The organism is Enterococcus asini ATCC 700915, from assembly GCF_000407365.1.
GTDB classification, from domain to species: domain Bacteria; phylum Bacillota; class Bacilli; order Lactobacillales; family Enterococcaceae; genus Enterococcus_C; species Enterococcus_C asini.
The window spans coordinates 461,373-560,000 of sequence record NZ_ASVU01000001.1 but is presented as its reverse complement, the minus strand read 5'-3'; the positions used below and the strand labels follow the sequence as shown (position 1 = coordinate 560,000).

The 98,628-nt window shown below is 45.1% G+C and carries 82 protein-coding genes, 5 tRNA genes, 1 pseudogene, 1 riboswitch and 1 other annotated feature (1 of these 90 cut by a window edge); of the genes and pseudogenes, 61 read left to right on the top strand and 27 right to left on the bottom strand.

Translation table 11 applies throughout. The features are described 5' to 3' along the window. Window position 1 precedes the first annotated feature (1 nt). From I579_RS02705 to I579_RS02670, 8 genes are all read left to right on the top strand, one after another. A tRNA-Asp gene (locus I579_RS02705) sits at window positions 2-74 on the top strand. Window positions 75-86: 12 nt separating this feature from the next. Continuing rightward, a tRNA-Phe gene (locus I579_RS02700) sits at window positions 87-159 on the top strand. Window positions 160-172: 13 nt separating this feature from the next. Further along, window positions 173-243 (top strand) — tRNA-Gly (locus I579_RS02695). Between the two features lie 20 nt (window positions 244-263). Continuing rightward, window positions 264-337: transfer RNA gene (locus I579_RS02690), tRNA-Ile, on the top strand. Between the two features lie 18 nt (window positions 338-355). After that, window positions 356-427: transfer RNA gene (locus I579_RS02685), tRNA-Glu, on the top strand. Between the two features lie 121 nt (window positions 428-548). Beyond that, a riboswitch (SMK box riboswitch) is annotated at window positions 549-626 on the top strand. Continuing rightward, window positions 624-1,814: a methionine adenosyltransferase gene (gene metK, locus I579_RS02680; RefSeq protein WP_010752729.1), complete on the top strand. Its 1,191-nt coding sequence runs from the start codon at window positions 624-626 to the stop codon at window positions 1,812-1,814. (Overlaps the previous riboswitch by 3 nt.) An 86-nt stretch (window positions 1,815-1,900) precedes the next feature. Beyond that, window positions 1,901-3,373 (top strand): MDR family MFS transporter, encoded by a 1,473-nt coding sequence (locus I579_RS02675; RefSeq protein ID WP_010752730.1) that lies wholly within the window; start codon window positions 1,901-1,903, stop codon window positions 3,371-3,373. A 25-nt stretch (window positions 3,374-3,398) separates the two neighbouring features. Next, window positions 3,399-4,181 (top strand): alpha/beta hydrolase, encoded by a 783-nt coding sequence (locus tag I579_RS02670; protein ID WP_010752731.1) that lies wholly within the window; start codon window positions 3,399-3,401, stop codon window positions 4,179-4,181. Window positions 4,182-4,219: 38 nt separating this feature from the next. Here I579_RS02670 and mnmM read toward each other — a convergent pair whose 3' ends face one another. The 3 genes from mnmM to I579_RS02655 are packed head-to-tail and all read right to left on the bottom strand — an operon-like array spanning window position 4,220 to window position 6,418. Next, window positions 4,220-4,792: a tRNA 5-(aminomethyl)-2-thiouridylate-methyltransferase MnmM gene (mnmM, locus tag I579_RS02665; RefSeq protein WP_010752732.1), complete on the bottom strand. Its 573-nt coding sequence runs from the start codon at window positions 4,790-4,792 to the stop codon at window positions 4,220-4,222. Continuing rightward, window positions 4,770-5,741, bottom strand: a complete 972-nt coding sequence (mnmL, locus tag I579_RS02660) for a tRNA modification radical SAM protein MnmL/YtqA (RefSeq protein ID WP_010752733.1) — start codon at window positions 5,739-5,741, stop codon at window positions 4,770-4,772. The genes mnmM and mnmL overlap by 23 nt, the downstream gene beginning before the upstream one ends. Window positions 5,742-5,767: 26 nt before the next feature. Continuing rightward, a complete protein-coding gene (locus I579_RS02655) occupies window positions 5,768-6,418 on the bottom strand; it encodes a phosphatase PAP2 family protein (protein ID WP_010752734.1) in 651 nt (216 codons plus the stop codon). Window positions 6,419-6,774: 356 nt separating this feature from the next. Here I579_RS02655 and I579_RS02650 point away from each other — a divergent pair, with 356 nt between their 5' ends. Together I579_RS02650 and leuS are read left to right on the top strand one after the other, a co-directional pair. Further along, on the top strand, window positions 6,775-8,394 hold the full coding sequence (locus tag I579_RS02650) for a LysM peptidoglycan-binding domain-containing protein (RefSeq protein ID WP_010752735.1): 1,620 nt from the start codon (window positions 6,775-6,777) through the stop codon (window positions 8,392-8,394). A 118-nt stretch (window positions 8,395-8,512) separates the two neighbouring features. Continuing rightward, window positions 8,513-8,737, top strand: a binding site (T-box leader). Between the two features lie 70 nt (window positions 8,738-8,807). Beyond that, entirely contained in the window at window positions 8,808-11,222 is a 2,415-nt protein-coding gene (leuS, locus tag I579_RS02645; protein ID WP_010752736.1) for a leucine--tRNA ligase, read from the top strand. Window positions 11,223-11,285: 63 nt separating this feature from the next. Here leuS and I579_RS02640 read toward each other — a convergent pair whose 3' ends face one another. After that, window positions 11,286-12,797, bottom strand: a complete 1,512-nt coding sequence (locus I579_RS02640; protein WP_010752737.1) for a UDP-N-acetylmuramoyl-L-alanyl-D-glutamate--L-lysine ligase — start codon at window positions 12,795-12,797, stop codon at window positions 11,286-11,288. Between the two features lie 190 nt (window positions 12,798-12,987). Here I579_RS02640 and I579_RS02635 point away from each other — a divergent pair, with 190 nt between their 5' ends. The 7 genes from I579_RS02635 (at window position 12,988) to I579_RS02605 (ending at window position 20,602) form a co-directional block, all read left to right on the top strand. Beyond that, window positions 12,988-14,631, top strand: coding sequence for a putative polysaccharide biosynthesis protein (locus I579_RS02635; protein WP_010752738.1), 1,644 nt, complete (start codon window positions 12,988-12,990; stop codon window positions 14,629-14,631). Window positions 14,632-14,775: 144 nt separating this feature from the next. After that, window positions 14,776-15,846, top strand: a complete 1,071-nt coding sequence (locus I579_RS02630) for a DUF871 domain-containing protein (protein WP_010752739.1) — start codon at window positions 14,776-14,778, stop codon at window positions 15,844-15,846. Window positions 15,847-15,849: 3 nt separating this feature from the next. Beyond that, on the top strand, window positions 15,850-17,184 hold the full coding sequence (locus I579_RS02625; RefSeq protein ID WP_010752740.1) for a PTS sugar transporter subunit IIC: 1,335 nt from the start codon (window positions 15,850-15,852) through the stop codon (window positions 17,182-17,184). 23 nt (window positions 17,185-17,207) lie between these two features. Beyond that, complete coding sequence (locus I579_RS02620; protein ID WP_010752741.1) at window positions 17,208-18,149, top strand: GNAT family N-acetyltransferase; 942 nt, start codon at window positions 17,208-17,210, stop codon at window positions 18,147-18,149. Continuing rightward, window positions 18,146-18,817: a PIG-L deacetylase family protein gene (locus tag I579_RS02615; RefSeq protein WP_010752742.1), complete on the top strand. Its 672-nt coding sequence runs from the start codon at window positions 18,146-18,148 to the stop codon at window positions 18,815-18,817. Before I579_RS02620 ends, I579_RS02615 begins: the two co-directional genes overlap by 4 nt. 16 nt (window positions 18,818-18,833) lie before the next feature. Further along, window positions 18,834-19,724 (top strand): N-acetylmuramic acid 6-phosphate etherase, encoded by an 891-nt coding sequence (gene murQ / locus I579_RS02610; RefSeq protein WP_010752743.1) that lies wholly within the window; start codon window positions 18,834-18,836, stop codon window positions 19,722-19,724. A gap of 44 nt (window positions 19,725-19,768) precedes the next feature. Further along, window positions 19,769-20,602: a MurR/RpiR family transcriptional regulator gene (locus tag I579_RS02605; protein WP_010752744.1), complete on the top strand. Its 834-nt coding sequence runs from the start codon at window positions 19,769-19,771 to the stop codon at window positions 20,600-20,602. Between the two features lie 49 nt (window positions 20,603-20,651). Here the strand turns inward: I579_RS02605 and I579_RS02600 are convergent, their stop codons facing one another. Next, on the bottom strand, window positions 20,652-21,086 hold the full coding sequence (locus I579_RS02600; RefSeq protein ID WP_010752745.1) for an 8-oxo-dGTP diphosphatase: 435 nt from the start codon (window positions 21,084-21,086) through the stop codon (window positions 20,652-20,654). A 94-nt stretch (window positions 21,087-21,180) separates the two neighbouring features. Here I579_RS02600 and I579_RS02595 point away from each other — a divergent pair, with 94 nt between their 5' ends. Further along, window positions 21,181-21,900, top strand: a complete 720-nt coding sequence (locus I579_RS02595) for a pseudouridine synthase (protein ID WP_010752746.1) — start codon at window positions 21,181-21,183, stop codon at window positions 21,898-21,900. Window positions 21,901-22,051: 151 nt separating this feature from the next. After that, window positions 22,052-22,924 carry an ROK family protein gene (locus tag I579_RS02590; RefSeq protein ID WP_010752747.1) on the top strand — a complete coding sequence of 291 codons (873 nt, stop codon included), beginning with the start codon at window positions 22,052-22,054 and terminating at the stop codon, window positions 22,922-22,924. A 54-nt stretch (window positions 22,925-22,978) separates the two neighbouring features. On the opposite strand, the gene I579_RS02585 is transcribed toward I579_RS02590, so the two are convergent. After that, window positions 22,979-23,839: an RluA family pseudouridine synthase gene (locus I579_RS02585; RefSeq protein WP_010752748.1), complete on the bottom strand. Its 861-nt coding sequence runs from the start codon at window positions 23,837-23,839 to the stop codon at window positions 22,979-22,981. A gap of 250 nt (window positions 23,840-24,089) precedes the next feature. Between I579_RS02585 and I579_RS02580 the strand changes: the two genes are divergently transcribed. The 5 genes from I579_RS02580 to I579_RS02560 all read left to right on the top strand — a co-directional run bounded on the left by I579_RS02580 (window position 24,090) and on the right by I579_RS02560 (window position 31,835). Further along, window positions 24,090-26,258: a PBP1A family penicillin-binding protein gene (locus I579_RS02580; protein ID WP_010752749.1), complete on the top strand. Its 2,169-nt coding sequence runs from the start codon at window positions 24,090-24,092 to the stop codon at window positions 26,256-26,258. A 171-nt stretch (window positions 26,259-26,429) separates the two neighbouring features. Further along, complete coding sequence (locus tag I579_RS02575; protein ID WP_010752750.1) at window positions 26,430-26,777, top strand: YlbF/YmcA family competence regulator; 348 nt, start codon at window positions 26,430-26,432, stop codon at window positions 26,775-26,777. A gap of 184 nt (window positions 26,778-26,961) precedes the next feature. Beyond that, on the top strand, window positions 26,962-28,167 hold the full coding sequence (locus I579_RS02570) for a metallophosphoesterase family protein (RefSeq protein WP_010752751.1): 1,206 nt from the start codon (window positions 26,962-26,964) through the stop codon (window positions 28,165-28,167). Further along, window positions 28,164-30,854 (top strand): ATP-binding protein, encoded by a 2,691-nt coding sequence (locus I579_RS02565; RefSeq protein WP_010752752.1) that lies wholly within the window; start codon window positions 28,164-28,166, stop codon window positions 30,852-30,854. Before I579_RS02570 ends, I579_RS02565 begins: the two co-directional genes overlap by 4 nt. Window positions 30,855-30,893: 39 nt before the next feature. Then, on the top strand, window positions 30,894-31,835 hold the full coding sequence (locus I579_RS02560) for a 3'-5' exoribonuclease YhaM family protein (RefSeq protein ID WP_010752753.1): 942 nt from the start codon (window positions 30,894-30,896) through the stop codon (window positions 31,833-31,835). Between the two features lie 77 nt (window positions 31,836-31,912). On the opposite strand, the gene I579_RS02555 is transcribed toward I579_RS02560, so the two are convergent. The 3 genes from I579_RS02555 to I579_RS02545 all read right to left on the bottom strand — a co-directional run bounded on the left by I579_RS02555 (window position 31,913) and on the right by I579_RS02545 (window position 33,875). After that, complete coding sequence (locus tag I579_RS02555; protein WP_174269999.1) at window positions 31,913-32,938, bottom strand: peptidyl-prolyl cis-trans isomerase; 1,026 nt, start codon at window positions 32,936-32,938, stop codon at window positions 31,913-31,915. A 127-nt stretch (window positions 32,939-33,065) separates the two neighbouring features. After that, on the bottom strand, window positions 33,066-33,425 hold the full coding sequence (locus I579_RS02550; RefSeq protein ID WP_010752755.1) for a YtxH domain-containing protein: 360 nt from the start codon (window positions 33,423-33,425) through the stop codon (window positions 33,066-33,068). A 24-nt stretch (window positions 33,426-33,449) separates the two neighbouring features. Continuing rightward, window positions 33,450-33,875: an HIT family protein gene (locus tag I579_RS02545; RefSeq protein ID WP_034810356.1), complete on the bottom strand. Its 426-nt coding sequence runs from the start codon at window positions 33,873-33,875 to the stop codon at window positions 33,450-33,452. 167 nt (window positions 33,876-34,042) lie between these two features. On the opposite strand from I579_RS02545, the gene I579_RS02540 reads away from it, so the two are divergent. The 4 genes from I579_RS02540 (at window position 34,043) to trmB (ending at window position 37,690) form a co-directional block, all read left to right on the top strand. Then, on the top strand, window positions 34,043-34,783 hold the full coding sequence (locus tag I579_RS02540; protein WP_010752757.1) for an ABC transporter ATP-binding protein: 741 nt from the start codon (window positions 34,043-34,045) through the stop codon (window positions 34,781-34,783). Further along, window positions 34,780-35,991, top strand: a complete 1,212-nt coding sequence (locus I579_RS02535; RefSeq protein ID WP_010752758.1) for an ABC transporter permease — start codon at window positions 34,780-34,782, stop codon at window positions 35,989-35,991. Before I579_RS02540 ends, I579_RS02535 begins: the two co-directional genes overlap by 4 nt. 187 nt (window positions 35,992-36,178) lie before the next feature. Beyond that, window positions 36,179-36,958 carry a phosphotransferase family protein gene (locus I579_RS02530; RefSeq protein ID WP_010752759.1) on the top strand — a complete coding sequence of 260 codons (780 nt, stop codon included), beginning with the start codon at window positions 36,179-36,181 and terminating at the stop codon, window positions 36,956-36,958. A gap of 78 nt (window positions 36,959-37,036) precedes the next feature. Further along, entirely contained in the window at window positions 37,037-37,690 is a 654-nt protein-coding gene (gene trmB / locus I579_RS02525; protein ID WP_010752760.1) for a tRNA (guanosine(46)-N7)-methyltransferase TrmB, read from the top strand. A 68-nt stretch (window positions 37,691-37,758) separates the two neighbouring features. Here the strand turns inward: trmB and I579_RS02520 are convergent, their stop codons facing one another. Continuing rightward, window positions 37,759-39,663: a M13 family metallopeptidase gene (locus tag I579_RS02520; RefSeq protein WP_010752761.1), complete on the bottom strand. Its 1,905-nt coding sequence runs from the start codon at window positions 39,661-39,663 to the stop codon at window positions 37,759-37,761. Between the two features lie 156 nt (window positions 39,664-39,819). Here I579_RS02520 and I579_RS02515 point away from each other — a divergent pair, with 156 nt between their 5' ends. The 6 genes from I579_RS02515 (at window position 39,820) to I579_RS02490 (ending at window position 44,877) form a co-directional block, all read left to right on the top strand. Next, window positions 39,820-40,365 (top strand): hypothetical protein, encoded by a 546-nt coding sequence (locus I579_RS02515; RefSeq protein ID WP_010752762.1) that lies wholly within the window; start codon window positions 39,820-39,822, stop codon window positions 40,363-40,365. 82 nt (window positions 40,366-40,447) lie between these two features. Further along, the gene (locus I579_RS02510; protein ID WP_010752763.1) at window positions 40,448-41,419 is read left to right on the top strand and encodes a ribose-phosphate diphosphokinase; all 972 of its coding nucleotides are present in this window, start codon (window positions 40,448-40,450) and stop codon (window positions 41,417-41,419) included. A gap of 151 nt (window positions 41,420-41,570) precedes the next feature. Further along, window positions 41,571-42,443, top strand: a complete 873-nt coding sequence (locus I579_RS02505) for an AraC family transcriptional regulator (protein ID WP_010752764.1) — start codon at window positions 41,571-41,573, stop codon at window positions 42,441-42,443. Window positions 42,444-42,591: 148 nt separating this feature from the next. Continuing rightward, window positions 42,592-43,725: a cysteine desulfurase family protein gene (locus tag I579_RS02500; protein ID WP_010752765.1), complete on the top strand. Its 1,134-nt coding sequence runs from the start codon at window positions 42,592-42,594 to the stop codon at window positions 43,723-43,725. 72 nt (window positions 43,726-43,797) lie between these two features. Continuing rightward, a complete protein-coding gene (locus I579_RS02495; RefSeq protein ID WP_010752766.1) occupies window positions 43,798-44,142 on the top strand; it encodes a DUF1831 domain-containing protein in 345 nt (114 codons plus the stop codon). A 129-nt stretch (window positions 44,143-44,271) separates the two neighbouring features. After that, window positions 44,272-44,877, top strand: coding sequence for a metallophosphoesterase (locus I579_RS02490; protein ID WP_010752767.1), 606 nt, complete (start codon window positions 44,272-44,274; stop codon window positions 44,875-44,877). Window positions 44,878-44,958: 81 nt separating this feature from the next. On the opposite strand, the gene I579_RS02485 is transcribed toward I579_RS02490, so the two are convergent. The 4 genes from I579_RS02485 to serC form a co-directional block, all read right to left on the bottom strand. Continuing rightward, the gene (locus I579_RS02485) at window positions 44,959-45,336 is read right to left on the bottom strand and encodes a hypothetical protein (protein ID WP_010752768.1); all 378 of its coding nucleotides are present in this window, start codon (window positions 45,334-45,336) and stop codon (window positions 44,959-44,961) included. Window positions 45,337-45,507: 171 nt separating this feature from the next. Next, window positions 45,508-46,734 carry a DUF1015 domain-containing protein gene (locus tag I579_RS02480; RefSeq protein WP_010752769.1) on the bottom strand — a complete coding sequence of 409 codons (1,227 nt, stop codon included), beginning with the start codon at window positions 46,732-46,734 and terminating at the stop codon, window positions 45,508-45,510. Next, on the bottom strand, window positions 46,735-47,919 hold the full coding sequence (locus I579_RS02475; protein ID WP_010752770.1) for a phosphoglycerate dehydrogenase: 1,185 nt from the start codon (window positions 47,917-47,919) through the stop codon (window positions 46,735-46,737). Next, a complete protein-coding gene (serC, locus tag I579_RS02470; RefSeq protein ID WP_010752771.1) occupies window positions 47,920-49,005 on the bottom strand; it encodes a 3-phosphoserine/phosphohydroxythreonine transaminase in 1,086 nt (361 codons plus the stop codon). A 371-nt stretch (window positions 49,006-49,376) separates the two neighbouring features. Between serC and mnmA the strand changes: the two genes are divergently transcribed. Both mnmA and I579_RS02460 read left to right on the top strand, forming a co-directional pair. Next, window positions 49,377-50,498 (top strand): tRNA 2-thiouridine(34) synthase MnmA, encoded by a 1,122-nt coding sequence (gene mnmA, locus I579_RS02465; protein WP_016249768.1) that lies wholly within the window; start codon window positions 49,377-49,379, stop codon window positions 50,496-50,498. A 138-nt stretch (window positions 50,499-50,636) separates the two neighbouring features. Continuing rightward, on the top strand, window positions 50,637-50,918 hold the full coding sequence (locus I579_RS02460; protein WP_010752773.1) for a hypothetical protein: 282 nt from the start codon (window positions 50,637-50,639) through the stop codon (window positions 50,916-50,918). A gap of 53 nt (window positions 50,919-50,971) precedes the next feature. On the opposite strand, the gene I579_RS02455 is transcribed toward I579_RS02460, so the two are convergent. After that, window positions 50,972-52,216 (bottom strand): multidrug efflux MFS transporter, encoded by a 1,245-nt coding sequence (locus I579_RS02455; protein ID WP_010752774.1) that lies wholly within the window; start codon window positions 52,214-52,216, stop codon window positions 50,972-50,974. 280 nt (window positions 52,217-52,496) lie between these two features. Between I579_RS02455 and I579_RS02450 the strand changes: the two genes are divergently transcribed. Then, window positions 52,497-52,835, top strand: a complete 339-nt coding sequence (locus tag I579_RS02450; protein ID WP_010752775.1) for a DUF1033 family protein — start codon at window positions 52,497-52,499, stop codon at window positions 52,833-52,835. Window positions 52,836-52,999: 164 nt separating this feature from the next. After that, window positions 53,000-55,075, top strand: a complete 2,076-nt coding sequence (locus tag I579_RS02445) for a DNA topoisomerase 3 (protein WP_010752776.1) — start codon at window positions 53,000-53,002, stop codon at window positions 55,073-55,075. A 53-nt stretch (window positions 55,076-55,128) separates the two neighbouring features. Here the strand turns inward: I579_RS02445 and I579_RS02440 are convergent, their stop codons facing one another. Both I579_RS02440 and I579_RS02435 read right to left on the bottom strand, forming a co-directional pair. Next, a complete protein-coding gene (locus I579_RS02440) occupies window positions 55,129-57,138 on the bottom strand; it encodes a KUP/HAK/KT family potassium transporter (protein WP_010752777.1) in 2,010 nt (669 codons plus the stop codon). Window positions 57,139-57,310: 172 nt separating this feature from the next. Then, window positions 57,311-58,681, bottom strand: coding sequence for an MATE family efflux transporter (locus I579_RS02435; protein WP_010752778.1), 1,371 nt, complete (start codon window positions 58,679-58,681; stop codon window positions 57,311-57,313). A 336-nt stretch (window positions 58,682-59,017) separates the two neighbouring features. Between I579_RS02435 and I579_RS02430 the strand changes: the two genes are divergently transcribed. The 7 genes from I579_RS02430 to I579_RS02400 all read left to right on the top strand — a co-directional run bounded on the left by I579_RS02430 (window position 59,018) and on the right by I579_RS02400 (window position 68,883). Continuing rightward, window positions 59,018-59,779 carry an IclR family transcriptional regulator gene (locus I579_RS02430; protein WP_010752779.1) on the top strand — a complete coding sequence of 254 codons (762 nt, stop codon included), beginning with the start codon at window positions 59,018-59,020 and terminating at the stop codon, window positions 59,777-59,779. Window positions 59,780-59,910: 131 nt separating this feature from the next. Next, window positions 59,911-60,753, top strand: a complete 843-nt coding sequence (kduI, locus tag I579_RS02425; RefSeq protein WP_010752780.1) for a 5-dehydro-4-deoxy-D-glucuronate isomerase — start codon at window positions 59,911-59,913, stop codon at window positions 60,751-60,753. Window positions 60,754-60,776: 23 nt separating this feature from the next. Further along, on the top strand, window positions 60,777-61,580 hold the full coding sequence (locus I579_RS02420; protein WP_010752781.1) for a gluconate 5-dehydrogenase: 804 nt from the start codon (window positions 60,777-60,779) through the stop codon (window positions 61,578-61,580). Between the two features lie 79 nt (window positions 61,581-61,659). Further along, a complete protein-coding gene (locus tag I579_RS02415; protein WP_010752782.1) occupies window positions 61,660-62,310 on the top strand; it encodes a bifunctional 4-hydroxy-2-oxoglutarate aldolase/2-dehydro-3-deoxy-phosphogluconate aldolase in 651 nt (216 codons plus the stop codon). After that, window positions 62,307-63,305, top strand: coding sequence for a sugar kinase (locus tag I579_RS02410; protein WP_034810314.1), 999 nt, complete (start codon window positions 62,307-62,309; stop codon window positions 63,303-63,305). The genes I579_RS02415 and I579_RS02410 overlap by 4 nt, the downstream gene beginning before the upstream one ends. 369 nt (window positions 63,306-63,674) lie before the next feature. Then, a complete protein-coding gene (locus tag I579_RS12770) occupies window positions 63,675-64,637 on the top strand; it encodes a hypothetical protein (protein WP_010752784.1) in 963 nt (320 codons plus the stop codon). A 13-nt stretch (window positions 64,638-64,650) separates the two neighbouring features. Beyond that, a complete protein-coding gene (locus I579_RS02400; protein WP_010752785.1) occupies window positions 64,651-68,883 on the top strand; it encodes an Ig-like domain-containing protein in 4,233 nt (1,410 codons plus the stop codon). 588 nt (window positions 68,884-69,471) lie between these two features. Here the strand turns inward: I579_RS02400 and I579_RS12885 are convergent. Continuing rightward, the gene (locus I579_RS12885) at window positions 69,472-69,642 is read right to left on the bottom strand and encodes a hypothetical protein (protein ID WP_010752786.1); all 171 of its coding nucleotides are present in this window, start codon (window positions 69,640-69,642) and stop codon (window positions 69,472-69,474) included. A 305-nt stretch (window positions 69,643-69,947) separates the two neighbouring features. Between I579_RS12885 and I579_RS02395 the strand changes: the two genes are divergently transcribed. The 4 genes from I579_RS02395 (at window position 69,948) to I579_RS02380 (ending at window position 75,381) form a co-directional block, all read left to right on the top strand. Then, window positions 69,948-72,377, top strand: a complete 2,430-nt coding sequence (locus I579_RS02395) for a DNA translocase FtsK (RefSeq protein ID WP_010752787.1) — start codon at window positions 69,948-69,950, stop codon at window positions 72,375-72,377. A gap of 138 nt (window positions 72,378-72,515) precedes the next feature. Continuing rightward, window positions 72,516-73,586, top strand: coding sequence for a dual-specificity RNA methyltransferase RlmN (gene rlmN / locus I579_RS02390; RefSeq protein WP_010752788.1), 1,071 nt, complete (start codon window positions 72,516-72,518; stop codon window positions 73,584-73,586). A gap of 113 nt (window positions 73,587-73,699) precedes the next feature. Then, the gene (locus I579_RS02385; protein ID WP_010752789.1) at window positions 73,700-74,263 is read left to right on the top strand and encodes an aminoglycoside 6'-N-acetyltransferase; all 564 of its coding nucleotides are present in this window, start codon (window positions 73,700-73,702) and stop codon (window positions 74,261-74,263) included. Window positions 74,264-74,457: 194 nt separating this feature from the next. Then, window positions 74,458-75,381: an RNA-guided endonuclease InsQ/TnpB family protein gene (locus I579_RS02380; RefSeq protein ID WP_010752790.1), complete on the top strand. Its 924-nt coding sequence runs from the start codon at window positions 74,458-74,460 to the stop codon at window positions 75,379-75,381. Window positions 75,382-75,625: 244 nt separating this feature from the next. Here I579_RS02380 and I579_RS02375 read toward each other — a convergent pair whose 3' ends face one another. Together I579_RS02375 and I579_RS02370 are read right to left on the bottom strand one after the other, a co-directional pair. Further along, window positions 75,626-76,459 carry an NUDIX domain-containing protein gene (locus I579_RS02375; RefSeq protein WP_010752791.1) on the bottom strand — a complete coding sequence of 278 codons (834 nt, stop codon included), beginning with the start codon at window positions 76,457-76,459 and terminating at the stop codon, window positions 75,626-75,628. A gap of 68 nt (window positions 76,460-76,527) precedes the next feature. Further along, entirely contained in the window at window positions 76,528-76,803 is a 276-nt protein-coding gene (locus tag I579_RS02370; protein ID WP_010752792.1) for a hypothetical protein, read from the bottom strand. 311 nt (window positions 76,804-77,114) lie between these two features. Between I579_RS02370 and metG the strand changes: the two genes are divergently transcribed. Next, window positions 77,115-79,121: a methionine--tRNA ligase gene (gene metG / locus I579_RS02365; RefSeq protein ID WP_034810358.1), complete on the top strand. Its 2,007-nt coding sequence runs from the start codon at window positions 77,115-77,117 to the stop codon at window positions 79,119-79,121. A gap of 48 nt (window positions 79,122-79,169) precedes the next feature. Here metG and I579_RS02360 read toward each other — a convergent pair whose 3' ends face one another. Together I579_RS02360 and I579_RS02355 are read right to left on the bottom strand one after the other, a co-directional pair. Then, entirely contained in the window at window positions 79,170-80,918 is a 1,749-nt protein-coding gene (locus I579_RS02360; RefSeq protein ID WP_010752794.1) for an ABC transporter ATP-binding protein, read from the bottom strand. Next, window positions 80,902-82,656, bottom strand: coding sequence for an ABC transporter ATP-binding protein (locus I579_RS02355; RefSeq protein WP_010752795.1), 1,755 nt, complete (start codon window positions 82,654-82,656; stop codon window positions 80,902-80,904). Before I579_RS02355 ends, I579_RS02360 begins: the two co-directional genes overlap by 17 nt. A gap of 689 nt (window positions 82,657-83,345) precedes the next feature. Here I579_RS02355 and I579_RS02350 point away from each other — a divergent pair. Further along, a complete protein-coding gene (locus I579_RS02350) occupies window positions 83,346-86,021 on the top strand; it encodes a calcium-translocating P-type ATPase, PMCA-type (protein ID WP_010752796.1) in 2,676 nt (891 codons plus the stop codon). A gap of 108 nt (window positions 86,022-86,129) precedes the next feature. Further along, complete coding sequence (locus I579_RS02345; RefSeq protein WP_010752797.1) at window positions 86,130-86,558, top strand: hypothetical protein; 429 nt, start codon at window positions 86,130-86,132, stop codon at window positions 86,556-86,558. 428 nt (window positions 86,559-86,986) lie between these two features. Here the strand turns inward: I579_RS02345 and I579_RS12880 are convergent, their stop codons facing one another. Genes I579_RS12880 through I579_RS02335 form a run of 3 tightly spaced genes read right to left on the bottom strand, consistent with a single transcriptional unit; the run spans window position 86,987 to window position 88,555 of the window. Beyond that, entirely contained in the window at window positions 86,987-87,148 is a 162-nt protein-coding gene (locus I579_RS12880; protein ID WP_010752798.1) for a hypothetical protein, read from the bottom strand. A 17-nt stretch (window positions 87,149-87,165) separates the two neighbouring features. Beyond that, window positions 87,166-87,516 (bottom strand): hypothetical protein, encoded by a 351-nt coding sequence (locus I579_RS02340; RefSeq protein WP_010752799.1) that lies wholly within the window; start codon window positions 87,514-87,516, stop codon window positions 87,166-87,168. Between the two features lie 19 nt (window positions 87,517-87,535). Then, complete coding sequence (locus I579_RS02335) at window positions 87,536-88,555, bottom strand: lactonase family protein (RefSeq protein ID WP_010752800.1); 1,020 nt, start codon at window positions 88,553-88,555, stop codon at window positions 87,536-87,538. Window positions 88,556-88,766: 211 nt separating this feature from the next. Between I579_RS02335 and I579_RS02330 the strand changes: the two genes are divergently transcribed. Beyond that, window positions 88,767-89,135 carry a PTS glucitol/sorbitol transporter subunit IIA gene (locus I579_RS02330; protein ID WP_010752801.1) on the top strand — a complete coding sequence of 123 codons (369 nt, stop codon included), beginning with the start codon at window positions 88,767-88,769 and terminating at the stop codon, window positions 89,133-89,135. Next, window positions 89,128-90,303 (top strand): AI-2E family transporter, encoded by a 1,176-nt coding sequence (locus tag I579_RS02325; protein ID WP_010752802.1) that lies wholly within the window; start codon window positions 89,128-89,130, stop codon window positions 90,301-90,303. The genes I579_RS02330 and I579_RS02325 overlap by 8 nt, the downstream gene beginning before the upstream one ends. 75 nt (window positions 90,304-90,378) lie before the next feature. On the opposite strand, the gene I579_RS02320 is transcribed toward I579_RS02325, so the two are convergent. Next, a complete protein-coding gene (locus I579_RS02320) occupies window positions 90,379-90,681 on the bottom strand; it encodes a rhodanese-like domain-containing protein (RefSeq protein WP_010752803.1) in 303 nt (100 codons plus the stop codon). 445 nt (window positions 90,682-91,126) lie between these two features. Here I579_RS02320 and I579_RS02315 point away from each other — a divergent pair, with 445 nt between their 5' ends. Then, on the top strand, window positions 91,127-92,116 hold the full coding sequence (locus I579_RS02315; protein WP_010752804.1) for an aromatic acid exporter family protein: 990 nt from the start codon (window positions 91,127-91,129) through the stop codon (window positions 92,114-92,116). A gap of 56 nt (window positions 92,117-92,172) precedes the next feature. Here the strand turns inward: I579_RS02315 and I579_RS02310 are convergent, their stop codons facing one another. Beyond that, window positions 92,173-92,688, bottom strand: a complete 516-nt coding sequence (locus I579_RS02310) for a hypothetical protein (RefSeq protein WP_010752805.1) — start codon at window positions 92,686-92,688, stop codon at window positions 92,173-92,175. 187 nt (window positions 92,689-92,875) lie between these two features. On the opposite strand from I579_RS02310, the gene I579_RS02305 reads away from it, so the two are divergent. The 6 genes and pseudogenes from I579_RS02305 to I579_RS02280 form a co-directional block, all read left to right on the top strand. Continuing rightward, window positions 92,876-93,241 (top strand): hypothetical protein, encoded by a 366-nt coding sequence (locus tag I579_RS02305; RefSeq protein WP_010752806.1) that lies wholly within the window; start codon window positions 92,876-92,878, stop codon window positions 93,239-93,241. A 173-nt stretch (window positions 93,242-93,414) separates the two neighbouring features. Continuing rightward, complete coding sequence (locus tag I579_RS02300; protein ID WP_010752807.1) at window positions 93,415-94,233, top strand: VOC family protein; 819 nt, start codon at window positions 93,415-93,417, stop codon at window positions 94,231-94,233. Between the two features lie 57 nt (window positions 94,234-94,290). Further along, entirely contained in the window at window positions 94,291-95,316 is a 1,026-nt protein-coding gene (locus tag I579_RS02295) for a serine hydrolase domain-containing protein (RefSeq protein ID WP_010752808.1), read from the top strand. 94 nt (window positions 95,317-95,410) lie between these two features. Continuing rightward, window positions 95,411-96,363, top strand: a pseudogene (gene manA, locus I579_RS02290) (mannose-6-phosphate isomerase, class I). 322 nt (window positions 96,364-96,685) lie between these two features. Beyond that, complete coding sequence (locus tag I579_RS02285) at window positions 96,686-97,987, top strand: ABC transporter substrate-binding protein (RefSeq protein WP_010752810.1); 1,302 nt, start codon at window positions 96,686-96,688, stop codon at window positions 97,985-97,987. Between the two features lie 138 nt (window positions 97,988-98,125). After that, window positions 98,126-98,628 carry the 5' portion of a carbohydrate ABC transporter permease gene (locus I579_RS02280; protein WP_010752811.1) on the top strand. The gene runs 361 nt beyond the window's last position, so only the first 503 of its 864 coding nucleotides appear in the window; the start codon lies at window positions 98,126-98,128; the stop codon falls past the right edge of the window.

Genomic DNA, 98,628 nt, shown 5'->3' with positions numbered 1-98,628 from the left:
TGGTCCCGTAGTGTAGTGGTTATCACGCCTGCCTGTCACGCAGGAGATCGCGGGTTCGAGTCCCGTCGGGACCGTTGTGTTATTTTGGCTCGGTAGCTCAGTTGGTAGAGCAATGGATTGAAGCTCCATGTGTCGGCAGTTCGATTCTGTCCCGCGCCATTGCATTCGCTTTGCGGGTGTAGTTTAGTGGTAAAACCACAGCCTTCCAAGCTGTTGTCGCGAGTTCGATTCTCGTCACCCGCTTTGTTTCAAATTTTTATTATGGGCCTATAGCTCAGCTGGTTAGAGCGCACGCCTGATAAGCGTGAGGTCGATGGTTCGAGTCCATTTAGGCCCATTCCTATATTATCAATTTGGTCCGTTGGTCAAGTGGTTAAGACACCGCCCTTTCACGGCGGTAACACGGGTTCGAATCCCGTACGGATCATGAGGTACTCAAATGAGTACCTTATTTTTTTTGCTTGTATGACTCTTTTAATTTTATTGAAATTTTCATTGAATCATTAACTGGAAAGCGAGCAACTTTTGACAAAATCTGTTATACTGTCAATCGTTGCAAGTTCCCGATAGGATTCGTTATTCGAAGATGCCTTGTAACCGAAAATATTTAGGGGGAAACTATTATGACAGAGAGACATTTATTTACTTCGGAATCTGTTTCCGAGGGCCATCCAGATAAGGTGGCAGATCAAATTAGCGATGCGATTTTAGATGCATTGTTGGAAAAGGATCCTTATGCTCGGGTTGCCTGCGAAACTTCCGTGACCACTGGCCTGGTTTTGGTTTTTGGGGAAGTCTCCACGAACGCATACGTGGATATTCAAAAAATCGTCCGCAAAACCATCAACGACATCGGCTATACGCGCGCCAAATTTGGCTTTGACGGGGATACGGTGGCGGTCTTAGTAGCAATTGATGAGCAATCACCAGATATCGCACAAGGGGTGGATGTAGCCCTGGAAGCACGAGAAGTGAAAAAAGATCCATTAGACGAAATTGGTGCCGGGGACCAAGGATTAATGTTTGGTTTTGCCTGTGATGAAACACCGGAATTGATGCCATTGCCAATTTCTTTGTCCCATCGCTTGGTTCGTCGTTTGGCTGAGTTGCGTAAGGAGAAAGTTTTGCCTTACTTACGGCCGGATGCTAAGTCTCAAGTGACGGTGGAATATGACGACCAAGATCAACCTGTGCGGGTGGATACAGTGGTTATCAGTACCCAGCATGATGATCAAGTGGACAACGAAACGATTCACCGGGACGTTTTGGAGCAAGTCATCAAGGCGGTCATTCCTAGTGAGCTGTTAGATGAAGAAACAAAATACTATATCAATCCTACAGGTCGTTTTGTAATCGGTGGTCCTCAAGGGGACGCAGGCTTAACGGGTCGGAAAATCATCGTGGATACTTATGGCGGCTATGCTCGTCATGGAGGGGGCGCATTCTCCGGGAAGGATGCGACGAAAGTGGACCGTTCTGCAAGCTATGCCGCACGCTACATTGCGAAGAACATCGTGGCAGCAGACTTGGCGAAAAAAGTCGAGGTGCAATTAGCCTATGCCATTGGCGTGGCGCAGCCGGTTTCGATTGCGGTGAATACATTTGGCACGGGGAAAGTCAGTGATGAAGCATTGATTGCCGCCGTGCGGAAGAACTTTGATCTACGTCCAGCGGGAATCATCGAGATGCTGGATTTACGCCGTCCGATTTACAAACAAACGGCAGCATATGGACATTTTGGTCGTACAGATATCGACTTGCCTTGGGAACGCACGGATAAAGCTGCGGACCTACTAGCAAGTGTGAAGGATTAAAAAGGCGATCTCTATTTTTCAGCGAGGGAACTTGCTGGGGGTAGGGATCTCTTTTTTTGGAAGAAAATCAGGAGAGGAAGAAGCACGTGAAAAAAGAAACAAATGTAAAATTGGTTACGGTGGCGGTCTTTGTAGCAACCTTTATGACCGCTATTGAGGGGACGATTGTCACCACGGCGATGCCGACGATTGTCGGTTCGCTGCATGGTATTGAAATTATGAACTGGGTTTTTTCGATTTATTTATTGACGAATGCCATGTTGACCCCGATTTACGGGAAGTTGGCGGATACCATTGGCCGCAAACCGGTCTTTATCTTCGGTACGCTGTTGTTTGTCATAGGATCAGCCCTGTGTGGAATGTCCAACAGTATGGAAACCTTAATCGTGGCTCGGGCCATTCAAGGGATGGGAGCCGGGGCAATGATGCCAGTGGCTTTGACGATTATTGGGGACTTGTACAGCATGGAAAAGCGGGCCAAAGTCCTAGGCTTTAACAGTACAGCCTGGGGGATTGCCAGTGTGGTGGGTCCTTTAGCCGGGGGCTTAATCGTAGATACGATTGGCTGGCACTGGATCTTCTTTATCAATGTACCAATCGGCGCGATTTTGATTGCCATGATTTGGCGCTACTTGGTAGAACCAAAGCGGGAAAAAACAGGGAAACCAATGGACTTGAAAGGTTCTTTAACCTTAGCGGCGACCCTCTTGGCTTTATTGTTGGCCTTCCAATTTTTAGGGGATCAAGGCTTCAGTATGCCGGTAATTTTATTGATTGTTGTATCTGTTTTCGGTCTGGCTTATTTCATCTTCGTGGAAAAACGGGCACAAGATCCGGTCATCGCATTGAATCTGTTTCACAGCCGGCTCTTTGTCGTAGTCAATCTAGTAGCGGCTTTGGCTAGTGGCTTTTTAATGGCGGTGGACGTCTACATTCCCATGTGGATGCAAGGGGTCTTAGGCTTACCTGCGGGTATCGGAGGCTTGGTTTTAGCGCCTTTGTCAATCTTATGGATGGTGGGTTCTTTTATCGCTGGTCGCTGGCTGGTTCAAAAAAGTGTGAAAGAAGTCCTAATCGTCTTCTTAGCCGTTATCCTGATTGGCGGGGCGGGGCTGTTCTTGATTCCGATTTCCGCTAGCTGGTTGTGGTTCTTTTTGATTTCGTCTGTTTTAGGCGTGGGCCTCGGGGGAACCATCGTGGTTTGTACCGTGACTGCTCAAAGCAGTGTTGGCCACGATCAACTAGGGGTGGCGACTTCCTTTAATACGTTGGCCCGGACGATTGGCCAAACCATCATGGTGTCCGTTTTCGGAATCATAATGAACAGCATCACCGCTAACGCTTTGCAAAAAGGTAGCCTCACCAAGGATCCGGACATTATGAACAAACTGGTCAATCCCCAAACTGCCAAACTTTTACCGGAAAAACTCTTGGCACCGTTGCGGGAAATCCTCTTCAGTGGCTTACACGGGGTCTTCGGCGTGGCGCTGCTCTTAGTAGCTATCGCTTTAGTTATGACCTTACTCATTTCGAAAAAGTCTGCTACAATTAAGGAATGAGAGTAAGAGAGGGAGATGAACCAACGTGGCTTTTTTGCAAGTGAACTGTTTTTCCAATACTTTAGATATGCAGGTGATGCTCAATGTCATCTTGCCCCAACAAACCCATAAAAAGGTAGGGACGGACTCGGTAGGTCAGACAAGTGATGTGCCGGTCTTGTACTTGCTCCACGGCATGGGGGGCAATCACAGCGTGTGGGAGCGTCGGACGTCCATCGAGCGCTATGTGGACGACTACGGCTTGGCGGTAATCATGCCTGCCACGGATCACGGCTGGTACACGGACACTACCTATGACATGAACTACTGGACTTACATTGCCGAGGAATTACCCGAATTGTGTCGGGAACTCTTCCCCCAATTGACGAAAAAGCGCGAACGGACTTTTGTAGCCGGCTTGTCCATGGGAGGCTATGGCGCGGTGAAGTTGGGCTTGCGGAAGCCGGAAAACTTCTCCCGGGTAGCGAGTCTGTCGGGGGCATTGTGCTTTACTGAGGATCCGGCGCCTTTATTAGCAATTCGCAGTCGCGCGTATTGGGAAGGAATCTTCGGGCCCTTGGAAAAATTAGGGACTTCCATGGAAAACCCCTTGCATCTATTGAGCCAAGTGGATCCAAAAAGCGCACCGGAATTTTTCATTTGCTGTGGCACGGAAGATGACTTGTTGCCGGTGAATCACTACTTCGTGCATAAAGCCCAAGAAAAAGGCTTTGCTGTGACTTATGAAGAAGGCCCGGGCATTCACAATTGGGACTTTTGGGACGCTTGGTTGCCACGAGTTTTGGAATGGCTCCCTTTGGACAAATAAATTTGAAAGCAAATAGAAAAAATCGCCAAGAGCAAGGATTAAAACTTGCTCTTGGCGATTTTTTCGATACAAAACAACAATGGTGGCTGATTTTGTTGATTGACGAATTGGTAGTTCAGTACGCTGTATTCTTTTTGGGGTAAGGCTTGGCAAAAGGCGCGAACTTCGTCTAATTCGGATTGGCCCCCGGGATGGCCGTAATAGCAGACGATCACGATCCGCCCGCGATAAGCCAAGCGGTCCAATAAAATTTCTAAGGCGGCAATCGTCGTCTCCGGCAGTGTAATCATGGCCTTGTCACTTTGAGGGAGATACCCTAGGTTGAAAATTGCACCTTTGATTTTTTGCTCCGGTAAGTGGCGATCCAATTCTTCATGGCCACAGTGTAAGAGGGTCACCCGGGGGAGCAGATTGGCCTCTGTTAGGCGCTGGCGGGTGTTAGCTAGGGCTTGTTCTTGCAAGTCACAGGCGTAAACCTGACCGCTTCTTCCGACTAATTGGGCCAAGAACAAGGTATCGTGGCCGTTCCCCATGGTGGCGTCCACCGCGATTTCTCCCGGTTGGATGACTTCTTTCAATAGTTGGTGACTAAAGGCTAGCGCATTTTGCATGGCCTACGCCTCCTTTGCGTAAGTCGAATTTTCCTTGGTAGGAATCCCGACGCAAGAGCTCTTCATCAATGGCGTTTAGGACTTCCCATTTTTTCAAGCTCCATTTGGGTCCGACTAAAGAATCCCAAGGGGCATCTCCTGTCAGGCGATGGATGATGATTTCTTGGGGAATCATTTCCAATTGATCACAGATCACGTCCACATAGTCTTTGCGGCTCATGAGCTGCAAGCGACCTTCGTGATAATCCCGCAGCATCTTCGTATTGCGCATGAGGTGCAAAAGGTGTAGTTTGATTCCTTGAATGTCCGAGTCTAAAATGACCCGGCGAACATTTTCCCGCATCATTTCCAAGCTTTCCCCTGGTAGGCCATTGATCAAATGGGTGCAGACTTGAATCTTGTGTTTACGCAAATTGGCCACCGCATCCAGATAGGTCTGGTAATCATGAGCCCGGTTGATCAATTCCCCGGTAGCTTCAAAGGTGGACTGTAAACCTAATTCCACCCAGAGATACAGGCGCTCGTTTAACTGGGCTAAATAGTCCACCACTTCAGGAGGCAGGCAGTCAGGGCGCGTGCCTACGGAAAGTCCTACGACGCCCGGAAGGTTGACCACTTGCTCAAAGCGTTCCTTGATGACTTCCACCGGGGCGTGAGTATTGGTAAAGTTTTGGAAGTAGACGATGTATTGTTCCACTCCCGGCCATTTTTGGTGCATCATGTGGATTTCTTTTTGGAATTGCACGGGCAAAGGTTCACTAGGGGCAACAATCATGTCCCCGGAACCAGAGACGCTACAAAAGGTGCAGCCGCCTTTTGCCACCGTGCCGTCACGATTGGGACAGTCGAAGCCGGCATCCACGGGGACCTTGAAAATTTTACCTCCAAAGGTTTCCCGGTAGGCTTGATTCAATGAGTAATAGCGTTTATTTTCTGCAAAAACAGTCATGGTGTTCCTTCTTTCTCCTGTTGCCATTAGCGTTGTTTTCCTTGGAAGCGCCAGATGAAGCGCCGTTCGTCGTAGTAAGGATAAGTAAAGCACAGCCAGCTGAGACTCAATAAAAATCCTGCTAGAATATCACTGGGAAAATGCACCCCTAAGTAAATCCGGCTGCAACCGATTAGTAAAATTAAGAGGCCCAAAAGAATTTGTAGCGCCAGGCGCCAATACTTGGATTTTACGATGCCTGGTAAGATAAAGATCAATGTGCCGAAGACCACCATACTCGTAGCGGAATGACCACTGGGAAAGCTGTAACTAGTCTCGGTGACCAAGTGTTCCAAAGTCGGACGTTGACGGTAAATCGCGTGTTTAATCAAAGGATTCACAATCCCGGCGACGATGACAAAGCCTGCCGAAAGCCAGATGCCTTCCAAATAGCGCTTCGTTAACAATAAAAGCGCCACTAGAAAAATCGTCAAAGCGATAATCATGGAAGGATTTCCTAGCTTGGTCACCGTGAGATAAAACGGGTGCCAATCAGGATAAGGCCCCCGAACTAGATTGGTCAGCTGGGTGTCGAAACCTTGCAGCCATTGGGGGTAAAATTTCACCACATAAGTGAGAAAAACGAAGACCAGCAAGAAGCAACTGCCGGCGAATTGGTAGTAGAGTTTATTTTTCATAATATCCTTTCCTCAAGGTCTTTTGCGATCATTTTAAACCAGTTGTCATTATAACATTTTCCTTTAGGGGAGGACACTTTTCGGAAATATAATAATAAAATCACAAGGTTGTGTTATCCATAGCTGTTCTGTAACAGTCTTGTAAAAAATAAAATATTATTTTAAACATAACAAAAGGTTGTTAATTCAACGTTTTACTTAAATGAAAATAGAATCAGGTGTTGTTTTTAAACGCAAGGGGACATAAATTACAATAGATTAACAAATTTATGGTAAATCCAAATATTATTTCTCATAATTCACCTTTCAAGGTATAATTATTCTAGGTTATCGTTTTTTTAATGAGGAGGATGGAAATGGAGAATGAAATGCGGTTGGTATCACGAAAAGAACGCCGGCGACTGGCAGAACAACAGCGACGCAAAGTGCAGGTGAGAAGGGGAGCAGCCCTCCTCAGCACGACATTGACTGCTTGCTCCTTGGTTACCCCTATGGCACCAGCGACGATTCAGGCTGAAGCGGCTACGGAAACCAGAGCAGCAACGAATACCAGTGCCTTTATTGCAGAAATTGCAAGTCATGCCCAACCAGTAGCGGCGGCCAATGACTTATATGCTTCGGTAATGATCGCCCAAGCGGTGGTGGAAAGTGCGTGGGGCACGAGTTCGTTATCGAAAGCGCCTTATTATAATTTATTTGGGATTAAAGGGAGCTATCAAGGGAACTCTGTTTCCATGAATACCCAAGAATACTTAAACGGAAAATGGGTCACAATGAATGAACCATTCCGGGATTACCCGTCTTATCAGCAGTCATTTGAAGACAATGCCTATGTCTTGCGCAATGTCTACATGGGTGGGCAATACTACTATCGGGGAGCGTGGAAGAGCAATTGTTCTTCTTATCGGGACGCTACGGCTTGGTTGACCGGACGTTACGCCACAGCGCCGCACTATGCGGCGGCATTGAACAATGTGATTGCCACGTATAATTTGACTCGCTATGATACGCCAGCTAGCGGCAGTGCCGGTGGGGGCGCCACAGCAGGCGGTTCTAATTCAAGTTCCAATTCCAATTCCAATTCCAATAGCAGTAACACTGGGAGCAGCAGTGCTACCGGAACGACTAGTCAGACTTACACGGTGAAATCCGGTGATTCCGTTTGGTTGATTGCCAATAAATACGGCATCTCCATGAACCAATTGATCCAATGGAATAATATCAAAAATAATTTTATTTATCCGGGACAAAAATTAATCGTCGGGAAAGCGGCAGCGGGCTCGAATAACACGAACAGCGACAACACCGGGTCTAGCAGTGCCAACAATTCTAGCAGTAGCTCTAGTAGCAACACCGGTTCTAACACGAGTACTACTAGTTCTTATTACACGGTGAAATCCGGTGATTCCGTCTGGTTGATTGCCAATAAATATGGCATCTCCATGAACCAGCTGATTCAATGGAACGGTATCAAGAACAACTTGATTCATCCAGGGCAAAAACTAGTCGTAGGTAAAAACGGCTCTAGCAGCACAAGTAACAATACGAGCAGCAATACCGGCTCAAGCAGTAGTGCCGGTACTAGCAACAACACCAGCGCCAATACGAATAACAACACGGGTACTGCCAGCAAATACTACACGGTAAAATCCGGTGATTCCGTGTGGTTAGTCGCCCATAACAATGGCATCACCATGAATCAATTGATTCAATGGAACAATATCAAAAATAACTTCATTTACCCAGGCCAAAAACTCTTGGTTAGCAAAACTGGGAACACGACGAATACTAACCAGTCGAATGGAGCAACTAACAATACAAACAACTCTAGTAGCACTAAGACTTATAAAGCGGTCAGTGGAGACTCTTTATGGGGCATCGCTCAAAAGTACAATATGTCCGTGAATCAATTGAAACAATTGAACAATTTGACTTCGGATATGATTTATATCGGTCAAACGTTGAAAGTGAAATAAGTTGAAAAGTCACCTTAATAGGGTGGCTTTTTTTAGTAAGATAGCGTCTGTTTTGTCGGGGATGTTAAGTATCATTTGAAACTTAACAGCATTTCTGTTAGACTAGCAATCAAATGATAGTTGCACGTTGGATAAGGAATAGTAGAAAGCCGACTCCTTTTAGAGAGCGCATGGTTGCTGAAAATGCGTAGGAAGCCTTTTGAACTCGCCTTAAAGTGCTATCTTTTGCGAACTTCTAGAGTTTTCTAGTCAGTAGCAAGATACGGTGACGGCCGATATCTCGTGTGAGGTTGACTTTTTGTCGACAAAGATAGGTGGTACCACGTAGATTCACGTCCTATGAGAGCAGTTGCTTTCATAGGACGTTTTTTTATTGCATCACCAGCTGTTAATCAATCAAAGGAGGAAGTACTGTGAATTATGATCACAAAAAAATTGAGAAAAAATGGCAAAAATTCTGGGCGGCGAACAATACTTTCGTGACCCATGAAGACCAAGACAAACCGAAATTCTATGCTTTGGATATGTTCCCTTATCCATCTGGGCAAGGCCTACACGTAGGCCATCCTGAGGGCTATACTGCGACGGATATCTTGTCTCGTATGAAACGGGCTCAAGGCTACAATGTCTTGCATCCAATGGGGTGGGATGCTTTTGGCTTGCCAGCGGAACAATACGCTTTGGATACAGGAAATGACCCAGCAGAATTCACCGAAAAAAATATCCAAACTTTTAAACGGCAAATCAATTCCTTGGGCTTTAGTTACGACTGGAACCGGGAAATCAACACCACAGATCCTGAATACTACAAATGGACCCAATGGATTTTCACAAAATTGTATGAAAAAGGCTTGGCCTATGAAGCAGAAGTGGCAGTTAACTGGGTGCCAGAACTAGGCACGGTAATCGCTAATGAAGAAGTGATTGACGGGAAAAGCGAACGGGGTGGCTACGATGTTATCCGCAAACCTATGCGCCAATGGATGCTGAAAATCACTGCCTATGCGGATCGTTTGTTGGAAGACTTGGATTTGGTAGAATGGCCTGATAGCATCAAGGAAATGCAACGAAACTGGATCGGCCGCTCGGTAGGGGCTAATGTGACTTTTAAAGTTGCCAACAGCGAAGAAAGCTTCACCGTCTTTACCACGCGCCCAGATACTTTGTTTGGCGCAACTTATGCGGTCTTGGCACCGGAATTGGACTTGGTAAACAAGATCACCACACCGGAACAAGAAGCTGCGGTAGCGGAATATGTGGCAGAAGCGGCGAAAAAATCCGAATTGAACCGCACCGACTTGGCCAAAGAAAAAACTGGGGTCTTCACTGGTGCTTACGCCATTAACCCAGTAAACGGCAAAGAAATTCCGATTTGGATTGCGGACTATGTACTAGCTAGCTATGGTACTGGTGCGATTATGGCGGTACCGGCCCATGACGAGCGGGACTACGAATTTGCCAAAACGTTTGATTTGGAAATCATTCCGGTGCTAGACGGCGGGGATGTGGCCGTGGCAGCTTACACAGAAGACGGCCCTCACGTGAACTCCGAATTCTTGGATGGCTTGAACAAAGAAGACGCTATGGATAAAATCATCGCGTGGTTGGAAGAAAAAGGCGTCGGTAAGAAGGAAGTCAGCTACCGTTTGCGGGACTGGCTCTTCTCTCGTCAACGTTACTGGGGAGAACCGATTCCGATCATTCATTGGGAAGACGGCACTACGACTACGGTACCGGAAGCAGAACTACCATTGCGCTTGCCAGTTACCAAAGACATCAAACCAAGTGGCACTGGGGAATCCCCATTGGCTAATATTGAAGATTGGGTGAACGTCGTCGATCCGGTCACCGGTAAAAAAGGTCGCCGTGAAACCAACACCATGCCACAATGGGCAGGGAGTTCTTGGTATTTCTTGCGCTATATCGATCCTCATAACAATAAGGAATTGGCCAACTATGAAAAACTGGAACGCTGGTTGCCGGTAGACATCTACATTGGTGGGGCAGAACACGCAGTACTGCACTTGTTGTACGCGCGCTTCTGGCACAAATTCCTCTACGATCTAGGGGTAGTACCAACGAAAGAACCATTCCAAAAACTCTTTAACCAAGGGATGATCCTTGGGGGCAACAACGAAAAAATGTCGAAATCTCGGGGCAATGTAGTCAACCCTGACGACGTGGTGGAACGCTACGGTGCGGATACACTACGCTTGTATGAAATGTTCATGGGACCTTTGGATGCTTCGATTGCTTGGAGTGAAAATGGTCTAGAAGGTAGCCGGAAATTCTTGGATCGGATTTGGCGTTTGATCGTGGACGAAGATGGCAAGATGCGGGATCGCATTACCAACTTTAACGACGGCAAACTGACGAAGGTCTACAACCAAACCGTGAAAAAAGTTACGGAAGACTACGAACACCTACACTTCAATACGGCGATTAGCCAATTGATGGTCTTCATCAATGAAGCCTACAAAGTGGATGCTTTGCCTTATCTTTATGTGGAAGGCTTTGTACAACTTTTGGCACCAATTGCACCACACTTTGCCGAAGAACTGTGGTCGATCCTCGGTAATGAAGGAGGTATCAGCTACGTGCCATGGCCAGTCTTTGACGAATCTGCCCTAGTGGAAGACGAAGTAGAAATCGTCATCCAAGTCAACGGCAAGGTTAAAGCCAAAGTCATGGTTGCCGCAGCCGCTACCAAAGAAGAAATGGAAGAACTAGCCAAAGGACACGAACAAGTCGCTGGCCTTTTGGCAGATAAGACTATTCGTAAAGTCATCGTTGTACCAGGAAAATTGGTCAACATCGTGGCGAATTAAGCGTTCATCAGAAAAATCCCCCTGCACTGAAAATCCAGTGCAGGGGGATTTGTTTGTTTTGAATTAGTTTTGTTCGTCAATCCATTCTTTGGCGATGGTGTAGTCTCCTTCATAGAAGACATCGACGCCTTGGACTTTTTGTTGGGGGTCGAGGCCTTTGCCGGCGATGATGACCACGTCGTCTGGTTGGCTCATGGTCAGCGCTTGACGGATGGCTTGGCGCCGGTCCATTTCAAAATGCAAAAGCACTTCTGGATTGGTGATGGCTGCGGCGATTTCATCGGCAATGTCTTTTGGATCTTCAAAGGCCGGATCATCTGCTGTTAAAATGGCGATGTCAGCTAGTTCAGAGAGGACTTGACCGAAATCTTGGCGTCGGCTAAGGGCTTTGTTACCCGGACTGCCTAAGACGACTAATACCCGACCTTGGCTTTGCTTCTTGGCAAATTCCAATAAGAGTTTCAAGCTAATGTAGTTGTGGGCGTAGTCGATATACACGGTAGCGCCAAGGGGCGTCTGTAAGAGCACCATGCGCCCAGGCACTAGCACTTCGCTTAAAGCCCGGTAGGCATCTTCTGTAGTGGCACCTAAGAGAACCGCGGCAATAATCGCCGCCGTAGCATTGTCTTGGTTAAAGTCCCCGGCTAATTTAATCCGGTAGTTCCCGGTGATTTTCAAAGGATCGACCCGGTTTTCCACATAAAATTCATTTTGATTTTTGGCATTGGTAGTCACCCGGTAGTCTCCAGCATTGCGTCCGTATGTGTAAGTCGGAGTGCCTAGGCGTTCGCAAGTTTCTGCTACCAAGTCAAAGTAGTCCATATCTGCATCTAAAATCATCACTTTTGAATGAGCCAAAAGCTGACGTTTGCAGTAAAAGTAATCGTCAAAAGTCGGATGCTCGATGGGGCTAATATGATCCGGCGAGATATTCAAAAAGATTCCCACATCGTATTGTAAACCGTAGACCCGCTGTGTTTTATACGCTTGGGAAGAGACTTCCATGACTAAATGGGTCATGCCGTTCGCCACAGCTTCTGCCATCATTTGATACAAATCTAAAGATTCCGGCGTGGTCAAGTGGGACTTGAAGAAGCTTTTGCCATCCAAAGTGGTATTCATGGTGGACAAAAGAGCAGTCTTGCCCCCAGTGGCTTCTTGTAAGATGCCATGGGTGAAGTAAGCTGCGGTAGTCTTGCCCTTTGTCCCGGTGAAAGCCACGATTTTTAGCTTTTCTTGAGGATAGCGGTAAAAGGCCATGCTGATAACAGCCATAGCTTTGCGAATGTCCGTGGTAATCAAGGCACAGGCAGCATCGGTTTCGTAAGGCTGATCCGCCAAGTAGACTTGCAAACCTTGAGCTAGAGCCCCTTGCAAGTACTCTTCCTTAAAGTTCAAACCTTTGCAGAAAAAGAGTGTCTCGCTATCGGTCTGCCGGGAGTCATAGGACAATTTGCTAAAGCTCAGCTGAGGCAGTTTAGCCCGCTCCATATGCCAACCGGCGGGCGTGATAAATTCTTTCAAAAGACCGGCTTCTGTTAAGAGGTCGTATACCATTTCTAGGGTTAATGACACGTAAATTCCCTCGTTTCCTGGAAAAATTCTTTTTCCATTATAGCATAAGTGACCTATCAGAGACAGATTGGCGAAGTTTGCCCTAAGAAAAGGCAGTGAAGTTGTTAAAAGTTTTGAAAAACGGTTGTTCCTACTAAATTTTCTAGTAAAATAGGAACTATGTCTATCAATGAGAATGGGAGTAAACTACATGGCTGAAAATAAGCATCCCCAACAGGCTTTGACGAATGAGGAACGCATGGCGCGAGGGTCCACTTGGCTGACCATCGGCAATATCGGTTCCCGCCTTTTAGGCGCCATCTACGTCATGCCTTGGTTTTACTGGATGGGCACTCAAGCCTATCAAGCAAATGCCTTGTTCAATATGGGCTATAATTTCTATGCCCTATTTTTAATGATTTCCACCGCCGGGATTCCCGCGGCGATTGGCAAGCAGACCGCCCATTATAATTCTTTAAATGAATATGGCGTCAGTCGCAAGCTCTTTAAAAATGCTTTAGTGGTCATGGCGATTTTCGGGGCCGTGATGAGTGGCATCATGTATCTATCCTCCCCGTGGTTAGCCGAGATATCCGGTGGGGGAGCTGAGTTGGTACCGGTCATTCGCTCTTTAAGTGTAGCGGTGCTCGTGATTCCTTGTATGAGTGTTATTCGGGGCTTTTTCCAAGGGCAAAGCGACATGATGCCCTATGCGATTTCCCAAATCGTGGAACAAGTCGCCCGAGTGTTTTATCTATTATTAGCCACCTTTATCATCATGAAGATGGGCAGTGGCAACTATGAAGAAGCCGTGGTGCAATCCACTTTCGCCGCCTTTATCGGAGCGGTCGCAAGTATTGCGGTCTTGCTGTACTACATGCAAAAAAATCGTGCCCGCACCCAGGCGTTAATCGAAATGAGTGCCAATCGGGTGAAATTAGACACCCGGGAACTCGTGGTGGAAACCATTCGTGAAGCGATTCCTTTCATTATCATCGGGACCGGTATTACCATCTTTAAACTGGTGGATCAGGTGACCTTTGTCCGCTTTATGCAAGGCTTTACCACTTATTCCTCTGCTCAATTACAAAAGCTCTTTTCAATCTTTAGTGCCAATCCAGATAAATTAACCATGGTGGTCATCGGTCTGGCTACATCCATTGCCTTAACCGGTTTGCCTTTAATTACCGAGGCGAAGACATTGAACCGCCAAAGAGACTTGGCCAAGTTGATTTCCAATAACTTGCAGCTCTTTGCCTTTGTCATGTTCCCAGCAACATTTGGTTTAATTATTTTAGCCTATCCTTTGAATACTTTGTTTTACGCTCCAAGCAATCTGGGCAGTCGCGTGTTAGTGGTAGCTTGCGTCAGCGGCTTATTCCTTGGCTTGTACACCATGACTTCAAGCATGCTCCAGGGGATGTATGAAAACGGCTCGGCCATTTTGTTTTTCTTAATTGGTTTCTTGGTGAAGCTGGTGACCCAGTATCCTTTGATTCGGGTCTTTGAAGTCTACGGACCATTGCTTTCTACTATGATTGGTTTCGGCGCCACGGTGGCATTGAATCTCTGGAAACTCCACAAAGTCTCCCGTTTCAACAAGTCCTTTACCTTCCGCCGAATCATCTTGATTTTTATCATCAGTTTGATTATGGTCGTCTTAGCCTTTGTTACCCGGGCATTCTTAGGCTTGTTCTTCTCTGCAGAAGGGAAGATTGGTTCCTTTGTTATCATTATGGGGACTGCCTTAATAGGGGGCGCAAGTTACGTCTACCTGTCCTTGAAAGTCGGCTTGGCTGACAAACTACTAGGCTCTACCGCGACGAAGATTCGCCGGAAATTGAAGATTAAGTAAGGTAAAATTCCTGTCCAATGGGCGGGAGTTTTTTTAATTCGAAAAGGAACAATATTTCTTTTTAATATTTTTATTTATAAATATATTGAAATAATATTTCTTTCGTTGTATGATAACCATGCGAAAGGAAAGAGAGATGATATAATGTTTGGTTTTTCAATCTATTTAAATCAACCGCTTACAAATTCGAAGCAAGTCTATATTGAACAAATGGCGGCGCAAGGATTTCAAGGAATTTTTACTTCTCTACAAATTCCAGAGGAAAATAGCAATGAGTATAAAACTTATTTAACCTCCCTTGGATCAGTTGCTCAAGCGAATCATTTGGATTTAATGGTCGATATTTCTTTGGAATCATTGTCAAAAGCAGGTTTTTCTTTAACTAATCTGGAACAAGTGAAGGCTGTGGGAGTAACCGGATTACGAATTGACGGCGGGATTGACAATCAAAAAATTGCCGAACTTTCCCAAACGATTCGGGTGGGATTAAATGCAAGCACTATCACAGAAGAAGATGTACGTGAATTACAGAACTATCAAGCAGATTTTAACAAAATCGAAGCGTGGCATAACTATTATCCGCGTCCAGAGACGGGAATTTCTGCGGAGTTCTTTAGTCAAAAAAATGCATGGCTGAAACAATTGGGATTGAAAACTGTTGCCTTTGTTCCAGGGGATGAAAACTTACGTCAGCCGCTTTTCGAAGGGCTGCCAACTTTGGAAGACCATCGAAGAGTTACACCTTTAGCAGGTGCCTTAGATCTTTTTCAAATGCAAACTGATAGCGTATACATTGGAGATGAAGGGCTCAGTCAAAGGGCTCGGGAACAATTTCTAATGTATCAAGAGGAGCAAAAAATTCTACTTTTTGCAGAAGAAGTTCAATCTGGTTATGAGCAATGGGTGATACGCAGTCATGTGAATCGTAAAGATGTAGCTCGTGATGTTTTTCGTTCTGAACAAGCTAGATTGTGGGGAATTAAACACATCAAGGCAGAAAATTGCGTGAAACGAGTGAGAGGTTCGATTACTATGGATAATCAAAATTATGGCCGGTATCTAGGCGAACTGCAAATTGCCAAACGTGATTTGGCCGCAGATAAAAAGGTCAATGTTATCGGCAAGATTTGCCATGACGATCTCCCGTTGCTACAACATTTGAATTCGGCTCAAGAAATTGAGATTCGAAAAAATAAAAAAAGAATTGAGGAATGAAAGATGGAAAACTCAGCTGGAATTTTGACCAAAATCACCGACTTTATTGAAAACAAAGTTTCTCCTCCTTTGGTTCGTTTGTCCAAGATGAAATATTTAGAGTCGTTGCAAATGACATTTATGACTCTAATGCCCTATATGATTATTGGTGCGACGGCGACACTGATTAATAATCTTCCTGGATTATTCACTTCAGATGGTGGGTTTAATTTGCCACAAGTTGCTGACTTTTTAACGAAAATCATTACCCCAGTTCAGCCAATCTTATTGCAATTAGTTTTTGTCACAATTAATATATTGGCATTATTAGTAGCGATTTTGAATGGCTACAATTTAGGAAAAATCAATTCTCAAAAAGTTCCCAAAGTAACTCCTTTGGTGACTAGTGTGCTTTCTGGTGTTTCTCTTTTATGCTTTATCGATTTTGCAAAATTGAGTGAGAATTTTGATTGGCCAAACTATATTTTAGGCTCTCCAAGTCTGTTTGCAGGGATTATCATCAGTATTTTATCAGTGGAACTATATACCTTCTTGGTAAAAAAAGACATTACAATCAAGATGCCAAATGGCGTACCACCAATGATTGCAGCAGCTTTTACTAGTATCGTTCCGGTTACCTTAGTCGTGATTGTTTTTGCTATTTTTGGTCAAGGATTCGAAAATTTTGATTTCTTAACAATCTTCAACAAGCTCTTCTCTTATTTAGTAGTTGGTGGGAGCAGTTGGGTTACTCAGTTCTTTGCCTTTTTATTGGATCGGCTTTTATGGTTTGTCGGATTGCATGGGTCAAATATCGTTAGCAGCGTGATGAGCCCAATCTGGACAACTCAGATTACTGATAACATTGCAGCTTTTAGTGCCCACAAAGACATTCCTTACATGTTTACAGAACAATGGATTAATAACTACGTTCGGGTAAGTCTATTCCCAGTGGCACTATTGTGTACCTTATCTAAAGTGAAACGCTTCAATGTCTTAGGAAAACTATCATTGCCAGGAACAATTTTTAATATTGCGGAACCTGTGATGTACGGTCTACCAGTAGTTTTGAATCCAATTATGTTTGTTCCGTGGGTAATTGGTTTTGCTTGCACGTTCTTATTGAATGTTGGTTTGGCTTTCCTAGGGTTGACCCCTCCAATGGTTGCTATGACTGTTTGGACAATGCCCGCTCCTTTAGCCGCTTTTATTGGTTCCGGGTTTAAGGTAAGCTCTTTGATCATCAGTTTGTTAAACTTTGTTTTGATTTTCTTTATCTTCTATCCATTCTTTAAAGTTTATGAAAAACAAGAATTGGAAAAAGAAAAACTAATGGAAGCAGAACAAGCAGTAGAATAAGTTAAGTATAGGAGGAATTTCTAATGAATATTACGTATCAAGAGTTTTCAATTGATCGGTTGGAGGAAATCCTTCAACTGTGGAATCAAGAATTAGTCTATGATCGTATTTCGAAAGAACGCTTTTTCGAGCAAATTCTTTACGATGAAAATTTCAATAGCCAGTTGTTCAAACTGGCTATTGCCGATAATCAAGTGGTTGGTTTTGTTTATGGAATCAAGCGTCAAGTTCCTTATCTAACGCGAGGACTAGAACCAACTCGAGGATGGATTTTACAAGTTGCGGTGGCACAATCCTGGAAAAGACAAGGAATTGCCAAAGCATTGGTTAGCCAAGTAGAGGAAGATCTTCAAACAGCAGGAGCAACTGAGATTACCTTGTGTGCCTTCAGTCCAAATTACTTTGCTCCAGGTATTGACCTTCGCTATACGGAAGGCCTAGCCTTTTTCAAAGCACTAGGGTATCTGGATAAAGGGGATGCTGTTAGTATGGGGGCTGTTTTAACTAATCATGAAGTAGACGTAGAGTCTATTTTAGCAGAAAAACGAAAACAAGGAATTCGGATTATGCCATATGAAGACCGTTATTATGCAAAAATCTTAGAATTTGCTGAAGCGGAATTTGGTGGTGGATGGCATCGTAATCTTTTGTTAGCAATGCAAGCAGGGGAAGCTAGTGAAACAATTTTCTTAGCAGTAGACGAAGATGATCAAGTAATTGGGTTCACGATGCGTAAGATTGATGGAAACGATACTCGATTTGGCCCAATTGGTGTTAGCTCGAAAATCCGTTCTAAAGGATTGGGGAGTGCACTGTTAGAAGTTATGCTCGATGATTTGATTAAACGTGGAATTTACTACACTTTCTTCCTATGGACTCACGGGAAAACGATTGATTTTTACCGGAAACATGGGTTTGAAATTTACCGTACGTATGAATTGTCTAGAAAGGAATTAAAAAAATGAAAAAACGAGTTGTAAGTATTGGCGGACACTCCTTAGATGCTGAATTAATGGGGGGACCATTGCTGATTCAATATGCGGAACAAGGGGTTCATTGTACCTTTATGCACGTCACAACAGGACGTCTTGAAGATCCGAATGCAACAGAAGCAGAAAAAGCTGCGTATTTGGAACAATTGCGTGCGGAAAATGAAGCAGTTGCAGCGGAAATGGGATGTGATTTTTATTCCTTTGGCTACAGTTCAGCTACTTTGCCTAGCGAAGGGGAATTCATCCAGATGTTAAAAGATTACTTCGTAAAGGAGAAGGTTGACCTAGTGGTAACCCATGCGCGAGGTACGTTACATCCACGACATTATTACACCTATGAAACAGTGACTCAGGCTGTCCGTCAATTACGCTTAGAAGGTGTGGACATTGATCTGCTTTACGGAGAAAACTGTGAAGATTTAGCTGGATTTACTCCTAACAAATATCTGGAGGTATCTCAAAAGCAAGTTAATAAATGGTTCACTGCCTTGAGCAACTATGCAATCTTCAATGGGAAGGTTAATTCCATGCCATATCGGGATTACTATACGACCATGGGGAAAATCAGAGCAGTAGAGGTTGATTCAAAAGAATTTGTCAAAGCCTTTATGATTGCTCCCATGATTGACAATACCCTATAGAAAATGAGGGAAAACAATGAGAATTGAGAATCTGGATACCGAAAAAAGAAATCCAAATAGCTTACAGATTGACCGAGTTTCTACAGCGGAAATGTTGAGGATCATCAATCAAGAGGATCAAACAATCGCACAGCAAGTCGGTGAAAAATTAGAGCTGATTGCTGAAGCGGTGGATCAAGGCTCTGCACGTTATAAGAAAGGTGGCAGGCTGATCTATATCGGTGCCGGTACAAGTGGACGGCTGGGGTTACTTGATGCAGTAGAGCTAGTTCCGACTTACGGTATCTCTCCGGATCGCGCGATTGGATTGATTGCTGGTGGAAATCAAGCCTTTGTCCGAGCCGTAGAAGGGGCGGAAGATAGTAAAGAGCTGGCAGTTGAAGACTTGAAAGCAATCAGCTTGAGCAAGGAGGATGTTGTTATTGGTCTGGCAGCTAGCGGTCGCACACCATACGTAATCGGTGGCTTAGAATATGCCAATGACATCGGGGCTTTGACTATTGCTATTTCTTGCAATCCACAGAGTCAAATTGGCCAAATTGCTATAATTCCCATCGATGTACCAGTAGGCCCAGAGGTTGTTACTGGATCAACTCGAATGAAGGCTGGTACTGCTCAAAAAATGATTCTGAATATGATCTCTACTGGAATCATGATTAAGCTAGGATATGTCTATCAAAATTTGATGATCAATGTTCAGACTACCAATGAAAAATTGGTTGACCGAGGAATTCGAATTATTTGCGAAGCTACCGGAAGTTCTCGTCAAAAAGCTGCGGAAACGATGAAATTGACAAATAATGAAGTGAATACAGCAATCGTAATGATTGAAAAAAAACTAGACGTAGATCAAGCTAGAACGCTGATTAAAGACAATGAGGGCGCTTTAGCTAAAATTATAGACTGAGAAATTAAGAGTGTGGTAGGATGATTTATGGGAGATGAAAAACGATGAATGTCTTACTGCAGATCCAACAAAATATCCAATCTTATACAGCAGGAGAACAGAAGATTGCTAACTATATTATCGAAAATCCAGAAAAATTATTGCCGATGAGTGTCCACGAATTGGCAGGTAGACTGGATGTTAGTTCGGCTACTCTAGTACGCTTCTCGAAAATGTTAGGATTGAAAGGATTTACCGAATTAAAGCAACGAGTTTCTGCGGCATTGACAACAATTTCTAGTACAGAATCCTTGAAAGAAGTTGAAAAAGGTGATTCCGTAGAGGATATTAAGAAAAAAGTTTCCCTTCGTATGAATCATATGGTGGAACAAGTGAATAAAGTATTAGCTAATGAACAGGTGGAGCAAGCTGCTCAACTGATCCGTAATGCAGAGAATGTCTTTACTTTTGGGTTGGGTGCTTCCTCACTAGCGGCGCAAGACATCTCACAGAAATTTAGCCGTATCGGAAAGCATTGTTTAGTCAATACTGATATTACTTTAATGGCCACCTCAATGACGCTTCTAAAAGAGAGTGCTTGTTTAATTGCTATTTCTAATTCTGGTGAAACAGCAGAAGTTGTGAAGTTAAGCAGTTTAGCGGAATCGTTAGGGATACCTGTTATTGGTATTACGGGACAGTTGAAGTCAAAAGTTGCTGCCAAAGCACAAGTTGTCTTGATGCCTTCTTCCGGAGAATCAATTCCTATGCGAACTGCTGCCACTATGTCACTGATGGCTCAGCTGTATGTGGTAGATATCTTATTTTATAACTATGTAGCCAATAATTTTGAAGACAGTATGTCTGGTATTCAACAAACTAAAAATATTGAAATCTAAACTAGCACCACTGCTAGGAATCCCCAACCAGTGGTGCTAGTTTTTTTAGTCACGCTTTATCCTGATAAAAAGTCCGTTCACGACTGTTTCCTAAGAAAATCGGTAGCAGATTCCCTAAGGTGCCGGCTAATTTTTCTGGGGTTAATTCTGTTTTGGGTATCCAAAACTGAGCATCCCCTCGGTCACTCTTGGTGGCGGCTTCACTGTTCACCCGGGCGTAGTAAAGACCCGCTAATTCTCGGTCGCCGTTTTGGTCGTTACGCCATTCTGCCACACCCATAAAAGTCGGTTGAATACTCAAACCACACTCTTCTTTGACTTCTCGAATGACGGAGGCGGTTAATGACTCGTCTTTTTCCACATGACCCCCGGGAAAGGTCCAGCCTGGCCAGTCGGGTTTTTGCCGGTCTTGTACGAGAATCGCTCCTTGTTCATTTTCAATCATACATAGCGTGGTTAATTCCACGAAAAAGCCTTTTGCCATTTGCATCGCTCCTTTGTTTTCGCTTTATTGTCTCCCAAGTGATTATCCGGGTCAATCCTTCGTGCTATAATCGGAAGAAAATAGGAGGGAAACCATGCGTTTAGATAAATTTTTAGCGGATATGCAGTTGGGAAGTCGCAAAGAGGTCAAAGTTTTAATCAAAAAGGGCTTGATTCAAGTAGATGGCCAAGTGGTGCGTATAGATAAAACTCAAATCGATGAAACCAAAGCACAAGTAACCTTCGATGGGGAAGTGATTGCCTATCAGAAGTATTTTTATTATATGTTGAACAAACCAGCTGGCGTGATTTCCGCCACAGTGGACAATTACGAGGAAACAGTGGTGGACTTATTGGCGGATGAGGATTTCCGCGAGGATTTGTTTCCGGTAGGGCGCTTGGACAAGGATACGGAGGGCTTTTTGCTACTGAGTAACGATGGGGCTTTGGCACACCGGATTTTATCGCCAAAACACCACGTGGAAAAGGAATACTACGCGCAGGTGAAGGGGCTGTTAACTGAAGACGATGTGACAGCTTTTGGGCAAGGTTTGGTTATCGATGGCGGGGAAGAGACTTTACCGGCTCAGTTGACCATTGTAGCAGTGGATGAAGCAGCCGGCACTTCGGAAATGCGTTTGATTTTACATGAAGGCAAGTTTCATCAGGTCAAGCGTATGGTCCAGGCGGTGGGCAAAGAAGTGACGTATTTGCAGCGTATTCGTATGGGGCAAGTGCCTTTGGACCCAGAGCTTGCCCTGGGAGCTTACCGTCCTTTGACCGCAGCTGAGGTCAAAGCTTTAGAACGAGGCTAAATCTTCTTAAAAAGACGTTTTTTCCCATGATTTTGCGACTTTTCCACGAAAAAAGGCGAGCAACTTTTTCGCTAGTCTGGTAAACTGGATAAGAGTAAAAGTATATCCTTATTTTCGTGTTTGAGAAAGCATTTCGTGAAGGAGGAAAAAAATGAAGTATTACGGTGGCATCGAGGCTGGGGGCACGAAGTTTGTTTGTGCAGTCAGCGATGAAAACTTTGAGATTGTGGCAGAGACGAGTATTCCGACCACAACCCCAGAGGAAACATTGGAGCATGTCTTTGCTTTTTTTGATCAATATGAATTAGTAGCCATGGGCGTGGGTTCCTTTGGGCCGATTGGCATCGACCCGACCAAGGATACGTACGGCTATGTCTTGGCCACTCCGAAAAAAGGTTGGGCGCAATATGATTTCTTGGGCAATTTGAAAGAGCACTATCCGGGCTTGCCTTTTGCTTGGACCACTGATGTCAATGCGGCGGCCTATGGGGAAATCAAGCAAGGCGCGGCTCAAGGGAAAAATAGCTGCGTCTACTTAACCGTGGGAACCGGAATTGGTGGCGGCGTAGTCGTTAATGGCGAGATTTTCTCGGGTATCAGCCATCCGGAAATGGGCCATATTCATGTGAAGCGCCATCCTGACGATACATTTGTTGGGACTTGTCCTTATCACAATGACTGTTTGGAAGGCTTGGCAGCAGGGCCATCCCTGGAAGGACGTACTGGAATCAAAGGGCAAGATTTGCCGGAAAATCATCCGATTTGGGATATTCAAGCGTACTACATTGCACAAGCCTTGATGAGTTACACGCTGATTTTAGCGCCGGAAATCATTATCTTAGGCGGTGGCGTCATGAATCAAGATCATTTATTGTTGAAGATTCGTCAGCAGTTTGTGGATCAAATGAATGGCTATATGGAAACACCAGAAGCTAGCGAGTACATTGTCCGCTGGGGCTTGCCAAATAAGAGCGGCATCACCGGCTGTTTGTTACTAGCAGCGGATGCGGCAGCAAAAGTATAAGAAAAAAACACTTGGAGCGTGGCAATGAATACTGCCCGTTTCCAAGTGTTTTTCTTACCATAACCCCGGTAATGCTTCAATAATAAGCGTCTCATCAGTAAAAGGATGACGCAAGCGCATTTGATCGGCATGAAGCATTAAGCGCGGTGTCTTTTTGGCTTGGGGGTTGTACAAAGGATCGCCTAAAATCGGATGCCCAATGGCTGCTAGGTGCACACGAATCTGGTGGGTGCGGCCAGTTTCCAAGCGACAGTAGATGCGGCTTTCTTTAGCAGTGTGGCTTACGACTTCTACATGAGTCACTGCATATTGGCCCCGGGCTTCATCGATGATGCGTTTTTTGCGATCATGGCGAGAGCGACCGATCTTTTTCGTAATGGTCTGATTGTGGGACAAATTTCCCGTCACGACCGCTTGATAGCGGCGCGCAATTTGCTTTTCTTCCAACAGGCGTCCTAAAAGGGGTAAAATCAAAGGACTTTTAGCAAAGAGCAGTGCGCCACTGGTAGCGGTATCCAGCCGATGTACTACATAAGGACGTTGCCCTTGAGGCGCTAAGTAAGCAGCTAGATGGTTGGCCATCGTAGCGGTCTCCTCCGGCTCATTCGGATGGGTTTTGATGCCAGCGGGTTTATTGACCACGATGAGCTGCTCGTCTTCATAGAGTGCGGCAACTTGACGAGGATCACCTAAAGCGAGGGTTTGATAAGGGTAGTCTGTTTCTTGTAAGGTGAAGGTTAGCTTGTCACCGGCTTTGACGGTTTGCTGAAAAGTCGCCGGCATATGATTGACCGTCACGCCTTTTTGCATGCGTATGAGATGGCGCATCTTTTTGGGTAAGAGCCATTGTTCCGTTAAAAGTTCTTGCAAAGTGACGGGGGCTTGGGTTTTAGGTAAAGTAATCTGGTATTCCATGGGAAGCTCCTTTTCCGGATTGTGCCGCTTATTCCTCTTGATTATAACGAATCCTTAAAAAAGCGCAATTCTAGGGAAGCTAAAGGAAAAATTAAGAAAAACCTTACAAAAAAACGGCCTTTCAATGCTAGAATAGCAATCATAAGTGCCTAATCGAGGGAATCTCGGTCCTAGGTCTAATGTGAGGGTGAGTTTGGCGTGCTACACTAAAGCGCGAAGCTTATCACCAGATGTTGGAAAGGAGACAGCGATGGATTTTCAAAAGTTTTGGGCCAAGACCAAAGAAGTGATTCAAAATGGTTGGCAATGGTTGAAACCGTATCTTAGCCGTTTTCACAAAGCGCGAAAACGCATTTGGAAAAAATATCATGTGAATAAAATTTTGCTGTTGCTCTCATTGGTGGCGATTTTAGTTACCTCTAGCTATTTATTTTATCTTTCGAAGCAAGTCAATGTGAGCCAACTGGAAAAAGAATTAAAGAGTAGTACGGTTGTTTATGATGAAGCCGATGAGGAGTCCGGCAAGCTCTTGCCGCAAAAAGGAACCTACGTGGCCATTGACCAGATTTCTCCTTTAATCAAGGATGGGCTGGTAGCCACCGAGGATCGAAACTTTTACGAGCACCACGGTTTTGATATTAAAGGGATTGCCCGAGCGGCGGTGCGGATGGTGATCAATCGGGATACTTCCGGTGGTGGGGGCTCCACGATTACCCAGCAGCTGGCCAAAAATGCTTATTTGACCTTGGACCAGACCTTTACCAGAAAAGCCAAGGAGTTATTCTTAGCCATTGAAATCGAGAAAAAGTACTCGAAAGATGAGATTTTGGAGATGTATCTGAACAACTCGTACTTCGGTAACGGGGTTTGGGGAGTGCAAGATGCGGCTTTGAAATACTTCGGCGTCAATGCCAATGAAGTGGATCTCGGGGAGGCGGCGACCCTTATTGGGATGCTGAAAGGGCCGAATCTCTACAACCCGATTGACAATGTGGAGTTGGCCAACAAGCGACGTAACACGGTGCTCAGCGTTATGGCGGAAACCGGGGTCATCACCAAAGATCAAAAAGCACAGACGAGTGCCACCAATATTGGCGACTTTGTGTACGATGGCTACAGTCAATCCGACCAAGGCTACAAGTACCCGTTCTTCTATGATGCGGTAATTGACGAAGCCGTAGACGAATATGGGCTCAGTGAAGCGGATGTTTTGAACAAAGGCTATAAGATTTACACGACGTTGAATCAAGAGATGCAGGCCCAACTGGAAAGTACCTACCAGCAAAATGCGGTCTTCCCAGAAAATGCAGCGGACGGCACCATGCCCCAGTCTGCATCGGTAGTGTTAAATCCGAATACCGGTGGAGTCAGTGCTTTAGTCGGTCGTCGCGGGGAGCACGTTTTCCGGGGCTTTAACTTCGCTACTCAGATGAAACGTTCTCCTGGTTCGACGATTAAACCCATCAGCGTTTACACACCGGCGCTAGAATCCGGCTACAAACCAGACAGTATCTTAAAAGACCAAGCCTTAGACTTTTATGATGTGAAAAACTACAGTGGAACGTATTCCGAATCCGGGGAAGTGCCCATGTATCAAGCGGTGGCTTGGAGTCTTAATGCTCCAGCGGTTTGGTTGCTCCATGAAATCGGTATGGACAAAGGTTACAACAAAGCCAAAGAATTTGGCTTGTCCCTGACGGAAAAAGACAAATACTGGGGCGGTGTGGCCCTAGGTGGTTTGGAAAAAGGGGAGTCCCCCTTGACCATGGCGGCGGCTTACAGCGTCTTTGCCAATGGCGGAACCTACTATCAACCTCACTTAATCCGCAAAATTGTGGATGCTAACGGAGCGGTCATTGTGGACAATACCAAAGTCAAAGGCAAACGAATCATCTCGGAAGAAACGGCCAATGAAATGACCAGTATGCTTTTAGGAACCTTCTCCAACGGTACGGCACAAGGGGCCAATCCTGGCTATGTCATGGCCGGCAAAACCGGGACCACAGAAACCAATTTCGATGCCAGCAAGGTCAATGACCAATGGATCGTAGGCTACACGCCAAATGTGGTTATCTCTTCTTGGCTAGGGTTTGAAAAGACCAGTGAGAGCCATTACTTGGAAGGTTCGGCAGGGCAAGTCGTCGGCAGAGTCTTCCGCAATGCGGCGGCCAACGTTATGCCTTACGTGAAATCCAGTCAGTTCCCAGTAGTGGATGCCTACCAAACAGAAGGTCAAGTCATGACCAATGAAGAATTCGAGGAACAACAGTCTTCTTCTGAACAGGATTCCCAGTGGCAAAAACAAGTGGATGATTTCACCGACAAAGCCAAGGACAGCCTGTCTGAATTCGGCAACAAAGTGAAAGATGCTACCAAAGATATTTTCAATAGTATTTGGGGCAAGATTCAAGGCGAATAAGACTTCAAAAATCCCGGTCAGGCTTACTTCCTTGACCGGGATTTTTCAGGCGGTAGGGTCTGTCTTGTTTAAAGAAGGATGCTTAAGCAAAGAAAACAGTTGGTTTTGTTCTTTCATTCCCACTAAATCGTGATACAATAAGATTATCATGAAAAAAAGTGAGGGAACACAATGGCAAACATTTACGATACAGCGAACCAATTAGAAAAAGAAATTCGGGAATCTCAACAATTCATCGATTTACATGCTGCATTTGAGCAATTGAAAAAAGACGAAAAGGCTTATGAGCTTTTCAAAGAATTTCAAACGCTGCAACACAGCTTGCACCAAAAAATGATGGCCGGCGAAGAAATGTCCGAAGAAGATGCGAAAGCGGCTCAAGAAATGGCGACAAAAGTTCAACACGAAGAAGCCATTGGCCAATTGATGCAAAAAGAACAAGCTTTCAGTACAGTTTTAGATGATTTGAACCGGATCATCACTACTCCAATCCGGGAATTGTACAATCCGGAAGCGTAAGCAGTCCAAGAAATAACGACGCTTGATTTGTTTTTCAAATCGAGCGTTTTTTTTTTGTAAAAAAAGCGAACAAATTTTCGTATTTCAGTGACGAAAGACTGGTAGAATGGTAAAATAAAGCAGACAAAAGATCCGCAAAGGCAATTGCTAGCCTTTATGGATTCACAGGAAATGAGGGGAGTACATGTTACGTTTTATCCATGGGGCGGATTTGCATTTTGACCGTAGCTTTGAAGGGCTGACAGGACTTGCCCCGGCGGCGAGTCAACGCTTGTCCCAGATCAATCAAGAGGTGTTGGCAAATATCGTGGAGGTGGCCTGTGAGCGTAAGGTCGACTTTGTTCTGTTGGCCGGAGATACCTTTCACCAATCGCGCCCCTCTTTAAAAGCGCAAGGAGAGCTATTGGCGGCATTTCATCGTTTGGCAAAAGCAGAGATTCCCGTCTATCTGATCTTTGGCAATCATGATTACTACGATGCCCAGCGTTATTGGTTTGACTTTCCGGACAATGTTCACTTGTTTACCAGTTCGACGGTGACAAGCTTTTCTGGAGCGGGTCAGTCTGGGGAAACCTACGAAATCACCGGCTTTAGTTACCAAGAGCGCTTTGAGTCAAAGAATAAACTAAAGGAATTTCCTTCTCGAGGCAGTGCCGTGTACCAGATTGGGATGTACCACGGGGATCCTGGTGGCAGTCAGTACGCGCCTTTTTCTTTGGGCGAAATGCGCGAAAAAGGGTACGACTACTGGGCTTTAGGGCATATTCATGTGCCAACTATTTTAAGTGAACAACCCCCGATTCTCTATCCCGGCGCTCCCCAAGGACATACTCGCAAGGAAACCGAGGCGGGTTTTGTCACGTATGTGGAGCTTACGCCCGGGAGTTGCCATAAAGAAGCCCTTCCTGTAGCTAGTTGGCTGTGGCAAAAGATCAGACTCGATGTCGGCCACTGTCGCAATCAAAAGGAGCTATTGGCCTTTTTGGAAGCAGAGTTGACGCGTTTAGTCATAGAGCGACCGGCATTTTTACAAGTTATTTTGGATCAGGTCACTGGGGACAATCAAACGATGAATGCCTTAGCAAATGGGGAAGTGCAAGAGTATTTGAATCAAGCCTTGTGGCAACAACAGCCCCCTCGGCAAATTGCCAAGTTGCAACAAGCCCAGAGACTGACTGAAAAAAATCGTCTGCCGCTACCTAAAAATCAGGTAAAACGGATTTTACACTTGTATCAAGATCCGGAAATCTTCGGGGATTTGCTGAAAGAGTTGGCGCTGCATCCTGTGGCGGGAAATTTACTAAGCAAAGACGAGCAGTATCAGGCCACGGTCTTGGCAGCAGCTGAGCAGTTATTAGCGACAGATTTTTTATTGGAGGATGAAGAATGAAGCTGATTCGCGCGGAAATCACCGGCTTTGGGAAATACCGACAGCAAGTCATCTCCTTTGAAGCCCAGAATCAATTGCTTTTTGGTCCGAATGAAATCGGCAAATCCACCTTGTATCAATTTATCCAGTGCATGCTTTTCGGCTTTCCTCCCCGCCGCACGCGGCAAAAGGACTATACGCCAAAAGACGGCACGGCCTTTGGGGGCAAGCTGTGGTTGGATTTTCCCGGTGTGGGGGAAGTCTACCTAGAGCGCTATAAGCAAGTAGACCGGGGAAGGGTCAAAGTTCGCTTAGGTGAGCAAGTGGGTGGAGAAAAGCTGTGGAAGGATTTATTGCAGGGCTTAACCCCGGCACTTTTTAGTGAAGTGTTCACCTTCCAGCAAGAGCAGCTCTCTCAGTTGGACCACTTGCAGGAAGAGGAATTGCAACAAGTCTTGCTTTCACTGGGTATCACCGGGAGCCGCCAATTAATGGAGCAAGGGCAACAGTATCAAAAAGAAAACCAAAAGAACTTTCGCCCCAAAGGTCAACGTCTACCTTTGAATGAAGGCTTAGGACAGTGGCAGACGTTGCAGCATCGTATTCAAGAAAAAGAAGCTGCGGAAGATCGGGTTCAGGAGCTTTTAGCCAATCGCCAAACGTCTCGGGAACAGCTCGTTACCCGGCGGAAAGAACAACGGGAGTTAAAAGCTGCTTTAAGCCAAGCCAAAGAGCAAGAGCTCCACTGGCAGCAGTATGAAGAATGGCAGACTTTAAAGAGCTTAAAACAAAGCGAACTCGCTTTAACTCCTGAACAAGTTCAAGCTTTAGAAGGCGTTTATCAGCAATATCAAGGGCTAACGGCGCAATTAAAACAAATTGAAGAGGACTATTATCAAGCTAAAGAAGCGGAAACCGTCACCCCGCAATACGAGTTTTATTTGCAACACGAAGGGGTCATCAAATCCTTATTAAAACAACAAGTCAAAGGGGTGCGTTTAACCGATGAATTTCAACGGAGTATGGCTCGCCAAGATCAGCTCCTAGGAGAAATTAACGACTTGGAGACACAATACGGCTGGCAGTTGCCTTCTGTTGAAACGGTCTCTTTGAAAGAGTTGGATGACCTTAGCCAAAAATTGGGTCAAATCCAAGATCAGCTTCAAGAAAATCAACTACAACAAAAATGGTTATCCACGGAAGTGACAGCAGGTGAGGCAGCGCAAGCATCGTCGGCAGGTGCTAGCAATGAAGATGAAGCTTCGGATAAGACTAGCTTTAATCGACAAAAGCCTTCGCTGACATTGATTTCTTTGGCATTGGCGGCGGTGTTCTTATTGTTAGGCATCTTTGTCTTGCCACAGTTTAAGGCAATACTTGGAATTGCCGCAATCGCCTGTGGCATTGGCGGTGCGTTGTGGGAGTACCATCAGCGCCAACAAATTGCCTTGAAACAAGGCGCTATGGCTAAGCGCGGACCAGTGGCGACTCCCAGAAATTCACAGGAACAATTGGACCGATTGCAAGAGCAAGCAGAGCAGCTACGTGTAAGGCAAGACCAATTTGCCGAAAGTCTTCATCAAGCGTTAGGTGGGCGTAAAATTGCCGCCTGGTCTGATTTTCCCGATTATCAAAGTGATTATCATCGGTATTACCAAAGTCTACTGGATTTGGATCAAGTAACGGCAGACTTACAGACCCAAGACGAAGCCTATGGGGCGCTTTTACAGGAATTTGATTTCTTGAGTAACTGGTTGCCACTACAGGAGTTAGACTTAGTGGGACGTTTTGAGACATTGCAACAATTTGATCAAAAACTGACTCGACAAAAACAACTTCAGGGTCAGCAAAAGACGACACTTTTGGCAGATCAACGAAAAGAAATGCTGACGAAAATCAATCAACTAGCAGAAAACAGTCAAGACTTATTGCAACAGACTGGGGTGAATTCTTTAGCGGAAGTCCCAGGAAGAATTCAACAAGCCCAAGGGCAAGCTAAGCAAATGCAGCGTTTAGAGGAATTAACCAAAATCTTGACGCCTTTATATCCTGAACCAGTAGCTGCCGGTAGTCTAGGCGTAAAAATCGCCCGGTTGCAAGGTCAACTAAACGAGCTAGAAACAACGGAAACTACTTTGTTGGAACAAACCCAGCGACAAGACTTAGAACTAGAAGCTTTATCAAAGGATGGGACCTTAGATGAATTGCGCCAAGAACAAGCGGATTTAGAAGAAGTTTTGGGCCAGCAGTTAATCGATTGGGGAGCCAGAAAAGTTGCCGGTGCCGCCTTACAAGATTTAGCCACGGACCTTTCGGAACAACAGTTGCCACAGCTTTTGCAACAGGCGGGTCACTACTTGCAGATTTTAACCAATGGCAAGTATCGTACCCTTTACTTTGAAGAAGGGCAGTTGGTCTTGCAAGGAGCGCAAGAGATGGCGATTCAAGAGCTCTCCACCGGGACCAAAGATCAGCTGATCATGGCGTTACGCTTTGGTTATCTGCACTTGCAAAAGAAAAATTTGTGTCCGGTGATAATCGATGACGGTTGGTTGAACTACGACAGTCAAAGAAAGCATCAATTAGCGCAGTTATTAGCCGATTTTGGCCAAAAATACCAGGTCATTTGTTTGTCTTCTGACCGAGAAATGGTAAGCTATTATCAAGACTTCAAACAACCGGTGCAGTCCTTGGCAAGCATTGTTTAAAGGAACAGGTTGAGAAGCGTTAGCAAGGAGGAAGTAGCTATGACAAAAATTCGTGAGTTAGTCCTAGATCAGGAATTTACCGGGTTTTACTTAATAAAAAATGCCGATGTTCGTTTGGCGAAAAACGGAAAAAAATTCATTGCTTTCACGTTCCAAGATACCAGTGGTACCATTGATGGGAAATTTTGGGATGCATCAGAAGAAGAAATTCAACGCTTTGCGGCGGGAAAAGTCGTGGCGTTACAAGGAAAACGAGAAGTTTACAATGGCAATCCCCAAGTGAAGATCATGCATTTACGTCTGACGAAAATCGATGAACCTGGGGAACCTACGTTGTACATGGAACGGGCGCCACTGAAAAAAGAAGCCATGGAAGAAGAAATCAACAAAACCCTTTTTGAAATCACCAATCCCAATTGGAACCGAATCGTGCGCTTTCTATTAAACAAGTATCAAAAAGAGTTCTTTGATTTTCCAGCGGCGAAGCGCAATCACCATGCCTTTGCTAGTGGCTTGGCTTACCACACCGTTTCCATGTTGCGTTTAGGGAAGGCGATCGTGGCCGAATACCCGGAACTAAACAGCTCCTTGTTGTATGCAGGCATCATCTTGCACGACTTGGGCAAGGTTTTGGAATTATCCGGTCCCATGTCCACAGAGTACACCTTGGCTGGCAATCTCGTAGGCCACCTTGTTTTAGTGGACGAGGAAATCGTCAAGGCGTGCATCGCTTTGAAATTCGACGAAAACAAAGAAGATATCGTAGTCTTACGGCACATGGTCTTGTCCCACCACGGCTTATTGGAGTATGGGTCACCAGTGCGGCCTCGGATTATGGAAGCGGAAATTTTGCATCAGATTGACAATTTGGATGCTTCCATGCAGATGATGCTAACCTCCATCCGTCAGACCACTCCGGGAGAATACAGTGACCGAATCTTCGGCATGGACAATCGTTCTTTCTACGTACCAAAGGAATAGGAATTTTCAGTAGTACCGTTAAAAAAGTCAGAAAAAGACGCCACCGAGATGATCTCGGTGGCGTCTTTTGTTTGTGTTTATTTAGAAGATTCGGTTGTAGATTCTTCTGTGCTTGCAGCGGTGGAGCTTTCTTCTGCACTTTCTTTTGTGGAGCTAGCTTTTGTATCAGATTCGGATTCGGCAGTTGAGCTTTCTTTTGCTGCATCGATGTAAGTAGACAAGACATCAGCAAAGGTATCGTCGGTAATCTTCACGTTGGCTTTCTTCAATTCTTCCCCGATTACTTTGTTTTGGAAAGCAGAGTCAGAAGTGTAAGTAGCAGTGGCGATTTCTTTTAGTTCGTCTTTGTATTTATCCATGTCGTTACCTTTACCGGTGTTTTTCACCATTTTGATAACGTAGTAAGTAGTAGAACCGTAAGTGGCATCTACATCGGAAATCACGTCAGAAACTTCGCCGTCTTTCAAGTCAAAGGCAGCTGTTTTAACCGTGCTGGAGAAAGTATCAGAAGTAGAATCAAATTTCGCAGTACCGCCATCTTCTTTGTAAGTAGTGTCGGTATTTTTGTCGTCTTCTTTGGCAATCTTGGCAAAGTCGGCGCCATCTTTTTCCACAGCTTCTTTCAATGCTTTTGCATCGTCTTCCGTGGCAGCGGTCATAACTTGAACTTCGACTTCAGGGTGGAAGCTTTCCCAAGCGGTTTTCAAGTCTTCGTCAGTCAAATCAACATGAGCTTCCATGCCTTTATTGAAGGCTAATTGTTGTTTGATCAATGCTTTGTAGGTCTTTTCAGTTAAATTGCTGCTGGAAAGGGCGGTTTCGAATTGATCCCCTAATTGTTTCTTCGTGTCGTTGAATTGTTTGTTGACTTCTTTGTCGGTGACCTTGTCGCCATAAGCATCTTCAAAGACTTTGTAAATGATCATTTCTTGCACGGCTTGAGCACTAGTATCGTCATTTTTTACATGGTTGTAAAAATCTTCTACGGTAATGGTAGCACCTTTCATGCTGGCAATTTTATCGCTTGAGCCGGTTGAACAAGCTGCAAGAGTCAAGGCAGTCAGCCCGGTTAGTGCGGCGATTAAAAGTTTTTTCTTCATAATGGTTTATGCACTCCTGTAATTCGAATTTTTCACATGGTTAATCATACCACATCCAGATTTCAAAAAAAAAGGGAAACCGCGATGTTTCGAATAAAATTCACAGTTTCGTCCAGTTTCCCAACTTTTCTTAATCTTTTGTTGAACGATTCGTTGTTTCAGGAATGTCCAGATGCTCTTGTAAAACCTCGGCTTGTTTTTTAATCCGGTTGATCCGGGGCTCTGCTTGAAATTGAAATGCTTCAATATCTTTTTTCAAAGAGTCTTGCAAATCCGGTACTAATTGAGTCACCAGAGATTGAGTCCGTTTCAAAGATGCGGAGAAATTTTCGATGCTTTGATTTAGGTCTTCTTGCGTCGCTGCTGCTTCTTCTAGATTTTGTTGGAGCTTGCGGCGGGTGTCATTGCCACTTTGAGGAGCTAGTAGCAAGCCGGCACTTCCACCGACCACGGAACCAAAGACCAAGCCTTTGAGAAAATCCTTTATCATAACAATGCCTCCTTTAAAAATGGCTTAAGCCAAAGTGTCGGTAATTTTTTTTGCAATGGCAGTCATTTCACTCTCCGTAAGCTCATCTTGGTGATTGCCAAAGTGAATGGAGAAGTCGTCTTCTTTGGAATAGCGAGGAATCAAGTGAATATGACTATGGAAAACAGACTGGTAAGCCAGTTCTTTGTTGTTGTTTAGAATATTCATCCCTTGGCAGTCAGGAAAAGCTTTTTCAATGGCCCGGGCGATTTTAGGAATGCGACTAAAGACCTCTTTGGCCAAGTCTTCATCGTATTCAAAAATGTCGGTCACGTGTTTTTTCGGAACCACTAAGGTGTGGCCTGGCGTCACTTGGGAAAGATCCAAAAAGGCATAGACGGCCTCGTCTTCGTACACTTTATAGCTAGGAATTTCTTGGTTGATAATTTTACAAAAAATACAATCGGTCAATGAAATCGCCCACTTTCTACTCATTTCTTCTACTTTATCATATTTTGTGCTTTTCTTAAATCAAGTCCCTTCACGGTTTATCAGGAAAAGTAAGGCAAGTAAGCCCGGTTCTCATTGCCGGAACTCTCGTGGTATAATGGGGCCATTGAATAGTTGGAGGACAAATCATGACCCTAGTAGTAGAACATCTCTCCGGTGGCTATGGCCAAGTGCCGGTGTTAAAAGATTTAAATTTCCGAGTGCAAGCAGGCGAACTGGTAGGCTTAATCGGCTTAAACGGCGCCGGTAAGAGTACCACCATTAAAGAAATTATCGGCTTATTGCAACCGCAAACCGGTAGCGTGAAATTAAACGGTATAACTTTAGCTATGGATGCGGCGGCTTACCGCAAGCAAATCGGCTATATCCCAGAGACGCCGGTCTTGTATGAAGAGTTGACCTTAAAAGAACACATTGAAATCACCGCCATGGCCTATGATATTCCCTTGGATGTTGCCATGAAACGGGCGGAAAAACTCTTAAAAACCTTCCGTTTAAGCAATAAATTGGAATGGTTTCCGGCGAATTTTTCCAAAGGGATGAAGCAAAAGGTGATGGTGCTTTGTGCCTTTTTAATCGAACCGTCTTTGTACATCATCGACGAGCCTTTTTTGGGGTTGGATCCATTGGCGATTCACGCCTTATTGGAATTAATGAATCAAATGAAGGAAAGTGGCGCTTCGATTTTAATGTCCACCCATATTCTGGCCACGGCAGAAAAGTATTGTGATCGTTTTATCTTGCTTCATGAAGGCAAGATTCGGGCCCAAGGAACCTTGGCGGATTTGCAAGCAGAGTTTGATTTACAAGGGGCTTCTTTGGACGAGATTTACTTAACCTTGACCGCCGAAGCAGGTGACGAGGTATGAAAGAACTCTTTGCCACACGTTTGAAGCAACACCAAAAGCAGATGATGCGCTACTTGCGTTACGTGTTCAATGATCACTTCGTCTTGGCTTGCACTTTTTTACTAGGTGGGGTGGGGCTTTATTACTCTGATTTCGTAAAGACGTTACCGGCAAACTTTTTGCCTGGGAAAGTGGTCATTTTAATCGTTTTAGTCGGCTTGCTCCATGTGGGGACGTTTGTCAGTCTCACAAAGCCTGCCGATCAAGTTTTTTTGCTGCCTAAAGAAGTTCAGATGCAGGACTTTTTAAACCGAGCCTTTAGGTATTCACTTTGGTTTCCTTTTGCCGTACTAGTCCTAGGGGCGGGCTTTTTGATGCCTTTGTACGTGGTGAGTACTCAGCAGAGTTATTGGGCATTCTTTCCGTTAGTCCTTTTATTATGGAGTTTAAAAGTCGCATTCTTGTATTTACGTCGTTATCAATTGGTGCAAAATCCTTGGCTTGCTTCTCGGTGCTATCCTTTGTGGTTGGTGACTAGTGGGGCGATGTTAGCAGTGGCCTTGTGGTTTTCACCTTGGTTGGGTTTAATTGGAAGCGTCTTGCTGGCCTTAGTCTATCGAGAGTTGCTTTTAAAACGAGTCAAACAACCTTTGGCTTGGGACAAGATGATTGCCACGGAAAATCGCCGGTTGCAACGGATTTATCGCTTTATCAATCTGTTTACGGATGTGCCACAAATTGCCACTTCGGTGAAACGTCGGAAGTATCTTGATGGTATTTTGGCTTTGATTCCCAAAGAACAGGGCCACAGTTATTTGTATCTATTCAGTCATCGCTTATTGCGAGGCTCTGATTTTGGGGGACTCTATGCACGTTTGTTGGTGTTAGGTTCACTGCTGTTATATTTCGTGGCGGAACGTTGGTTTAGTATCGGCTTGGGCTGTTTGTTCTTGTATTTAATCGGGTTTCAATTAGCCCCTTTGTACAATCAATTTCAATACATGGTCATGACGCAGCTTTATCCTTTGCCAGAAAAGCAAAAAGCGCGGGCCTTGCAACAATTAATAGTAGGTTTGCTGTTATTTGCCGGGCTCGTATTCACCTTGGTGAGCTGCTTTGTTTACCCTGATTGGGTGGAACGGGCTTGGTTATTAGGGAGTTTTAGTTTGTTTAGTCTGATTTTTGGCTACTTGTACTTGCCCCGCCGCTTGAAAAAAATGCAAGGCTAGTTTACGGGCTTGAAAGCGGTAGAAACCTAAAATGGAACATACACTCGCTTGACGCGGTCTACTTCGGAGGCTAGAATAGGGGTACTTTGTAAATTCCCGGGTCGGTCGTTTTGCTGCTCATTTTTTACTGACAGAAACAACTCCCGGCTTTTACCCATGGACAAATTTTTGGAAAGGACGGTTGGCGATGGATTTTCAATTGGGTCAAGATTGGCAATTGAGCCCCTTAAAAGGGGATACCGGTAAAGCCTATGTCGGTTTGAAGAACAACGCCAAGGTATTTGTCAAACGCAATACTACGCCCATGCTCGCCGCCCTTGCCAAAGAAGGCATCACTCCTAAACTAGTCTGGACCAAGCGCACGGGTAATGGAGACACCTTTTCTGCTCAGGAATGGCTGGAGGGTCAATTGATTTCCCCAGAAGAAATCGGCATGCGCAACGACGTGGTAGACGTCTTGTACCAACTGCACCATTCGAAGACCTTGATTCAGATGTTAGAAAAAATCGGGGGCGAAACCGTCACCCCGAAAGAGATGTTGCAGCAATACCAAGCGGCACTGCCTCAACCGGTGGAAACCAATCAGTTTTTAGGTTTGGTTTTCCGCTATTTAAAAGACAACGTGCCCAAGTTTGTGGAAGCCGACAAGGCCGTGGTTCACGGGGATGTCAATTACCGGAATTGGCTAGTTTGCCGTCACTACTTATACTTGGTAGACTGGGACTCCATCATGTTTTCCGATCCTTGTGTGGATTTAGGTACTTTCTTAGGGCATTATCGTCCGAAATCTGCCTGGAAAAACTGGCTGTTAAGCTACGGCATGATGCCTAGCCAAGAAAACTTGGACAAAGTATACTGGTACGCTCTGTTTTCTTTGCTCCAAGAAGTGAAGAAATACTATCATCGGGGAGAATACACTCGGATGAATGAAGTGATTTTACAGTTGAAGCGCGTATTCAGCGAATAGAGGCTGAAAGTTTGGACAGGGGTCCGAACTTTCGACCTCCTTTTTTACGACAAAAATGCAGATACAAAGGAGAAAAACATGCGAGTAAGAAAACGCAAAGGTGCCGAAGAATTATTGGCAGCTCATGGAGATATCGTAGTAGCAGATCCTACTGAGTGGCAAGGGCGCTGGCAGGAACGCTTCGGCAACAATCACCCGATTCACATTGAAATCGGAATGGGAAAAGGCAGCTTTCTCACAGGGATGGCCGCAGCGCATCCGGAAATCAATTACATCGGAGTGGAGATGCAAGTCAGTGTAGTTTCCCATGCTTTGGATAAAGTCTTGGAGCAAAACTTGACCAATGTGCAACTGCTTCATGTGGACGGCTCGGCTTTAACCGAGTATTTTGCCGAAAGTGAAGTCGATCAGATCTATCTGAACTTTTCCGATCCTTGGCCAAAGAAACGCCACGAAAAACGCCGCTTGACCTCAAAAAACTTTCTTGCTGTGGATGAGGCGATTTTAAAGCCCGCGGGAGAGATTCATTTTAAGACCGATAACCAAGGCCTTTTTGAGTATTCCTTAGCCAGCTTTTCCCAATACGGCATGACGTTGAAGCAAGTCTGGTTGGATTTACACCACAGTGATTTTGCAGGCAATATCATGACGGAATACGAAGCAAAATTCTCCGCTAAAGGACAACCGATTTACCGAGTGGAAGCCCAGTTTGCGGACAAAGAAAAGAAATAAATGAAAAGGCCCCCTGATTTGGTTGGAAGAAACCAAATCAGGGGGCTTTTTTTGTGACTAATGCAGACTTACCAGATGTGCACCCGTTTTTCGGGAGCCAAGTACATACCGTCTTGCTCGTTGATGTCATAGGTAGTGTAAAAGTCGTCGATATTTTGCAATTGGATATTGCCCCTAAGTTTTGCCGGAGCGTGGACATCGATGGCTAGGAGGAGTTGTTCGTATTGCGGCCGTGCTTTGCTGCGCCAGATTTTGGCCCAGTTGGTAAAGAAGTCTTCCAAGGAAACTTGGTCTTCTTTTTTCGCCGCGGCTAAGGCACAGCTCAGTCCCCCGGCATCGGCGATATTTTCGGAGACGGTTAAGGTCCCATTGACTTTACCCCCAGCGTAAGGCAAGCCGTCAAACTCGGCAATCATCGCTTGGGACAGTTTTTCGAACTGGGCTAAATCCGCTTCGGTCCACCAGTTGTTCATGTTCCCGAATTCGTCAAATTTCGCCCCGTTGTTGTCAAAGGCGTGGGAGATTTCATGGGCGATTACCGCACCGATTCCGCCGTAGTTGGCGCTTTTTGATTGTTCTAAGCTGTAAAAGGGTGCCTGCAAAATCGCTGCCGGAAAGACGATGACATTCAAGAAAGGATGGTAATAGGCGTTTACGGTGGCGGCACTCATTTCCCATTCTTCTCGATCTTTGGCCTGACCGTATTTGCTAAAACGATCTTCCCGTACAATCCGGGCAAAACGCCGGGCGTTGCCCACTAACGTTCCCCCTTCAGACTTAGGCTTCGTGTGGAACCGATCATAAAAAGCTGGAATTTTTTCCGGATAACCTACGTGAATGCCCAAGGTTCCCAATTTGACAATGGCTTTTTGGCAAGTGGCTTCTGAAAGCCAGGTGTTGTGCTCCAAGCGTTCTTGGTAGATGGCAATCATCTCTTTAACCATATGTTCCACGTCGGCTTTGGCTTTGGGGCCAAAGTACTTGCGACCATAGTATTCCCCAACCACTTGGCTGAAGCGACCGTTGGCCAAGTAAAAAGCAGCCTTATCTTGCGGTTTCGGTGCGGTGGCGCCGGAAAGTTGGCGGCTGTAAGTCCCACCGAGCACTCGGAGTTCCTCTGAAAGATAGCCGGTGAAGGCCAACGCTACTTGAATCAATAACCAGCTCTTCATCAATGGAAAATTCGTGGGATTGGCGATTTCATCTAAGGCGGTGAAGTAATCCGGTTCCGTCACGATGATTTTCTCTGGTTCTTGCCCGATTAAGCCTAGCGTGAGACTACGTAAATCAAAGAATTGGGAATAGTTGGTAAACTCGTCAAAAGTCCGAGGATTGTAGTTTTTACTGTAATCGGCATTTTCCTCGGAACTGCGCACGTGAGGGACGATGAGCCGGTCAAAGGCGAGGGCCTCTGACACAATCGTTGCGGCTTGTTCTTTGGAGTAATCCAGTTTTTCTAAGACGGCGCGGGTCATGGTCCCAAAGGCATCCAAGAGTTGTGGACCTTGGGCATTGTCCTCGTCATAGTAAGTCTTATCCGGTAAAATCGTGCCAGCAGGACCGGCGAAAAATGTATTGAAGCGGGTGTTTTTCATGTCTTGATCCACATCCACGTCAAAAGGGAGCGGCAGACCTTCCAAGACCCAGTCCACCAATTGCCGGTTCAAATCTTCCAGGTTTTCCAAAGCGGTGACCCGCTCCAAAAGCGGACGTAAGGGAGCAGCTCCTAAGCGGTCGCGGCTTTCATAATCCTTGGCTAAGTCATAGTACGCCACGGCGTCTTGGAGGCGACCAGGGGGAATCGTTTCCGGATGCTGGCTGAAGTCTTCAAATTCTTTCATCAGTAGCCGGTCGATTTCGTCTACTAAGTCTTGGAAGCCACCGGTGGCCGGTTTGTCTTCTGGAATCTCGGCGGTTTCCAGCCAGGCACCGTTAACGTATTCGTAAAAATCATCTTTTAAGAGACTGGACATAGGAGCACCTCTTTCTTGTATTTTCCTTATTATCGCCTAGTGGCTGGATTTCTTCAAAGAAAATGAAACAGCTACCCCTGATACGAAATCGCCGCTCTCCTCTTTTGCGAGGGAATCGGGTATACTGAAAACAAAACAATGCAAGGAGGAGCGTCTATGGTGTATCCTTTAAATGAATGGGTAGGGATTGAAGAGGAGCGATTTCGGCCCTATCGCAATTGGCGCACCACCAGTGGCTATCTCTGTGGCACCAATGCGTGTGCCGTGCTCTTGGCGTACTATCAAGATTACCTCGATGAAACGATCGTACCGCAATTTTTGCGGCGGCAGAAAAGTAGCAACGGCAAAACTTTAATGGCCTTTTTGCGGATACTGATTCAGCCGGTGGATTTGCCGACTCTGGCTCCTCAAGTCAGCCATGGCCTCAGCCGCTATTTTTCCCATTTCGACTTGCCTTATCGGGGACGCTCGACTTTAGTAGGGGGCTGGTACCGGGCCACAAAGCGCATCCAAGCTGGCAAACCTGTGGTCGTCGGACTGATGAAAGCAAAAGGCTCCACCTATGGCAATCACTGGGTTACTGCTTATGCCTTTATGGAAACGACTGCTGGCAAGCGCTACTTGAAAGTCCACGACAACTGGGGCAAGTACAATCAAGTCATCCCTGCAGAGTGGCTGAATGGCACGGTGAGCTTGCCGTAAATCCTACCTCTTTGTCCAAATTAGGCAAAGTTTGTGGTATAATTGAGAAAATTTGTGAACAAATTGGAGGAAACGAAATAAAATGGCCGTTAATTACGCAGAAAAGCCTTTGAAGATCTTCAGCTTGAACGGGAACCGTCCTTTGGCAGAAAAAATTGCTGCCGTCTTTGGCACCAAGCTAGGGGACTGCGCCATTAAGCAGTTCAGCGATGGTGAGATTTCCATCAGTATTGAAGAAAGTGTCCGGGGAGTTCACGTGTATTTGATTCAAGCGACGAATCAGCCTGTTAATGACTACTACATGGAACTGTTGATCATGATTGATGCGTTGAAACGAGCAAGTGCTAAGACGATTAATGTAGTCTTGCCTTATTATGCTTATGCCCGGCAAGACCGCACGGCTAAGCCTCACGAACCGATTACCGCCAAACTAATCGCCAATATGTTGCAAGAAGCGGGGGCTACCCGGGTCTTGACCCTAGACTTACACACGGTGCAAGTCCAAGGCTTCTTCGATATTCCTGTGGACAATTTGTTCACCATGCCGTTATTTGCCAAGTATTACCGGGAATTGGGAATGGTTGGAGATGATTACGTAGTGGTATCACCGAAAAACTCTGGGGTGCAACGGGCCCGTAGCCTAGGTGAGTACTTGAACACCACTTTGGCCATTGTGGACCAAGAAGAAAGCGATCCAAACGGTGGCTACGTCATCGGGGATGTGGCTGGTAAGACCTGTATCATGGTGGATGATATTTTAAACACCGGCAATACCTTGGTGAAAGCGGCCCGTTTCCTTAAAGATGCCGGAGCGAAGGAAGTCTACGCCTGTGCTTCTCACGCGTTACTCTCTCCACCGGCGAAAGACTTGATCGAAAAATCCGATATCGTTTCCTTGTGTGTGACGGATTCTTGTTTGACCACGCCGGATCGCCAGCCGGACAATATGGTGTACATCACTTGTGCGGAACTTATGGGGGCTGCGGTAAAAGTCATTCATGAAAACAAACCGATGAGTCCTTTGTTTAAATTAGAGGAAAAATGCTTTAAGTAAGCATGATTAATAAATAAAAACAAGGTTGGGCCAAAGGGTTCCAACCTTGTTTTTATTTACCACTGACAAACAACTGATGAAACTTGTCTGGAAATGGTCAAGTGTCATTTTGGCAGATGAACTAAACTAAAGTCATGAGAGGAGTGGTAAGATGTTAAAGGAATTAAACCGTGTGATTGAATTACTAGAAGAGCAGCTGCTTGAAGAAGTGGATATCTCTCTTTTAGCTCGGGAAAGCGGGGTATCTGAGTATCATTTGAAGCGCACTTTTCGTTTTTTAGCGGGCGTTTCTATTCCTGAATATGTGAAATATCGCCGCTTGGCCTTGGCAAATGAAGCACTAGTCAAAGGAAAATCCGTTACCAGCGTAGCTTTTACTTATGGCTTTCAAAGTGTGGAAGGTTTCTCCCGGGCTTTTAAATCTTGGGCCAATTTCTCCCCCAGTGAAGCGAAGCAAAGTGGGCGTCAAAAATCGTATCCTCCTCTCAAATTTTTAATTGATGTCAAAGGAGGCATTTCAATGGAATTTCGAATCGAAAAAAAACCAGCCTTTCAATTAGTCGGGGTGACCAAACGCGTACCGATTCAGTTTGAAGGGGTCAATCAGGAAATCATGGCTTTAGCTCAGTCCATCACGGCAGAACAGCGAGCTCATATGCATGAACTAGGGGACTTATATCCTAAGCAAGTGGTAAATGCATCTTATGATTTTTCAGAAGGCCGTCTGGCGGAACAAGGAGAGCTGACCCAGCTCATCGGCTTTGTTACTTCACAGGAAAATCCCTATGATGATTTGGAAACAGTGGGGGTAGCAGCGCATACTTGGGTGGTATTTCCTAGTCAAGGAGCCTATCCTCAGAGTCTGCAAGAAACTTGGGCGAATGCTTTTGCCCAGTGGCTACCTAGCTCTGATTACCAACTAGTAGACGCTCCGGAGATTTCTTTCACAAAGTTTGAAGAAGACTTAAGCAACGTTTACAGTGAACTGTGGTTGGCTGTGGAACCTAAATCTACTTTAAAATAACTAGCGAAGGCCCTTCATTTTTAGAAGGGTCCTTTTTGTGTAAGAGCGTCCCTTGTCTCAATGGGCAATCTTTTGCCAAGGTATATGCTCCGTGCTAAAATGACAGGAAAGGAGTTTTGCTCCTGGTAAGAGAAGGGAAGTAAGAGATATGGAAGGGTATTTTGATCACGCGGCTACGACACCGTTGCATCCAGAAGCACTGGCGGAGATGAATCGCCTGGCCGAGACCACCTTTGGCAATCCGTCGAGCATTCATGGCTATGGTCGTAAGGCGGCCATGGAGCTGGAGTTGGCCCGGGATGTGCTTGCGACCAGCCTCGGGGTGAAAAGCCACGAAATCATCTTTACCAGTGGTGGCACGGAAGGGGACAATACTGCCTTAATTGGGGTTGCCATGAGTCGCAAAGACCTTGGGCGCCACATTATCACCACCGCTATTGAACATCCCGCGGTGCTAGAACCCATGCATTATCTCGAATCTCAAGGCTTTGAGGTGACGTATTTACCGGTGAATGAACAAGGTCAGATTTCCTTAAGTGATTTAGAAGCGGCCTCGCGCAAAGATACGATTTTGGTTTCCGTGATGTACGCCAATAACGAAACCGGCAATCTTTTGCCCATTGCGGAGATTGGGGCATTATTGAAAGAGCATCAGGCGGTTTTCCACACGGATGCTGTACAGGCCTATGGGAAGGTGACGATTTCCCCCAAAGAGCTGGGTATCGATCTTCTAAGTGCTTCGGCCCATAAGTTCAATGGACCTAAAGGCGTGGGTTTCTTGTATAAGAGTGACCAAGTTTCTTTGCCCGCTTATCTTAGAGGGGGCGAGCAGGAAGAAAAACGCCGAGCAGGTACGGAAAATCTACCAGGAATCGGGGGCATGGCCAAAGCGGCCAGCTTGTTAACTGCGGATGCAATGGTGGAAAATGGCAATCGCTACCGTCATTTTGCTAAGCTTTTGACTGAGGCTTTAGATGCGGCTGGCGTCAATTGGCAACTAAATGGGGATCCTGTAAACAAGCTACCTCACGTGTTGAACTTGCGTTTTCCCGGCGTTTCCAATGATTTGCTGTTGATGAAGCTCGACTTGAAGCAATTGGCGATTTCCACCGGCTCTGCTTGTACCGCGGGAAATGTGGAACCGTCCCACGTTCTAGAGGCTATGTATGGCAGTAAGAGTCCGGTCACCAAAGAGTCCATTCGGGTCAGCTTTGGCTTTGGCAATACGGCGGAGCAAGTCCAGTTTTTGGCGGATTCCTTGATCGCCATCTTGCAGAAATAAGCGGGATTTAGGCTAGTCAAAGCAAGAGCCAACTTATATAATAAAAGTATCGACGACAAATGAGGTGGAATTATGGCATTCGAAACGCAAGCAACGGTATTAGGTAGCACTCAGGCCTACGCGATCGCACCAACGGCAAAGCGCTATACTTTACGAGACAATGGCTTTGTGGAAACCAATGGGGGCAATTTTCAATTGATTCGCCCTTTGGAAGCAACCCCCCAAAGCAAAGAAGGATTTAAGTTGAAAATCACGGTCTCCAAAGACGTGAAAACTTTGAAGATGTCGATTACGACGAATAACGGGCTAAAAGCGGTCAATATTTTTAAAGACGAGGCCCACAAAATGCTTCAAGACAAATTTTACTTTCTTATGGACGGCTTTATCAGTCGTGGTTTGTTAGTAAAAGTCGACTAAACCAAACGCTTCCTTTGCAGGAGGCGTTTTTGTTTTGGTTTAAAGAAGGATGATTTGTTTCTTATCTGGCAGTGCTTTATACTTAAGGAGAAGTAGTCGTCCGTCTTGATGGCAAAGGAGGTCTCCCTGATGAAATTTTTTACTGCAGATACGCATTATTTTCATGCTGATCTTTTAGGGGACAATGACTTTGCTCCCCGACCGTTTCGCACGGTGACGGAGATGAATGAAGTGATGGTGACCAATTGGAACCGCGTCGTAAAAGACAATGACGTGGTGTACAATTTAGGGGATATCGCCATGCATCCCAAATACGAGGCGGGTTATCCTGAGATTTTGGCACTATTGACCCGTTTAAATGGTCAGATTCACTTTGTCAAAGGCAATCACGACAGCCGGGCTTTTTTCAAATATCTGGCTGCCCATGATCCGGGGCACAGCAAAGGGAAGAAGTTTTTCTTTCACGATGTGGGCGTGATCATCAAATTTGATCACCACCAGTATTACTTGACCCACTATCCGGTGCTTTTAGGAATCACTAAAAATATCCGCAATATTCACGGGCATATCCATTACTCCAGCATTCCCATTAAAGAAAATCTCAATGTGGGCGTGGATGCCCCGGAGTTGAGTTACTTACCAGAGAAACAACCTTTTGGCATGCCAATTTCGGAAAATCAGATTGGCATCATTGCCGCAGCCAAGGCTGCCGAGTTGGCGAAATTACGTCATTGATTGTAAGTGGAACGCAAAAAAAGACAGCTCTTCTTATCTGTAAGAAGGGCTGTCTTTTTGCTGTTTATCTGAGTGTAAAAGTCAGTGTTGCTTAAAGAACTGTTTTTGATCCAAGACTCTTAAGAGGATGGAAATCACCGCAAAAAGGAGTGAAAGCACCACGTCTTCTACTGAAATCTCGTGAAATCGCAGAATCGGCATAAATAGTAAGGGAACGGCGTACAAAAAGCGCCGCTCATTCTTGCGCAAGTTGCCCTGAAATAAAGAACTGAAAAAAGAAAGGGTGAGGATGCCTTGCTTATTCAAGTAACGCCAAAAAAAGAAGATGCCTAAAGTGACAAGCACCAAGGGAATTCTGACGACGGGCAAATAAAAGAACTGGTGCAACAGACAACTGTCTAGGAATAAGAGTCCGTAGAGCAGTATCAAAGCCCACTTTTGTTGTTTTTCCGTAGTCATAAGGAGCCTCCTTTGCTTTTATTCGATAAAGCGTTTTCTAATCTCTTCTATGATACTACAAGGGCCATTTTTTTTCGAAGAATTCTTTTACGATACAGGCATAGTTTATAAAACTGGCAGCAAACAGCAAAACCTTCTGTCCAGTAGGTGATACTAGACAGAAGGTTTTGCTTAGCGAGTTTCTAAATCGTGTAAGAACAAACCACTTAAAAGCTTTGGTTCAAACCAAGTGGACTTCGGTGGCATGATTTCTCCAGCATCTGCCACGGCTAATAAGTCTTCCATTTGAGTAGGATACATGGAAAAGGCTAAACGCCACTGGCCACTATCCACCAAACGCTCCAACTCTTCCGGTCCCCGAATGCCCCCGATAAAGTCGATGCGCTTGTCCGTGCGAATATCCATAATGCCAAAAATCTTCTCAAAGACTTGTTTTTGCAAGATGGAGACATCTAAGCGCCCCACGGCATCCGTGGGAATCACAGCTTCTTTAATGGTCAAAGTGTACCATTTACTATCCAGATACAGTTGAATCTGACCTTGGGCTACCGATTTTTTTACACCGGAGACTGCCACATCAAAGGCTTGCTCCAATTGTGAAAAGAAATCTTGCGGCAAATCGACATTCAAAACGCGGTTGTATTCCCAAATCGCTAACTGGCTTTCCGGGAAGATGATGGACAAGAAGTAGTCACTTTCACTACTTTGCTCGCTGTTTGCCCGCTTTTCCAGGCCGACTTTCACCGCAGACTCCGTACGATGATGACCGTCTGCGATATAAAGGGCAGGCACTTCGTCAAAGGCCGCTGTTAAGTCTGCGATAATCGCTGAATCGTCAATTACCCACACTCGGTGTTGGACCTCGTGATAGCTGGTAAAATCATAGACCGGTGTCTGTTGAGTTTGCCACTGGCTAATGAGACATTGGATGTGTTCTTCATCCCGGTAACTTAAGAAAATCGGACTGGTATTGGCATCACAGGCTTGAATGTGCTTAATCCGATCCACTTCTTTTTCTGGCCGGGTAAATTCGTGCTTTTTGATCTTGCCGGAAGTGTAGTCATCGATGGAGGTAGTAGCTACTAGACCGGTTTGACTGCGACCATTCATGGTTAATTCATAGAGATACAATAAGGGCTGCTGTTCTTTGATGAGCCATCCCTTTGCCAAAAAGTCCTGAAAGTTCTCTGCGGCTTTTTGGTAGACTTGGGGATCGTAAGGCGACAGGTCGTGGGGCAGATCGATTTCCGCCTTGTCAATATAAAAGAAACTATAGGGATTGTCCGCGGCTAACGCTTGGGCTTCAGTGGAATTCACCACATCATAGGGGAGACACGCCACTTGGGCCGCCAGCTCAGTAGCAGGGCGAATCCCAGGAAAAGGGCGAACTTGGACCATTTAGCAGGCCCCCGTTTCGTTTTTAATCACGCGCACTCGGATGATTTCCGGATTGGCTGTGAGTTTTTCTGCCACGGCGGCGACTTTGGCCTCATCATCTTCGTTAATATCTACCAAAGTATAAGCGTAGTCATCTCGTCCTCGGTTGACCATGTTTTCAATATTAATGCCTTCTTCCGCCACAGCAGAAGAAATCTGTCCTAACATATTCGGTACATTTTTATTGATAATGGTGATGCGGTAAGGGCTGTTAAAGGCCATTTCCACGGTAGGAAAGTTGACAGAGCGTTTAATCACACCAGTTTCCAAGAAGCGTTTCAAAGTGCGGGCCGCCATTTTGGCACAGTTGACCTCGGCTTCATCCGTAGAAGCTCCTAGGTGAGGCAAGACGAGGATCTTATCGTGATGCAAGAGTTTTTCATCCGCAAAGTCCGTCGTATAACCGGCTAATTCCGTGGCTTCTAAGGCAGTTAGCACCGCATCGTCGTCCACGATGCCCCCACGAGCAAAGTTGAAGAGTTTTGCGGTTGGTTTCATTTTGGCGATTTCACCAGCACCAATCATACCTTTTGTCTTGTCCGTCAAAGGCACGTGAACCGTGATGAAGTCACAAGTCGTCAGGACTTCATTGAGGTCTTGGGCCCGTTGCACACGGCGAGAAATCGTCCAAGCGGTATCCACGGAGACGAAGGGATCAAAGCCCATGACTTCCATGCCGAGACGGTAGGCGTCATTGGCCACCATGGCGCCAATCGCCCCTAAACCGATGACCCCAAGTTTTTTACCTTCTAATTCATGACCGGCAAACTGGGCCTTTTGGGCTTCGGCTTGGGCTTCCACGTCCTCACCGGTTAATCCTTGCACCCACTGAGCTCCTTGTAAAATTGGCCGCACGGAAAGCAAAAGACTGGCTAAAACCAATTCTTTCACCGCATTGGCATTAGCACCAGGGGTATTGAAGACCACGATGCCTTTTTCTGTACACTCTGCCACGGGGATGTTATTCGTACCCGCTCCGGCCCGAGCCACAGCTAAGACACTTTCCGGAAAGGCATAATCATGGAGCTTTTGGCTACGTAAAATAATGCCATCCGGTGTCTCTCTTTCGTTGATGGTGTAGTTGTCTTTGTCAAATCGGGACATGCCTTCTGGAGCGATGGCATTAAAAGTTTTAATATTGAACATTTAGACCCCTCCATTTTCTTTTTCGAATGCTTCCATAAAGGCAATCAAATCCAGCACCCCTTGTTTCGGAAAGGCATTGTACAAGCTCGCCCGCATGCCGCCTACAGAACGGTGACCTTTTAAGTTTTGGAAGCCGGCTGCTAACGCTTCGGTATTGAATTTCTTGTCTAACTCTGGGCTTCCGGTGATAAAAGGAATGTTGGTAATAGAGCGGCTGTCTATGGCTACAGGGCTAGAAAAGAGTGCTGATTTTTCAATTGCTGCATAGAGCAATCCTGCTTTTTCGCGGTCCGCTTTTAAGATACCGGGCACGCCTCCTTGGTCTTGAAGCCATTCAAAGACCAATTTCGCCATGTAAATCGCAAAGGTCGGTGGCGTATTGTAAAGGGAATTGTTATCTGCTTGCAATTGATAGTCCAGCATTGGTTCGGCCACAGGGCACAGGCCAAGCAAATCTTCCCGGATGATGACCACGGTTAAGCCAGCGGGCCCGATATTTTTTTGTGCGCCGGCGTAAATGATGCCAAAGTCGGCCACATGATAGTCATTGGCTAAAATATTGGAAGACATATCGGCCACGATTGGCACCTTGCCAGCTTTCGGAATGGCTGCAAAGGTAGTACCCATAATGGTGTTATTAGTCGTGATGTGTAAGTAAGCCGCATCTTGGTCAATCATTGCTTCGGTGATTTCAGGAATATAAGTGAAGTTGTCCTCCGCAGAAGAAGCGATGACTTCCACTTCTACGTTGTCTAAAGCCTTTGCTGCGGCAATTGCTTTTTTCGACCACATCCCTGTGTTAACGTAGAGGGCTTTTTTACCTTGGGCCAAGTTTAGCGGCACCATGGAAAACTGCAAGCTCGCACCACCTTGTAAGAACAAGACTTTGTAATTGTCCGGGATTTGCATTAGTTCCCGCAATAAGCGCTCAGCATCTTGGATAATTGCTTCAAATAAGGAGGAACGATGACTCAACTCCATCACGGACATGCCACTACCTTGATAATCTAAAAATTCGGATTGTGCCTTCTCCAAGACTGGTTTGGGCAACACAGCTGGTCCGGCAGAAAAATTGTAAATTGTCATTACATTCGCTCCTTTTCCTCGTATCATTTTTTAGAATTTTCTCAAATTAATGAGTTATTGCTTAGTGTAACAGAAGTTGTTCGGAGTTGAAAGAAAATTGTGAAATTTTATACAGATTATTCCGAATTATTCGGCAATTTCTTGTAATCTTATTAGATATATTGGTTCATTATACAAAAATACGGTAAAAAACGAAGAATCCATTAGATGAAGTTTCCCGGAGTGCTTCAAACGAATTGGAAAAAACAAAGAAACTTTTATTTTTAATGGGGAAAGTGTGAAAAATCGGCTCGCCTGTTGTATAATTGCTCTTACTGATCGCGACCTTCAAATCGATTGATTAGAATCTATAATGAAATGATGGTGAAAACATGACAGACAACAGCAAGACACGAGTTGTCGTGGGCATGAGCGGCGGGGTAGACTCGTCGGTAACAGCGCTGCTACTTAAGGAACAAGGATATGACGTTATCGGAATTTTTATGAAAAATTGGGACGATACCGATGAAAATGGCGTCTGCACTGCCACAGAAGACTACAAAGACGTGGCCAAAGTCGCTTCCCAAATCGGCATTCCTTATTATTCCGTGAATTTTGAGAAAGAATACTGGGATCGGGTTTTTGAATACTTCTTGGCCGAATACCGGGCAGGACGGACACCAAATCCGGATGTAATGTGCAACAAAGAAATCAAATTCAAAGCCTTTTTGGACTATGCTATGGATCTCGGGGCAGAGTATGTGGCTACTGGCCACTATGCGCAAGTCACTCGGGATGCAGACGGTACGGTGCATATGCTTCGAGGCGTGGACAATAACAAAGATCAAACCTATTTCTTGAGTCAATTGTCTCAAGAACAACTACAAAAGACCATGTTTCCTCTAGGAGGCATGGAAAAAGCTGAAGTCCGAGCGATTGCAGAACGGGCAGGACTAGCCACGGCCAAGAAGAAAGACTCTACTGGGGTTTGCTTCATTGGCGAAAAGAATTTCAAACAATTCTTAGGCCAGTACTTACCAGCGCAACCAGGCAAAATGGTCACACTAGACGGCGAAGTCAAAGGGGACCACGATGGTTTGATGTACTACACCATTGGACAGCGGCAAGGTTTAGGGATTGGCGGCGGTGGCGCCAGCCAAGATCCTTGGTTTGTGGTCGGCAAAGACTTGACCACCAATACGTTGTACGTGGGCCAAGGCTTCCATCATCCGGCTCTTTATGCGGATTCGTTAGATGCCAGTGAAATCCACTTCACCACTGAAGAAGATCAACCGCAAGAATTTACTTGCACTGCTAAGTTCCGTTACCGTCAGCAAGATGTACCGGTAACCGTTCGTTTACTAGAAGGCAATCGGGCGCAAGTCATTTTTGACGAACCAGTTCGGGCCATTACCCCGGGGCAAGCGGTAGTTTTCTACGATGGTATGGAATGCTTAGGTGGGGGCTTGATCGATCACGCCTACCAAAAAACAAAAGAACTACAATACGTTTAATGCTGAGTAGTGTCAAGGCCAGTCCTTGACACTACTTTTTTGATGGAATAAGAAAACAAAATTTACAAAAATATAAAGCGCTATCAAGAAAAAGGTGGTACACTATTTATGTAGAAAAGAGTTAAAGGAGGCTAGGGGATGCGGTTAAAGGAGTATCTAAGTCATGAGGAGCTACAAATTTTAGACGAAGAGTTGTTTTGTGTCAGTTATCATGCAATTTTGCAAGGCAAGTGGCCTTACTTAGACGAAGGACAAATCCGTAAATGGCGCCTGCTTAATCCCGCAGATCGGCAACAAGCCGCGATTGCTTGGGCTGATGATTACCTAGCCGATTTGCCGGAGTGGACCTTAAGTACGTACTTTGCTCGTTATGGTAGTCAGTATCTGCCAAAAGCCCGGGCCAAACGCATTCATTCATAAGAAAAAAACGGAAAAGCTGGGCTGATTCCCGGCTTTTCCGTTTTTTTGGATGGTTATTGTTTTTCGGTTTTGATTTCGGCGGTGTTTTTCCGGACGAGTAAGAAATTGGCTAAAACCAGTAATGAGGTGGAGAGGAAGACGGCACGATACCCGAAAAAGCTCGAGACAGAGGAGCCAATCATGGGGCCGAAGACATTTCCTGTCGCTTGGAACGATTGATTGTAGCTAAAGATTCGGCCAGCCGCATGATGAGGAGAATACTTGGTAATCAATGCATTAACCGCAGGGAGGAGGCAGGCATCGGATACGCCGATAAAAAAGCGCAAAATACCTAGCTGCCAGACATGGGTGACAAAGGCCATGGGAATATAGACAAAGATAGCCAAAAGTAAGCCCACTGCCAAAATCCGTTCGCTACCGATTCGATCCCCTAAGCGACCCATGCGTGGAGCGGCGATTAAGGTGGCCACTCCGGGAAGGGAAGCGATGATGCCGCTGATCAAAGTGACATTTCCCTGACCGTGGAGCAGTTCACGAATGTATAAACTGATGATTGGGCTGATGGAATTATTGGAAGCTTGGATGATCATGGTGGTGATAAACATGCCAATCACCAAGTGTGGGTATTCCAACTCTTTCAAAATCTTACTGGCCGGCTGTAAGTCGGTTTTTTTGATAGGGGTGAATTCTTCATGAACAAAAATCAAGCTTAAAAGGAACACTAGAAACAGGATGCTCCCGGTGATGAAGAAGGTTAAACGATAGCCAAAAGCGCTGGCGATAATGCCTCCCACCAATGGTCCTAAAAGTTGCCCCGTAACCGACCCCGTAGCCAGAGTACCCAAGACTTGACCACTGCGTTCTTTCGGGGTGCCCGTGGCGACTAGGGCGGTGGCGTTACTGATATAGCCGGAAAAGACCCCTTGCAAAAGACGCAAGCCCACTAGTTGGTAGACATTGGTCACCAGACCCATGGAGGCTAAAACGATGGCCATCCCCAGTGAAGCTCGCAGCAACATGATTTTCCGACCTTTTTGATCGGCTAACCGGCCCCACCAAGGAGAGATAATGGTGGTGACTAGAAAGGTAGCGGAAAAGGCCAACCCACTCCAAAGGTTCAAAGCATGGGGGGAGAAGTCGCCTAACGTGTCGATGTATAAGGACATGAAAGGCATGACGAGGCTAAAACCCATCCCGGCCATAAACGTGCCAAACCAGAGAACCAGCAGATTCTTTTCCCAAGTTTTCCGGGGACGAGTCAGGTTTTCTTTAAGACGTTGAAAGAAAAGTACAAGCAAAATAAAAACTCCTTTATGTAATGGGCGAAAGGTGTGCTTTCACAGTTAGAAAGCACAAGAAAAAAACTGCTTTCCTATGATAGTACAGGATTTTGTTTCCTGCAAGATGTCAGTATCATAACAGCTATTCTTTAAATTCTTGCAAATGTGAAGATAAAAAAACGGACATTTTCTAATAAGTGTGGTATTTTGATACAGAAATCTTGTCAGACCCGTAAAGACCGGGTACGATAGAAAGTGAAAAGAAGAGGGAGTCGGCAAAATGTATTAAGTTGTAATCATGCACGGGGACAATGAGCCCTGGTGGTTTTTTGAAGACTGGCGCAAAGATATCTGTTGTGAAAAGCAGTTTGACCAAGAAGCAGCGGCCATCGCCTTTTACCAAGAGGAATGGACCCGTTTGATGCAAGAATACCCCGAACGTTCCGCTAAACCGAACTACTTGGCTGCCTTTTGGCGGGAAGAAGACGAGCGGTGGTGCGAAGAATGCGACGATTACTTGCAGCAATATACCGGATTGGCCTTACTAAAGGACTATCAACCGGTGAAAGAAGTCAGCGATTCGGCCTATTATCAAGAACTCCACGGTCAAGCCAAATGCCGTGTTTGTAATCGCTAAAAACATGTTACAAATGTGTAAAAAAGACGAAGGATGAGAGCCAGCGCTTTGCTTTAGTAGTGGCAGCTCACATCCTTGGTCTTTTCTTGTCTTGTGCAAGATGATATGCTAGGACTATTGGATTGGCAAAGTGTGCCAGTGAGAGAGTGTAAGAAGGAGCAATTATGGGAAAAAAATTAATCGTAACGGAAAAGCCTAGTGTGGCAAAAGACTATGCAAAAATTCTCGGTGCCAAAGCCCAAGGAAAAGACTTTTTTGAAAGTGAGCGGTACTTGATCACTTGGGCCTATGGGCATCTTTTAACTTTGAAATTACCAGAAGACTTGAAACCGGAGTGGAAGACCTGGCAGATGGAAACACTGCCTATGATTCCTAAAGAAATCGGCATTAAGCCCTTGCCGAAGACTCACCGGCAGTTAAAAGTGATTGGCAATCTAGCAAAACGCAAAGACGTCGATGGGGCGATTATCGCCACGGATGCTGGTCGAGAAGGGGAAGCAGTGGGCCGCTACATCTTCGAATGGCTGCGTTTTGCTAAACCATTGGAACGTCTGTGGATTTCCTCCCAGACGGAAAAGGCGGTGAAAGCCGGTTTTGCTCAATTGAAGCCTGCTAAAAACTACGAAAATCTTTATCAATCTGCTGTAGCTAGAGGGAAGTCAGACTGGCTAGTGGGTTTAAATGTCACCCGGGCACTCACCGTGAAATACGAGGACAGTTTAAGCGCCGGCCGAGTTCAAACACCTACCTTAAACTTAGTAGCCCAAGCTCAAGAAAAGATGGAAAAGTTTATTCCTACGACCTATTACTCTGTGGCGCTAGTTTATGGCAATGCCAAGGGACGCTTGCAAAGCAAAAATCCGCAACGCTTTAAAGAGCGTCAGGAAGCAGAAGACTTCATTGCTGCCTTACAAGGGAAAATCGGTCAAGTCACGAAAGTCGAACAAAAGACGAAGAGCCAAAATGCGCCCTTGCCTTATGATTTGACGGAGTTGCAACAAGTGGCCAATAGTCTGTATCAGTATTCTGCGAAAAAGACCTTGAATCTCGTCCAAAGCTTGTATGAAACCCACAAAATCGTCAGCTATCCTCGGACGGACTCCAAGTATTTGCCTCAAGATTTGGCTAGCACCATGAAAGAACGCCTGCAAGCTTTGGCGGGCTATGACGAGCGGGCTAAGAAATATTTGGCCCAAGGAGCACAGGTGAAACAAAAAGCGGTCTTTAACGATAAAAAGGTTACCGACCACTATGCGTTGATCCCCACGGAGGAACGCCCGCGCTCTGAGAAGCTTTCCACCGATGAAAGTCGGATTTACCATTTGATTTTGGAACGCTTTTTAGGCTTGTTTGCCGAGGCATATCAAACGGCAAAAACCACGGCAGAAGTCCAAATCGGATCAGAAACTTTTGTCTTTACCCAAGAAGAGGTCTTAGCTGCTGGTTGGAAAAAGGATGCTACGATGGCGAAAAATCCGCTAGATTGGCAAGAAATCAAGAGCCTTAAAGGAGATTTTGCCATTACGAAAGAGCTCACCAGTGCACCGCGGTTGTTAAGCGAAGGAACCTTACTGGCCCAAATGGAAAAATACAATTTGGGAACTCCAGCGACGCGGGCAGAAATCATTGAAAAACTGTTGAAATCAGAACTAATGGAACGTCGGGGAAATGGATTAGCAGTGACGCCCAAGGGCAAACAGCTCTTAAGTTTGGTCAATCCTTCCTTGGCTTCTCCAGAACTAACCGCCAAGTGGGAACAAAGTCTGGAAGCCATCGCCCAAGGAAAAGAAGATCCTAAGAAGTTTCTAAAAGAGATTGAAGACGCCACTCGTAAACTGGTGGCGGAGATCAAAGAGTCCAAGGAAACCTATAAAGACTTCTCCTTGACGACGAAAGTCTGCCCAGAATGCGGTAGTCAACTGAAAGAACGCAACACCCGAGACGGAAAAATCTATCTATGCAGCAATAGCGAGTGCAACTATCGCCGCAGAAAAGAACCAAAAGTCTCCAACCATCGTTGTCCCCAGTGTCATAAGAAAATGGAAATCATCGACGGCAAAAACGGTGCTTTCTTCAAGTGTAAATTCTGCGGCATTACGGAGAAAATCCCGGATAAACAAGAACGGAAAAAGAAACTCAGCAAACAGGAAGAACGCCGTCTGCTGAAGAAGTATTCCCAAGAAGAAGAGCTGGAAAGCCCACTGGCAGCTGCCTTAAAAGCCGCTATGAAAGAACAGTGATTGCAATAGAAAAGCCAGGAAAGTTCTCATTTGAGAATTTCCCTGGCTTTTTGTTAGTTTTCAGTCCGTTCTTGTAAACGGGTTTTCCGGGGCTCACCGATAATCAGTGGCACATTTTCGTACAAGACATCGCTGTACTCCAGGCCAAACCAGTTTTCAGGAGACATGGTCATCTTCTTAATGGCTAGTTTTAGTTGCATGATTTGGCGTTCCCATTTGCCAATTACCGTGTTGTTGGAAAGAATTTTGCGAATCAGGATAAATTGGAAATCTCCTACATTGCGGCCTTTACTAATGGTGTATTTCTGTGGTTGCAATGGCAAGCGACCTTGTTTCATCATGTCATGGATAATCTGGCGAATATAGACATTGACCTCTTGGCCTACGCGGAAGCCCAGATAAAGTTTGACCTTCATGATGTAGTCCGTACCCATCATGTCCACGGAGTATTCTTGAGTGTATGGCTCGTCGGTCACGGTGACGTTGACAAACCAGTAGACTTCCGCCCGTTTTGGCCGTTTATCCAAGATGGAATACAGCGCCGCTTTTTCAATATGGTCCCCATCAATTCGCGGTACTAAGAAGACCACATTGGTTTGATACATGGGTAAGTGCTCGTCGTGGCGCAATTCGTTTAATTGAGGCAAGTAATCCTTTAAGTCCACGTCGTCTGAGGCCCGTTCTTCGATTAGATTGCCCCATTCCCAAACAAGCATCACACCGAGAATTACTAAAGCAATCAGAACCGCCACAAAGCCCCCGTGGAAGAATTTCACCGCACTGGAAATGAAGAAAATCGTTTCAATCGCACCGAAGAACAGCGTGATTAGTAAGGAAATGATTAGCCTATGGCCACTTTGTCGCAAGAAGAAGAACAGCAAGAAGGTGGTCATTAGCATGGTCACTGTGATGGACAGTCCGTAAGCCGCCTCCATATGAGAAGAGGTCCGGAACGTAATCACGATTAAGGAACAAGCCAACCATAGTAAGAGATTGACCAAAGGAATATACATCTGACCAATCGTTTTCCCGGGATAAGTGATTTTCATCCGAGGTAATAGTTTTAATTTAATGGCTTCTGAGACCAAGGTAAAGGAACCGGAAATCAATGCTTGGGAAGCAATTACCGCGGCAATCGTCGCAAAGCCCACCCCTAGAACCATCCAACCATCAGGCATCATGCGGAAGAAAGGATTTAACTCTTCAATGCTTTGGTAGCTTGGATCTTGATAAACCTTCGTCAACCAAGCGGCCTGACCTAAATAGTTGAGCATCAAGCAAATTTTTACATACGGCCAACTGATATAGATGTTTTTCTTACCCACGTGGCCCATGTCCGAGTACAGCGCTTCTGCCCCGGTAGTCGCTAGGAAGATATTGCCTAAAATAAAAATTCCCAAATGATTGTCAGGACTTAAGAGCAATTTCACCGCATAGTAAGGATTGAAAGCCCGAATTACACTCAAATCTTGGCTGAAATTCATAATGCCTACAAGACCTAAGAAGGTAAACCACAGGAACATCACCGGCCCAAAGGCTTTCCCCACTAAATCCGTGCCGAAGCGCTGCATGGAAAAGAGCACCAATAAAATCACTAAGGTAATGCCGACGATGATGTTTTGTTCCATGCCGAAGCGCTGGAAGAATTCCGGGATGCCCCGTAAGCCTTCAATGGCGGTGGTGACGGTCACGGCCGGGGTCAAGACCCCGTCGGCTAATAGCGCCGCCCCACCAATCATTGCGGGAATAATCAAAAATTTTCCTTGTTTGCGGACCAAGGTGTAAAGGGAGAAAATCCCGCCTTCACCGTGGTTGTCTGCTTTTAAGGCGATGACCACGTATTTAATCGTCGTTAAAATCGTCAAGGTCCAAAAAATTAGGGAAACAGCGCCTAAAATATAGTCGGGATTGATTGTTTTCAATCCACCATTTTCCCCTACGATTGCTTTCATTACATACAACGGACTCGTTCCGATATCGCCGTAAACGACACCCATTGCCACCAACAAACCACCAAAAGAAATTTTGTGGATGGGCTGGTGTTTTGCCCGTACATCTCTCATGGTTTTCCTCCAAAGGTTCAAACACTCGATCTGTGACATTTCACTTGGACGATCGAGTAGGCAAGCAGGCTAAAAAATAGGCCATTTTGCTACCCATCACTCTACTCAGATTCGCCAAAATAGTCAATAAATAAACGACAGAATCCCGAAAATCGGCACACTGTCGTTTATCTTAGATCAATTCATTTTCATACCACTTAGTTCCCCGGAATCGCAGATAGAAAATCGAGCCGCGAATGGCCCATTCCGATGCCGTAACTCCGAATATTCCTAAGAGGCCAAAGCCTAAGTGAATCCCCAGGAAATACCCCATGCCCACCCGGTACAACCACATGGAGAGCATGGAGACCACGGTGGTGAACTTCGCATCTCCGGCCGCTCGTAATGCTGCCGGCAAGATGAAGCTAAAGGACCAGAAAAGAAAGTGGGTGACGTAATAGACTAAAAAGATTTGGAAAATCAACGGAATCACCGCTTCCGGTGGATTAAAGAGCTTCATTCCCACATTAAAGAAAGGCAACAACAGAGAATCCACTATCAAAAAGGTCACAGCGCCCAATACCAAGAAGGATTTCGTCAGCTTTCGAGCATCTTTGATATTCTTGCGGCCGATACACTGTCCGGCAATCGGTACTAAAGAAGTGCTCAAAGCAGAAGGGATGATTTCTGACAGTTGGACCCAACTTTGGGCGATGGCATTGGCGGCGATATTTTGTGTTCCCAAGGAGACGATCAAAATCTGCATGATGATCTTGCCCCCGTTAAATGCCAAAGACTCTGTGGCAAAAGGAACCGCCACGCGAATAATGTGGCGGATTTTTTTGAAATCCGGCCGACGGAAGTATTCCCGGCGAATCTTTAACAATTGACTGTTGGCGTAGAGGGTATACAAGGCAAAGAACAACGCAATAAAGCGGGAGATATTCAAAGAATAGGTTAGTCCTAAGACCCCTAAATTCAAACGACTAACAAAAATGATATTACACAAAATGTAAATGGAATTCATTAAAAGGGAGAGCTTTAAGGAGGCTTTAGTGCGGCCAATTCCCCGAAGACTGCCGTTTGTACCTTCCACAACGGCTTGCATGGGATAGCTCAGTAAAAGCCCAGTCATGTAAACTTGAGCATTTTTCATAACGGCGGGCTCCGCATCCCCAAACAAAAGGTTCAAGACGGGATCTCGTAAAATCAAAAAGGTAATCGTAATGGCTAAGGCCATGAGGACGCAGCCAAAAATCGTGGAAGCGGACATGATGCCCATTTCTTTGAGCTTCTTGCGGCCATAGTATTGGGAGATGACCACGGTGCCCCCTAGACCCACGGCGGCAAAGACTTGAACCATGAAGAAGTGCAAGGAACCTACCATATTTACGGCACTGACGGCTTCCGTACCTGAAGAAGAAATCATGGCGGTGTTGATAAAGTTGAAACTCACGAGGAAGAACTGATCGATAATCACGGGGATGACCAATGCGACGATGAAGGAAAAGGAAATGTCCTCACCGGAAAACCAACCTTTGAACTTAGCGGCAAAACTTGCCATGGGAGCAACCTACTTTCATCATTTTTACGTGACGCTTGTTAACGTGTGCACATTTAACTTCAGTGTATCACATTCCTAAGAAAAGTCACCTGTTCTTTGAAAAGGCTCACAAAGTAAAGGTTGGCAATCTCTGAGACTCTTGAAAAAGTGTGTGGCGCTTTTTTTCCATATAAGGAATTGAGCGGGAAAAGCGGGCGCCTAGACGCTAGAAATTTCCGATTTGGCAGAAAAAACAGAAAATAAGAGTTGGAAAATCCTTGAGAAAGGGGTGATTTGCTCTTTTCATTTGTAGCAATCTCGAGTATAATTTCTCATATAGAAAAAGAGGTGTATTATATGGAAAAACAAAAACCCTATGGCACCGTTCTGATAAAGGCTTCGTACATACTGGATTACTTGGCGGGGATGCCTAATTCATCATTACAAGCCATTGCCAAAGGTACACAGCTAACGTCTTCTACGGCTTTAAAGATTTTGGATACACTGATTCTGATCGGATATGTGGAAAAGAATGTAGACAAGACCTATCGCTTGGGTTCGCGATTAATCCGTTATGCGAATCACGACTTAGAACAAAATGCTTTAGTGGAGACGACGCGTCCGTATTTGGAACTGCTGAACGAAGAAGTGGATGAGACGATTCACTTAGGCATCTTGGCTACGGATGAGATTCTTTATTTGAATAAAATCGAGCCTAAAGGACAAACAATCCTAATGTCTTCAAAAATCGGCATCACCCGGCCGTTGTACGCTTCGGCTATGGGCAAAGCAGTCTTAGCGGAGTTTTCCCCAGAGGAATACGCGAGTTATTTAGAAAAGACACAGCTCTTACCGTATACCGCTCATACGATTACCAACTCCCTGAAATTAGCCGACGAGATTCAACAAGTTCAAAAAAGCCAAGTGGCCTTCGATGATGAAGAAATGGAAAAAGATATTTTCTGTGTGGGAGCTACTTTAATGGCGAATCAGGAAATCCAAGGAGCGTTCAGTGTTAGCTTGCCTAAGTACCGTTTGACGCCGGAATTTCGGGATAAAGTCATTCGCCTTGTCTTGGAAACAAAAGCCCAGATTGAAATGCAATTACAGCAGAAATAAATTCCCCAGGATTTCTTGGGAAAGTAATTGCCTTTTTTTTAAATCCATGTATAATGAGGTTGTAATTTCCAATAAGAAAAAATAAATTTCTTATTTGGAAACATTAAGTTAAAAAGAAGGAGTCGTGAAAAATGCAAAACATGGAAACTCGTTACACTCATAGTCCATTAGACATCCGTCATTATTCTACTGAAGAATTGCGTCGGGAATTTTTGGTGGAAAAAGTCTTCGTTCCTGGTGAAATCAGTTTGACTTACACTCACAACGATCGCATGATCTTTGGTGGGGTAACACCAACGGAAGAACCTTTGGAAATCAAACTTTCTTCAGAACTTGGTGTGGATTACTTCTTGGAACGCCGTGAATTGGGTGTAATCAACATTGGTGGCCCTGGTTTCATCGAAATCGATGGCGAAAAAGAACCAATGAAAAAACAAGACGGTTACTATATCGGGAAAGAAACCAAACATGTTGTGTTCTCTTCTGAAGATATTGCGAACCCTGCTAAATTCTACATTAGCTCTGTTCCGGCTCACAAAAAATATCCAAACGTGAAGATTTCCATCGACCAAGTAAAACCAATGGAAACTGGCGAAGGCGTTACTTTGAATGAACGGAAAATTTACCAATACATTCATCCAAATGTTTGCGAAAGCTGCCAATTGCAAATGGGTTACACCATTTTGGAACCAGGCTCTGCTTGGAACACTATGCCTTGTCATACTCACGAACGTCGCATGGAAGCATATGTTTACTTCGACTATGCAACACCAGACACTCGCGTCTTCCACATGATGGGCAAACCAGACGAAACCAAACACTTGGTAGTAGACGAAGGACAAGCAGTCATCTCTCCAAGCTGGTCAATCCACTCTGGTATTGGTACTTCTAACTATTCCTTCATCTGGGCAATGTGTGGCGAAAACATCACTTATACAGATATGGACATGGTTCCAATGGACGAATTAAAATAATCAAAAGAAAAGAGGAAAAAAATATGGACTTTTCAATGGATATGTTCCGTTTAGACGGAAAAGTTGCCTTGATTACTGGTGCATCTTACGGAATCGGTTTTGAAATCGCAAAATCATTAGCAGCAGCAGGCGCAACGATCGTCTTCAACGATATTAAACAAGAATTCGTCGATAAAGGTTTGACGAACTACAAAGAAGCTGGCATCGAAGCACACGGTTACGTGGCTGACGTTACCGACGAAAAAGCGATTGAAGAATTAGTTGCAACAATCGAAAAAGAAGTGGGCGTAATCGACATTTTGGTCAACAACGCAGGGATCATCAAACGGATTCCAATGCTTGACATGTCTGCTGAAGACTTCCGTCAAGTAATCGACGTTGACTTGAACGCACCATTCATCGTATCAAAAGCTGTTTTACCAGGCATGATCAAAAAAGGTCATGGGAAAATCATCAACATCTGTTCTATGATGAGTGAACTGGGCCGGGAAACCGTTGCTGGGTACGCTGCAGCTAAGGGCGGCTTGAAAATGTTGACGAAGAATATCTGTTCCGAATTCGGTGAAGCAAACATCCAATGTAATGGGATTGGACCTGGCTACATCGCCACTCCACAAACTGCACCATTGCGTGAATTGCAAGCAGATGGCTCTCGTCATCCATTCGATCAATTTATCGTATCTAAAACTCCTGCTGGCCGTTGGGGCGAACCCGTTGACTTGGCTGGTCCAGCTGTTTTCCTAGCTTCTGATGCTTCTGACTTTGTTAACGGACACATCTTGTACGTTGATGGCGGTATCTTGGCTTATATCGGTAAACAACCTTAAAACTTTTAGCGGGTCGCTTTTGACCCGCTTCTTTTGCTTTCCTGATATACTGTACTTATTTTAGAGGAGTGATTTTTTTATGAAACGTGTCGATATTTTAAACAAATTAGCAAATGCTGGGGTAATTCCTGTTGTTCGTGGGAACTCCAAAGAACAAGGCCTGAAATCATGTGAAGCACTTTTGGCCGGTGGTATGAAAGGTTTGGAAATTACGTTCACTTTACCAAAAGCCGATGAAGTCATTGCCGAAATCGTAGCAAACAATGAAGACCCTGACGTAGTTGTCGGTGCCGGAACTGTTTTAGATGCAATTACTGCCCGCATGGCGATTATGGCCGGTGCAGAATTTATCGTGAGCCCAACTTTCGATCAAGAAACTGCGGAAATCTGTAACTTGTACCAAATTCCTTACTTGCCAGGTTGTATGACCATTACCGAAATCAAGAACGCTATGAAAGCCGGCGTGGATATCGTGAAATTGTTCCCAGGATCTGCTTATGGCTCTTCCATCATTGGCGCTTTCAAAGCTCCTCTTCCACATGTGAACATCATGCCAACAGGTGGCGTAAGCTTGGAAAACATGAAAGACTGGTTCAAAGCTGGCGTAGTAACTGTAGGCGTTGGTGGCAACTTGATGAAACCTGCTGAAACTGGTGACTACGCTGGTGTCACTGCGGCAGCAAAAGAATACATGGCAGAATTTGCCCGGATTAAGGCAGGCCAAGTATGAAAAAAGTCGTCACATTAGGAGAAATTATGCTTCGTCTTTCCACGACGGATGCGTCACGGATGGCAGAAAATTCACTGTTTGCGGCCCATTACGGTGGGGGGGAAGCCAATGTGGCGATCTCTTTGGCAAATTACGGGCACCCGGTGTCCTTTGCCAGCTTAGTTCCGGAGAATCCTCTGGGACAAGCAGTGAAACAACATTTACAAAAATACGGCGTGGACTGTAGCTTGTTGAAAATGGGTGGGGAGCGCCTAGGGACTTATTATTTGGAAACCGGCATTGGTTTACGTTCTTCCAATGTAGTTTACGATCGTAAGTACTCTAGCTTTGCTTCAACTTCTGAACTGCCTTGGGATTTTCAAGAGCTTTTGGCAGATACGGAAGTCTTGATGCTTTCTGGAATCACCGCGGCTTTATCGGCTGATTGGCGTCAGTGGACATTGGATTTAGCAAAAGCGGCCAAAGAACAAGGAGTCAAAGTGGGCTTGGATATCAACTATCGAGGCAAACTTTGGTCCGTGGAAGAATGTGGTGCTTTTGTGCGGGAAGTAGCGGGTTATGTGGACTATCTGTCGGCAGCGCGTTTGGATGCTTTGAACTTTTTCAAAGTACCGGAAAAAGCCGATGGAGATTTGGGGTACTATTACCAAGAGATTCAAGCTCGCTATCCGAATATCCAACTCTTTTATGCTACCAGTCGAGAAGTGATCAATGCCAACCACAACCGTCTGAAAGGTCACTTGTACCAAAATGGTGAGCTGTACACATCTGGTGAATACGATATTGCCTATATCGTGGATCGAGTGGGTGGCGGTGATGCCTATACCGGCGGCGTACTTCACGGGATTTTAAGTGGCTTTGAGCCGCAAAAAACGGTGGAATTTGCTACCTTGGCTTCCGCTATGAAGCACACGGTGGCAGGGGATCACAATCAGTTCTCCGCTGAGGACATTGAAGAATTGCTACGCAGTGGTGTGAAAGAAATTAAACGCTAGAAATAAGGAACCTCGGACGTTGTGCCGAGGTTTTTTTGTGTTCCGAAATATAGTTTTTGTTTTTTTATAGTTGCTTTTGTTGTTGGAAAGTTTTTCATTGAGAAAAAGCTAAAAACTGTCTTTCAAAAAAACAGTAACAAATACGTATAGAATTGCTTTTTGAAAGGTTTGACTAGACATATTAATATCAAAATAATGATAACGCTTACTTATATAAGTGAGAGGAAAATAAAAAAACGCTAATTTCAGTAAAAAGCAATAGAATTTTACTTTTATTAGTAAAAAAGCGCTTTCTTTAATTGGGGTTCTGGTCTATAATGGCACCTGTAATGGTGTTTTTTTTATTGGAAATAGCGAGAGGAGACGGGGATGAAACGTAAATTTTTAGCTATTCCGGCTATTTTTTTAGTAATTATTTTGCTGGTTTTTTTTGTTAAGCCAAAGGAATTGGCTGCCGTTAACGGAGAGGAAGTCACCTTGGCAGAGCTAACGGCTTATGGGGACGAATATGCCAATCAGGTGGCTAGTCAATTTGCCGACAAATACCACATCAATTCCTATGGGCAACATTTTTGGGAGGAAAGCTATCAAGGCGAACAACCTATCGACGCCTTATACGAGGAAGCCGTTGGAGCATTGGTGCGGCATCGAGTGGTCAATGAGACTGCCGTATCCTTAAAAGTAACAGAGGAGAAGTCCTTTCAAGAGGAACAAAAAGCGTGGGAAAATGCCAAGACGAATCTCTCTTTGGGACAATACTTGGCTACCCAAGACGAGCAACTAGCCAATAAAATCAAAGAAGCTTGGTTGAAAGCAACGCCGACTAGTGAAAAGCAGTTGGCTCAGGCTTTTGAGTCTTTAGAAGACAAGTATAAAGAGACGGATTATGCCGTTTCTGCAATCGAAATTCCGGGGTATTCCGGGGAATTAGCGACGTTACAAAAAATTGCCCAGCAGATTCCTGCTCAGCTTAGTTTGACTGAATGTGAAAGTTGGTGGCAACAACAATTGCCTCAGCAGCTGGTTTCAGCACTGACGTTAAAAAGTGCCGAATTCCAAAAAGACGATGTCTACAGTCAGAGCTTGGGAAGCTTTTTAAGTAAAGAAGAACCAGGAACAGTGGTGGTTGGGGATCAGCAGCAATTTTTTTATATAGTGAAAGTGGAGGGAGGACAGCTATTAACCGTTGAGGAGGCGCCAAAGCTTGCCGAAAATCAGTATATCAACGAACTTTATGAACAACGAATTGCTAAAGGGGTGAAGCAGGCGAAAGTAGCATTACCCGAAAAAATCGAAGAATCATTTCGTACCAGTTATCAAAACAAAAATTGATAAGGAGTAGAAAATGAAAACGAAATCATTAGTGAAGGTATCACGACTCTTTTTTGCCATATTGGTCGTTATGGCACAATTCACCTTTCCAGTCATGCCCGTGCATGGGGAAGAGGTGGCACAGGAAAGTCACTTTCAATCAGTAGGGCTAGCCACTACCGGTAAGACGTATTTTGTTGACGGGGAAAAAGGGAATGACCAAGCGGATGGCTTGTCGCCAACCAATGCTTGGAAAAATTTGGAACGGGTCAATGAGACCACCTTTCAACCAGGGGATCACATTCTCTTAAATGCCCAAAGCACATGGAACAATCAACGTTTGTATCCTAAAGGTAGCGGGGAAGCAGGCAATGCCATTACCATTGACATCTATGATTTAGATGAACAAGGCAACCCGGTTTTTGAAACAAATCGTCGTCCGGTCATTAACGCCGGCGGGACCTACAGTTTGGGTACTTTCAAACGCTCGATTTCCGGTGGGGTTCAATTGGTGAATCAAGAGTATTGGGAAATCTCTAACTTAGAAGTGACCAATACACCGGATTTGGCTGATAAAGAAGCTTATAAAAAGCCAGGGGATGCCCAACGAGCTGGAATTTTGATTTTAGGTTATGAACAAGAACGGGTTTTCAACAGCATTAAAGTTCGCAACAACTATGTTCATGATGTGCAAAGCGAGTATTATTTGAACTTTAGCGGGAGCCAAGAAACTCGCCGCTCAAAATGTGTCGGCGGAATCATCGTATTGGGAAACTGGTCCGATGAAAATGGGACCATTGTTTTACCTGAAGGGGAACACCGCTCGACAACTGGGTTCAATGATGTCTTAATTGAAAATAACGTGGTTCAAAGAGTCGGCTTGGAAGGAATCCGAACCAAAGCCGATGCGGATACTTCTCGAGGCAATTCCTTCTATAAGACATTTTCTAATATTACGATTCGCAATAATTATTTAGAAGACATTGCTGGAGACGGTATCGTCTTGTCTGAAATCGCTAGTGGCGGTGTTGTAGAGGGGAACGTAGCGGTGCGAGCTTGTAACGCAGACTACGGAACACAAAACTATGCCGGTGTGTGGGCGATGTCTGTGGATGACGGTGTTTTCCAATACAATGAAGTGTACGGGATTCAATACGGTTACAACGATGCCGAAGCCTATGATATCGATATGCAGTGTAATCGAGTGGTTTATCAGTACAACTATTCCCACCACAATACCGGGGGCTTTTTGTTGCTGATGTCAGACCAACGAAATTCCATTGTGCGTTATAACATTTCGGCCAATGATGGTGCCGGCAACCGGGGGACTGGGGTCGATAACCCTGGTGGCGCTGGGGGTTACACTTATAAAGAGCAAAGTATCTTCCACTATTGGGTGAAAAATGATGGGGCAAGCATGCCTTTGATTCAAAACAATACGTTCTACGTGGGAGACGGCATCTCTACTTCACTATTCGGTGAAGGAAATAGCTCTGACAATAGCGGTACAATTGCTCATTTCCAAAACAATATCCTATACAAAGAAGGAGCCGGTTCTCTGAAATTCTTGGCGAACTATCCTTCCAACGGTAGCGATCCAGTGGAACGAAAAATGAGTGATACACCAGAAAAATTCATTAAAAACAATATTATTTGGCCAAAAGAAATTGCATCTGAAAAGAGCGGTGCGACCGTTGAAAAATTGGAAAGCGCCAATAATATCTTTGCGGATCCAAAACTAGCAATCAGTGGCAATGAAGAATTAGCGGCTCAATTGGCAGAACAAGAATTTACCCAATTGGCAACCAATGGGGATGTGGCGGCCTTTACTAGTAAGGAACGCTTGCGCAAACGGGCGGCATTCTTTACCTTGCAAGCAGATTCACCGGCTTGTGGCAAAGGGTTGTCCGCTAATAATACAGCCACCGAGGACTTCTTTGGGAACTCATTGGCCAATAAAGTTTTGGATATTGGAGCGCAACAAGCTTCGAATGTGGAAAAATTGACCAAGTATGATGATGTTTCCTTGGACGTGGAAAGTGCAACAGGGGTCTACCCAAGCTTGCCTGCTAGCCTTAATCTACAATACAAAGAGCTAGTTAACGGAGAAGTAGTTGCTGAAGGAGCAAAGGATTTCGCCATTGAATGGGATCAAATCCCGCAAGACGCAGTCAATCAAGCAGGTACGGTTGAAGTGCGTGGCCAAGCAGTTGGTCTAGCGGATGGGGACATCAAGATTCAAGCGAATGTAACTTTCTCTGGAGACTTAGGGGAAGGGAGCACCACCGAAATCCACCCGGCTGGTCAAACAGCCTTTGTCCAAATGAGCAATGGAGATACGGCTTATTCCGCAATTGCGGGTACTGTCGGTAGTGTAAGTAGTGGCGACAGCTACAAATATCCATACGGCGTGAACTATGCAAATAACTATGTCTTAAAATTGAAGAATGCGTCACCAGGATATAATCGCCGTATTTATGTGGAAGTGGATACGAAAGATTTAAAACTGACTCCTGATTTGAAACATGCGGATCTGCAGTTAAGCGTTATGCGTTACGATGCGTGGAATGGAGCGGGTAGCAGCAAACAAGATCAACTGAACAATACCCAATTCCAAATGGATGTCTATGCAGTGGATTCTGATTGGACTACGGATAAAGTGACGTGGAACAATGGTCCGGGAAATGCTTCCGTACCAAATGATGACTTTATTGCCCGGAACTCTTATACCAACTCAGAAATCATCAGCAACCACAATGTTGTGAATGTGGATATCAGCAGCTATGTGCGTAAGTTATCGGAAAAAGGAGAAGTACCGGAAAAAATCAGCTTCTTGCTAGCGATTACCGATAGCAAGTTGCCAGGGTACAATCCTGATAATGCCGGTTTTGATGCTTTTTCAAAAGAGGGAGCAAAACAAGCCTATGCAGATTATCAAGCAGGCAAGTTAAAACTTCCGGAAAATCATCCGGCAATGGCAGAAGATACATTGGCGCCGAAAATTGTCTTGTCCAATGTTTATGAAACGGGACATGAAGCCATTGAAATCGAAACACCAGCAGGAGTGGCACCAATATTACCAGAAAGTACGAAGATTCAATACTCCAATGGCACAAGTAAAACCGTAGCGATTAATTGGCCGACAATTAAAGAAGAATTGTATCAAGAAGAAGGAGAATTTGATGTACGAGGGCAAGCGGTTGGCGTAGCAATGCCGATTACGGCTCATGTAAAAGTTACTACTGAAAAAATTGCATCCTTCAAAGAATTACCTGAATTGGATCGACTTATGGGAACTTCTCGGGGAGAATTAGACATGCCAACGGAAGTTACCGCCGTTTTGGAAAGTGGTGAAGAGGTTGTCTTCCAAGTGATTTCTTGGGATGATGATGTTAGCAACTACTCCCCTTCAAGCCCGCCAGGAGAATATAGTTTCCCAGCAGGTCTTGAAGAAAAAGCCGACATTTCTAATCCAAAAGATCTGAAAGTTTTCCAAACGGTCCATACCCATCCAATCCCTGAAGAAATCGTCATCGCTGACGAGCAAACGCCACTAGAACCAGGCACAACTCATGAAATTCCGGTGGAAATCAAAGGGGAAGGAAAATACGAAGAACTAGACGAATGGAGTAGTCAACTAGACTTTGTCTTGGTTAAGACGGCAGAACCACAAGGCGCTTTGCCAACAGTTGATCAAAACGGTCTGGTTACGATTCCTGAGACAGCAACTCCAGGAATATATGAAATCTTAGTGAAAAGTCATATTTTGCCAACGGTTAGCGAAGTTTACACCTTTAAAGTTGCTGTAAACAAAGAGAACTTAGCTGCGGCAATTGAAACCGCAGAAAGTCTTAAAAAAGCCAACTATACTCCAGAAAGTTGGACAGCAGTTGAAACGGCTTTGTCTGAAGCTAAGCAGATTCTAGATGAAGAAGTCACTCAAGGCCAAGTCAATCAAGCGACTGAAAACTTGCTAGCGGCTATTGATGGATTGGTAGAAAAAAATACCCAAGAAGTTAATAAGAAAAACTTAGAAAAACTCTTAGCAGAAGCGCAAGGGAAAAATGAAGCAGACTATACTGCTGACAGCTGGCAAGCATTCCAAGAGGTGCGGACAAAAGCACAAGGGGTTTATGATGACAAACAAGCAACGAAAAAAGAAGTGAACCAAGTAGCAAAAGAATTGAGAGAAGCCATTAAGTCTTTGGAATTAAAACAAGGGGGCAAGCCGGGAAATAACAACGGCAATGGCAACAAGAATAAGTAGGAAGCTAGTAAGCAGCTATAGGCAGACTAGCGCCAAACACCGCATCAAGTCGATGGAAACGACTTGATGCGGTGTTTTCTTTTGATGACTTATGAGAGCAAAAGAACCATCAATCCCAGGAGCTTGTTCTTCGTATTTTTGCGCTAGTTTATCTCAAGGGAATAAAAGTGACATTCAAAAGGGAGATTAAATGAAAAAAGTTTCATAATTTTAAGAAAATTCATTTTTAGGGAGAACATGAGGTTTTCTGGTGTCTTATGGTGGAAATAATTCAAAAAAAGAAGGTTAGGTTTCTGGTTTTTAAAAAATAATGGGTTGCCGTTCTAAAAGCTTATCACTGTTTTTTTATTTGAATTAACGAACCCTTTAAGTACAAGGGGTTCTTGTTATGTTATCATGCTCTTAAAATTGGTCTACATAGAAAATGAGGTGGAGAGATATTTCGTAATCAACGGGGGTTTTGGCTTGGATTTGTTTTGTATGTTTTAGGTGCTGTTGTTTTTATTGCAGGAATCCTGCTGATTATCATGCGTCTTTTGGGTATCCCGATTTTATTATAAAAAAAAGCCGCACATGGCGGCCAGGAGCTTAATACGCGATTAGCTGGAAGATTCCTTTAAAAACGGCTCTGATTTTACGCAGCCATTTGTTTGTGCCCTCTAACTCTGCATAAACGGATTTGATGCTCCGGCGAGTCAGTAGGTAAAAGAGATAGGCGATGGCGCAAAAAAATAAAGTAAAGAAAAATAGAAATTTCATAGTAAACCAGACAACTCCTCAAAAAAATGTTCGAAATAAGTGCAATAAATGAAGGTTTGGCTGCTAAATGTCTAGTCAAAGACCAAAAACCTGCATCTTACCATAGCAAAAAAGTTGTAAAAGTGCAAAGAATATGCCGGAAAATCTGGCTTTTTAACGCAAAAAAAATAGAAAACGATTCCGTTCGGCCCTTGTTTGATAAATAAGGGACGGGCGTTTTTATTTGCGGGAAAATCCGCGGATGAAAACTGTTGTTCCCCGGTTTTTTTGGTATAATGGGAAGGATGAAATGAGGGAAAAAAGGAATGGCACAAAAAAAACGTAGCCGAAAGAAAACGAAGAAAGAAATTCAACAGCAAGAGAAGCTGACAATTTTACTGGTGGGGCTGTTGTTTGTCCTACTGGCAGTCTTTGGACTTTTTCAGTTGGGCTTTTTAGGAACATTACTAGCCAACTGTTTACGCCTAATAGGGGGCAATACTTATCCGCTGTTGAGCCTAGGACTAGGTGCGTATGGCATCTGGCTTATGGTGCGGAAACTAGACGCCCATATTGAAAACTATCGTCGCATTATCGGTGGCATGGTATTTTATTTAGCGGTTTTGCTCTTTTTCCATGCGGCGCTTTTTGGCAAGGTCCAGTCGGGCGATCCGAATATTATCAGTACGACTTGGAGCTTGCTTTTACAAGACATCCGTAGTAGTCAAGTCAGCCAAAATGTGGGGGGAGGAATGCTGGGGGCGCTCTTGTACAGCGTCACGTACTTCCTCGTATCTCAAGTGGGTAGCTATTTGATTGCCACATTGCTTCTATTACTAGGGGCCTTTTTACTCAGCAACTTAAGTGCGGGCCAGTTGGTGGAGTTCTTCCAAGGACTAGGAAACCGATTGGGACGCTTAATTGCTGGTAGTCCAGAAAAAAAAGCCGCCAGAGAAGCAAAAAAAGCAGAGCGCCAAGCCGCAAAAGCTGAGAAATTAGCAGCCGAAAAAGAAGCGGCCAAAGCTCAAATTTTGGCCAATGAACAGCGTAATCAAGTGCGGCCTTTGACGGAAGGGGAAAGACTCGCCCAAGAAAATAAAGCTGCAAAACCTGAAATCGAACCGGAGCAAGGGGACATCTTTAGTCGGGTTCAAATCGATGGCTTTACTCCCCCAGAAAACAGCACTGGGTTGCCAAAAGCAACAGGAGCAGCAGGAGAAAAAGCTGCCTCGGCTGCCACTTCTGGAGCCAATAGTGAGGCGGAAGAAGATGACGGGGAAGACTTGGATTTTGAGATTTCGGAAGAATTGGAAGACCGGGATTATCAATTGCCACCAGTAACCCTTTTGGATCAACTTCCTCCTACCGATCAGTCCGACGAATACAAGCGAATTGAACACAATATCGGCGTTTTAGAAACCACCTTCCAAAGTTTCGGTGTAGATGCTAAAGTGGTGAAAGCCAGTCTTGGACCAGCCGTTACCAAATACGAAGTGCAACCGGCTGTGGGGGTAAAGGTGTCGAAAATCGTTAACTTAACGGACGATATTGCGCTCGCTTTAGCGGCTAAAGACGTGCGGATGGAAGCGCCGATTCCCGGCAAGTCCTTAATCGGGATTGAAGTGCCAAATAGTACGGTGTCCACGGTCTCCTTCCGAGAAGTCATCGAAGCCACACCAGATCATCCAGATAAATTACTGGAAGTACCTTTAGGTCGGGATATTTCTGGTCAGATTCAACTGGCAGACTTGTCCAAGATGCCCCATTTACTGATCGCCGGCTCCACCGGGAGTGGGAAGTCCGTGGCGATTAACGGGATCATCACCAGTATTTTGATGAAAGTTAAACCCCATGAGGTCAAGTTAATGATGATTGACCCGAAAATGGTGGAACTGAACGTCTACAACGGGATTCCTCATTTATTGACGCCTGTGGTGACCAATCCGCGAAAAGCAGCTCAAGCTTTGCAAAAAGTGGTTAAGGAAATGGAAGAACGCTATGAAAAGTTTGCAGCTACCGGGGTGCGTAACATCACGGGGTATAACGAATTTGTCCAACAGCGTAGTTTGGAAGACGGAGAAATTCATCCCACCTTACCATTTATCGTGGTAATCGTGGATGAGTTGGCGGACTTGATGATGGTTGCTTCTAATGAAGTGGAAGATGCCATTATTCGTTTGGCGCAAATGGCGCGGGCCGCTGGGATTCACATGATTTTGGCGACACAACGGCCGAGTGTGGATGTCATCACTGGGATCATCAAGGCCAACGTACCCTCTCGAATGGCCTTTGCGGTTTCCAGCGGGGTGGATTCCCGTACGATTATCGATACTAACGGGGCGGAAAAACTCCTAGGTCGTGGGGATATGCTCTTCTTACCTATGGGTGAAAACAAGCCGATTCGGGTGCAAGGGGCCTTTATTTCCGATCATGAGGTGGAACGCATCGTGGAATTTGTCACGGATCAGCAAGAAGCTCATTATGAGGAAAAAATGATGGTTACCGATGAAGAAGCTTCTGGAAGTGCTACAAACAGCGCGCCGGAAGACGAACTCTTTGAACAAGCCAAAGAGTTAGTGGTGGAAATGCAAACTGCCAGCGTCTCCTTATTGCAACGGCGCTTTCGCATTGGCTACAATCGGGCGGCTCGCCTGGTAGATGAGTTGGAAGCCCATGGTGTCGTAGGGCCTTCTGAGGGTAGTAAGCCACGGAAAGTCTTAATCGAGCCGGCTCCGGAAGAGGAACCGGAAATCTAAATCAAAAAAAACAGGTGTCGGCTTCTTGGCGGCACCTGTTTTTGGCTTTGCTTTTTGTTAAGAAGGCCAAGGAGCGATTGAAATGCAGTGCTTTTTCCGTTATAGTAGGAACGATATTTTTGGAAACGAGGGAACGATTTGAAACCATCTATTTATGGTCTGACCAAGGCGCAATTAATCCAATGGCTAGAAGACCAGGGAGAAAAGAAATTTCGCGCTACCCAGATTTGGGAGTGGCTTTACGATAAGCGAGTGGAACGCTTTGACCAGATGTCCAATCTGGCGAAAAGCTTGATTGAAAAGTTAGAAGAACACTATGTGATCAATCCTCTGACCCAACTAGTGGTGCAAGAAGCCCAAGACGGTACGGTAAAATACTTGTTTGAACTACCGGATCAAATGATGATCGAAACAGTTTTGATGCGACAAGAATACGGTATGTCTGTCTGTGTCACTACCCAAGTCGGCTGTAATATCGGCTGTACTTTCTGTGCCAGTGGTCTTTTGCGAAAACAACGGGATTTGACTGCTGGGGAAATCACCGCTCAAATCATGTTGGTTCAACACTACTTTGATGAACGTGGCCTAGGGGAACGGGTTTCTCACGTGGTGGTTATGGGAATCGGAGAGCCTTTCGACAACTATGACAATGTAATGGACTTTTTGCATATTATCAATGATGCCAAAGGATTGGCCATTGGTGCGCGCCATATTACGGTTTCTACCAGTGGATTGGCCCGGAAGATTCGTGCGTTTGCCGAAGAAGACTTGCAAGTAAACTTGGCAATCTCACTACATGCCCCAAACAATGAAGTTCGTTCTTCCATGATGCGGATAAACAAAAGCTATCCTTTGGAAACACTAATGGAAGCCGTGGATTACTACTTGTCTAAAAACAATCGCCGGATTACTTTTGAGTACATCATGCTAAAAGAAGTCAACGATCGCTTGGAGCACGCGGATCAATTGGCGGATTTATTGCAAGACAAGAAGAAGCTGGCGTATGTGAACTTGATTCCGTACAATCCGGTCAGTGAACACGATCAATACAGCCGGAGCGACAAAGCGGATCAATTGCGTTTTTACGATCGTTTAAAAAAACGGGGAATCAACTGTGTGATCAGAAAAGAACACGGCACAGACATCGATGCAGCCTGCGGACAACTACGAGGCAAGCAAATGAAGAAACGAGCTGCGAAAAGAGCATAAGGCAGTGAAGAGGGCGGATATTTTTTCCGGCCTCTTTTTTTGAAAGGCGAATCATTACCTGAAGAAAGTGGAAACTGGTACAATTGAAGCATTCAAAAAAAGTAGGTGAGAAAATGATCGTCACAGAGTTTGACCGGGAAGATCCGGCGTTAAAAGTCCAATTAGCTGATTTGTTAGAGCAGACTTGGCCAGAAGCTTATGGCGGACAAGGTGCCAAGGAAGTGGATCAACTATTGCAAAAAGACCGCATCGCCATTGTGGCTTTGGCGGACGATGAGTTGATCGGTTTTGTGGGGGCGATTCCTCAATATGATAAAACCGGTTGGGAATTGCATCCTTTAGTGGTGCGAGACAGTCATCGCCGGCAGCGAATTGGCGCTCGTTTAATGACCTTTGTGGAAGATGAAATCGCCTCTCGTGGGGGCTTAGTGGTTTATTTAGGTGCCGATGACGACCACCAACAAACGAGTTTGAGCCAGTTGGATGGGTTTCAAGATCCTTTACAAGCACTCAAAGAAATCAAAAATCTTAATCATCATCCCTTTGAGTTTTATGAAAAACAAGGGTATCAAGTGGTGGGGATGATTCCAGATGCCAGTGGGTGGCAAAAGCCAGATATTTTAATGGCCAAGCGTGTGGCCGAGTACCCAGACGAATTGAAACAACCTGAAAAATGATTAAAAGACTAGTCTTGGCGTCCGACGCCTCAGGCTAGTCTTTTTTTTAACGCTGTATCCGAACGTTTTATTCATCATCGAAGATATTTCAGCAGAAATATACGTTAATCTCTTGATTTTTTTATAAAAATTCATTAGACTGGTCTATAAATCTGAATGTAGTCAATATTCAGAAAACTTTCGGAGGTGAAAAAATGAAGGTGTTAAAGGCTTATAAGTTTCGGCTGTATCCCACCGAAGAGCAACGAAAATTCTTCGTGGAGACATTCGGCTGTGTGCGGTTTACCTACAATGCATTGTTAAAATACCGAGAACAGCGAGAGTCGGCGGCTGATAGCAAACCTTTAACGCCGGCCGCCTTAAAGTGTAGCTATCCTTTTTTAAAGGAAACAGACAGTCTGGCCTTGGCCAATGCCCAGCGCAATTTAGACCGGGCCTTTCGCAATTATTATGCCGGTCGGTGTGGTCATCCCAAATTGAAAACCAAAAAAAATAGTTGGCAGTCGTATACCACCAACAATCAACAAGGGACGATTCGCATTGTGGAAGGACAGCTGAAATTACCGAAGTTGAAATCCTTAGTGCCATTGAAATTGCATCGGGAGGTCAAAGGGACGATTCGTTCGGCGACGATATCGGCTAAAAATCTACGGGAATTTTCGGTTTCATTGCTCTGTGAGGAAGAAGTTGCGCCTTTGCCTAAGACGAATAAGAAGATTGCACTGCACTTTTGTCCGGAGCACTTACTGAGAGAAAAAGGGAAATTCGATTCCGTGTTTTCCCAAGAGCCTTTGCTCGAAAAGATTGTACGGGAAGAGCGACGGTTGCAAAGACGGCAAAAAAGCGCCCAACGTCGTAAGGTGGAATTAGCTGCGGCTCGGAATTATCAAAAACAAAAAGCTCGAGTTGCTGAGTTGCATCGGCACAAACGAGCCCGTCAGCAAAACTATCTAGACGAGCTATCCTTACAAATCGTCGAGGGCTACGATGAGATTTTCCTTTACCCGGCCCGGGGATTACGGGGGAATTTCAGTGGCAGTGATTGGCAACACTTGCTTCAAAAAATCCAGTACAAAGCACACTGGTACGGGAAAACCGTTAGCATTGCTACTTCATAAGCGCACCGCACAAGGAATGAACCAACTGGAAGGGACCCCAGGGCTCGCCTAGGGTATAGAAAAAGTCATGGGACTTTTGTTTCTAGGAATCCGGTCCACTAATTATAAGAAACCATTTTCTAGGCCGCGGATCCTCGCGGCTTTTTTTGATGACAAAAAAAGCGCCCACAACTAGGGGTGAGACAGGTGAAAGCTAGCTTTTTAGGCTAACTTTTTCGAATCACTACTAGCAGGGAACGCTTTTTTATGACTGTTTGCCTTGTAAAACGGCTTCTTTTAAGCGGTAAATCTTCGAAGGACGGCCAATGCCTAAAGGTCGTTCGCCGATTTCATCGAAGTATTGCAACATCGCTTTTTTGTAATTGGAATGATCGATGGAACGAAAATCCACGCCCCAAAACTTGGCGAAGACTTTTCTGGCTTCGGTAATGGTGAAGCTATCTCCTAAGACTTGCAAAACCAAGGGCTCGTGTTCCATTTTGTCGGCCACCCGATTAAAGGCTTTTAAGATGATTTTGCTGTGGTCAAAGGCCAAAGTATCATTGCCGGAAGAGTGGCCACTCTTTAAGTCTAAGATGATTTCCACGCCACCAGAGGTCAGGTAAAGCTGATTGCCTCGGCGTTCCATGTTGAACCAGCGAACTTCATTGGCGTCATCTCCGGCAATCAAAGGTTCTTCGCCGATAAAAGCCAAATAACTCACGGTGACCACCCAGCCTCGGGGATCACGGTTTGGTGTACTAAAGGTGTGGAGTTGCTCGATGTTGTGGGAGCCAATGGTGACGCCGGTTTCTTCTTTGGTTTCACGAATCACACTGTCGTCGGTGGATTCATTAGGATTCACAAAGCCGCCGGGAAGCGCCCAAGAATTGCGATAAGGATGGCCCTTACGTTGGATTAGCAAGGTTTTTAGCTGGTCTTCTTCTTTGTTGTAACACATTAAGACCATGTCCACCGTCAACGAAGGCTTGGCGTATTCCGGATGTTCTTGCCGGTGATACCAGTCTAAAAATTCCGGTTCACTGGCGACTTGTTCGTAGTAGATTTTCTCTTCAAGCTCAGAGGGAAATTCCTTCATGCTGGCGAGCCTCCTGTCAATAACTGTAGTTCTATTGTAGCACGTTTTGCTAGGGACTTTGGCACAAATTAGCCAAAGACAAAGGGGGTAATCAAGTTAAAAAAGAAAAGCAATAAATAAAAAGGGATGGCCCGATTGGCTTTGTCCTTAATGGCCCAAATACCACAGCCAAAAATCAACAGGTACATGAGCAGACGAGCGATTTGCGCAATCGTCAAAAAAGGGCTCAAGAGATCTTGGGTATTGAAATAGCCGTAGATCATAGGATAAAAGCTGGCGAAAACCATCCGTAAAAAGGTCAAGATGGTAATAAGGGCAATCAGATTGCGATGGCGTTTTGGCATGGCTGACTCCGTCTTAAACGGAGTGGGTCACTTCCTTTTTTAGTTTTGTCGCATAAGTTCAGTCTTATCCATTGATTATAGCATTTTTATTAGGAAAGAGAGAAGCCTCACCGTGAGAAAATAATCAGCGAATGAAAAGCATCACAGGAAGCATGAGAGAGTACGAAAAAGGCGCTGGATCGGTCAATGGAGGCTTTTTTGCATGGTGGAGGCGATAAAAGATGTTGTTAAATCGCCGGCCTTTTATGGTATACTACAAAAGAATGAGCGAAGCGTCGGATCATTTTCCGGCCGATGAGGAGGAAGCAAACGTGTCTGAAAAGAAAACCTTTTATATCACGACACCAATCTATTATCCAAGCGGTAAACTACATATCGGTAATTCCTATACGACGATTGCCTGTGATGCAGTTTCTCGTTACAAACGCCTGATGGGCTTTGACGTTTTCTACTTGACCGGCGTGGACGAACACGGTCAAAAAATCGAGAAAAAAGCAGAGGAGCTAGGTGTTGAACCTCAAGCTTATGTGGACCGCATGGCAGCAGACGTGCAAAAATTGTGGAAAACCTTGGACATCAGTTACGACAAATTTATCCGTACCACGGATGATTTCCATAAAGCGGCTATCCAAAAAATCTTCCAACAACTTTTGGATCAAGGGGATATTTACCTAGGGGAATACGAAGGCTGGTACTCCGTATCCGATGAAGAATACTTCACTGAAACCCAGTTAGCGGAAGTTTACAAAGACGAAGAAGGCAAAGTAATCGGCGGGAAAGCGCCAAGTGGTCACGACGTGGAATTGGTCAAAGAAGAGTCTTACTTCTTCCGTATGAGCAAGTATGCGGATCGTTTAGTGGCTTACTACGACGAACACCCTGAATTCATCCAACCAGAGTCTCGGAAAAAAGAGATGATTAACAACTTCATCAAACCAGGCTTGGAAGACTTAGCCGTTTCTCGGACGACTTTCTCTTGGGGGATTCCAGTCAAATCCGATCCAAAACACGTGGTGTATGTGTGGATCGATGCTTTGGCAAACTATATTACAGCATTAGGCTACGGCTCTGATGACGATAGCCTATTCCAAAAATACTGGCCAGCAGACATTCATATGGTGGGGAAAGAAATCGTGCGTTTCCACACCATTTACTGGCCAATCATGTTGATGGCTCTCGACTTGCCATTGCCTAAACAAATCTTCGGCCACGGTTGGTTGATGATGAAAGACGGCAAGATGAGTAAATCTAAAGGCAACGTGGTGTACCCAGAAATGCTAGTGGAACGGTACGGCTTAGATGCTTTGCGTTACTACTTGTTGCGGGCAGTGCCATTTGGTTCTGATGGCGTCTTCACCCCAGAAGACTTCGTAGCCCGGGTGAATTACGACTTGGCCAATGATTTAGGGAACTTGCTAAACCGGACCGTTGCCATGATCAACAAATATTGTGAAGGAATCGTACCGGATTACAAATCAAAAATTACGGCCTTTGACAGCGAATTGTCCACCACGGCGGCTAATGTGGTAGGACGTTACCACCAAGCCATGGATAAATTGGAATTCTCCACGGCTTTAAGCGAGATTTGGACATTGGTTTCCCGGGCGAATAAATACATCGACGAAACCGAACCATGGGTTTTGGCAAAAGATCCTGAGAAGAAAGCCGAACTAGACTCTGTTATGGTGCATTTGGCCGAGTCCTTGCGTATCGTAGCCATCTTGTTGCAACCAATCATGACTCAAACACCGAAACGCATCTTTGAACAACTTGGTTTGGACAAAGAAAAAATGCAGTTGGAAGACTTGCACTTTGGCGAATTCCCAAGTGGCACCCAAGTGGTCGGCAAAGGGACACCGATTTTCCCTCGTTTGGAAATGGATGTAGAAGTCGACTACATTCAAAAGAAAATGAGTGAAGGTGGCGGCAATACGGAAGATACCGTGAAATGGAATCCGGAAGAAACCAAGCTAGCTTCTGAAAAAGGCGAAATCAAATACGATGATTTCGACAAAGTGGAACTAAAAGTTGCCGAAGTCATCGATTGTAAAAAGGTCAAAGGAGCAGACAAGCTCTTGCAACTACGCCTAGCATGCGGGGATGACCAAGACCGCCAAATCCTTTCAGGGATTGCCGAATACTATCCAGACCCAACCGTTTTAATCGGTAAAAAAGTAGTCATCGTGGCTAACTTAAAACCGCGAAAACTACGGGGATTGATCAGTCAAGGCATGGTTCTTTCAGCAGAAGACGACAAAGGCCGTCTAGCTGTGGTGGAAGCACCAAAAGGCATGCCAAACGGCGCGAGCATCGCTTAAGTGTGAATACTAAAGAAGCAACTTCCCGATTGTGGGAAGTTGTTTTTTTTATAGTTGTTCTGCTTGCATGCGATACATTTGATGGTAGATGCCTTCTTTTTGCAAGAGGGTCTCATGAGTGCCTTGCTCTTTAATGGCGCCTTTGTCTAAAACTAAAATCTGTTGAGCCTCTTTAATCGTAGAAAGCCGGTGGGCGATCATAAAAGTGGTCCGACCTTCTTGCAAGACCTCCATGGCTTTTTGAATGATGGCCTCGGTTTCTGTGTCCACGTGACTAGTGGCTTCGTCTAGGATCAAAATCTTTGGATCGAAAACCAGAGCCCGGGCAAAACTGATCAACTGTCTTTCCCCACTGGAAAATTCATTGCCTTTTTCTACTACGGGGTGGTGGATGCCCTCTGGATAACGTTCCAGTAAATAAGCGGCACCGACTTTTTCCAAAGCCGCAATCACCTGTTCATCGTCAATGTCCGCTTGTCCCATGGTGATATTGCTGGCGATGGTTCCCGTGAAGAGGTAAGGGTCCTGTAAGACGATGGCCATGTCTTTTCTCAGGCTGTGACGATTGCAGTCTTTAATCACTTGACCGTCAATGGTAATTGTTCCGGCTTGGGGATCGTAAAAACGAAAGAGCAAGTTCAAAATACTGGATTTCCCGGAACCGGTGTGGCCAACCAGAGCCACGGTTTCTCCGGGGGCGGCAGCAAAAGTAATCTGGTGCAAGACTTCTTGGTCGGGTAAGTAGCCAAAAGAAACCTCGTGAAAGGCCACGGCTCCTTGGGTAATCGTCAGTTCTTTACCACTTTGGTCTTCAATCGGTTCGTCGGCAAAAGCGAAAATCCGCTGACCGGCAGCTAGGGACTGCTGGATATTGGCAAAAATTTGAATCATGCCATCAATCGGGTCAAACAAGCGATTGATATAGTCGATAAAGACGTATAGCAGACCGGCAGAAAGAGTCATACGACCGTCAAGAAACAAGGAAGACAGCGCGATGATCACGGCTAAAATCGTACCGTTGCGCAAAACATTGGCGAAGCCCCAAGCGACGGCGGAGTCCAAGAAGACGTATTTTTTTCCGGCAGCATGCCATTTGCCCACGGTTTCTTTAAATTCCTGTAAGAGCTGGCCTTCCTTTTGAAAAGCTTGAATCACCGGCATCCCTTGGACGAATTCGTTCAGTTGACCGCTGATTTGCGAGGTATACTCGCGGATATCTAAGTTGTAGCGATTAGCGTATTTGGTGTAGAATCGCTGCCACAAGAGCAAAATCGGAATCAAAACCAACAAAGCCGCTCCCAGATAAGGATTCAAAAGTGTAATAGCAATGAAGACACCAATGATGGAAATCAAGTTGCTCAACATATTACTTAAAACGTTCACGTAAAAATTGGAACGGAGCACTTCGGTGTCATTGGTGATCCGTGCGACAATCTTACCCGCGGGAATCTGATCGAAGTAAGAGATGGGCAACTGATGCATGTGGTTAAAGAGATCGTCCCGCATTTCTTTGACGATGCGGTTGGCCATCTTGCGCAAGTTCAAGATACTGATGTAACGAAAGAGAGAGCCGATTAAATTGATACCTAGATAAGCGGCCAACAACATCAGCAGTAATTCGAGATTTAATTTTCCGGTTTGAAAAGCTGGGGTCATGACCTCATCTAAAGAGCGCTTGGCTAAAAGGGGCGTGGTGAGCTCTAGAAAAGCGGCGCTCATTAACAGGCCGGTGCCCAGCAGAAAGGTCGGCTTGTGGTTTTTTAAGTACCCAAACAAGCGTTTAATCGTTGGCAGCAAAGTTGCCACCTCCTTTGATTTGTTGATGGAAGTATTGTTCTTGGTACCAGCCGGGAGTCTGAATCAAGTCTTCATGACGGCCAGACTGGCTGATACGACCTTCGTCTAATACGATAATCTGATCCGCATTGGTAATAGCGGACAGGCGATGGGTGATGATTACCATGGTGGGCGTCTTGGGTAAATGAGCCAAATTGTCAATGATGACTTGCTCTGTTTTGGCATCGACGGCAGAAAGGGCATCGTCTAGTAGTAAGAGTTCCCCTTTGCGTAAGAAGGCCCGGGCTAAGGAGAGCCGCTGTTTTTGCCCCCCGGATAAGGAAACGCCTTTTTCTCCCACTAAGGTATTCAATCCTTGAGGCATGGCGCGGACTTCTTTGGCAAAACTGGCGGTTTCTAACGCTTGCCACAGCTCTTCATCGCTGGCTTGGGCGTTTCCGAACAAGAGATTTTCCCGAATCGAGCGAGAGAACAAGGTGTGTTCTTGGGGAACCTCTGCCAATAGCTGGCGTAAGTCTTGGGTTTTATACGCGGTCAAAGGAGTGTCGTTTACCAAAGGCACTTGATTGGAATAAGGATAGTAATGACCAAACTGACGTAACAATGTGGTCTTGCCACTTCCGGTTTTCCCGACAATTCCGATCACCGCTCCTTTAGGAATGTCTAAGTCGATGTCTTTTAGGACAAGACGTTCGTTTTGGGGGTAATGAAAATTGAACTGTTCAAAACGAAAGTCGGCTAATTCTGGTAAAGGCACGTTGCCATCCGGTTCTAAATCATCGGAGGCTTTTAGAATCTCACTGATCCGGCGCCAAGAAGCGGCACCTTGTTGCATGACATTGACCAAATCACCGGCAGAAATCATCGGCCAGACGATCATGCCCAAATAAACTTGAAACGAAACCATAGCGCCAATGGTAATTTCTTGTTGCGCTACGAAAAAGGCGCCTACACCAAAACTCAAGACGAAACTAGTAGCCAATAAAATCGTAATCAACGGACCAAAACGAGAATCAATCTCCGAAACCTCATTGTTTTTGACCAAGGTTTCGCTGGTTTTTTGTTGGAACTGGTCCGTGGTGGCACCTTCTAAGCCAAATGCTCGGACGACGCGAATGCCGTCGATCATCTCCAAGACCTCGCTGTTCATTTCCGAGACGGCATTTTGGGCTTTAGTAAACTTCGCATCTACCAAAGAGCCCCATTTGAAGATAAAGTAAGCTAGAAAGGGCATGGGCACTAGCGCCACTAAGGTTAATTTCCAGGAGACGGTGATGGCCATCATGCCTAAAATAAAGGCCAGATAGACGCTGGTGTTTAAGAAGACCATCAGACCGTAGCCAATGGTCATGCCCATGACTTGCACATCGTCGTTGGCCCGCGTCATCAAGTCCCCCGTGCGGAAGCGGTGATAAAAAGGCGGCCGCATCTTTAAAAAGTGGCCCATGATTTTTCCTCTGAGCTGACTTTGCATGTCGTAGGAGCCGATAAACAAAAAGTAATTCCAGACGAATTCGGTGACATAGGCGATGGCAATGGCAGCCAAAAAGAGCCCACCGTAGAAGAAGAGCGTCTCCCAAGTGAAGTCGGCCTCCAAAATCGCATCGATAAATAAGCGCAAGAGATAAATCGGTGCGACATACATGGCGCTAGCCGCCAACATAAAGACAACTACCACTGTGTAGCGTAGTTTGTGTTTGGTAAAGTAAGACCATAAATAAGCAAAAATTGCATTCATTTGAATATCCTCGTTTCAAAAAAATTTGGTAACAAAAATCCTCAAGACAAAAAGACTCTACCCGACAAGCGGGTAGAGTCGAAAAAGGCAGAATTGTGCCAATATGCTCCAAAAAGGCCGAAAAATTGCGTAGAGAAGACAGTGACCTTGTTAGAGAGACCCCTCCAGGTTGTAAGGTAAGGAAGCGATTTGAATGTCGGGCGTACGGGTAGTAAGCGTAACGATACTCATAGCTGCCTCCTCCTTCCTGAATAATTTGCCGTCAAATGCGGCGGGATCAACATTGGTTTCGTTTACGTGATTGAGTATACAGGCTTTCTAGTGATAAAACAAGAATAATGAGAATTTTTTGACTTTCTTTTGAATTCAAATCATCTTTTAAAAAAGCAAATGGAGGAAAACTAGGACCTTTTTTGTTCGGTTTTTACCGGTGACCTATGGCTAGGACTACCACTGTTCCGGGAAAAATATTTGCTATAAGCTTCAGGCTCCTATATAATGGCTATTGTACTTATATGTTTTTTCATAGGGGAGTAACTGGCAGCATGGGCTGTGGCAACATCACCAACCGAAAGCAATTTCTGGTGTTGCCTTAATTAGTGAGACTTATGTATGTTGTCTGCATACACAAGTCTATTTTTTTTTACAATGAAATAGACGGTGTGTAATCAAAAGAAGGAGGAAGGAATTTGTCAGAAGAAAAGAAGCAACAAACCCACGCAAACTTCTACGCACAAACAGAAACCGAAGTTGTGCAAGCACTGGGAACGTCTACGGAGGGCTTAACCACTAGTGAAGTGGAAAAACGCCTGGCGACTTATGGGGCCAATGAATTGGAAGAGGGCAAGAAAAAATCCTTGGCTCAAAAGTTCTTTGAACAGTTCAAAGATCTGATGATTTTAGTCTTGTTGGTGGCAGCGGTGATTTCAGCGGTTGTCAGTCATGAAATCGTGGATGCGGCGATTATTTTGGCCGTGGTTATCATCAATGCGGTAATGGGGATCATCCAAGAGTCCAAAGCAGAAGAAGCCATTGAAGCTTTGCGGGATATGTCCACACCAGATGCCAATGTCTTGCGAGATGGGCATGCGAAGAAAGTCAAAAGTACCGAATTGGTTCCCGGGGACATCGTCCTATTAGAAGCCGGTGACGTGGTGCCAGCGGATATGCGCTTAATCGAAGTTAGCTCGCTGAAAATCGAAGAAGCGGCATTGACCGGTGAATCCGTGCCCGTGGAAAAAGAGTTGGTTGTTTTAGAAGGCAATGAGGTCGGTATCGGCGATCGCATTAACATGGCCTTTTCCAATAGTAATGTGACGTATGGTCGCGGGAAAGGGGTTGTTGTTAACACCGGGATGGCTACGGAAGTCGGGAAAATCGCCGGTATGCTAGCAGAAGCAGATGAAACAGAAACCCCGTTGAAAAACAACTTGAACCAATTAGGGAAGTTCTTAACCGCAGCGATTATCGTAATTGCTGTAGTGATGTTCTTTGTAGGGACCGTCTTAAACGATCGCAACTGGGCAGATATGCTCTTGACTTCGATCTCTTTAGCGGTAGCAGCGATTCCAGAAGGCTTGCCAGCCATCGTAACGATTATCTTGGCTTTAGGCACTCAGGTTATGGCGAAACGCAATGCCGTGATTCGGAAATTGCCTGCCGTGGAAACACTAGGTTCTACGGATATCATCTGTTCTGATAAAACCGGGACCTTGACTTTAAACCAAATGACGGTGGAAAAATTGTACACCAATGACCGTCAATACAGCTCTTCTCAACACATTCCAGGAGACAACTTGGCTTTGAAGATCATGAACTTTGCCAATGACACAAAAATTGGTCAAAATGGTGAATTGATCGGGGACCCAACGGAAACGGCGTTAGTCGCGTTCGGGAATGACCAAGGCTTTAACGTAACTGAAAAAGTCAAAGGAGAACCCCGGGTAGCCGAATTGCCTTTTGACTCTGATCGGAAATTAATGTCCACCATTCATAAAATGGATGACGGTCGTTACTTAGTAGCCGTGAAAGGTGCGCCGGATGTTTTAATCGGGCGTTGTAACCAAATCCAAATCTTCGACGAGGTCAAAACTTTGACCAACGAAGAAGAACAAAAAATTGCTACAAACAACAAAGATATGGCAAAACAAGCGCTACGGGTTTTAGGGATGGCCTTTAAATACGTGGATGCCGTGCCAGAACAATTGGAATCGGAAATCGTGGAAAACGATTTGATCTTTGCCGGTTTGGTGGGGATGATTGACCCAGAGCGTTCTGAAGCAGCCGATGCAGTGCGGGTAGCCAAAGACGCAGGGATTCGCCCAATCATGATTACCGGGGACCACCGGGATACAGCAGAAGCCATTGCTGGACGTCTTGGTATCATCAAACCAGGGGATGACGCAGCAGTTCTAACTGGTGCCGAATTGAACCAAATGTCTGATGAAGAATTTGCCAAAAAAGTTACGAACTATTCCGTTTATGCCCGGGTTTCTCCGGAACACAAAGTTCGGATCGTTAAAGCTTGGCAACAGGAAGGCAAAGTCGTGGCTATGACCGGTGACGGGGTCAACGATGCGCCAGCCTTGAAACAAGCCGATATCGGTGTGGGCATGGGGATTACCGGGACCGAAGTTTCCAAAGGGGCTTCCGATATGGTCCTTGCCGACGACAACTTTGCAACCATTGTCGTAGCTGTCGAAGAAGGCCGAAAAGTCTTCTCCAACATTCAAAAAGCCGTGCAATACTTACTAGCAGCTAACCTTGGGGAAGTGCTAACCTTGTTTATCGCTACTATGTTGAACTGGGATACGCTACTACCGATTCACTTGTTGTGGATCAACCTTGTAACCGATACTTTCCCAGCGATTGCGTTGGGGATGGAACCGGCAGAAAAAGATTTGATGGCTCACAAACCACGAGGCCGCAATTCCAACTTGTTCTCTGGTGGGGTCTTCAGTTCCATCATTTACCAAGGGATCTTGGAAGCCGCTACAGTGCTCTTCGTTTACTGGTCTGCGATTCAATGGCCGGTACACACAGGTTATGATGCCATTCACAGCGATGCACTAACCATGGCTTTTGCGACGTTAGGTTTGATGCAGCTCTTCCATGCGTTCAACGTGAAGTCTGTGCACCAATCCTTGTTTAAAGTGGGACCATTTAAGAACCGGGCCTTTAACTGGGCGATTCTCTTGTCCTTCTTCTTGATGATGGTCATCATCATCGTACCTGGACTAAACGATATTTTCCGAGTAGCACACTTGGATCTATATCAATGGGGTATCGTAGTAGGGTCCTCCTTTGCGATTATTCCAATCGTTGAAATCGTGAAATTGATTCAACGGAAAATGGGCAAAGCGTAATTTTTACAATCGGCACCCGGCAGTTTGTTGACTGCCGGGTGTTTTCAGCTTTTCTCCCGTAGAAAAAAAGGCTACAATAGAATTATCAAAGTGAAAGTAGGAATCAGTGTGAAACCAAATACAGGCTTTTATGTACAAAAAATTAACGATATCGTCAAAGAAACCGAAGCAATCGGGGAAAAGATGAATCCAAACTATGAAGCGATTCGCCAAGCAATCGATGAGGATAAATTAGCTGATCTGACACCGGAAAGCTTGCAAGCAACCACGGCAATCTTTGAAGAAGGAACTGCCAAATACCAAGCAATGCTAACGGAAATTAGCCAACTACGCCCACCGGCAAAAGTTTTGGGGATTCATAAAAAGTTTGAAAAAGCATACGAAAACTATGTAGCTGGCTGTGAAGAAATGATTGCCAGCATTCAGAAAACGGTGGATGTACCTGCCTTTGATGCGGCGGAAGCCAAACAAGATGCGGCCACCGATGTGATCTCTTTCGCCATTCAACGGATGACTAATTTATTATTGGGTCGTTAATTAGGTTGAACAAGAGTTATCTAATTTAAAAATAATGTTATTTTTATGAACAAAAGGTTGTTATTGGTTATTATGTATTCATAACCAACAACAACCTTTTTATTTTTCATTTACTCCGCTCGAGAGTAATACTCCTTTTCCACCGGACCTAACCAACCCGGTGGTTTTTTTGTTCCTACAGAGAAATTCAGTGAATAGACTAGAATAATTCTCATTTATATCTAAAATCCTGATTGATAATTTCAAAATATGGAACATGGTTATACAAGTTTTTGTTTGTTGTTTGAAAAAGAGAAAAGATAACGAGTGAAGTAGATTGCTTTTATTGTATTTTGTTATTGAAGATATTGGTGAATTAAATATATGTTTTTTTATCAGGAATTACACTTATAAAAAGCCCTTGCCAATAATTTGGCAAGGGCTTTTTGCTAATTCTCAACATTGCGAACATAATCTTCAAAGTATTGCAAGAGATCTTGTTTTAGCTTTTGGTATTCTTCTTCAGTGAATTCTTTGTCTGGCAGATTACCGGAGAAGGCTGGGATTTTCAGCTCTTCTTTCAGGCGTTTGCGGACTTCATCTTGATTCATAGGTACGTTCCTTTCTCTTAAAGTAGATCGAAGCTAGCGGTTAGCCCTTCGTATTCGTCTTGCATGCGTTTCAAACAAGCAGCAAAGCTCACCAAGTCATCGTTGTCATGGAAGAGGATTTGCTTTAATTCAAAGTAAAACTCGTCGAAGGCATTGACAAAGTCGGCTACTTCTTGAGTTTGTAATTCCACGTTTTGATCGCAACGAATGTAGGCTTTTTCGGCTAAGGCATAAGCTTCAGCCGTGGTCAAAATGGCCAAGTATTCATTGTAGCGACGAGTGGTCACCAGATCAAAACAAGATTGGCATTTGTTGAGTAAGTTTGAAAAGTCCTTTAACAATAGTTCAACTGGGGTTTTCGAAAACATCGAATCGCTCCTTTTTGTTTTAAAGTGGATAGACACAAACCGCTTCTGGGGCAAAAACATCTTTTTCCAACAAGGTCAAATGACCGCTCTCGGCGTCTCTGGCGTATAAGGTTAGGTTGTCGGAATTTTGGTTGGCACAAACGACAAATGCTTCTTCGCCAGCCAAATGGAAGTCCCGGGGAAAGTCCCCTTCTGTGGAAATCCATTGTTCAGGCGTCAGGTAAGTTCCTTCTTTGTCAATGGCGAATACGACCACTGAGTTGTGGCCCCGATTGGAGGCATAAAGGAAGCGCCCGTCTTGGGTCACTCGAATGGCTGCGCCGCCGTTAGCTCCGGTAAAGCCCTCGGGCAAAGTGGACAATTTTTGGAGTTGGCTGAAGCTTCCTGTGGTTGCATCGTAACGCAAAACGGTCACGGTACTGTCCAGTTCCCCAAAGAGATAAGCGATTTCGCCATTAGGATGAAAGGCCAAATGTCTTGGGCCGGTGCCGTCTTCTGCCACATAAACCCCGACTTCCGTGAGTTGGCCTTCATTGGAGACATCATAGGTGTACACTCGATCGGTACCCAGGTCGCATACGGCTAGGCGTTTGTCTGGCGTTAAGTCCGTGTAGTGCACGTGAGGTTTGTCTTGGTTTTCATTGCTGCCACAAGGTTCATCGTGGAAAACTTGGTCCGTGGCAGTCAGGCTACCGTCGTCCTCGATGCGATAGACATTGACTTCGCCTTTGTGGTAGTTGGCACCATAGACTAGTTGCCGTTCTTCATCTACAGCCACGTAGCACAAAGGGGCGCCTTCTTCTGTGACCGCATTCAAAAAATGCTGATTGGCATCATAGGCACTACAGCCACCTTTGCCATCCACCGTAGTGACCGAGTAGAGATTACCGGCTTGGCTTTTGGCCAAATAGGTAGGACTGGTTTCTGGAACTAAGAGCTCCAGATTGGTCAAAGCTTTGGCTGTCGTATCCAATTGAATCTGATAAATCCCTTGGCTTTTGCGACGGGTATAAGTACCTAGTAAAATGGTTTGTTGCATGAAAATCCTCCTTTGCTCCCTCCTGGCAATGCTCCTTTGAGGGACGGGCGTTTTTAGGTAGTTGCTAGGGATATTGTATCATATTCTAGCATTACTGCCTGCCAAAAGAGCCGGTTGTGCTATACTGAAGAGAGAATGAACCTGGCTGTTTTAAGATGGAAAAGCATGCCGAAATAGGTGCTTTTAGGAAGCCAGGGAAGGGAGTAATTTCATGATTGATGGAAAGATTATCGACATTGGCGAAGAGGCTTTAGCAGAAGACGACAATCTGGTATTGTTTTTTGGCCCGACGGTCACCCCTGGGTTGCGGCCGTACGCGGTGGTACAGGAAATCACTCGGCCAGAGGAGATTACTTTGCGAGTAGGACGCCAGATTCTTTTTGGTGGGGAAAGTTATCAGATTCAAGCGGTGGGTTCTTTAGCCGAGGCTAATTTAAAAGCAATTGGCCATGTAACTATGGTCTTCGGGGAGGTTTCCCAGCCGGAATTGGTCAATGCGATTTATTTAAGTCCGGCAAAAGTACCTGATTTTACTGTGGGGCAGTTGATTCAATACCCGGGAGGTGCTCAGGATGAATGAGCGAGAAGGGCGTAAGAAAAATTCCTGGTTTTGGCGCTGGTTTTTAAACAATCAAGTAGTGACGGCCTTGCTGATCGTCCTCTTGATTCTCTTGATTTTGATTGCTTTTACAAAGGTTTCTTATCTATTTGAACCCATTTGGCAATTTATCGGAGTAGTCAGCCTGCCCATCGTCTTGGCCGGAATCTTTTATTACTTATTGAATCCTGCGGTGGACTTTTTGGAGAAGAAAGGCCTGAAGCGGGTCTATGGCATCATCTTGCTTTTCCTAATCGTTGTGGGATTAATTGTTTGGGGCGTGGTGGTCATCGTGCCGAAAATCCAGGAGCAAAGCATGAGTTTTGCCAATAATTTCCCGGATTATATGAACACGGTGGATGAGAAGGCTCGTGAAATTTTACGGGATCCGATTTTTGCCCAGTTCCAAACCCAAATAGAGAATTATTCGGATAAATTAATGGCGACACTAACGGATTTTATCCAGAATTTTTCTAAGAGTACGATTTCCAGTGTAGGGAAAATCGTCAGTGCCGTGGCCAATGTAGTGGTGGCGATCATGACCTTTCCTTTTATCTTGTTCTTCCTCTTAAAGGACGGCCGGCGTCTAGCTCCTTACATGGTGCGCATCTTGCCTAACCGTTGGCGGAAACCTACCTTAACCGTTATTGACGAAATGAACGAGCAGGTTTCTTCTTACATTCGCGGGCAGTTAACCGTGGCTCTAGCGGTGGCGATTCTCTTTATCATCGGCTTTTCGATTATCGGCTTGGACTATGCCGTGACGCTGGGCATTGTGGCCGGCGTTTTGAACATGATTCCTTATCTCGGATCGTTTCTAGCGATGATTCCGGCGATTTTCTTAGGGATTGTGGCGGGGCCTGTGATGCTGATTAAGGTCATCGTGGTCTTTGTCATTGAACAAACCATCGAAGGTCGCGTGGTATCGCCATTAGTTCTAGGCAGTCAGTTGTCGATTCATCCGGTGACGATTTTACTAGTCTTGCTAACCTCAGGAAAACTCTTTGGCTTGCTTGGAGTGGTCTTCGGGATTCCCATCTATGCGGCGGGTAAAGTCCTATTGACTCATCTATTTGACTGGTACAAACGAGAATCTCGTTACTATTATGACGAGGAAGAGGCAAATGAAGACATACCGCCGGAGTCTTGATAAGACACCGGTAGCTAACAAAAAAAGTCGGAAAATCCCATATGGGGTTCCCGACTTTTTGTTTGAGTACTGTTTTTAGGCAACCGCTACGAATGCTTGACGATAAGCTCGCATACCACCGATAACGTGCACGGCATTGTAACCTTTGTTGACTAAGAAGTTCGCTAAGACTTCCGAACGCCGACCAGAGTGACTTAACACAAAATAAGTCTTGTCTTTTGCCAGTTCACCGAACCGATTTGGTACGGAAGTGGCTGGCATGGAAATGGCATTATCCAAGTGGTATTCGGCAAAGGATGAATGGTCGCGGGTATCTAAAATGACGACAGCATCATCGTGGAAGTGATTGGCAAAATCTTGTACAGAGATTGAAGGCATGTGTCTTCCCAACTTTCTTTTCTTGATTTGTCAAAATTCTAGGCTATTTAACCAAAATTTTCAAGGAAATTGGTAGTTTCTGAAAAATGTATTAAGAGATGCCGAGAGGAAATAACACTTTGGGCTTGAACTACATGCCTAGACATGTGCAAGGAGTAGGGCTAGTGGGTTTGGGAGATTATGAGAGTAAAAAAGCCCATTTGCTACTTACTTCGCGACTGATCAAAACGAGGCACAATTCGGTAGTTTTTCTGCGCGCTGTTTTTGAACTGTTGTACTATTTGCATTCTTTAGATCAGCGACCAATATTTTTTCAATAAGTTAAAATCTTGATTTAACAAATACGTAAGCGTTTCAACAAAAAACTTTTCAGGAAGAAAAAATTCTAGTACAATAAAGATAGTTCTGTGTCACTTGAGACCCCCAAAAGAAATGGAGGCCTGCAATGTTCCAACGTTTGACTATGAGTAACCATCTTTTGTATGCTTTAAAAATCGGTATCGGTAGTGGGATATCGATCTATGTGGCGGAAGGATTGCAACTGGAGTATGCCTCTTCTGCTGGCATCATCACTTTGCTGACCATTGCTTCCACGAAGTCCGAAACTTTGCGACTGGGCTGGCATCGTTTGCTTACGTTTATCGGTACCGTGGCTTTGTGTTGGCTATTAAACACGGTGATCAATGCGGAGTGGATTGCCTATGCCGTGGTCATGGTGGTTTTGACCTTTGCTTTGAGTTTGCGCAGTTTGCTAGCGACACTTTCGGTGAATGCCGTGGTGGTCAGTCATCTTCTGCGAGCCCCGGACCAGACCATCACCTTAGCGCTTTTAATCAATGAATTTTTATTATTGCTGATTGGTTTAATTATCGCGGTCATCGTCAATCATTTCCAAAACTATGAGAGCCAAAAGAAGTACCTGGAAAATGCAGTTCGTGCCACAGACCAAGCTTTGGAAGAGATATTTAACAAGCTCTCCGCTTATTTGAAAGATCCTGCGCTTAACAATCAAGTCTGGGAAGACATCATTCAGCTGGAAAAAGATATTTTAAGCTACACGGCGATTGCTTTTCAGTACCAACAAAATCGTCGGCCACAACGGGACAATTACTATGTGGATTATTTTGAAATGCGTCTGCAACAGAGCAGTGTGCTCCACAATCTCCATTATGAGATGAAAAAGATACGAGTATTTCAAAGTGATTCACAAATCGTGGCGGCTTTTCTCGATTCCATGATTGCCCACTTGCCGGAGATGCATGCTCCCCAAGAACAGCTAAGTGGCCTGGATGATTTGATTTTACAAATTCAAGAAGAAAATCTACCTGCCACCCGAGATGAATTTCTCAGCAAGGCCCGTCTGTATCATATCCTAATGGACATCGAGGAATTCTTGAAATTCAAAGAGCGTTTTGTGGCAAGTTTAGACTCGTGATTGGAAGAAAGACAATAAACAAAAAAGGAGCGCCTTTAATAGGGCTCCTTTTTCGTTTATTCATAGAGTTCGCTGACTTTCTCTAGTGCTTGTTTGTGTGGCGCATTGGGCATGATCCGGGCGACGAAGGTTTCCCCTTTTTTCGTGAATTGCAGATTGCTTTCGGTGAGATTGTCTTGATCGTACCGTTGGACAAATTCGTCTTCGAGCTTTTCGTTGATCCAGATGATATCGATCTCTTTGGCTGCTAGTTGGGTGCCGATGACTTCGGCGCTTTGACTATCGTCGAGATTGGCCGTGTCCACTAGTACGCGTTCTTTTTCAGAAGGCTGCAATAACTCTTCGTAAGTCGTAGTAAGGTCTGCGGCCAGCCAGTTGTCTGCTCCTTGCTCCGTGAGAACTTTGCTGCGGAAGATGACTTCTTGGCGGGTGAGAAGACTGCCCAGAAAGAGCCCGATGGCAATCAAGGCAATCAGCGCCCCAATAAGGATTTCCTTGTAAGCATAAAGAAAATACAGCACTTTGTCCTTGCCTTGTTTTTGGGCCAAAGTTTCTTTGATGATTGGTTTCATGATTTCTCCTTTGAAAACGGTATACTTGTATTCTACTCATAAGTTTCATTGAAGACAATTGCTTTTCCAATCTTCACAGGATTTTCATAAGTTATCCTTGCCGTCTTTCATGAAGGGATCTTTGAAAAAGGGTCTTTCATTGCTTCCGTATCACTTCTTTGGGACAATAGAAAAAAAGAGACAGGGGATGGAAAATGTGACGGATTTTCAGCAAGTATTTAGCCCGACACAACAATTTTTGTTACTGCAAGCTTATGTGGATCAAGTCTTAACGGAAGCGGAGTTGTTGAATTTTTCTTTATTGGAGACAACCGATCAAGTACCCGTGGTCTTTTACTCAAAAGGGATGCTTGTGATTACTCCGGCGGTGGACTTTGATCAATTTAGCCATGCGTTTTATCCGGCAAAAGACTTGGGACTGCGCCAAGCACAGGAAAAGCTAGAAATCACTGCATCGACTGGGCACTGGGAGTTGGCTTTTCAAGATGAAGCAGAAGCCCGGCAGATGAAAGCCGATCTTACGTATTTGCTTCAGCAGACAGCAGAGCAATGAGAGCTGCCTAAGTCTGTAAAAAGTCGGAAATCCAGGTGAAAATACCTGAGCAAAGGGGGAGTCTTTGCGAAATTGCGCAGCCTTGAAGAAGAAAAGCTACAAGAAAAAGGTTTTCGATTGCCGAAACAGGCTTTTCTCAGTAGAATAGGTAAGGGAAGAGGAGCGTGACGTATGTGGATTTTAGGTTAGGGGAAGAAACCCGTGTTGAAACAGTTGCCATTCGGGTGAAGGATCGCGATGCAATGATTGCCTTTTATCGGGACATCATCGGCTTCACTTTGAAGCGGGAAGAAAATGAGTTGGCCATCATGGGCAACCAAAAAGCCGAGGATGAAAGTCTCTGGCTAGAGGAAAGCCCTCGAGCGGAGGACTTTTTTGGCGAGCAGAAAAAATTACAGCGCATTAGTTTGGTGATTCCAACTGAAGCTGAACTGGCAGATTTGGCCAAACGGATTCGCAGTCATGAATATCCGATTGTGGATGCTTTATGGGATCAAGGAGTCATGGGGATTCTTTTGAATGATCCAGAAGGCAATCAAATCGAGGTTTATTACGGTCAAGAAAAAGTAGGCTCGCAAACGCCGGAACCTTTGCAGTACGAAAAATTGGCTAAAAAGGCGACGGGAGCATATCCAAAGCTTTCGCCAGAGGTTCACTTTGACAAAGTTCATTTGAACACGGCTCAATTAGCCGAAGAAGATGCGTTTTTGCGGAACCTTGGTTTTGCGATTAAAGACGAAACCACAGGGATTCGGGTGCTAAACGAAGGCCGCTTCCACGTGGGCTTAACCGCAGCTTTAGGGGGCACCGTGGAGCTAAAGACGGACGATGTCTTAGGCTTGGACTTTTTGAAGTTTCGCGTGAGTGAGACGGATTTGCAGAATCTGATTGACCATTTGCAAACCATCGAGTGGCCGTTTTATGCGGATAAAAAGCAATCCATTGTGACTGTCTATGATCCGACCGGAATCGAATGGTGGTTCACAAAATAATTTTTTTAAACTGCCGGTTTGCCGAAAAGGCCTGGCAGTTTTTTTGAGGTGAGAAAGTTGTACCCGAAAACGCGCGAAATCATTACGAAAAAACGCTTGGAGCAAGTCTATCCAGGGGTTACATTGGGCTTTTTAACTCAGGAAGCAGAAGCCTTTTACGCCATGGGGAAAGCCGCCGTGCTTCCCTTTGAAGAACAGATGACAATGGACAAGCGCTTTGATGTGGCTTCTTTGACGAAAGTCGTCTGTACCACCACGGTGCTTTTGCGCTTATGGGAGCAAGGGGAGATTTGTTGGGATGAGCCTTTGCGACGCTATTTACCAGATTTTGCCGATGGAAGGGTCACGCTACGACATTTGTTGACCCACACATCGGCGTTGCGCACGTGGATTCTCAATCGTGATCAGCTCAATGGTGTGGAATTGCGACAAGCGTATTTGGGGATGCATGCGGAAGCGGACTTGGGAGAAATGGTGTTGTACACTGATGCCGGCACGATTTTATTGGGCTTTATGTTAGAAGCGCTTTACCATCAAGACGTAATCACGGTCTTTCAAGAACAAGTGCTAGACCCTTTAGGCATGGGCCACAGCGGCTTTTTACCGGAATTGACAGAACGGAAGGAAATTGTGCCCACGGAAAAAACCAGCACAGGTGTCTTGCGAGGGGTGACCCACGATCCGAAAGCGCGGGTGCTCGGCCCTCATGCGGGAAACGCTGGTCTTTTCAGTGACCTAGGAGACCTAGCCCGCTTTAGTCGCATGTATTTGCAACATGGGGTGAGTGCTTCTGGGAAACAATTTCTGCAAGAAGCAACGATTGCGGAATTACTTCAAGACCAAACGCCATTAAAAAATGGCAATCGTAGCTTAGGCTGGGATTTGCGCCCGGGGAAAAGTGATTGCCCAGCATTGTTCCATACGGGCTATACGGGAACCTTTCTTTTACTGGATGTGACAGCCCAAGAAGCCATGATTTTCTTGAGCAATCGGCTACATCCGACAGACGAGCGGGAGGCGTATCTCAAAGAGCGAGATGAAATCATCGCCTGCTATCAAAAAGAGCGGGGCGTGAAGTCGTAAAGTAATGCGTGCACATGTCTAGTAAAATGGTATAATTGTCTATATTTATTTACGAGTCAAGCAAGAATTGGAAAAGTTGAGAGGAGTCTTACAGATGGAACCATTGTTTATGAAACCCGTTTTCAAGAAAAGATTTGGGGAGGCAACAAGCTACATACGGTTTTTGGCTTTGATTTGCCTTCTGAAAAAATCGGTGAAGACTGGGCGATTTCTGCCCATCCCCACGGTGTCAGCGTTATCGAAAATGGGCCTTTCAAAGGACAGACACTTGCGGAATTATGGCGTGACCATCAAGAATTGTTCGGCCACCAAAAAGAAGCGGTCTTTCCTTTATTGATCAAAATCTTAGACGCCGAAGATGATCTTTCGGTACAAGTCCACCCAGACGATGCTTATGGACAAGCCCATGAAGGGGAACTCGGAAAAACGGAATGCTGGTATATCATCGACGCCGAACCCGGTGCCGAAATCGTCTACGGCCATCATGCGAAGACGAGAGAAGAGCTGGCAGAAATGATCGAAGCCGGCCGCTGGGATGATTTATTGACCCGCGTACCGGTGAAAAAAGGTGACTTCTACTATGTTCCTAGTGGCACGATTCACGCTATTGGCAAAGGCATCATGATTTTGGAGACCCAACAGTCTTCTGATACGACTTATCGGGTGTACGATTATGATCGCAAAGACGACCAAGGCAACTTGCGGGAATTGCATATTCAGCAGTCCATCGACGTGACTACGGTACCAGCTTGGACACCAGAACTTTCTGTTAGTGAAGTCAAACAAGGGGCGTCTGCCATTGTGACCTACTTGCAAACGGACTTCTTCAATGTCTATGAATGGCAAGTTCGCGGCGCCCTTGAATTAAAAGCCGGTGCACCTTATACCTTGATGACGGTTATCAACGGCTTTGGTAAATTAGTGGTGGCAGGCAAGTCTTATGATATGCCAAAAGGAACTAGTTGCATCATTCCAAACGGGATTGCATCTTGGCGCATCGAAGGCGACTGCGACATTATCGCATCAGAACCAGGAACAAAGGAATAAGCAAGCGGTACTAGAGGTTTTCCCTTGTGGAAAGCCTCTTTTTTTGTTTTAAATCATTTGCAATCGGTTGCTCTGTTTAGACAGTTATTGCTTTTTAGTTAATACAGCATTCCTTCATGAAAAGGGACTTTATTAGAGAAGACAGCACTTTGAATGAATTATAGCAAAAGGCATTTATAGCAAAGTAAGTCTTGCTTGCGTAAAACAAGTGGTTAGTTTTGTGAGTTTTATTCTGTTAGCGGTAACAGAGAGAAATCGGTTGCGTTAGTAAGCGTTTTCCTTCATAATGTGGTTTGTAAATAAACAATTGGAGGGTATGGAAATGAGAATCGTGAATTTGAAGAGAATGGGAATTGCGTTACTATCAGTTGGGATGATTGCTACTATGGCAGCCTGTGGCAATGCGGGAGACAGCAAAGACTCTGCGTCGGAAGATCAAGTCACTATTGATATCTTCCAATTTAAAGTGGAATTTAAAGATCAATTTGAAGCCTTAGCAGAACAATATGAAAAAGCCAATCCAGATGTGAAAATCAATATCGAAACCGTGGGCGGGGGCTCCGATTACGGTGCAGCTCTGAAATCAAAATTCTCCTCAGGCAATGAACCTACTATTTACAACGTAGGTGGACCCGAAGATGTGGAAATCTGGAAAGACAAACTTGCAGATTTAAGCGATACGAAAGCAGCCGATGCGGCATTAGATGGGACTTTAGCCGGCGTCACCACAGACGATGGTATTTACGGATTGCCGTACAACGTGGAAGGCTACGGCGTGCTTTACAACAAAGCCATTTTTGAAAAGGCTGGTATTGATGCGGCGGAAATCAAGACTTTAGATGATTTGGAAGCAGCAGCCAAGACCTTAGATGAGAAAAAAGGTGAGCTGGGTATCGACGCACCGTTTGCTTTAGCGGCCAAAGAAAAATGGATTACTGGTTTACACTCTTCCAATGCCTTCTTGAATGCCGAATTCAACAACGACGTGACGGAAGCTTACAATGCGAAAACGGTAGAATTCAAATACGGCGATCAATTCAAGAAATACATCGACATCAGCAATCAATATTCCGTACAACCGACCAATAGCTTAGACTACTCGCAACAGATTGAACAGCTCTTCTCTAATGGCAAAGTAGCGATGACTCAACAAGGAAATTGGGTGTATAACTCCATTGCAGATATTAACGAAGACGTTGCGAAAAACGATATCGGCTTGTTGCCAATCCCAATCGACGGCGTTTCTGAAGGCACGATTCCAGTTGGGGTACCGATGTATTGGGGTGTGAACTCCAATGTCTCCGATGAAAAACAAGAAGCGGCGAAAGAATTCTTAGATTACTTGTACACTACAGATGAAGGAAAAGACTTTATCTTGGAAGAATTCAAATTCGTACCGGCTTACAGTGGGTTCGATACGGATAAGATTTCCGATCCATTGTCCAAAGAAGTCTATAGCTACTACACCGACGACAAAGCTACTGGTTGGGTCTTTATGGGCTATCCAGCAGGTTGGGGTGAAAATACGCTAGGAGCAGAAATCCAACGTTATGTAGCTGGGGATGCTACTTGGGATGAAATTATCAAAACATCCAAAGACGCTTGGGCAGATGCACGTAAATAATCGACAGTGAGATGAGATAAGCACATCAGCAGGCGGTGGCAAGGGGCAGCCGTCAGAGGCTTGAAGCGAGTAGCTGCCAAGGCTTTGACGAGAACTTTGGTCCCGCCTGCTTTGTGTTACATACAAGGGGGTAGTCTTGTGAAATATCAAAAGAAAACATGGTTTTATCTTTTTTGCGCACCGGTGGTCATTGCGCTGATTGCGGTCGTAGTAGCACCTTTTATCTTCGGCTTTTATTATTCATTTTCTGATTGGAATGGGGTCAGTGAGGCATCAGTAGTGGGCTTTAAGAACTATGCCACCTTATTTTCCGATAGCGGTTTTTGGAGTTCCATTTGGTTTACGGTGAAGTTTGCCGTAGTAGCGATTATCTTGATTAATGTGATTGGGTTAGGGCTGGCCTTGCTGGTGACAAGTAAGTTCAAAGGCTCGAATTTATTGCGGACCATCTTCTTTATGCCCAACTTAATCGGGGGTCTGATTTTAGGGTTTATTTGGCAGTTTATCTTTATCAATGCGTTTAGCGCCGTGGGGAGTTCCTTAGGCTTAGACGGCTTGAAAACTTGGCTGTCCACCACACAAACCGGTTTTTGGGCTTTGGTGATTGTCATGTGCTGGCAAATGTCTGGTTATATCATGGT

Coding starts and splice junctions, on each gene's coding strand:
- metK (WP_010752729.1), top strand. CDS start 624: ATGACAGAGAGACATTTATTTACTTCGGAATCTGTTTCCGAGGGCCAT.
- mnmM (WP_010752732.1), bottom strand. CDS start 4,792: ATGCAAAATGCGCTAGCCTTTAGTCACCAACTATTGAAAGAAGTCATC.
- mnmL (WP_010752733.1), bottom strand. CDS start 5,741: ATGACTGTTTTTGCAGAAAATAAACGCTATTACTCATTGAATCAAGCC.
- I579_RS02655 (WP_010752734.1), bottom strand. CDS start 6,418: ATGAAAAATAAACTCTACTACCAATTCGCCGGCAGTTGCTTCTTGCTG.
- I579_RS02650 (WP_010752735.1), top strand. CDS start 6,775: ATGGAGAATGAAATGCGGTTGGTATCACGAAAAGAACGCCGGCGACTG.
- I579_RS02635 (WP_010752738.1), top strand. CDS start 12,988: ATGGCTGAAAATAAGCATCCCCAACAGGCTTTGACGAATGAGGAACGC.
- I579_RS02630 (WP_010752739.1), top strand. CDS start 14,776: ATGTTTGGTTTTTCAATCTATTTAAATCAACCGCTTACAAATTCGAAG.
- I579_RS02625 (WP_010752740.1), top strand. CDS start 15,850: ATGGAAAACTCAGCTGGAATTTTGACCAAAATCACCGACTTTATTGAA.
- I579_RS02620 (WP_010752741.1), top strand. CDS start 17,208: ATGAATATTACGTATCAAGAGTTTTCAATTGATCGGTTGGAGGAAATC.
- I579_RS02615 (WP_010752742.1), top strand. CDS start 18,146: ATGAAAAAACGAGTTGTAAGTATTGGCGGACACTCCTTAGATGCTGAA.
- murQ (WP_010752743.1), top strand. CDS start 18,834: ATGAGAATTGAGAATCTGGATACCGAAAAAAGAAATCCAAATAGCTTA.
- I579_RS02605 (WP_010752744.1), top strand. CDS start 19,769: ATGAATGTCTTACTGCAGATCCAACAAAATATCCAATCTTATACAGCA.
- I579_RS02600 (WP_010752745.1), bottom strand. CDS start 21,086: ATGGCAAAAGGCTTTTTCGTGGAATTAACCACGCTATGTATGATTGAA.
- I579_RS02595 (WP_010752746.1), top strand. CDS start 21,181: ATGCGTTTAGATAAATTTTTAGCGGATATGCAGTTGGGAAGTCGCAAA.
- I579_RS02590 (WP_010752747.1), top strand. CDS start 22,052: ATGAAGTATTACGGTGGCATCGAGGCTGGGGGCACGAAGTTTGTTTGT.
- I579_RS02585 (WP_010752748.1), bottom strand. CDS start 23,839: ATGGAATACCAGATTACTTTACCTAAAACCCAAGCCCCCGTCACTTTG.
- I579_RS02580 (WP_010752749.1), top strand. CDS start 24,090: ATGGATTTTCAAAAGTTTTGGGCCAAGACCAAAGAAGTGATTCAAAAT.
- I579_RS02575 (WP_010752750.1), top strand. CDS start 26,430: ATGGCAAACATTTACGATACAGCGAACCAATTAGAAAAAGAAATTCGG.
- I579_RS02570 (WP_010752751.1), top strand. CDS start 26,962: ATGTTACGTTTTATCCATGGGGCGGATTTGCATTTTGACCGTAGCTTT.
- I579_RS02565 (WP_010752752.1), top strand. CDS start 28,164: ATGAAGCTGATTCGCGCGGAAATCACCGGCTTTGGGAAATACCGACAG.
- I579_RS02560 (WP_010752753.1), top strand. CDS start 30,894: ATGACAAAAATTCGTGAGTTAGTCCTAGATCAGGAATTTACCGGGTTT.
- I579_RS02550 (WP_010752755.1), bottom strand. CDS start 33,425: ATGATAAAGGATTTTCTCAAAGGCTTGGTCTTTGGTTCCGTGGTCGGT.
- I579_RS02540 (WP_010752757.1), top strand. CDS start 34,043: ATGACCCTAGTAGTAGAACATCTCTCCGGTGGCTATGGCCAAGTGCCG.
- I579_RS02535 (WP_010752758.1), top strand. CDS start 34,780: ATGAAAGAACTCTTTGCCACACGTTTGAAGCAACACCAAAAGCAGATG.
- I579_RS02530 (WP_010752759.1), top strand. CDS start 36,179: ATGGATTTTCAATTGGGTCAAGATTGGCAATTGAGCCCCTTAAAAGGG.
- trmB (WP_010752760.1), top strand. CDS start 37,037: ATGCGAGTAAGAAAACGCAAAGGTGCCGAAGAATTATTGGCAGCTCAT.
- I579_RS02520 (WP_010752761.1), bottom strand. CDS start 39,663: ATGTCCAGTCTCTTAAAAGATGATTTTTACGAATACGTTAACGGTGCC.
- I579_RS02515 (WP_010752762.1), top strand. CDS start 39,820: ATGGTGTATCCTTTAAATGAATGGGTAGGGATTGAAGAGGAGCGATTT.
- I579_RS02510 (WP_010752763.1), top strand. CDS start 40,448: ATGGCCGTTAATTACGCAGAAAAGCCTTTGAAGATCTTCAGCTTGAAC.
- I579_RS02505 (WP_010752764.1), top strand. CDS start 41,571: ATGTTAAAGGAATTAAACCGTGTGATTGAATTACTAGAAGAGCAGCTG.
- I579_RS02500 (WP_010752765.1), top strand. CDS start 42,592: ATGGAAGGGTATTTTGATCACGCGGCTACGACACCGTTGCATCCAGAA.
- I579_RS02495 (WP_010752766.1), top strand. CDS start 43,798: ATGGCATTCGAAACGCAAGCAACGGTATTAGGTAGCACTCAGGCCTAC.
- I579_RS02490 (WP_010752767.1), top strand. CDS start 44,272: ATGAAATTTTTTACTGCAGATACGCATTATTTTCATGCTGATCTTTTA.
- I579_RS02485 (WP_010752768.1), bottom strand. CDS start 45,336: ATGACTACGGAAAAACAACAAAAGTGGGCTTTGATACTGCTCTACGGA.
- I579_RS02480 (WP_010752769.1), bottom strand. CDS start 46,734: ATGGTCCAAGTTCGCCCTTTTCCTGGGATTCGCCCTGCTACTGAGCTG.
- I579_RS02475 (WP_010752770.1), bottom strand. CDS start 47,919: ATGTTCAATATTAAAACTTTTAATGCCATCGCTCCAGAAGGCATGTCC.
- serC (WP_010752771.1), bottom strand. CDS start 49,005: ATGACAATTTACAATTTTTCTGCCGGACCAGCTGTGTTGCCCAAACCA.
- mnmA (WP_016249768.1), top strand. CDS start 49,377: ATGACAGACAACAGCAAGACACGAGTTGTCGTGGGCATGAGCGGCGGG.
- I579_RS02460 (WP_010752773.1), top strand. CDS start 50,637: ATGCGGTTAAAGGAGTATCTAAGTCATGAGGAGCTACAAATTTTAGAC.
- I579_RS02450 (WP_010752775.1), top strand. CDS start 52,497: ATGCACGGGGACAATGAGCCCTGGTGGTTTTTTGAAGACTGGCGCAAA.
- I579_RS02445 (WP_010752776.1), top strand. CDS start 53,000: ATGGGAAAAAAATTAATCGTAACGGAAAAGCCTAGTGTGGCAAAAGAC.
- I579_RS02440 (WP_010752777.1), bottom strand. CDS start 57,138: ATGAGAGATGTACGGGCAAAACACCAGCCCATCCACAAAATTTCTTTT.
- I579_RS02435 (WP_010752778.1), bottom strand. CDS start 58,681: ATGGCAAGTTTTGCCGCTAAGTTCAAAGGTTGGTTTTCCGGTGAGGAC.
- I579_RS02430 (WP_010752779.1), top strand. CDS start 59,018: ATGGAAAAACAAAAACCCTATGGCACCGTTCTGATAAAGGCTTCGTAC.
- kduI (WP_010752780.1), top strand. CDS start 59,911: ATGCAAAACATGGAAACTCGTTACACTCATAGTCCATTAGACATCCGT.
- I579_RS02420 (WP_010752781.1), top strand. CDS start 60,777: ATGGACTTTTCAATGGATATGTTCCGTTTAGACGGAAAAGTTGCCTTG.
- I579_RS02415 (WP_010752782.1), top strand. CDS start 61,660: ATGAAACGTGTCGATATTTTAAACAAATTAGCAAATGCTGGGGTAATT.
- I579_RS02410 (WP_034810314.1), top strand. CDS start 62,307: ATGAAAAAAGTCGTCACATTAGGAGAAATTATGCTTCGTCTTTCCACG.
- I579_RS12770 (WP_010752784.1), top strand. CDS start 63,675: ATGAAACGTAAATTTTTAGCTATTCCGGCTATTTTTTTAGTAATTATT.
- I579_RS02400 (WP_010752785.1), top strand. CDS start 64,651: ATGAAAACGAAATCATTAGTGAAGGTATCACGACTCTTTTTTGCCATA.
- I579_RS12885 (WP_010752786.1), bottom strand. CDS start 69,642: ATGAAATTTCTATTTTTCTTTACTTTATTTTTTTGCGCCATCGCCTAT.
- I579_RS02395 (WP_010752787.1), top strand. CDS start 69,948: ATGGCACAAAAAAAACGTAGCCGAAAGAAAACGAAGAAAGAAATTCAA.
- I579_RS02385 (WP_010752789.1), top strand. CDS start 73,700: ATGATCGTCACAGAGTTTGACCGGGAAGATCCGGCGTTAAAAGTCCAA.
- I579_RS02380 (WP_010752790.1), top strand. CDS start 74,458: ATGAAGGTGTTAAAGGCTTATAAGTTTCGGCTGTATCCCACCGAAGAG.
- I579_RS02375 (WP_010752791.1), bottom strand. CDS start 76,459: ATGAAGGAATTTCCCTCTGAGCTTGAAGAGAAAATCTACTACGAACAA.
- I579_RS02370 (WP_010752792.1), bottom strand. CDS start 76,803: ATGCCAAAACGCCATCGCAATCTGATTGCCCTTATTACCATCTTGACC.
- I579_RS02355 (WP_010752795.1), bottom strand. CDS start 82,656: ATGAATGCAATTTTTGCTTATTTATGGTCTTACTTTACCAAACACAAA.
- I579_RS12880 (WP_010752798.1), bottom strand. CDS start 87,148: ATGAATCAAGATGAAGTCCGCAAACGCCTGAAAGAAGAGCTGAAAATC.
- I579_RS02340 (WP_010752799.1), bottom strand. CDS start 87,516: ATGTTTTCGAAAACCCCAGTTGAACTATTGTTAAAGGACTTTTCAAAC.
- I579_RS02335 (WP_010752800.1), bottom strand. CDS start 88,555: ATGCAACAAACCATTTTACTAGGTACTTATACCCGTCGCAAAAGCCAA.
- I579_RS02330 (WP_010752801.1), top strand. CDS start 88,767: ATGATTGATGGAAAGATTATCGACATTGGCGAAGAGGCTTTAGCAGAA.
- I579_RS02325 (WP_010752802.1), top strand. CDS start 89,128: ATGAATGAGCGAGAAGGGCGTAAGAAAAATTCCTGGTTTTGGCGCTGG.
- I579_RS02320 (WP_010752803.1), bottom strand. CDS start 90,681: ATGCCTTCAATCTCTGTACAAGATTTTGCCAATCACTTCCACGATGAT.
- I579_RS02315 (WP_010752804.1), top strand. CDS start 91,127: ATGTTCCAACGTTTGACTATGAGTAACCATCTTTTGTATGCTTTAAAA.
- I579_RS02310 (WP_010752805.1), bottom strand. CDS start 92,688: ATGAAACCAATCATCAAAGAAACTTTGGCCCAAAAACAAGGCAAGGAC.
- I579_RS02305 (WP_010752806.1), top strand. CDS start 92,876: ATGGAAAATGTGACGGATTTTCAGCAAGTATTTAGCCCGACACAACAA.
- I579_RS02285 (WP_010752810.1), top strand. CDS start 96,686: ATGAGAATCGTGAATTTGAAGAGAATGGGAATTGCGTTACTATCAGTT.